This is a genomic window from Acrocarpospora macrocephala, assembly GCF_009687865.1.
Classification (GTDB): Bacteria; Actinomycetota; Actinomycetes; order Streptosporangiales; family Streptosporangiaceae; genus Acrocarpospora; species Acrocarpospora macrocephala.
This window is the reverse complement of sequence record NZ_BLAE01000011.1, coordinates 22,774-138,116: the sequence shown is the minus strand read 5'-3', so window position 1 is coordinate 138,116 and position 115,343 is coordinate 22,774. Positions and strand designations below refer to the sequence as shown.

Annotated in this window: 92 protein-coding genes and 1 pseudogene (1 of these 93 running past the window's edge); 36 read left to right on the top strand and 57 right to left on the bottom strand. The window is 69.5% G+C overall.

Annotation, left to right across the window (positions count from 1 at the left end; genetic code table 11):
- Both Amac_RS10915 and Amac_RS10910 read left to right on the top strand, forming a co-directional pair.
- A protein-coding gene (locus tag Amac_RS10915; protein WP_246268242.1) for a CehA/McbA family metallohydrolase crosses the window boundary here: on the top strand, positions 1-418 show its 3' portion. It extends 1,544 nt beyond the left edge of the window; 418 of the gene's 1,962 nt are visible here — the last part of the coding sequence; its start codon lies off the left edge, out of view; it ends in the stop codon at positions 416-418.
- A gap of 72 nt (positions 419-490) precedes the next feature.
- Positions 491-1,480 carry an aldo/keto reductase gene (locus Amac_RS10910; protein ID WP_155354216.1) on the top strand — a complete coding sequence of 330 codons (990 nt, stop codon included), beginning with the start codon at positions 491-493 and terminating at the stop codon, positions 1,478-1,480.
- On the opposite strand, the gene efeB is transcribed toward Amac_RS10910, so the two are convergent.
- From efeB to efeU, 3 genes are read right to left on the bottom strand one after another with little or no spacing between them, the layout of a single operon-like run.
- Entirely contained in the window at positions 1,473-2,723 is a 1,251-nt protein-coding gene (gene efeB, locus Amac_RS10905; RefSeq protein ID WP_155354215.1) for an iron uptake transporter deferrochelatase/peroxidase subunit, read from the bottom strand. The genes Amac_RS10910 and efeB overlap by 8 nt on opposite strands.
- A gap of 25 nt (positions 2,724-2,748) precedes the next feature.
- The gene (efeO, locus tag Amac_RS10900) at positions 2,749-3,885 is read right to left on the bottom strand and encodes an iron uptake system protein EfeO (protein WP_155354214.1); all 1,137 of its coding nucleotides are present in this window, start codon (positions 3,883-3,885) and stop codon (positions 2,749-2,751) included.
- A gap of 13 nt (positions 3,886-3,898) precedes the next feature.
- A complete protein-coding gene (gene efeU / locus Amac_RS10895; protein WP_155354213.1) occupies positions 3,899-4,723 on the bottom strand; it encodes an iron uptake transporter permease EfeU in 825 nt (274 codons plus the stop codon).
- A gap of 253 nt (positions 4,724-4,976) precedes the next feature.
- Here efeU and Amac_RS10890 point away from each other — a divergent pair, with 253 nt between their 5' ends.
- Both Amac_RS10890 and Amac_RS10885 read left to right on the top strand, forming a co-directional pair.
- Positions 4,977-6,596, top strand: a complete 1,620-nt coding sequence (locus tag Amac_RS10890; protein ID WP_155354212.1) for an ATP-binding cassette domain-containing protein — start codon at positions 4,977-4,979, stop codon at positions 6,594-6,596.
- A complete protein-coding gene (locus Amac_RS10885; RefSeq protein ID WP_155354211.1) occupies positions 6,593-7,528 on the top strand; it encodes a hypothetical protein in 936 nt (311 codons plus the stop codon). Before Amac_RS10890 ends, Amac_RS10885 begins: the two co-directional genes overlap by 4 nt.
- Positions 7,529-7,571: 43 nt before the next feature.
- On the opposite strand, the gene Amac_RS10880 is transcribed toward Amac_RS10885, so the two are convergent.
- Both Amac_RS10880 and Amac_RS10875 read right to left on the bottom strand, forming a co-directional pair.
- Entirely contained in the window at positions 7,572-7,835 is a 264-nt protein-coding gene (locus Amac_RS10880) for a TFIIB-type zinc ribbon-containing protein (RefSeq protein WP_373869610.1), read from the bottom strand.
- A gap of 27 nt (positions 7,836-7,862) precedes the next feature.
- A complete protein-coding gene (locus tag Amac_RS10875; protein WP_155354210.1) occupies positions 7,863-8,684 on the bottom strand; it encodes a phosphotransferase family protein in 822 nt (273 codons plus the stop codon).
- Positions 8,685-8,720: 36 nt separating this feature from the next.
- Here Amac_RS10875 and Amac_RS10870 point away from each other — a divergent pair, with 36 nt between their 5' ends.
- On the top strand, positions 8,721-9,611 hold the full coding sequence (locus Amac_RS10870; protein ID WP_155354209.1) for a TIGR03619 family F420-dependent LLM class oxidoreductase: 891 nt from the start codon (positions 8,721-8,723) through the stop codon (positions 9,609-9,611).
- On the opposite strand, the gene Amac_RS10865 is transcribed toward Amac_RS10870, so the two are convergent.
- On the bottom strand, positions 9,608-10,630 hold the full coding sequence (locus tag Amac_RS10865) for an LLM class flavin-dependent oxidoreductase (RefSeq protein ID WP_155354208.1): 1,023 nt from the start codon (positions 10,628-10,630) through the stop codon (positions 9,608-9,610). The two genes, Amac_RS10870 and Amac_RS10865, sit on opposite strands and share 4 nt — an antisense overlap.
- Before the next feature lie 69 nt (positions 10,631-10,699).
- Between Amac_RS10865 and Amac_RS10860 the strand changes: the two genes are divergently transcribed.
- A complete protein-coding gene (locus Amac_RS10860; RefSeq protein WP_155354207.1) occupies positions 10,700-11,482 on the top strand; it encodes an HAD-IIA family hydrolase in 783 nt (260 codons plus the stop codon).
- A gap of 39 nt (positions 11,483-11,521) precedes the next feature.
- The gene (locus tag Amac_RS10855; RefSeq protein WP_155354206.1) at positions 11,522-12,148 is read left to right on the top strand and encodes a hypothetical protein; all 627 of its coding nucleotides are present in this window, start codon (positions 11,522-11,524) and stop codon (positions 12,146-12,148) included.
- Positions 12,149-12,222: 74 nt separating this feature from the next.
- On the opposite strand, the gene Amac_RS10850 is transcribed toward Amac_RS10855, so the two are convergent.
- Together Amac_RS10850 and arfB are read right to left on the bottom strand one after the other, a co-directional pair.
- Positions 12,223-15,147, bottom strand: coding sequence for a tetratricopeptide repeat protein (locus tag Amac_RS10850; RefSeq protein ID WP_155354205.1), 2,925 nt, complete (start codon positions 15,145-15,147; stop codon positions 12,223-12,225).
- Positions 15,148-15,286: 139 nt separating this feature from the next.
- The gene (arfB, locus tag Amac_RS10845; protein ID WP_155354204.1) at positions 15,287-15,709 is read right to left on the bottom strand and encodes an alternative ribosome rescue aminoacyl-tRNA hydrolase ArfB; all 423 of its coding nucleotides are present in this window, start codon (positions 15,707-15,709) and stop codon (positions 15,287-15,289) included.
- 263 nt (positions 15,710-15,972) lie between these two features.
- Between arfB and Amac_RS10840 the strand changes: the two genes are divergently transcribed.
- The gene (locus Amac_RS10840) at positions 15,973-17,478 is read left to right on the top strand and encodes an alkaline phosphatase D family protein (protein WP_246268241.1); all 1,506 of its coding nucleotides are present in this window, start codon (positions 15,973-15,975) and stop codon (positions 17,476-17,478) included.
- A complete protein-coding gene (locus tag Amac_RS10835; protein ID WP_155354202.1) occupies positions 17,475-18,818 on the top strand; it encodes an FG-GAP and VCBS repeat-containing protein in 1,344 nt (447 codons plus the stop codon). The genes Amac_RS10840 and Amac_RS10835 overlap by 4 nt, the downstream gene beginning before the upstream one ends.
- On the opposite strand, the gene Amac_RS10830 is transcribed toward Amac_RS10835, so the two are convergent.
- Genes Amac_RS10830 through Amac_RS10820 form a run of 3 tightly spaced genes read right to left on the bottom strand, consistent with a single transcriptional unit; the run spans position 18,803 to position 21,412 of the window.
- Positions 18,803-20,164: an MFS transporter gene (locus tag Amac_RS10830; protein WP_155354201.1), complete on the bottom strand. Its 1,362-nt coding sequence runs from the start codon at positions 20,162-20,164 to the stop codon at positions 18,803-18,805. The genes Amac_RS10835 and Amac_RS10830 overlap by 16 nt on opposite strands.
- A 20-nt stretch (positions 20,165-20,184) precedes the next feature.
- Positions 20,185-20,775 carry a TetR/AcrR family transcriptional regulator gene (locus tag Amac_RS10825; RefSeq protein WP_155354200.1) on the bottom strand — a complete coding sequence of 197 codons (591 nt, stop codon included), beginning with the start codon at positions 20,773-20,775 and terminating at the stop codon, positions 20,185-20,187.
- Between the two features lies 1 nt (position 20,776).
- On the bottom strand, positions 20,777-21,412 hold the full coding sequence (locus Amac_RS10820; RefSeq protein WP_155354199.1) for a biliverdin-producing heme oxygenase: 636 nt from the start codon (positions 21,410-21,412) through the stop codon (positions 20,777-20,779).
- A gap of 250 nt (positions 21,413-21,662) precedes the next feature.
- Here Amac_RS10820 and lon point away from each other — a divergent pair, with 250 nt between their 5' ends.
- The 5 genes from lon (at position 21,663) to Amac_RS10795 (ending at position 29,094) form a co-directional block, all read left to right on the top strand.
- A complete protein-coding gene (gene lon, locus Amac_RS10815) occupies positions 21,663-24,017 on the top strand; it encodes an endopeptidase La (RefSeq protein WP_155354198.1) in 2,355 nt (784 codons plus the stop codon).
- A 104-nt stretch (positions 24,018-24,121) separates the two neighbouring features.
- Complete coding sequence (locus tag Amac_RS10810; protein ID WP_155354197.1) at positions 24,122-25,255, top strand: Fic family protein; 1,134 nt, start codon at positions 24,122-24,124, stop codon at positions 25,253-25,255.
- Positions 25,256-25,408: 153 nt separating this feature from the next.
- On the top strand, positions 25,409-25,984 hold the full coding sequence (locus tag Amac_RS10805) for a hypothetical protein (RefSeq protein ID WP_155354196.1): 576 nt from the start codon (positions 25,409-25,411) through the stop codon (positions 25,982-25,984).
- A 119-nt stretch (positions 25,985-26,103) separates the two neighbouring features.
- Positions 26,104-27,633, top strand: a complete 1,530-nt coding sequence (locus tag Amac_RS10800; RefSeq protein WP_155354195.1) for an acyl-CoA synthetase — start codon at positions 26,104-26,106, stop codon at positions 27,631-27,633.
- A gap of 123 nt (positions 27,634-27,756) precedes the next feature.
- Entirely contained in the window at positions 27,757-29,094 is a 1,338-nt protein-coding gene (locus Amac_RS10795; RefSeq protein ID WP_155354194.1) for a S1C family serine protease, read from the top strand.
- On the opposite strand, the gene Amac_RS10790 is transcribed toward Amac_RS10795, so the two are convergent.
- Both Amac_RS10790 and Amac_RS10785 read right to left on the bottom strand, forming a co-directional pair.
- Positions 29,068-29,412, bottom strand: coding sequence for a hypothetical protein (locus tag Amac_RS10790; protein WP_155354193.1), 345 nt, complete (start codon positions 29,410-29,412; stop codon positions 29,068-29,070). The two genes, Amac_RS10795 and Amac_RS10790, sit on opposite strands and share 27 nt — an antisense overlap.
- A 423-nt stretch (positions 29,413-29,835) precedes the next feature.
- Positions 29,836-31,089, bottom strand: coding sequence for an AlbA family DNA-binding domain-containing protein (locus Amac_RS10785; protein ID WP_155354192.1), 1,254 nt, complete (start codon positions 31,087-31,089; stop codon positions 29,836-29,838).
- A 1,341-nt stretch (positions 31,090-32,430) separates the two neighbouring features.
- On the opposite strand from Amac_RS10785, the gene Amac_RS57245 reads away from it, so the two are divergent.
- Positions 32,431-32,565: a hypothetical protein gene (locus Amac_RS57245; protein WP_281356266.1), complete on the top strand. Its 135-nt coding sequence runs from the start codon at positions 32,431-32,433 to the stop codon at positions 32,563-32,565.
- A 259-nt stretch (positions 32,566-32,824) separates the two neighbouring features.
- On the opposite strand, the gene Amac_RS57240 is transcribed toward Amac_RS57245, so the two are convergent.
- Together Amac_RS57240 and Amac_RS10780 are read right to left on the bottom strand one after the other, a co-directional pair.
- The gene (locus Amac_RS57240) at positions 32,825-32,959 is read right to left on the bottom strand and encodes a hypothetical protein (RefSeq protein ID WP_281356265.1); all 135 of its coding nucleotides are present in this window, start codon (positions 32,957-32,959) and stop codon (positions 32,825-32,827) included.
- Positions 32,960-33,640: 681 nt separating this feature from the next.
- Positions 33,641-33,937 (bottom strand): hypothetical protein, encoded by a 297-nt coding sequence (locus Amac_RS10780; RefSeq protein WP_155354191.1) that lies wholly within the window; start codon positions 33,935-33,937, stop codon positions 33,641-33,643.
- A 138-nt stretch (positions 33,938-34,075) separates the two neighbouring features.
- Between Amac_RS10780 and cyaB the strand changes: the two genes are divergently transcribed.
- Positions 34,076-34,645, top strand: coding sequence for a class IV adenylate cyclase (gene cyaB / locus Amac_RS10775; protein ID WP_246268240.1), 570 nt, complete (start codon positions 34,076-34,078; stop codon positions 34,643-34,645).
- On the opposite strand, the gene Amac_RS10770 is transcribed toward cyaB, so the two are convergent.
- The 4 genes from Amac_RS10770 to Amac_RS10755 all read right to left on the bottom strand — a co-directional run bounded on the left by Amac_RS10770 (position 34,642) and on the right by Amac_RS10755 (position 37,418).
- Entirely contained in the window at positions 34,642-35,430 is a 789-nt protein-coding gene (locus Amac_RS10770) for a hypothetical protein (RefSeq protein WP_155354190.1), read from the bottom strand. The two genes, cyaB and Amac_RS10770, sit on opposite strands and share 4 nt — an antisense overlap.
- Before the next feature lie 20 nt (positions 35,431-35,450).
- Positions 35,451-36,053: a dTMP kinase gene (tmk, locus tag Amac_RS10765; RefSeq protein ID WP_155354189.1), complete on the bottom strand. Its 603-nt coding sequence runs from the start codon at positions 36,051-36,053 to the stop codon at positions 35,451-35,453.
- The gene (locus tag Amac_RS10760; RefSeq protein ID WP_155354188.1) at positions 36,050-37,153 is read right to left on the bottom strand and encodes a radical SAM protein; all 1,104 of its coding nucleotides are present in this window, start codon (positions 37,151-37,153) and stop codon (positions 36,050-36,052) included. Before Amac_RS10760 ends, tmk begins: the two co-directional genes overlap by 4 nt.
- Positions 37,154-37,250: 97 nt before the next feature.
- Positions 37,251-37,418 (bottom strand): hypothetical protein, encoded by a 168-nt coding sequence (locus Amac_RS10755; RefSeq protein WP_155354187.1) that lies wholly within the window; start codon positions 37,416-37,418, stop codon positions 37,251-37,253.
- Between the two features lie 449 nt (positions 37,419-37,867).
- Between Amac_RS10755 and Amac_RS10750 the strand changes: the two genes are divergently transcribed.
- Both Amac_RS10750 and Amac_RS10745 read left to right on the top strand, forming a co-directional pair.
- Complete coding sequence (locus Amac_RS10750; RefSeq protein WP_170322429.1) at positions 37,868-39,106, top strand: pentapeptide repeat-containing protein; 1,239 nt, start codon at positions 37,868-37,870, stop codon at positions 39,104-39,106.
- Between the two features lie 81 nt (positions 39,107-39,187).
- On the top strand, positions 39,188-39,874 hold the full coding sequence (locus Amac_RS10745) for a permease prefix domain 1-containing protein (protein WP_155354185.1): 687 nt from the start codon (positions 39,188-39,190) through the stop codon (positions 39,872-39,874).
- Here the strand turns inward: Amac_RS10745 and Amac_RS10740 are convergent.
- Positions 39,846-40,181: a PadR family transcriptional regulator gene (locus Amac_RS10740; protein WP_155354184.1), complete on the bottom strand. Its 336-nt coding sequence runs from the start codon at positions 40,179-40,181 to the stop codon at positions 39,846-39,848. The two genes, Amac_RS10745 and Amac_RS10740, sit on opposite strands and share 29 nt — an antisense overlap.
- Before the next feature lie 78 nt (positions 40,182-40,259).
- Here Amac_RS10740 and Amac_RS10735 point away from each other — a divergent pair, with 78 nt between their 5' ends.
- The 5 genes from Amac_RS10735 to trxA all read left to right on the top strand — a co-directional run bounded on the left by Amac_RS10735 (position 40,260) and on the right by trxA (position 46,670).
- Entirely contained in the window at positions 40,260-41,429 is a 1,170-nt protein-coding gene (locus Amac_RS10735; protein WP_155354183.1) for a cytochrome ubiquinol oxidase subunit I, read from the top strand.
- 265 nt (positions 41,430-41,694) lie between these two features.
- Positions 41,695-42,429 carry a cytochrome d ubiquinol oxidase subunit II gene (locus Amac_RS10730; protein ID WP_155354182.1) on the top strand — a complete coding sequence of 245 codons (735 nt, stop codon included), beginning with the start codon at positions 41,695-41,697 and terminating at the stop codon, positions 42,427-42,429.
- A gap of 13 nt (positions 42,430-42,442) precedes the next feature.
- A complete protein-coding gene (cydD, locus tag Amac_RS10725) occupies positions 42,443-44,077 on the top strand; it encodes a thiol reductant ABC exporter subunit CydD (protein ID WP_218041006.1) in 1,635 nt (544 codons plus the stop codon).
- A 268-nt stretch (positions 44,078-44,345) separates the two neighbouring features.
- Positions 44,346-46,034, top strand: a complete 1,689-nt coding sequence (cydC, locus tag Amac_RS10720; RefSeq protein ID WP_246268239.1) for a thiol reductant ABC exporter subunit CydC — start codon at positions 44,346-44,348, stop codon at positions 46,032-46,034.
- A gap of 270 nt (positions 46,035-46,304) precedes the next feature.
- Entirely contained in the window at positions 46,305-46,670 is a 366-nt protein-coding gene (gene trxA, locus Amac_RS10715) for a thioredoxin (protein ID WP_155354181.1), read from the top strand.
- 73 nt (positions 46,671-46,743) lie between these two features.
- Here trxA and Amac_RS10710 read toward each other — a convergent pair whose 3' ends face one another.
- Genes Amac_RS10710 through Amac_RS10700 form a run of 3 tightly spaced genes read right to left on the bottom strand, consistent with a single transcriptional unit; the run spans position 46,744 to position 50,201 of the window.
- A complete protein-coding gene (locus Amac_RS10710; RefSeq protein ID WP_155354180.1) occupies positions 46,744-47,529 on the bottom strand; it encodes an SAM-dependent methyltransferase in 786 nt (261 codons plus the stop codon).
- Positions 47,530-47,583: 54 nt separating this feature from the next.
- A complete protein-coding gene (locus tag Amac_RS10705; RefSeq protein ID WP_218041005.1) occupies positions 47,584-48,918 on the bottom strand; it encodes a class II 3-deoxy-7-phosphoheptulonate synthase in 1,335 nt (444 codons plus the stop codon).
- 11 nt (positions 48,919-48,929) lie between these two features.
- Positions 48,930-50,201, bottom strand: coding sequence for an FAD-dependent oxidoreductase (locus tag Amac_RS10700; RefSeq protein WP_155354178.1), 1,272 nt, complete (start codon positions 50,199-50,201; stop codon positions 48,930-48,932).
- Positions 50,202-50,337: 136 nt separating this feature from the next.
- On the opposite strand from Amac_RS10700, the gene Amac_RS10695 reads away from it, so the two are divergent.
- Together Amac_RS10695 and Amac_RS10690 are read left to right on the top strand one after the other, a co-directional pair.
- Positions 50,338-50,901: a sigma-70 family RNA polymerase sigma factor gene (locus Amac_RS10695; RefSeq protein WP_155354177.1), complete on the top strand. Its 564-nt coding sequence runs from the start codon at positions 50,338-50,340 to the stop codon at positions 50,899-50,901.
- Positions 50,898-51,638, top strand: a complete 741-nt coding sequence (locus Amac_RS10690) for an anti-sigma factor (RefSeq protein WP_155354176.1) — start codon at positions 50,898-50,900, stop codon at positions 51,636-51,638. Before Amac_RS10695 ends, Amac_RS10690 begins: the two co-directional genes overlap by 4 nt.
- Here the strand turns inward: Amac_RS10690 and Amac_RS10685 are convergent.
- The 9 genes from Amac_RS10685 to Amac_RS10645 form a co-directional block, all read right to left on the bottom strand.
- Positions 51,622-52,608 (bottom strand): phosphotransferase family protein, encoded by a 987-nt coding sequence (locus Amac_RS10685; RefSeq protein ID WP_155354175.1) that lies wholly within the window; start codon positions 52,606-52,608, stop codon positions 51,622-51,624. The two genes, Amac_RS10690 and Amac_RS10685, sit on opposite strands and share 17 nt — an antisense overlap.
- Positions 52,609-52,620: 12 nt before the next feature.
- Positions 52,621-53,499 carry an aldose 1-epimerase family protein gene (locus Amac_RS10680; RefSeq protein ID WP_155354174.1) on the bottom strand — a complete coding sequence of 293 codons (879 nt, stop codon included), beginning with the start codon at positions 53,497-53,499 and terminating at the stop codon, positions 52,621-52,623.
- Positions 53,500-53,636: 137 nt separating this feature from the next.
- The gene (locus tag Amac_RS10675) at positions 53,637-54,938 is read right to left on the bottom strand and encodes a GH1 family beta-glucosidase (RefSeq protein WP_155354173.1); all 1,302 of its coding nucleotides are present in this window, start codon (positions 54,936-54,938) and stop codon (positions 53,637-53,639) included.
- 62 nt (positions 54,939-55,000) lie between these two features.
- Positions 55,001-56,104 carry a 2-oxo acid dehydrogenase subunit E2 gene (locus Amac_RS10670; RefSeq protein WP_155354172.1) on the bottom strand — a complete coding sequence of 368 codons (1,104 nt, stop codon included), beginning with the start codon at positions 56,102-56,104 and terminating at the stop codon, positions 55,001-55,003.
- Positions 56,101-57,084 carry an alpha-ketoacid dehydrogenase subunit beta gene (locus Amac_RS10665; RefSeq protein WP_155354171.1) on the bottom strand — a complete coding sequence of 328 codons (984 nt, stop codon included), beginning with the start codon at positions 57,082-57,084 and terminating at the stop codon, positions 56,101-56,103. Before Amac_RS10665 ends, Amac_RS10670 begins: the two co-directional genes overlap by 4 nt.
- Complete coding sequence (locus Amac_RS10660; RefSeq protein ID WP_155354170.1) at positions 57,081-58,007, bottom strand: thiamine pyrophosphate-dependent dehydrogenase E1 component subunit alpha; 927 nt, start codon at positions 58,005-58,007, stop codon at positions 57,081-57,083. Before Amac_RS10660 ends, Amac_RS10665 begins: the two co-directional genes overlap by 4 nt.
- Positions 58,004-59,230, bottom strand: coding sequence for a glycosyltransferase family 4 protein (locus Amac_RS10655; protein WP_155354169.1), 1,227 nt, complete (start codon positions 59,228-59,230; stop codon positions 58,004-58,006). Before Amac_RS10655 ends, Amac_RS10660 begins: the two co-directional genes overlap by 4 nt.
- Positions 59,227-59,550 (bottom strand): phosphopantetheine-binding protein, encoded by a 324-nt coding sequence (locus Amac_RS10650; protein ID WP_155354168.1) that lies wholly within the window; start codon positions 59,548-59,550, stop codon positions 59,227-59,229. Before Amac_RS10650 ends, Amac_RS10655 begins: the two co-directional genes overlap by 4 nt.
- Positions 59,547-64,859 (bottom strand): non-ribosomal peptide synthetase/MFS transporter, encoded by a 5,313-nt coding sequence (locus tag Amac_RS10645; RefSeq protein WP_170322428.1) that lies wholly within the window; start codon positions 64,857-64,859, stop codon positions 59,547-59,549. The genes Amac_RS10650 and Amac_RS10645 overlap by 4 nt, the downstream gene beginning before the upstream one ends.
- A gap of 581 nt (positions 64,860-65,440) precedes the next feature.
- On the opposite strand from Amac_RS10645, the gene Amac_RS10640 reads away from it, so the two are divergent.
- Positions 65,441-66,676, top strand: coding sequence for a glycosyltransferase (locus Amac_RS10640; protein WP_155354166.1), 1,236 nt, complete (start codon positions 65,441-65,443; stop codon positions 66,674-66,676).
- Positions 66,677-66,714: 38 nt separating this feature from the next.
- On the opposite strand, the gene Amac_RS10635 is transcribed toward Amac_RS10640, so the two are convergent.
- The 6 genes from Amac_RS10635 to Amac_RS10610 form a co-directional block, all read right to left on the bottom strand.
- A complete protein-coding gene (locus tag Amac_RS10635; RefSeq protein WP_155346452.1) occupies positions 66,715-67,734 on the bottom strand; it encodes a LacI family DNA-binding transcriptional regulator in 1,020 nt (339 codons plus the stop codon).
- Positions 67,735-67,760: 26 nt separating this feature from the next.
- Complete coding sequence (locus Amac_RS10630) at positions 67,761-69,197, bottom strand: GH1 family beta-glucosidase (RefSeq protein WP_155354165.1); 1,437 nt, start codon at positions 69,195-69,197, stop codon at positions 67,761-67,763.
- Positions 69,198-69,264: 67 nt separating this feature from the next.
- On the bottom strand, positions 69,265-70,149 hold the full coding sequence (locus Amac_RS10625) for a carbohydrate ABC transporter permease (RefSeq protein ID WP_155354164.1): 885 nt from the start codon (positions 70,147-70,149) through the stop codon (positions 69,265-69,267).
- The gene (locus Amac_RS10620) at positions 70,146-71,120 is read right to left on the bottom strand and encodes a carbohydrate ABC transporter permease (RefSeq protein WP_155354163.1); all 975 of its coding nucleotides are present in this window, start codon (positions 71,118-71,120) and stop codon (positions 70,146-70,148) included. Before Amac_RS10620 ends, Amac_RS10625 begins: the two co-directional genes overlap by 4 nt.
- Positions 71,121-71,241: 121 nt before the next feature.
- Positions 71,242-72,585 (bottom strand): ABC transporter substrate-binding protein, encoded by a 1,344-nt coding sequence (locus Amac_RS10615; protein WP_155354162.1) that lies wholly within the window; start codon positions 72,583-72,585, stop codon positions 71,242-71,244.
- Positions 72,586-72,873: 288 nt separating this feature from the next.
- On the bottom strand, positions 72,874-74,301 hold the full coding sequence (locus tag Amac_RS10610) for a sulfatase family protein (protein WP_246268236.1): 1,428 nt from the start codon (positions 74,299-74,301) through the stop codon (positions 72,874-72,876).
- Between the two features lie 141 nt (positions 74,302-74,442).
- Here Amac_RS10610 and Amac_RS10605 point away from each other — a divergent pair, with 141 nt between their 5' ends.
- Both Amac_RS10605 and Amac_RS10600 read left to right on the top strand, forming a co-directional pair.
- The gene (locus tag Amac_RS10605; RefSeq protein WP_155354160.1) at positions 74,443-75,414 is read left to right on the top strand and encodes a hypothetical protein; all 972 of its coding nucleotides are present in this window, start codon (positions 74,443-74,445) and stop codon (positions 75,412-75,414) included.
- A complete protein-coding gene (locus tag Amac_RS10600; protein WP_246268234.1) occupies positions 75,411-76,682 on the top strand; it encodes a DUF6716 putative glycosyltransferase in 1,272 nt (423 codons plus the stop codon). The genes Amac_RS10605 and Amac_RS10600 overlap by 4 nt, the downstream gene beginning before the upstream one ends.
- A gap of 84 nt (positions 76,683-76,766) precedes the next feature.
- Here the strand turns inward: Amac_RS10600 and Amac_RS10595 are convergent, their stop codons facing one another.
- The 10 genes from Amac_RS10595 to Amac_RS10550 form a co-directional block, all read right to left on the bottom strand.
- Positions 76,767-78,056, bottom strand: a complete 1,290-nt coding sequence (locus Amac_RS10595; RefSeq protein ID WP_170322427.1) for a CHAP domain-containing protein — start codon at positions 78,054-78,056, stop codon at positions 76,767-76,769.
- A 111-nt stretch (positions 78,057-78,167) separates the two neighbouring features.
- Positions 78,168-78,914, bottom strand: coding sequence for a pirin family protein (locus Amac_RS10590; protein WP_218041004.1), 747 nt, complete (start codon positions 78,912-78,914; stop codon positions 78,168-78,170).
- Positions 78,915-78,985: 71 nt separating this feature from the next.
- On the bottom strand, positions 78,986-80,212 hold the full coding sequence (locus Amac_RS10585) for a polysialyltransferase family glycosyltransferase (protein ID WP_155354157.1): 1,227 nt from the start codon (positions 80,210-80,212) through the stop codon (positions 78,986-78,988).
- Positions 80,209-81,132, bottom strand: a complete 924-nt coding sequence (locus Amac_RS10580) for a glycosyltransferase family 2 protein (RefSeq protein WP_155354156.1) — start codon at positions 81,130-81,132, stop codon at positions 80,209-80,211. Before Amac_RS10580 ends, Amac_RS10585 begins: the two co-directional genes overlap by 4 nt.
- Positions 81,133-81,163: 31 nt before the next feature.
- Positions 81,164-83,221, bottom strand: a complete 2,058-nt coding sequence (locus Amac_RS10575) for an N-acetylneuraminate synthase family protein (RefSeq protein ID WP_281356269.1) — start codon at positions 83,219-83,221, stop codon at positions 81,164-81,166.
- A 673-nt stretch (positions 83,222-83,894) separates the two neighbouring features.
- Positions 83,895-85,010 carry an LLM class flavin-dependent oxidoreductase gene (locus tag Amac_RS10570; RefSeq protein WP_155354154.1) on the bottom strand — a complete coding sequence of 372 codons (1,116 nt, stop codon included), beginning with the start codon at positions 85,008-85,010 and terminating at the stop codon, positions 83,895-83,897.
- Entirely contained in the window at positions 85,007-85,981 is a 975-nt protein-coding gene (locus tag Amac_RS10565; protein ID WP_155354153.1) for an ABC transporter substrate-binding protein, read from the bottom strand. The genes Amac_RS10570 and Amac_RS10565 overlap by 4 nt, the downstream gene beginning before the upstream one ends.
- On the bottom strand, positions 85,978-86,700 hold the full coding sequence (locus Amac_RS10560; RefSeq protein ID WP_155354152.1) for an ABC transporter ATP-binding protein: 723 nt from the start codon (positions 86,698-86,700) through the stop codon (positions 85,978-85,980). The genes Amac_RS10565 and Amac_RS10560 overlap by 4 nt, the downstream gene beginning before the upstream one ends.
- Complete coding sequence (locus Amac_RS10555) at positions 86,676-87,500, bottom strand: ABC transporter permease (RefSeq protein ID WP_155354151.1); 825 nt, start codon at positions 87,498-87,500, stop codon at positions 86,676-86,678. Before Amac_RS10555 ends, Amac_RS10560 begins: the two co-directional genes overlap by 25 nt.
- A gap of 135 nt (positions 87,501-87,635) precedes the next feature.
- The gene (locus Amac_RS10550; protein WP_155354150.1) at positions 87,636-89,141 is read right to left on the bottom strand and encodes an MDR family MFS transporter; all 1,506 of its coding nucleotides are present in this window, start codon (positions 89,139-89,141) and stop codon (positions 87,636-87,638) included.
- 79 nt (positions 89,142-89,220) lie between these two features.
- Between Amac_RS10550 and Amac_RS10545 the strand changes: the two genes are divergently transcribed.
- Positions 89,221-89,946: a TetR/AcrR family transcriptional regulator gene (locus Amac_RS10545; protein ID WP_155354149.1), complete on the top strand. Its 726-nt coding sequence runs from the start codon at positions 89,221-89,223 to the stop codon at positions 89,944-89,946.
- On the opposite strand, the gene Amac_RS10540 is transcribed toward Amac_RS10545, so the two are convergent.
- Complete coding sequence (locus Amac_RS10540) at positions 89,943-91,544, bottom strand: condensation domain-containing protein (protein WP_155354148.1); 1,602 nt, start codon at positions 91,542-91,544, stop codon at positions 89,943-89,945. The genes Amac_RS10545 and Amac_RS10540 overlap by 4 nt on opposite strands.
- Positions 91,541-98,101 (bottom strand): non-ribosomal peptide synthetase, encoded by a 6,561-nt coding sequence (locus tag Amac_RS10535; RefSeq protein WP_170322426.1) that lies wholly within the window; start codon positions 98,099-98,101, stop codon positions 91,541-91,543. The genes Amac_RS10540 and Amac_RS10535 overlap by 4 nt, the downstream gene beginning before the upstream one ends.
- 212 nt (positions 98,102-98,313) lie before the next feature.
- Between Amac_RS10535 and Amac_RS10530 the strand changes: the two genes are divergently transcribed.
- A complete protein-coding gene (locus Amac_RS10530) occupies positions 98,314-103,575 on the top strand; it encodes a non-ribosomal peptide synthetase/MFS transporter (protein WP_246268230.1) in 5,262 nt (1,753 codons plus the stop codon).
- Positions 103,576-103,578: 3 nt separating this feature from the next.
- Here Amac_RS10530 and Amac_RS10525 read toward each other — a convergent pair whose 3' ends face one another.
- Entirely contained in the window at positions 103,579-104,886 is a 1,308-nt protein-coding gene (locus Amac_RS10525; RefSeq protein WP_246268228.1) for a sensor histidine kinase, read from the bottom strand.
- A 168-nt stretch (positions 104,887-105,054) separates the two neighbouring features.
- On the bottom strand, positions 105,055-105,900 hold the full coding sequence (locus Amac_RS10520) for an NAD(P)H-binding protein (RefSeq protein ID WP_155354145.1): 846 nt from the start codon (positions 105,898-105,900) through the stop codon (positions 105,055-105,057).
- A gap of 114 nt (positions 105,901-106,014) precedes the next feature.
- On the opposite strand from Amac_RS10520, the gene Amac_RS10515 reads away from it, so the two are divergent.
- The gene (locus Amac_RS10515; RefSeq protein ID WP_246268226.1) at positions 106,015-106,638 is read left to right on the top strand and encodes a TetR/AcrR family transcriptional regulator; all 624 of its coding nucleotides are present in this window, start codon (positions 106,015-106,017) and stop codon (positions 106,636-106,638) included.
- A 110-nt stretch (positions 106,639-106,748) separates the two neighbouring features.
- Complete coding sequence (locus Amac_RS10510; protein WP_155354144.1) at positions 106,749-107,054, top strand: hypothetical protein; 306 nt, start codon at positions 106,749-106,751, stop codon at positions 107,052-107,054.
- Positions 107,055-107,326: 272 nt separating this feature from the next.
- Here the strand turns inward: Amac_RS10510 and Amac_RS10505 are convergent, their stop codons facing one another.
- Positions 107,327-108,676 carry a chymotrypsin family serine protease gene (locus tag Amac_RS10505; RefSeq protein ID WP_155354143.1) on the bottom strand — a complete coding sequence of 450 codons (1,350 nt, stop codon included), beginning with the start codon at positions 108,674-108,676 and terminating at the stop codon, positions 107,327-107,329.
- Between the two features lie 93 nt (positions 108,677-108,769).
- On the opposite strand from Amac_RS10505, the gene Amac_RS10500 reads away from it, so the two are divergent.
- The gene (locus Amac_RS10500) at positions 108,770-109,402 is read left to right on the top strand and encodes a TetR/AcrR family transcriptional regulator (RefSeq protein WP_155354142.1); all 633 of its coding nucleotides are present in this window, start codon (positions 108,770-108,772) and stop codon (positions 109,400-109,402) included.
- A 21-nt stretch (positions 109,403-109,423) separates the two neighbouring features.
- Here Amac_RS10500 and Amac_RS10495 read toward each other — a convergent pair whose 3' ends face one another.
- The 3 genes and pseudogenes from Amac_RS10495 to Amac_RS56030 form a co-directional block, all read right to left on the bottom strand.
- On the bottom strand, positions 109,424-109,906 hold the full coding sequence (locus Amac_RS10495; RefSeq protein ID WP_373869814.1) for a transposase: 483 nt from the start codon (positions 109,904-109,906) through the stop codon (positions 109,424-109,426).
- 146 nt (positions 109,907-110,052) lie between these two features.
- Positions 110,053-110,259 carry a DUF397 domain-containing protein gene (locus Amac_RS10490; protein ID WP_155354140.1) on the bottom strand — a complete coding sequence of 69 codons (207 nt, stop codon included), beginning with the start codon at positions 110,257-110,259 and terminating at the stop codon, positions 110,053-110,055.
- Positions 110,247-110,980 (bottom strand): annotated as a pseudogene (locus tag Amac_RS56030) (helix-turn-helix domain-containing protein). Before Amac_RS56030 ends, Amac_RS10490 begins: the two are co-directional and overlap by 13 nt.
- Before the next feature lie 332 nt (positions 110,981-111,312).
- On the opposite strand from Amac_RS56030, the gene Amac_RS10480 reads away from it, so the two are divergent.
- The 3 genes from Amac_RS10480 (at position 111,313) to Amac_RS10470 (ending at position 113,188) form a co-directional block, all read left to right on the top strand.
- Positions 111,313-111,753 (top strand): ATP-binding protein, encoded by a 441-nt coding sequence (locus Amac_RS10480; RefSeq protein ID WP_155354138.1) that lies wholly within the window; start codon positions 111,313-111,315, stop codon positions 111,751-111,753.
- Positions 111,754-111,941: 188 nt separating this feature from the next.
- Positions 111,942-112,172, top strand: a complete 231-nt coding sequence (locus tag Amac_RS10475; protein WP_155354137.1) for a hypothetical protein — start codon at positions 111,942-111,944, stop codon at positions 112,170-112,172.
- A complete protein-coding gene (locus Amac_RS10470) occupies positions 112,169-113,188 on the top strand; it encodes a GntR family transcriptional regulator (RefSeq protein ID WP_155354136.1) in 1,020 nt (339 codons plus the stop codon). The genes Amac_RS10475 and Amac_RS10470 overlap by 4 nt, the downstream gene beginning before the upstream one ends.
- Before the next feature lie 83 nt (positions 113,189-113,271).
- On the opposite strand, the gene Amac_RS57235 is transcribed toward Amac_RS10470, so the two are convergent.
- Positions 113,272-115,188 (bottom strand): alpha-amylase family glycosyl hydrolase, encoded by a 1,917-nt coding sequence (locus Amac_RS57235; protein ID WP_281356264.1) that lies wholly within the window; start codon positions 115,186-115,188, stop codon positions 113,272-113,274.
- Between the last annotated feature and the right edge of the window lie 155 nt (positions 115,189-115,343).

Sequence of the window (115,343 nt, the reverse complement as noted above, 5' to 3'; positions counted from 1 at the left end):
CGGCGACACCCTGCACCTGCGGCCCGGCGACCGGGTCACCGTCACCGCCCGCACCATCGGTCCCGAGGTGGAGCGCCTCGAACTGCACACCGCGGGCGGCCTGCTCGCCGTCGGCCCCGCCGGTGAGCTGTCGGCCACCCTCGACGTCCTGGAACCCACCTATGTCGTCGCCGCGGCTTCCGGCGGGCGCCACCCCCGATCCCTCCACCGCGAGGTGTACGCCCACACCAGCCCGGTCTACCTGGACGTGGCCGGACGCCACGTGGCCCGGGCCGAGGACGTGCGCTGGTGCCTGGAGTGGCTCACCCTGCTGGCGGGCACCGTCCGCGAGCACGCCCGCCTCGACTCGCCCGACCAGCTCCGCGACCACCTCGACCTGATCGAGAAGGCGACGGCCGTCTACCGTTCCCGGGTTTGACTTGGAGCGCGCTCCAGCTCCCAGACTTCCATCCAGCGCCCGATCTGGCTCGGGCGCGGGAGAGGAATCCGGATGAGATACCGCACAATCGGCACGAACCCGGACACCCGCCGCGAGGTGAGCGTGCTCAGCCTCGGCGCGATGTTGTTCGGCACCGCCACCGACGAGCCCACGTCGATGGCCATCCTCGACCGGTACGTCGAGGCCGGGGGCACCTTCATCGACACCTCGGGCAACTACGCGTTCTGGGAGAACGGCGGCCAGGGCGGCGAGAGCGAGGGCGTGCTCGGCCGCTGGCGGCGCAGCCGCGGGATCGGGGACGAGATCGTCATCGCTACCAAGGTGGGCGCCCGTCCGCTCGCACCCGGCACCAGCTACACCGACAATCCCGAGGGCCTGTCGGCCAAGGTGATCAGGGAGTCGGCGGAGCGCAGCAGGGAACGCCTCGGCATGGACCGGCTGCACCTGATGTACGCGCACATCGAGGACACCCGGGTGCCGCTCGGGGAGACCGTGGAGGGCTTCGCGGAGCTGGTCGCCGACGGCACGGTCGGCCTGCTGGGCGTGAGCAACCACTGGACCTGGCGGGTCGAGCGGGCGCGCAGCCTCGCGGCGGCGGCGGGCCTGCCCGGCTACGAGGTGCTCCAGTACCAGCACAGCTACGTGCGCCGCCGTACCGACCGGCCCTCCCAGCTGTCGGTGGACGGCGACCTGGGCGCGACCAGCGGGGATCTGCTCAGCTATGTGCGGGAGAACCCCGAGCTGACGCTGGTGGCGTACGGGCCGCTGCTCAGGGGCGGCTACGTCCGGGCGGACCGGCTCGACGCGGGGCTTGACGGGCCGGGCAAGGAGCCGAGGCTGGCCGCGGTCGCCGAGATCGCGGCGGAGACGGGGGCGACCGTCAACCAGGTGGTGCTGGCCTGGCTGATGGGCGGGGAGATCCCGGTGCTGCCGCTGGTCGGCTGCTCCTCCGTGGCCCAGCTGGACGAGGCGCTGGGCGCGGTCGACCTGGACCTGACCGTGGCGCAGCGGGCCCGGCTGGACGCGGCCGGAGTCAGCTGAACAGGGTCCGGCCCCAGTAGTCGCCGGCGTCCCGCACCCCGGGCGGGATCGCGAACAGGCCGCTGGAGACGTGCTTGATGTACTCGTTGAGCACGTCCTGCCGGGCCAGCGCCAGCTGCACGGGGACGAACTGGCGGTGCGGGTCGCGCTGGTAGGCGATGAAGAACAGCCCGGCGTCCAGGCGGCCCAGGCCGTCGGAGCCGTCCACGAAGTTGTAGCCGCGGCGGAGCAGGCGCGCCCCGCCGTGGCTGGACGGGTGCGCGAGCTTGACGTGCGCGATGTCGGCGATCAAGGGCTGGCCGTCGGGACCCTTCTTCGCGAAGTCGGGCTCGTCGAACTCCTTCGCCATGCCGTGGGCGGCGCCCTCGCCCTTGGTGCGGCCGAAGATCGCCTCCTGCTCGGTGAGCGAGGTGCGGTCCCAGGTCTCGATGTGCATCCTGATCTTGCGGGTGACCAGGTAGCTACCCCCGGCCATCCAGGCCGCGCCGTCCTCCTCGGCCACCCACAGGTGGTCGCGGAGCATGTCGGTGTCCTCCAGCTTCAGGTTGGCCGTGCCGTCCTTGAAGCCCATCAGGTTGCGCGGCGTGGCCTGGGCCCGCGAGGTCGAGGAGGTCCGGCCGAAACCGAGCTGGGAGTAGCGCACCGACACCTTGCCGAAGCCGATCCTGGCCAGGTTGCGGATCGCGTGCACGGCCACCTGCGGGTCGTGCGCGCACGCCTGCACGCACAGGTCGCCGCCGGAGATCTCCGGCAGCAGCGCCTCGCCGGGGAACTTGGGCAGCTCGGCCAGGGCCGCCGGCTTGCGGTCGGCCAGCCCGAACCGGCCGTCGAACAGGGACGGGCCGAAGCCGATCGTCAGGGTCAGCCCGGAGGCGGGCAAGCCCAGGGCCTCGCCGGTGTCGTCCGGCGGGGCCTCAGGCACGCCGCCGACCGCGCCGAACGTCCCGGCGTCCTGGCCCTGGGTCATCCGGGCGGCGGCGGACGTCCACTCCTGCAGCAGGTCCACCAGCTCGGCGCGGTCCTTCGTGGTGACGTCGAAGGCCACGAAATGCAGGCGGTCCTGGGCGGGCGTGACGATCCCGGCCTGGTGCTCGCCGTAGAACGGCACCGGGTCGGAGGCCGACCCGGTCCGCGCGGGGGCGGCCTCCTCCGGCAGGGACGCCACCGCCAGCGTGCCCGCCCCCGCGGCGGCCACCCCGGCCGCGCCGAGGCCGAACAGTTTCCGGCGGCTGATGCCCGGCATATCCGCTCCTAGTAGTCGTGCGGTCTTACTGTGCCACCACGGCGGCGATCTTACTGACCGGCTCGGCGAGGGCGTTGATCGTGTCCGAGAGGACCTTCAGCTCGTCCTTGCTCAGCTCGGTGTGGAGCTTCCAGCCGTCGCCCTTGCGGTGCGCCTCAAGGGCGGTCTCGGCGGCGGTGAACTTCTCGTCCAGGGTCTTGACCAGGGCCGCGTCCCGCGCCTCCAGCACCGGGCGCAGCGCCTGCACGGCGGCCTGCGAGCCCTCCAGGTTGGCCGCGAAGTCCCACAGGTCGGTGTGCGAGTAGCGGTCCTCCTCACCGGTGATCTTCCCGGTGGCCACCTCGTCCAGCAGCTCCTTCGCGCCGTTGCCCAGCTGCAGCGGCGACAACTTCTCCGCGTTCGCCTTCTCCACCACCAGCTTCACGTCGCTCATCAGCTGGTCGGCGATCGGGCCGGAGCCGCTGATGTCCTTGGTCGCCCACAGGTCCTTCTCCAGCCGGTGGTAGCCGGTGAACTCCATGCCCTCCTCGATGACCTCCTCCCGGCCGTCGATCTTCGGGTCCAGGTCGCCGAAGATCTCCGCCACCGGCTCGATCCGCTCCCAGTAGGTCCGCGACACCGGGAACAGCGCCTTGGCCTTCTCCTGGTCGCCCGCCTTGACCGCGTCCACGAACTCCTGCGTCTTGACCAGCAGCGCGTCGGTCTGGCTCCGCACGTAACGCTGGTAGCTGGCGGTGGCCTCGGCCAGCTGGGCGTCGTCGGTGAGCGGCTTGTGCTCGCCGGTCACCTTGAGCGGGCCGCGGATGCCCTTGCCGATCATGCCGGGCTTGCAGGCCGTCTCGTACGTCCCGGCCGGCAGCTCGATCACCAGGTCCCGGGTGAGGCCGGGGACGATGTTCTCCACCTCGCCCATGACCCGGTCGCCAGGGGCGTACACGTAGAACTCGGTGACCTTGCTGCCGCCGTTGGTGATCGAGAACGTCGCGGTGCCGGCCGCGACCTCGGCCGTGCCGACCTGGCAGGCGGTGTCGCTGGCGGCCACCGCCACCTTCCCGTTCCCGGCCGGGGCCGAGCCGCTCGCGGCGGGGGCGGCCGGCTCCGTGCCGCCGCAGGCGGTGAGGGTGGCCAGGGCGAGAGCGCCGAGGAGAAGGGCGTTGCGCATGGATGTACTCCCGTTACGAAATGGACTCGGCGAGCTTGGCCGGGGCGGCCGGGCGGAGGAAGAGGTACAGCACCGGCAGCACGTAGGCCACCCAGGCGGTCACCTCCAGCACGCTCGGCGTGGCGGTGATGTTGAACATGCCGCTGAGCAGGGCCGAATACCAGGCACTCGGGTCGAGCACGCCGCTGATGTCGAAGGCGAGGGTGTTCAGGCCCGGTAGGATCCCGGCCTCCTGGAGGTCGTGCACGCCGTACTTGAGGATGCCCCCGGCGACCAGGATGAGCAGCAGGCCGGTCCAGGTGAAGAACTTGGTGAGGTTGACGCGGATCGCGCTGGCGTACAGGCCCCAGCCGATGAGGATGGAGGTGAGCAGGCCGAGGGTGATGCCGATGAGCGGGGTGGCGGTGGTGGCGGCGCCCTGGGCCGAGGCGAAGAACAGCAGCGAGGTCTCCAGGCCCTCGCGGACCACCGCGAGGAACGCCATCACGGCGACCGCGACCGAGCCGACCTGGAGCGCCTCGCCCAGCTTGGCGCGCAGATCCGAGGCGATCTTGCGGGCCGCGCCGCGCATCCAGAAGATCATCCAGGTGACGAAGACGGTCGCCGCGATCGAGGCGACCGCCTCGAACAGCTCCTGCTGCTCGAAGGCCAGGTGGGCGGCGGTGAAGGAGAGCAGCGCGCCGAAGGCGACCGACAGCGCGACCGCGGCGGCGACGCCCGTCCAGACCAGGGACAGCCTGTCTCGCCGGTCGCTCTTGACGAGGAAGGCCACCAGGATGGAGACGACCAGGGTCGCCTCCAGCCCTTCCCGGAGCCCGATGAGGTAACTGGCGAACACGCGATCACTTCCACAAGGTGAGGCTTGCCTAATTTAGGCGAGCTTTACCTTACCCATACGAGCGGGCGGCCACGCCGGTGGGGGTGGGTCGTAATTCGTTTGATGCGCGCGGATGAGCCGCGTAACTTTGTTCGCGTCCCATCCCCGTTCCCGGGAGCTTCCATTGAGGTTCTGAGGTCGACGCCAGGTCTGATCACTGTCTGATCGCCGGCGTCCTCGCGTGTCCATGAACACGACCTCACAGGGACGACTTATGTTGGCAATTCATGATCTTTCTTTCGCGTGGGCGGATGGCACTCCGGTGTTCGACGGGGTGGAGCTCGCGTTCGGGCCGGGGCGTACCGGCCTGGTCGGGGTCAACGGGTCCGGGAAATCCACGCTGTTGCGGGTGCTGGCGGGCGAGCTGACGCCCAGCCGGGGGAGCGTGCGCGCGGGCGGGGTCATCGGGTACCTGCCGCAGAACCTGCCGCTCGGGGTGGCCAGGACGGTGTCCGACCTGCTCGGCATCACGGCGGCCCGCGAGGCGCTGCACGCGATCGAGCGGGGGGACGTGTCGGAGGCCAACTACGCGGCCGTCGTGTGGGACGTCGAGGAGCGGGCCCGCGGCGAGCTCGACCGGCTCGGGCTGCGCGACGTGGGGCTCGACCGTCAGGTCGCCGCGCTGTCGGGCGGGGAGACCGTGCTGGTCGGGCTGGCCGCGCGGTTCCTGCTGGAGCCCGACGTGCTGCTGCTGGACGAGCCCACCAACAACCTCGACCTGGCGGCGCGCCGCCGCCTCTACGACGCGGTCCTGGCGTGGAACCGCACGCTCGTGGTCGTCAGCCACGACCGGACGCTGCTCGGGTTGGTCGACCAGATCGTCGAGCTGCCGTCCGCGCGGGTGTTCGGGGGGAACTTCGACGCGCAGGAGGAGATCCTGGCCGCGGAGCGGACCGCCGCCGAGCGGGCGGTGCGGACGGCCGAGGGGGACCTCAAGCGGCAGCGGCGGGATCTGGCCGAGGCGCGGGTCAAACTCGACCGGCGCGCCAGGTACGGCAAGAAGATGAGCGAGCAGAAGAACGAGCCGAAGATCGTCATGGGAAACCGGAAGCGGCAGGCCGAGGTGTCGGCGGGCAAACACCGCACCCTGCACGAGGAGAAGGTCGAGCAGGCCCGCGAACGCCTCACCGAGGCAGAGCAGGCCGTCCGCGACGACGCCGAGATCCGCGTCGCCCTCCCCGCGACGACCGTCCCCACCGGGCGTATTGTCCTTTCACTCCCGCTGTACGGCCTGACCGCAACAGACCACGATATTTCCGAAATTTCGGTCGATAGCGTGACTTCGGGACTGGAGCTGAGCCACCTCATCGTCAAAGGCCCCGAACGAATCGCCCTGGTCGGCCCGAACGGCTCAGGAAAGACGACCCTGCTGGAGCGCATCGCGAACCACACCCGCGAGGTGGGATCCCCCGACGGCGTCTTCGTGCCGATGCGATATCTCCCGCAACGCCTGGACATCCTCGACGACGACCTGAGCGTGCTCGAGAACGTCCGCGCGGTCGCACCGGAAACGTCGATGAACAACATCCGCGCCGGTCTGGCGCGATTCCTCTTCCGCGGCGCCCGCGTCGGCCAGCCCGTCGGCACCCTCTCCGGCGGCGAACGATTCCGCGCCGTCCTGGCCGCGCTGCTGCTCGCCGAACCCCAGCTCCTGCTCATGGACGAGCCCACCAACAACCTCGACCTGGCCAGCGTGCGGCAACTCGCCCAGGCGCTGTCCGCCTACCGGGGCGCGCTGATCGTGGCCAGCCACGATCTTCCGTTCCTGGAGTCGATCAATCCGACTCGCCGAATTGACACTTCCGGACTTGACGGGAAACAGTTGGACAGGTGATCACTCCCCGGTTCCTCGCCGCCGCCGCGGCGGCGGTCACACTCAGCGCGTGCACCGCGGCCCCGGCCTCGCCGGGCGACCCCGGTTCCTCGGCCCCCGCCGCCGGGTCACCCTCGCCGTCGGGCCTCAGCCCCGCCGCCTACCGCACCACCCTGGACTCGGCGGGCGGTCCGGTGGACACCGCGCTCAAGGACCTGGCCAAGGCCAAGACCCCGAAGACGCTGGGGGACCGGCTGACCCGGGCCGAGACGGCGGTCGGCGACGCCCTGACCCAGCTCGAACCGGTCCAGCCGCCCGCCGACATCACCACAGAGCACTCCGACTATCTGGCCGCGCTGCGCGGCATGGAGACCACCCTCGGCGACCTGCGGACCGGCGTGGACGAGCTGTCGCTGTGCACGGCCACGGCGGTGCTGGCCCGGTTAGGCAAGTCCGACGACTTCGCCGCGCTCAAGGAGGCGGGCATCGACCTGGCCTCGCTCGGCGACTACCCGGGCGGCAAGGTCTCCGTCAAACCGCCCAAGGAGCAGAACCGGCGGCAGGCCAACGGGAAGGTGCTGCGCTCCGCCGTACGCGGCGGGCGGAGCAAGCTGATCGTGAAGAACGGCGGCGCGCAGGACGCGGTGCTCACCATGATGCTGGGCAAGCGCAAGGCGGTGTCGGTCTACGTGCGCAAGAAGAGCCGGGCCACCGTGCCGAACATCAAGGACGGCAACTACCGGGTGTTCTTCGCGACCGGGGTCGACTACGACAGCAAGAAGCGGCGGTTCAACCGGACCTGCGACTTCGAGCGGTTCGACGACGCGGTGCGGTTCAAGACCACGTTCAGCGGCAGCACGATCCGCTGGAGCGACTGGACGCTCACCCTCAACAAGGTCACCGGCGGCAACGCGCCGTCGAGCAAGGTCGACCCGGACGATTTCCCCAGCTGAGCATGGAGAAGCCGCGGTCCCCACGGGACCGCGGCTGGGAAGCTCAGCTGGAGAAGAGCGCGTTCACCCAGCTCTTGCGGTGGCCATGGTGGTAGCCGTGGCCGCCGTGGTGGCCGCCGCCCCAGGCCGGGCCGGGAGCGGGGGGCGGGGGAGCCGCGTTCCACTGGTTCTCCATGCGGGAGAGCGTCTCCAGCTCGCCGTAGTCCAGGAAGATTCCACGGCAGTTGTCGCACTGCTCGATGTGGACGCCGTTACGGTCAAAAGTCCGCATGTTCCCGCGGCACTTGGGGCACTGCATGAGCGTCATCTCCTTAAGAGGCGTTAACCATTCACCCTACGACGGTGGCGGTGTGGCCAGGATCCTCTCGCAGGAGGAGATCAGAGCCTCCGCCGCCTCGTCAAGGGCGGTGTTGTCGCGGCGCGCGGTCGCCATTGCCGTGGCGGCCAGTTGGACTGTCAACGCGCGGGCCGGCCCGTCGAGTTCCCGCCACGGGTCGCCCGGCGAGACGGCGGTCCCCCCGGCGGCCAGGTAGGAGCCGAGGAACAGGTTCCATTCGTCCGGCGAGACGAGCCCGGACGCGAACCAGGCGGCCGGCCGGGCGAGATCCCAGGCGGGGTCGCCGTACCCGAGGTCGTCGGGGTCGATCAGCAGCCACGCGCCATCCAAGCGGATGAGCTGCCCCAGATGCCAGTCGCCATGCGTCAGCCCGCTGCCCCGTTGCCGGAGATCCAGCGTCTGGTACGCCTTGCGGGGCAGGTCGCCGGGTTCGAGCTGGGCGACGGCCCGGGTGACCCGCGCGGGCCCGCCCATCGGGGGTAACCCGGCGGGCAGGGGCTGGGCGTGTAACCGCGCCAGCAGCCGCCCGCCCTCCTCCCACGGCGGCGTCTCGAGATCGTCGGGCGTGAGCGGCTCCCCGGCGGGCCAGATGGTGACAAACCGGTCTCCCACCCGGTCGGTTCCCAGCGGCTCCAGCAGCAGGCCGGGCAGCCGTACCTCCAGGCGGGCCTTCAGCTCGGCCTCGTCGGTCCCGGCCGGGTGCGCCTTCACCACGACGTCGCCCACCCTGATCACCAGGACGCGGGTGTCCTTGAGCACGGTGGGCGGGCCTTCGCGGCCGGACAGCCGTACCAGCTGAGAGACCAGGTCGGGGGGCACCGGCTCAATCTACCCGGCGGGCTCTAGGGTTGCCGTATGAGGATTGGATTCGCGGTGCCGGTGTCCGGGTCGTGGGCGACGCCCGGCACCATGGCGCGGGTGGCGACCCGGGCCGAGGAGCTGGGCTATGACGAGGTGTGGACGTTCCAGCGGCTGCTCTACCCGGTCGGGCATTCGATGGGGTCCAGCTATCGGAGCGTTCAGGACCCGATCGTCACGTTGTCGTACGTGGCGGGGGTCACCTCTCGCATCCAGCTCGGCGTTGCCGTCCTGAACCTGCCCTTCTACTCCCCGGCCATGCTGGCCAAGCAGCTCGCCACCCTGCAGATCGTCTCCGGCGGCCGGCTGGACGTGGGGGTCGGCCTGGGCTGGGTGGAGGAGGAGTTCGCCGCCTCCGCGGTCCCGATGGAACGCCGCGGCAAGCGCGCCGAGGAGTATGTGCAGCTGCTCCGCAAGCTCTGGACCGAGGACCCGGTCGAGCACAAGGGCGAGTTCTACGCGCTGCCTCCGGTCCACCAGGACCCCAAGCCCGCGCCCGTGCCGCCGATCCTGATGGGCGGCGCGGCGCCGGTCGCCCTGCGCCGCGCGGGCCGCCTGGCCGACGGCTGGATCAGCTCCAGCCGGATGGATCTCACCAAGATCCACGAGCAGATCTCCATGGTGAAGGAGTCGGCCCGCGAGGCCGGGCGCGACCCCGGCGCGCTGCGTTTCATCTGCCGCGGGGTGACCCGCCCTGGATCAGACAGCTCCGCGCCGCTCGCCGGTTCGTACGAGAAGATCCGGCAAGACGTCGCGGCCCTGGCCGAGCAGGGGGTCACCGAGGTCTTCCACGACCTCAACTTCAACCCCGAGTTCGGCTCCGTCGACGCCGACCCCGCCGTGTCCATGCGCCGCGCCGAGGAGGCCCTGGAGGCGCTCAAACCCTAGGGAGTCATCTCGTAGGCCTGCGCGATCAGTTCGTACGACCGGATTCGCGTCTCCGTGCCGTGCACGGTCGTGGTGATCATCAGCTCGTCCGCGCCGGTGCGCTTGCGCAGCTCCTCCAGGCCGGTCCTCACCTGATCGCGGTCGCCGTAGACGACGTCGGCCAGCCGCCCGTACACGAACTCGGTCTCCGCCGCCGAATACGGATACGCGGCCGCCTCCTCCGGCGTCGGGAACCGTCCGGGACGGCCGAGCCGCATCCGCAGGAACGCCAGCGCCCCCGCCATGGCCTGCCGCAGCGCCTCCTGCTCGCTCTCGGCCGCCAGCGCGGAGACCCCGATCATCGCGTACGGCTCCGCGAGCACCTCCGACGGACGGAACGAGGTGCGGTAGAGCTCCAGCGCGGGCTCGGTGCCGGCCGCGCTGAAGTGGTGCGCGTACGCGAACGGCAGCCCCAGCAGCCCGGCCAGCCGCGCGCTGAACCCGCTGGAACCCAGCAGCCAGATGGGCGGCCGGTCGTCCCCGCGCGGGATCGCCTGGACCCGGGGGTTGGCGCCGTCCAGGAACGCGGTCAGCGCGGCGACCTCCTGCGGGAACTCGTCCGGGTCGACGTTCGCGCTGCGGCGCAGCGCCTGCGCGGTGACCATGTCCGTCCCCGGCGCCCGGCCAAGACCGAGATCGATGCGCCCGGGATGCAACGCGTGCAACGTCCCGAACTGCTCGGCGATCACCAGCGGCGCGTGGTTGGGCAGCATCACCCCGCCGGACCCCAGCCTGATCGTGCTCGTGGACGCCGCCAGGTGCGCGATGATCACGGCGGGGGAGGAGCTGGCCACCCCCGGCATGCCGTGATGCTCGGCCACCCAGATCCGGTGATATCCCCACTCCTCCGCCCGCTTCGCGAGCTCGGTCGCGCCCCGCAGCGCCTCGCCCGGGCTGCCGCCCTCCCCGACCGTGGCCAGCTCAAGCACCGACAAAGGAACTTCGGCCGCACCTCGCGCGACGCCGCGAATGTTCTCCATGAACGCAGACAACCGGAGATGCGCTCCGGATATTTCTGGAATCCTCCGCGCACCTGCGATGCTTGGACCATGACTGAGCGCAAGCCCATCGACTGCTGGCTGTCGGACATGGACGGCGTCCTGGTCCACGAGGGCAAGCCCGTGCCCGGCGCCGACGAGTTCATCCAGAAGCTGGGCGAGTCCGGCAAACGTTTCCTCGTCCTCACCAACAACTCCATCTACACCCCCCGCGACCTGTCCGTACGGCTCCGCGTGGCCGGCCTCAACGTGCCGCCGGAGGCGATCTGGACCTCCGCCATGGCCACCGCCGACTTCCTGTCCGCCCAGCGCCCCGAAGGCTCGGCGTACGTGATCGGGGAATCGGGCCTGACCACCGCCCTGCACGAGGCCGGCTACATCCTCACCGACCTGGACCCCGACTATGTGGTCCTGGGCGAGACCCGCACCTACAGCTTCTCCCACATCACCCGCGCCATCCGCCTGATCGAGAACGGCGCCCGCTTCATCGCCACCAACCCCGACGCGGTCGGCCCCTCCCACGAGGGCAACCTGCCCGCCTGCGGCGCCGTGGCCGCCATGATCACCAAAGCCACCGGAGTCGAGCCGTACTTCGTGGGCAAGCCCAACCCGATGATGATGCGCAGCGCGCTCAACCGCATCGAGGGCCACAGCGAGAGCACCGCCATGATCGGCGACCGGATGGACACCGACATCGTCTGCGGCATGGAGGCCGGGCTGCACACCATCCTGGTCCTCACCGGCGTCACCCAGCGCGACCAGATCGACCGTTTCCCGTTCCGCCCGTCCCAGATCGTCCCCTCGGTCGCGGATCTGATCGATCTTGTCGAGTAGCTGCCACGTCCTGTCAGCATCCCGTGCGAGGCTGACGGGATGAACCACCTCTACCTGGAGATCGGCCCCAAGAAGGTCTTCGCCTGCTCCATCGACTGGCCCGGCTGGTGTCGGGTCGGCAACTCCGAGGACCAGGCGATCGAGGCGTTCCTCACCTACGAACCCCGCTACCGCGTCATCGCCGACCGCGCGGGCCTCCCCTTCACCCCCGGCGATCCTGTGATCACCGAACACGTCAAAGGCGACACCACCACCGATTTCGGCGCCCCCGGCGCCATCCCGCCCAGCGACCACGCCCCCGTGACCGAAACGGAAGCCACCCGCGCCGCCGCCCTCCTCACCGCCGCCTGGGCCGAATTCGACGCCTACGCCACGGTGGCCCCCGAAGAACTCCGCAAGGGCCCCCGGGGCGGCGGCCGCGACCGCACCAAGATGATCGCCCACGTCACCGAAGCCGAACGCGCCTACGCCCGCAAGATCGGCCTGAAACACAAACCCCTCAAGTCCCCCGAAGACCTCACCACCATGCGCACCGCCATCACCGAAACCCTCGGCGCCCCTTCCCCCGGCGGCGCCGAACACGGCTGGCCCGCCCGCTACGCCACCCGCCGCATCATCTGGCACGTCCTGGACCACCTGTGGGAAATGCAGGACCGCTCAACCTGACCGGCCGGATGGCGGCGGGCGTGGGAGCCGGGCCGCGTCGGGAAGTGCCGCGGAAGGCGGCAGGGTCTAGGAATTCACCACGGGTCCGCAACCCTGCCGTCCGCTTCCACACCAAACCGCAGGAGCCCCGGCCAGCGTGCGTCTCCCGCCTGTTCCCTTCGTATCGCCACATTCAGGAGGGCGCCGATGTGCCCGGCATCGGCGGCGGAACGGGCCAGCCGTTCGGCCTCTTCTCGGTCTCCGGCCCTCTCCCGTATCTCGGCCAGGTGCCACAGCGCGATGGTGTCGCCAGAATCGACTGCCGCTCGGCAGAGCCGCTCAGCCCTGGCGTGATCACCAGCCTCTTCTCGCAGCAGCGCTATGGCCAGCAGCCCACCGGGGCGCCCGTTGTGCATCGTCAACTCGGACAGCCGCTCGAAGGCTTTTCCGTGGCCGTTTCGTTCGAGCAGCAGGGCAAGATTGACGACCGCGCCGATACCACGGGCACCGACGGCGTCGCGATACAGCCGTTCGGCATTCTCGTGGTCACCCGCCCGTTCCTGGAGGATGGCAAGGTCGATCAGCGCGTCGGTACTTCCCGCGTCAGCGGCCGCACGCATCAGCTTCGCCGCGCCTTTGGCATCTCCTGCTTCCGCACGCAGGACGGCTAGGTTCGACAGGGCCTGCACGTCACCAGCGGCCGCGGCCGCGCGGTACAGTCGATCAGCGCCTATCCGATCTCCAGCTTCCTGCCGCAGTACCGCCAAGCTCGACAGGGCCCGGGCGTCGCCGGCGTCTGCGGCCGCGCGGTAGAGCCGCTCCGCGCCGCTGAGGTCTCCGGCTTCCTCGCGCATTTCAGCGAGGTCTCGCAACGTGCTGGTGTCACCTTGGGCGGCGGCTTCATGAGCCAGTCGCTCCGCGCCCTCGTGGTCTCCGGTCTCTTCCCGTAACACGGCAAGGTCCCCAAGTACGGTGCTGGCATTCACCGCCGCATGCAGGTGCTTGACGGCGTCCGCGTCCTTCGCCGCTATTCGCTGCTCGGCGATTCTCCACAGCACATGGCTGGTGTCAGCCACCCTGCGGACGAGACGTTCGGCTTCCGCGCCATCGCCGGCGAGTTCTCTCAGCTCCGCCAGCTTCCACAGCGCGTCGGGATCTGCCACGTCGGCGGCGGAACGGTACAGCCTCTCGGCTCCCTCTTCGTCCCCCAATAGCTCCCGGATCGACGCTAATTGCCATAACGTTGCCGGATTTCCTCCGCGTTGCGACAGATGGAATGCATGCCGGTATCGTCCCCGATCGGAGGCTGCTTTCGCGAGTGCGGCGCAATCGCTGGGTTCGGAATGCTCGGTGACGGCGTTCCACAGACTGGCCGGAGGGCAGATCAGACGCCGTGCGTTCGCGCCGAACTCTTCCAGGTAGTCGGCCAGCCGGTACCCTTGCTCGTCTTCCGCGTCCCTGGCCGGGGCCACTCGCCGATCGAAGCCAGGCCGGGGGCGAATGCGGGTCAGCGGCGGGCGGGCGCCACGACAGGGAAGCGGGTCGGTCAGATAGGAGAACGCCTGCTCCAGCCCGTCAGCGGCGACAAGATCCCACTGCTGGTCGCTGAGGTAGCCGGCGGCCGCCGCTTCGAGCATTCGCCGTGACAGGCCCGCGCCGTGACCAAGGCGGCGAGCGTCCATCGCCGCGTGAAGCAACGCTTGCGCCAGGGTGTTCGCCTTGTCATAGCGTTCGATCAACGCCGGGCCACCGGCCAGATATTGGGTCAGCGCCCCATCCGGTGCCTTGCGGAGCGCCTCGGCCAAGCGGAGATCCCCTTGCTCGTCCGCAAGGGTCATGGCGGCCTCAAGGTCAGTGCCGGTGAACACGTCCGGTACGCGAATACCGATGTTTCTGAGCAGGTCACCTGCTTGTGGATGGGGATCAGGTGAACCGGGTTTCGGGATTCGCGTAAGGATGTCCCAGTAGTCCGGCCACAGAGTCCCCACGATCAGTAGCGGGCCCCGTTTGGGCCTGGCCAGCAGTTCACCCAGGGCGGCGGCGACCTGCTCACCCGCTTTGCCGCCGGGAGTGAACAGGTAGCGCTGGAGCTCGTTCAGCCAGATCACGGTGTGCGTTCCCACCGCGTCCAGGTCGGTCAGGACCGCACTGGGCTGGTCCGGGCGCAGCGGATGCCAGATCCGCCACGGGGGTGGCAGCCGGCGGACGGCCTCCCACAGGGCTCGGGTCTTGCCAGTCGACGACCCACCCACCAGCACGGCCATTCGCACCTCGCCGCTGGCCTGCGCATCGGTCACGAGCGCTTGCAACGTGTCATCGTGGGCGCGCGGGACGTAGGCGGGCAGTTCGCCGGGCGGATTGGCGGCGGTGCCGACCGCGATGGACGGGTGGACTCCTAGATCCAATGGCCGTACCCGGTCTATGGGCTGGCCCAGTGTCCGCTTGCCCGGCCGCGCATGGCGGGGACCGGGGTTCAGGCTGGTCAGGATCGCCCTGGTCTGCGCCTGGATCTCGGTCAGCGTGGCATACAGCTTTTCATCGTGCGCGATGGCACGCCGCTCGTGGTGGGCGGCCGCGAGGGCGTGCCACAGCGGCGCGAGCGGACCGTTGTCCAGGGCGTCGGCCTGAATACCCAGCAGAATGTGCTGGCGCAGCCGGTCGCTGAGGTCACTGATGAGGATGTTGTGCGAGCTCAAGTAGCCGGTCCCGGCCAGGTGCTGGCCGGGATCATCTAGTGGCGCCAGCCACGTCGCCAGCACGGCTCCCGGATCGTTCATCGCCACCAGATCGATGTCCAGCCGGTGTGCCAGGTGGAGCCGGAGTGCCTCAAGAACTGGTCCGGCGCTAGCTGGTGGGGTGCCCAGATCGACCAGTGCTGGTTCAATCGAGGCATTCACGACGCGTCGTATCGCGGATTGGGCGGGGCTGCCGGAACCCAGGCGGCGTAGCCGGTTGCCGGCCGCGCCGCCGACCCACTGCACCAAGGCGCCCAGCAAGGCTCCGGCGAAATCCAGCGGCATCGTCTCGCCCTTCGCGGCGACGTCCCCCGACCCACTATCCAGTCTGACTGGTGGAGCGCGAGAACGCGCTCCTGGCGAACGGCTTGCTCAGACCGGCGTATGGCTCCGCACCCGGCACTCCTGAACCGGCTGCGAGTGCTCAGTCGTCGAGGCGGCGGAGGCGTTTGACGGCGGAGCGGTGCTTCTTGCTCGCCAGGCGGTGCTCGACCGCGCCCTTGGACGGGCGGGTGGGGCGGCGCTTGCGGGGTGGGGGTGCGATGGCCTCGCGGAGGAGTTGCGCCAGGCGCAGCTCCGCGGCTTCGCGGTTGCGCAGCTGGGAGCGGTATTCGGAGGCGGCGATGGTGATGGCGCCGTCGACGAGGCGGGAGGCCAGGCGGGTGAGGGCGCGGGCCTTCAGGGCCGGGGGCAGCGCGGTGGTGGCGGCCACGTCGTAAGTGAGTTCGGCGCGGCTGTCGGTGGTGTTGACGCCCTGCCCGCCGGGGCCGGAGGAGCGGGAGAAACGCCAGCTCAGTTCGACTTCGGGGACGGTGATGGAAGCGGTGACGATGAGTGGTCCTGGCATGGGGTTCTCCTCCTCTCGATGCCGTTCAGGGTACCCGGGGGATATACCCATTGATCAACGCATTTATCGGCCGTTAACGGGGCGCGGTGGTTTGAACATTGCACCTTCGCTTACTCGACGTCACTCGTTCGGCATGCGTTCAATTACCGTGGGTAATCCGCATGTCTGTTCACTTATGGTTTCTTCGCAGGTCAGCAGGCTAACCTGTATTCGACAACCAGGTGGGCTTTCCTGTTAGGGTGCAGGGAAAAGCGTCACGCAGAGTGTTCCTGTCCAGTGTGGCCGCCGGGGGGCTCCTTCTGACCGGAGCCGGATACGCGCCCACTCGATCCCTCCGTCAGGACCCGTTCGGGGTCGGTGTCGCCTCGGGTGACCCCTCCGCCGACGGATTCGTGCTCTGGACCCGGCTGGTGTTAGATCCCCTTGGCTTGAACGGCCGGGGTGGCATGCCGTCCCGGGACTACGACGTGCAGTGGCAGGTGGCCACGGACGAGCGGTTCGCGGACATCGTCCGTACCGGCACGGAGACGGCGTCGTGGCGGGCGGCGCACAGCGTGCACGTGGAGTTGAAGGGCCTCCAGGCGGGGCGGGAGTACTTCTACCGGTTCAAGGCGGACGGGTATGTGTCGCCGACCGGCAGGACGCGGACCTCACCGCCGGGGTTGTCGGCCTTGTCGTTCGCGATCGCGGCGTGCGCGCACTACGAGCACGGCTACTACACGGCGTACAAGCGGCTCGCCGAGCAGGAGCCCGACTTGGTCGTGCATCTCGGCGACTACATGTACGAATACCAGCCCGACGGATACACCGCCCCCGGCGGAAACATCCGGCAGCACTCCGGCGGGCACAAGTGCGCCACCCTCGCCGACTACCGGATGCGGCACGCCCAGTACAAGAGCGACCCCGACCTGCAGGCCGCGCACGCCGTCGCCCCCTGGCTGGTCGCCTTCGACGACCACGAGATCGAGAACAACTGGGCGGGCCCGAAGTCGAGCACCGGCGCGCCCGCGTTCGAGCGCCGCCGCGCCAACGCCTTCCAGGCCTACTACGAGAACATGCCGCTGCGCCGCACCAGCATCCCGCACGGCGCCGCCATCAAGATCAACAGGCGGGTCGCCTGGGGCGAGCTGGCCCAGTTCCACCTGCTCGACACCCGCCAGTTCCGCGACGACCAGGCCTGCGAGGACGGGGTGCGCGCGGGCTGCGACGACCGTCTCGCGGCGGACCGCACCCTGCTCGGCGAGGATCAGCACCGCTGGCTGCAGGACGGCCTGCGGGGCTCGCGGGCCCGCTGGAACCTGATCGGCCAGCAGATCATCATGGCCCAGAAGGACTTCAAGCTCGGCCCCGGCACCGAGGTCAACCTCGACTCCTGGGACGGCTACGCCGCCGAGCGCGCCGCGCTGCTCAAGGGGCTGAAGGACGTCGCCAACCCGGTCGTGCTCACGGGTGACGCGCACATGCACCACGCCGCCGAGCTCTACGCCGACCCCGGCGACCCGGACACGAAGGCCGCCGTCGAGCTGGTCACCTCGTCGATCGCCAGTGACGGCGACGGCTACCGCGACACCGAGCGCACCGCCGCGACCCTCGCCGAGAATCCGCACATCTCCTACATCGACCAGCGGCGCGGCTACATCATGGCCAGGCTCACCCAGGACGCGCTCACCGCGGACTTCCGCACCCTCGACTACATCAGCCGCCGGGGCGCGCCCGCCCGCACCTCGGCCCGCTTCACGATCCCCTCCGGCGAGCGGAGCCTGGTGTGAAGACCCTGCTCGTCGCCACCCTGCTGGTTCCCGTCCTGCAGGGCACGGCCGCCGCCTGCCCGGGCGTTGCGGCTGACTACAACGGCGACGGCCGCCCCGACCTGGCGGTCGCCATGCCGTACGCGACGGTGGGCGGCCACGACCGCGCGGGCGCGGTCGCGCTGTTCACCGGCACGAGCGGCGGCTTCCGCAAGGGCCCGGTGATCTCCCAGGACAGCGACGGCATTCCCGGCGAGGCCGAACGCGGCGACTCGTTCGGCGCGGCCCTGGCCACCGGCGACTTCAACGGCGACGGCTGCGCCGACCTGGCCGTCGGCGCGTCGGAGGAGTTCGTCGGCCGCGAGCCGGTCACCGGCGCGGACGGCCACGGCATGGTCCACCTGCTGTACGGCTCCCGCACGGGACTCCACCACGCCAAGCTCCTCGACCTGCCGGAACACGACACCGACCGGTTCGGCGCCGCCCTCGCCGCGGGCGACCTGGACGGCGACGGCGACGACGAGCTCGCCATCGGCGCCCCCGGCTACGAGGGCGGCGGCGCGGTCGTGATCCACGGCGCCAAGATCAAAATGATCAAGAATTCCGGCACGTCGACCGACCAGTTCGGCGCGGCCCTGGCCACCGGCGACTTCGACGGCGACGGCACCGCCGAACTGGCCATCGGCGCGCCAGGCGACAACCTGGAGAAGAAGGCGGAAGGCACGGTCACCGTCGTCGAGAAGGGCCGCAGAACGCTCTACAGCCAGGACAGCCCCTGGGTGAAGGGCTTCGCGGAGAGCTGGGACTACTTCGGCTCCGCCCTGGCCGCCGCCGACTTCAACGGCGACGGCCGCGACGACCTGGCCATCGGCGTCCCCGGCGAGGGCCTGTCGGTCTACCCGCGCGCCATGGAGTACGGCGAGGGAACCGTGCACGTCATCTACGGCTCCAGCGGCGGCCTCAAGACCTCCACCACCGAAGGCTGGACCCAGAACAGCCTGGCCGGCGTCCCCCGCATGTACGACAGATTCGGCTCCGCCCTGGCGGCCGGCGACCTCAACGGCGACGGCGACGCGGAACTGGCCGTGGGCATCCCCGGCGAGAACGCCGTGCAGGTCCTGGCGGGCACCAAGTCCGGCGGCCTCACCAAGAACCACAACCTGCTCATCCCCGGCCCTGAGGGCGGCGAGTTCGGCGCGGCCCTCACCATCGTCGGTGGCAACCTGATCGTCGGCGCCCCCATGCTCGGCGAGATCACCCTCTTCCGCGGCCACCGCAAGATCGGCTCCTACCCGGGCGTCACCACGAAGGGCGTGCGGCTGGGCAAAGGCCCCGGCCTGTACGGCTACAGCCTGATCTGAACCGCCACGAACGAGATGAGCGCCGACAGCGCCATCATCCCCGCGCAGATGAACATCGCCAGCTGGAACCCGGCCGACAACACGGCCGGGTTGTCATAGGCCTCCCCGGTGAGCCCCACGATCGGCGGGATCGCCGCCACCGCCAGCAGGCTCCCGGTGCGCGCGACCGCGTTGTTGATGCCGCTGGCGATGCCCGCGTGCCGCTCGTCCGCGCTGGCCAGCACGGTCGCGGTGAGCGGCGCGACGGCCGCGGACAGCCCGAGCCCGAACACCGTGGCCGCGGGCAGCACCCCCGTCAGGTAGCTCGTCCCCGCCCCGATCCCGCTCATCATCAGGAACCCGAGCCCGCACAGGAGGATCCCGGCCGTCATCGGGATCTTCGGCCCGATCCGCCGGGCCACCTCCCCGGCCCGGGGGGAGAGCAGCAGCATGAGGATCGTCACCGGCAGCATGGCCGAACCGGCCGCGATCGGCGTGAACCCCGACGACACCTGAAGTTGCAGGACCAGCAGGAAGAACACCGCGCCCATCGCCGCGTACATGAACAGGGTGACGATGTTCACCGACGTGAACGTGCGCGAGGTGAAGATGTCCACCGGGATGAGCGGGTTGCGCCGGGAACGCTCGACCAGCACGAACACCACCAGCAGCGCGAATCCCCCGACCATCGGCAGGATGAGCTCCTCGATCAGGCCGTAGGTGAGCCCGGCCAGCGCCAGCGCCGCCAGCGCGGAGCCGAGCAGGTCGAAGTCGCCCGACGTGCTCTCGTCCCTGCTCTCCGGCACGTGCCGGAGAGCCACCGCGATCACCAGCGCCGCCAGCGGGAGGTTGATCAGGAACACCCAGCGCCAGCCGGCCGCCTCCACGATCCACCCGCCCAGCAGCGGCCCGATCGCCGCGGCCGTGCCGCCGAGCCCCGACCACAGGCCGATCGCCCGGGGCCGGTCCACCCGGGCGAAACTCGACTGGATGATCGCCAGCGATCCCGGCGTGAGCAGCGCGCCGCCGACGCCCTGCAGCGCGCGGGCGAGGATCAGGACCTCGATGTTGGGGGCGATCCCGCACAACGCCGACGCCACCGCGAACCAGACCACCCCGATGAGGAAGACCTTGCGCCGGCCGTACCGGTCGCCGAGGGAGCCGCCCAGCAGGATGAGCCCGGCCAGCGTCAGCGTGTACGCGTTGATCGTCCACTGCAGCCCGGCCACGTCGGCCGCGAGGTCGGTGCCGAGCACGCGCAGGGCCACGTTGACCACGGTGCCGTCCAGCATCACGATCCCCGACCCGAGCACGGTCGTGAACACGATCCACCGGCCTGCGCCGGACTTCAGCTGAACGGAATCCATGGGGGTGTGGTACCTGCCGATCAGGAGAGCGCGCGGAGGATGAAGCCGGTGACGAACTCCGCCGCCTCGTCGACCGTGACCGAGCCGTCCATCAGCGGAAGGCGTTCCGCGCCCAGGATGGCCAGCACGATCCGGGCTGTCGCGGTCACATCGGAGGTCTGGAACTCGCCCGAGTCCACGCCGCTCTGGATGATCTCGCAGAGGATGCGCTGCATGGGCGCGACGTGCGCGGCCAGCTGCTGGTAGGCGTCCGGGCCGAGGGTGGCCGACAGGTCGGCCGCGCCGGGATGCGGGTGCGCCATCAGCCCGGTGAGCTGGAGCCGGATGAACGCGCCCAGCCGCACCGAGGGAGAGGCCCCGGCCGGGAGGTCCCGGGCGTAGCTCTCCACGAAATACTGGGTGACCCGCTCGGTGAAGCTCAGCAGCAGGGACGCCTTGTCCGGGAAGTAGTTGTAGAGCACCGTGCGGGTGATGCCCGCCTCGGCCGCCACGTCCGTCATCGAGATCGCGTCGATGCCCTGGCGGCGGGACAGCCGCGCCACCGCCTCCAGGACGCGCTCCTGGGTCTGGGCGCGGTGCTCGCCGATCGTCGCGGCCGAGATCCGGGGCACGTCAGGCCGCTGCCCGGGCGAGCCGGCCGAGGTCGCCGAGGACCTCGGTGTTGAGCTGGTAGGCGAGCTTGGTCTCCCGGATGATGCGCTGCCGCTCGGCCTCGTCGAGATCGAGCGCGTCCAGGCGGCGGCGGTACTCGTCCTTGAATCGGGGCAGGCTGCCGATGTCGAAGTAGTAGAAGTCCACCCCGCCGCCCCTCTCGTACCCGTAGATCTTCTGCAGTTCCATCCGGATGAACTGGCCTCCGGACAGGTCACCGAGGTAACGAGTGTAGTGGTGGGCGATATATCCGCCAGGCCAGTCGGCGACCTGGTCGATCCGGGCGACCAGCGTCCTGGTCGGCTTGCTGGGCTGGATCCTGTCCGACCAGCCGGGGCCGAAGATCGTGGTCAGGTCGCGGATCAGGGCCTGCTCCCGGTAGAGCTCGGGGAAGACGAAGGCGCCCGCGACCGGGTGGCCGGCGAGCGCCTTCGACGCTCCGTCCAGGGCCAGGTAGGCGAAGTAGTGCTGCGCCACCATCTCGCCGTACGCCTCCCGGCTGAGCCGCCCGGCCATCAGGCTCTTCAGATAGCCGTCATCCTCGGCGGACTCGTGATCGCTCCAGGTCGCGGCCCGCAATACCTCGGAAAAGCCCATCTGTTCTCCTTTAATGGTCGTTCATGACGAAGTGTCACAAAAACAGATGAGCGCCGTCAACGGTTTGACGACAGTGTGTCATGAACCCGGCCGGACCAAGCCAATCTCGTACGCGTAGACGATGGCCTGCGCATCATCCCAGAGTGCTGATTACACGATTACGCTCGCTCACAGCGAACACGCGCAGATGTGGGAACACGGGCGCACTCCTGTTAGTTGAGCGTGCATAACTCAACCTTTGGGAGTACGCATGACTGAGATCCTTCCGGTCCTGCCGCTGGACGACGAGGTCGTCCTGCCCGGCATGGTCGTCCCCCTCGATCTGTCCGACTCCGAGGTGCGCGCGGCGATCGAGGCGGCCCAGGCCACCGGCGCCAAGAAGCCGCATGTCCTGCTGGTGCCGCGGATCGACGGCCACTACGGGGCCGTGGGCGTGACCGCGGTCGTGGAGCAGGTCGGGCGGCTGCCCGGGGGCGAGCCCGCCGCCGTCGTGCGCGGAGTGAACCGGGCCAGGGTCGGCACCGGCACCACCGGCCCCGGCGCGGCGCTCTGGGTGCAGGCCACGGTCGTCGAGCGCGTCGAGACTCCGGCCGAGGCGCTGATGAAGGAATACAAGGCGCTCACCATCACCATCCTGCAGAAGCGCGGCGCCTGGCAGGTCGTGGACGCGGTGAACGCGATCAAGGACGCGTCCGAGCTGGCCGACAGCTCCGGCTACGCGCCCTGGCTGTCGACCGCGCAGAAGCTGCTGCTGCTGGAGACCGCCGACCCGGCCGAGCGGCTGGAGAAGCTGGTCGGCTGGGCCCGCGACCACCTGGCCGAGGTGGACGTGGCCGAGACGATCCGCAAGGACGTGCAGGAGGGCATGGAGAAGCAGCAGCGCGAGTTCCTGCTCCGCCAGCAGCTGGCCGCCGTCCGCAAGGAGCTGGCCGAGCTCAACGGCGACCCGGAGACCGAGGAGCAGGACTACCGCGCCCGCGTCGAGGCCGCCGATCTGCCGGGGAAGGTGCGCGACGCCGCCCTCAAGGAGGTCGACAAGCTGGAGCGCACCTCCGACCAGTCACCCGAGACCGGCTGGATCAGGACCTGGCTCGACACGATCCTCGACATGCCCTGGAACACCAGGACCGAGGACGAATACGACATCGCGGGCGCGCGGGCGGTGCTGGACGCCGACCACACCGGCCTGGAGGACGTCAAGGACCGGATCATCGAGTATCTGGCCGTCCGCAAGCGCCGCGCCGACCAGGGCCTGGGCGTCGTGGGCGGGCGCCGCAGCGGCGCCGTGCTGGCGCTGGCCGGTCCTCCCGGCGTGGGCAAGACCTCGCTCGGCGAGTCGGTGGCCCGCGCGATGGGCCGCAAGTTCGTCCGGGTCTCGCTCGGCGGCATCCGCGACGAGGCCGAGGTCCGCGGCCACCGGCGCACCTACGTGGGCGCGCTGCCCGGCCGCATCGTCCGGGCCATCCGCGAAGCCGGGTCGATGAACCCGGTCGTGCTGCTCGACGAGATCGACAAGGTGGGCGCCGACTACCGGGGCGACCCGACCGCCGCCCTGCTCGAAGTGCTCGACCCCGCCCAGAACCACACCTTCAGGGACCACTACCTGGAGGTCGAGCTGGACCTGTCCGACGTGCTCTTCCTGGCCACCGCCAACGCGCTTGAGCAGGTGCCCGGCCCGCTGCTGGACCGCATGGAGATCGTCACCCTGGATGGGTACACCGAGGACGAGAAGGTCGTCATCGCCCGTGAGCACCTGCTGCCGCGCCAGCTCGACAAGGCCGGGCTGACCGCCGCCGACGTGGTCGTCGACGACGAGGCGCTGCGCAAGCTGGCCGGGGAGTACACCCGCGAGGCGGGCGTGCGTTCCCTGGAGCGGTCGATCGCCCGCATCCTGCGCAAGGTCACGGCCGGTCTCGCGCTCGGCACCAGGACGCTGCCCGTGCGGGTCACCGACCTGGTCGACTACCTCGGCCGGCCGCGCCACGTCCCCGAGTCCGCGCTCCCCGAATCCCGGCAGCGTACGGCGGTGCCCGGCGTCGCCACCGGCCTCGCGGTCACCGGCGCGGGCGGCGACGTGCTCTACGTCGAGGCGTCCCTGGCCGACCCGGAGACCGGCACCACCGGCGTCACCCTCACCGGCCAGCTCGGCGACGTGATGAAGGAGTCGGCCCAGATCGCGCTCTCCTACCTGCGCTCCCGCGGCGTGGAACTGGAACTCCCGGTCGGCTCGCTCAAGGACCGCTCGGTCCACATCCACGTCCCCGCCGGCGCGGTCCCCAAGGACGGCCCCTCGGCCGGCGTCACCATGACCACCGCCCTGGCGTCCCTGCTGTCCGGCCGCCCCGTCCGCGGCGACGTGGCCATGACCGGCGAGGTCTCCCTCACCGGCCGCGTCCTCCCCATCGGCGGCGTCAAGCAGAAACTCCTCGCCGCCCACCGCGCGGGCGTCACCACCGTCCTCATCCCCGCCCGCAACGAGCCCGACCTCGACGACGTCCCCGCCGACGTCCTGGCCGACCTCACCGTCCACCCCGTCAGCGACGTCCGCGAGGTCCTCAACCTGGCCCTCACCCCCGCCACCGTCACCCAACCGGCCGCCGCCTGAACCCTGCTGGTACGGCTCCCGCGAACACGCGTAGCGGGAGCCGTACTAATAACTGAATCATCTAGTCATTTGACTGAATGATTCATTCATAGTTCCATGGATGCATGCTCTATGCGACCCCGGAACTGGCGGATGCCGATCGCACGGTCCTCGGCGAGATCGAGGACATGCGTCGCGATCTCAAATATCGCCTCGCCGAGCCGCACCGCTGGGACGGCGCGCTCCGGAAGCACCTCGAAGCACGCGCGATTCAGGGCTCCAACTCGATCGAGGGATACCGGGCGACGGTCGAGGACATCGAGTCGATCATGGCAGGAGAGGAGCCCCTGGACGCGACTCCGAACGTGACCCGCGAGATCACCGGCTACCGCCAAGCGCTCACGTACATCGGCCAGCTCGCCCGGGCGCCGGTGTTCGAGTTCGACACAGGGCTGCTGCACTCCCTCAACTTCATGATGATCGGCCACCATCTGAACAAGTCGCCGGGGCTGGTGCGGCCAGGCGGGATCTATGTCCGCAACTCGTCGACGGGCGAGGTCGTCTACGAGGGCCCGGACGCCCTCGCGGTGCCCGGACTCCTCCGTGAGCTGGTCGAATGGCTCAATACCGGGGATCTCGAAGAGCCAAGCTACGTGCGGGCGGCGATGGCGCATCTGAACCTTGTCGCGATTCATCCCTGGCGTGATGGCAATGGGCGCATGTCGCGGGCGCTGCAGACGCTCGTGCTCGGACGTGATCAGATCCTGACGCCCGAGTTCTCCTCCATCGAGGAATGGCTCGGCATCTACGAGAACACCGTCGACTACTACCGGGCGCTCGGCGAGGTTCAGCGGGGCAACTGGTCGCCGCATCGTGACGCGCTGACGTGGGTGCGGTTCTGTTTGCGCGCCCACCACATGCAGGCGCAGCGGGTCCGGCGCCGACTGGCCGAGGCGGCGGAGGTCTGGCTCCTGCTGGAGGAACTCGCCGAGGCCGACGGGCTGCACACCAGGTGCGTCTCCGCGATGTATCAGGTTTTCGTGAGCAATCGCCTGCGCCGTGTCGTCTACCAGGGGGAAGAGTCGCTCAGCCAGGGGCAGGCGTCACGTGATCTGCGGGAACTGGCGGCGAAGGGATGGCTGGCGTCATCCGGCGAGACCAAGGGCCGGTTCTACGCGCCAGGACCGCGAATTCTCGAGGTCAAGGAGGGTTTCGCCACACGCGCCCTGGCACCGGTCGATCCCTATCGGAAGGGTTAAAGGGGCCTTTCCTGGGGTGCTCTCGGCTGGCTGAGATTGCGGAGAAAGCCGTGATCAGGGGCCTGAGCAGGTGGTTAAAGCGCCTTGAAAGCGGTCGTTAACTGACTGCGCTTATTCATTAGGCGTCAGAAATCCTTCCCGAGAGGACCCGCAATGCGATTCATCAAGAAGTTCGCGGTGAGCGCGGTCGCAGCCGCTGCGCTCATCGGGGGCGCGCTGCTTTCGCCGGCTTCGGCGAACGCGGCCGTGCCCTACTTCGACGGCCCCTGGGGCCCCTACTTCTCCTCCGACAACAAGGCTGAGGCCAGCGGCTTCGTTTCGGTCGAGAAGCACAAGACCAAGAAGTGGTACTGGGACAAGAAGAAGGTCCTGGTCAAGGAGTGCTACTGGAAGCACGGCGAGAAGAAGTGCGACTGGAAGTACGTCTGGAAGAAGTTCAAGGCCTGGAAGTGGGTGGACGAGTACAAGTTCACCGTGAAGGGCAAGCTCGTCAACCACGCCTGGGACGACCACCACAAGAAGTACCGCTGCGCGTGGGCGACCTTCAAGATCGAGCCGTTCTCCGGCCCGACCTACTTCAAGAGGTTCAAGAACTGCCACGAGGACCCGAAGCACTTCTGGTTCAGCGGTAAGAACGCCGAGCACATCTCGGTCAAGGTTTCCCGCGGCGACCACTGGGGCCCGAAGGGCTTCTTCGGTCCCTGGGGCGCCGTGTACGACCACGTCTGATCCCCTCGTCAGGCCATGTGAACAGTAGAAAAGACGGCTCGCGCTCCCTCTCCCGCGCGGGCCGTACCCGTGCCCGCCGCCCTTTCCCATCGAGCGTGCGACCGATTAACGTTCGGTTCATGCACCCGGGAGCCATCGCCGCCGCCACTCCGGACAAACCCGCCGTGATCATGGCAGGGTCCGGGCGGGTCGTCACCTTCCGCGAACTCGACGAGGAGTCCAACCGGCTGGCCCACCTGCTGCGCGCGGCCGGGCTGCGGCCCGGGGACCACATCGCGTTCATGCTGGAGAACCACCCGCTGTTCCTGGCGATCGCCTGGGCCGCCCACCGGTCCGGCCTCTACTACACCGCCATCAGCTCCCGCCTCCAGGCCGGCGAACTCGCGTACATCCTGGCGAACTGCCAGGCCCGCGCCTTCATCTCGGCCAAGGCCATGGAAGGGGTCGCGGCCACCGTCACCGGCGTCGAACTCCAGCTCATGCTGGACGGCGTCGCCCCCGGATTCGCCTCCTACGAGGAGGCCACCGCCGCCCACCCCGGCACGCCGATCGCGGACGAATGCCAGGGCTCCGACATGCTCTACTCGTCCGGCACCACCGGCCGCCCGAAAGGCGTCAAACCGGCGCTGAGCCTGGCCCCGCTCGACACGCCCGGGCCTTTGATGCGGCTGGTGAGCCTGCTGTTCGCGCCCACCGCCGACAGCGTCTACCTCTCGCCCGCGCCCCTCTACCACGCCGCCCCGCTCCGCTACTGCCTGGCCTTCCTCCGGTTCGGCGCCACCGTCGTCGTCATGGAGAGATTCGACCCCGAGGCCGCCCTGGCCGCCATCGAGCGGTACGGCGTGACCCACGCCCAGTGGGTTCCCACCATGTTCATCAAACTCCTCAAACTCCCGGCCGAGGCGCGGACCCGGCACGACCTGTCGACGCTGCGCTGCGCCATCCACGCCGCCGCGCCCTGCCCGGTCCCGGTCAAGGAGCAGATGATGGACTGGTGGGGGCCGATCGTGCACGAGTACTACGCGGGCACCGAAGGCAACGGCTTCCTCTACGCGAGCCCCGAGGACTGGCTCAAACATCGCGGCACGGTGGGGCGCCCGCTGCTCGGCGTGCCGCACGTGTGTGACGAGGACGGCCGCGAGCTGCCGCCGGGCGAGCAGGGAACCGTGTACTTCTCCGACGGGCCGGCCTTCGAATACCACGACGACCCCGCCAAGACGCGGTCCGCGCAGGATCCGCTCGGGCGTGGGTGGACGACGCTGGGCGACATCGGGTACCTGGACGAGGAAGGATTCCTCTACCTGACCGACCGCAGGTCGTACATGATCATTTCGGGTGGGGTGAACATCTACCCGCAGGAGGCGGAGAACCTGCTGGCCGTACATCCGAAAGTGGCGGATGTGGCGGTGTTCGGGGTGCCGGACGAGGAGATGGGCGAGCAGGTCAAGGCCGTCGTCGAGGCCGTCGTGCCGGAGGAGGCCGGGCCCGGCCTGGAAGCCGAGCTGATCGAGTACTGCCGGGCCAATCTCGCCCACTACAAGTGCCCCAAGAGCGTGGACTTCCGGGCCGAGCTGCCGCGCCACCCGACCGGCAAACTTTTCAAGCGGATTCTTCGCGCCGAGTACTGGCCATCCGAACAGCGCGGATAAGGATCCTGTAGGGCTTTCGCGAGGTCAGCGGGTTGATCGCTTAGCCGGGCCTTATCGCGGCTTTGTCATCGTAGAGGAGTACCGGCGGACAGCCGGGGGCTTCTGTAAGGGGATGGCACACACATGAACGCTGACGAGCCGCGCGAGCAGACTCCGGGTTCTCCGGCGAACGCTGCGCACGAGACCGGAACCCCGGACGACCCGGGAGCTACCGGGCAGACCGAGGTCCTGAACACGCAGGGGTGGAGCCAGTTCGGGGACCGTCCTCCGGCGACCGGGGAGTTCCGCTCCGGCAATACCGCCACCTTCGCGGTCCCGCCCCCGCCCCCACCCGCAGGGGCCGCGGCCAAACCATCCGGAAGCGGGATCAAGAAGGGCGCCGCGGTCCTCGCACTCGCCGCCATGGCACTGGGCGGCGGGGTCGCGGGGGCCCTCGTCACCAACGCCATCTCCGGCCCGCAGACCGTGATCTCCAGCCCCGTGGTCAACTCCGGTTCGTCCACCGGGACCACGATCGCCGACGTCGCCCGCCGGGTGCAGCCCTCGGTCGTGATGATCACCGTCACCTCGCAGACGGGCGGCGGCGAGGGATCCGGCGTCATCCTCTCCGACGACGGGCTCATCCTCACCAACAACCACGTCGTCACGGGCGCGGGCGACAACGCCCAGCTCAGCGTCAAGTTCAGCGACGGCCGCACCGCGCAGGCGACCCTGGTCGGCACCGACCCGACCACCGACATCGCGGTCATCCGCGCCCAGGACGTGTCCGGCCTGACCAAGGCCTCCCTCGGCGACAGCGACCGCCTCCAGGTCGGCGACTCGGTGCTGGCGATCGGCAGCCCGCTCGGCCTGGAAGGCTCGGTCACCGCGGGCATCATCAGCGCCCTCGACCGTACGGTCACCTCCGGTGGCGGCCAGCCCGAGCAGCAGATGCCGCCCGGATGGGGCCAGCTCCAGCCCTCCCAGGAAGAGCCGACCACCATCGGCGGCATGATCCAGACCGACGCCGCGATCAACCCCGGCAACTCGGGCGGCGCCCTGGTCAACGCCGCCGGCCAGGTCATCGGCGTCAACACCGCGATCGCCACCTCGGGCGGCAACGGCAACATCGGCGTCGGCTTCGCGATCCCGATCACCACCGCCAAGCAGGTCGCCGAACAACTGATCAACACCGGCAAGGCCGTCCACGTCTACCTGGGCGTCAGCGTCAGCGACGCCACCGGCGACACCCCCGGCGCCCTCGTCGGCCCCGTCACCCCCGACAGCCCCGCCGCCAAGGCCGGCCTCCAGCAGGGCGACATCATCACCAAGATCGACGACACCCCCATCGACGCCGGCGAAACCGTGGTCGGCATCATCCGCGGCCACCAGCCCGGCGACAAGATCACCCTCACCTACATCCGCAACGGCCAGCCCACCACGGTCACCATCTCCCTAGAGGAAAAAACCGCCACCAACTAACCCAGCCCAGATCGGCCGCGCCACTCGGGAGGCGCGGCCGATCCGCGTTCCGCATTCGGCTGCCGTGACGTACATACACAACAAACTCATGAAGAACCACCACATGCCCTCCGCGAGCCGGTAGACGACCTGGCCGCTGACCGGCTGCCCGCTGACCCAGACGCGGGTTTCGAGGTCGGCTATGCAGCTGGACGCCGCGGTGGATGAGACGCCGCTGATGAACGCCGCCGTGTTGGCGGTGATGTTGGTGGCGTCAGACAGCAGAACCAGCAGAATGAGGCGCATCGCCCTGGTCGAACTGATCCCGTCGACGGTCACCGCGTAGCGGTTGATGCCGGATTTGTTGATCGTGAACGGGCTCCCGGTTTGGCCGCCGCCCGACGGGGAGCGGCGAGCAGCTGCGCGAGCTCGTCGGCCCCGCTCCGGTAGTGGGCGGCCTCCCGTTCCGCAGCACGTGAACCGCCGTCGCTGCCCTCCAGGCGCGCGTCGGCCTGATTAGCCCGGCTCTCCAGGTGGCCACCAGCATCACCAGCTTGCTCGTGAACGCCACTTCCCGGACGGTCGGTGCAGCCAGAGTGCAGGTGGGCCCACCCGCCACCTGAAATCTGGACTACTGGGCGCAAATCATTCACACGGCCAAACTAACAGGGATCGAACATGCATTCGATCCCTGTTGTTACGAGTGCTCCAGCTTGATCGTGTCCAGTACACGCTTGCCTGCGCCCGAACCCGGGTCGGCGGTTACACCGGCTGGGCCTGCGCCTGGCCCGCGGGATCGGTGAGGTACGCCTCATTCCGCTCTTCACGGGCGATGGCCCGAAGAAACCGGCCGGTGAGCTTACGCGTGATCGCCGCTGGTGTGCTCGTAAGCTCGGCCCAGGTCACCTGGACGCCTTTGGTGTAGGTGTCGCCGTCATACGTGCCGAGCGTGTCGAATCGGGACATGCTGCCCGTGGGCATCGCAGACAGTCCGTCCAGACCGTTGGCACCCACGGCCAGAGCCCAGTTGCCGTAGAAGCCGGCCCGCTCCGACACCGCGGTCAGCAGGGCCAGGAATCGGCGCGTGTAGCTCACCATGACGGCGTCCAGGATCGCCTGCTGACCGCTGCCGTCGAGGCGGTCGGACAGCCGGCTGTAGTAGAGGCGCATCCCGCCGTCCTCATGGAAGCGCAGTTCTAGAACCTCTTCCCAGGTGGACAGCTTCTGGTCGGGGCTTCCGGTGAATATGCGGCCCTCGCCGAGATTGCGGGAGGAGAGTGCGATGCCCTCACGCCGACGGTATCCGCCGTTGGCGTAGGAGAAGGCCGGGTCGTAGTCGGGCACCTGCGGATAGGCGGCGCCGCGGACCAACTCGGCGATGTCCAGACGCCAGCCGGGCCCATTGATCAGACCGTCCAGCATGTCGTCGCGGCCGCCGACCGGCTGGGCTACGACGAACAGGTGGGCCTGATGACGCAGCTCCGCCGGGATCGGATCTTCGGCCATCTCCTGGGCGAGTAGTCCGAGCGCGTCCTGTTCGACATTCCGTCGCAGCTGGTGGAGTCGGGCAACCTCAGGATCGGACAGGTAGTGCTTCGTCTTGTCGCCCCGCCCCCAGTAGCGGCCCTCCACCATGTGCGGGGCTCCCGGGCTGACGGGAATGTGGATCACAAGGTACCCCTGGGTGGGGTCAGCCTCCGACGGGATCAGCTCCGTGAGAACGGCGAGGGACGGAGTAGGAACAGAGCGGGCGATCTGCTCGAACTTCTCGCCCAGCCCCTTGAGCGGCTGCGGAGCGAGGTCGAACGTGCCCGCGTCCTTATCCTCGCTCACCCCGATGATCAGCATGCCGCCGTCGATGGCGAACGACGCCATGTCCCGCGCCGACTCCTTGTTGTTGCTGTTGGGCTGCTCCTTGAAGTCAAGGAAATGGCCCTCCCCCAGAAGACGGCCATCGACGGCGGCCTTCAGCTCCGCTTCAGACTTCGGCGTCCAGCGGGTGTTTGAGTCCTTCATGAACCGCATCATCCCGCAGCCGTAGGTGGCATGCTGAGGCAAGGCGTGCAAGACCGAGGCGACGGCGGGGAAGCTCCGCAGGGGCTACTGCTCGAAGTGCTGGTCGGGAGGCGCGGCGAGCGGGTCAGGCGGCATCAGTTGACGGGCTCGATCATGCAATGGCCAATTCGGCTCAGGCCAGCCACACCTCGCCGCCGTGGTGGTCGTGACCGTGCTCGCAGTCCATGGTTCGGTGTGTACAGATACCCCACCATGCCCAGCCGAAGTGCTCCTGGGCAGGCGGTAGCGGCGCCACTCCCAGCAGTCTGCGCACTCCCCGGGCGGCGGCTCGATGGCGGTACCGTCTCGATCGGCTATCCGGCCATACCAGCGCCATTGCGAGCCACTGCGCGGACAGGGCGGAATGCCGGTCCACTTGGTGGCGGGCATCGGCGGGTCGGTCGGGCCGCAGGATGTGCACCAGTGGCGGGCGACATCCTTTGCGCCTTCGGGAAGGTCGGCGGCGAGCGTCTGCGGGATGGCCCGCAGAGGTCACAGGCGGCGCAGAGGTCCAGCCAGCGCGGCCCGTTCTTGGTGTGTGCATAGGCCAGTAGCCACGACCACGTGCAGTGTCGCTTCGTAATCAACTCGCCGGTCCAGGTGTATCCGGCGTCCTGGATGCGAACATGCATTCGACCCCTGTTGCGCCCAAGGGAGGGGTATGGAGCCCTTCTCGCCGTCGGCGTACCAGGCGTCGACTTCTGCGGCATGGAGGAGCAGGATTTCGTGGAACTTCCGCAGCAGTTGGCGTGCGCCGTGATTGCAGAGGCCTAGACACGCGCCGGGTGGTGAAATGTGCTGGTCATCGGACATGACGGCCTCCCCAAGGACGTACATTTGGGACAGCCGTGAAGCATGGTGCGGATGAGGTTTGGGGCGGTCTCGGGGTTGGCGCCCGGGCCGCCTCACCTCTTTGTGGATCATCCTATGTGTCGGTAGGGGTGTGACTGTATGAGCGCGAACACTTTCCCCACTCCCTTTTCGTCGAAGTAACTGCAAGGACAAACACATACAAGAAGCCAACAATCGACCAACCGGGGGCCTCGTGACGTCATTGCGGCTTGTCCCCAGCCTGTAGGTGACGGTCGCTATGGTTCTGCCCGTACCTCACGCACGACGAAGGGCTCGGACCGTTGACGCGGTCCGAGCCCCTCCAGAGGTACAGCCGTCAGGCCCCGTCCGGGACCCGAGCCGCTAAGTACCCGTTCATCCAGCGCCAGAGTACTGCGGATTCGAAAGCCCGGCCCGCGAAGCCCGGCGGCCAAGTGCGAGTCACGAAGGTTCAACTCGTCGGAGGTCCGCATGGCACAACTCGAGCTCAACTGCACACTGTCACTCCCCGAATCCTGGGGTCGCCACCTGCGCGTCATCGTGATCACGATCATCATCGTGGTTGGTGCAGTGCTGGGCGTCGACGCTTCGATGCTCCCGGTGTGAGCGTGACTCCGGGCCGCCCCCTTCCCGGTGCGGCCCGGAGGTTCAACCACGCGGCTTCCCGAAGGTCGCCCTGAGGTAGGGCTCAACCATCCGCAATTCCCCCACAAAACGCGCACCCTCGTACATTCCATGTACGAGCTGACGAATCCTCCGGGCCTCCTCTACCTGCTGGTCGTGCGCAGTCATCACGTACGGCGAGAGGTCATGCCACTGCCGTCGACGCCGAGGAATTCGACGAGGGCACCGAGTTCAAGAAGCTTCAGGTGGTCCCGCCCAACGACTTGTCTGCTTCAGGAGAACGCCGGTCTCCTCGGCCGCCTGGTCCTGTGGCGGGTGCGGCGGGGAACGAGCCGTCGCCGCCGAGCTCGACGAGGCCGCCCTTCGACGCGGTCATCCAGCCCGCCCCTTGGCAGCCGTCGGGGAACTTTAGCTGGCATGGCACGAGCGGGAACCTGTACGAGAAGTTCGCATTGTGCGCCAGGGCGGTCCAGGGCTGGTCTGAGACCCGACGCGTACAGCGCTTTCAACCGCTCCTGGTCCACGTCGATCACGCCGAGTTCGAGCAGCTGCAGCAGCGCCTCCCGGAGCTCGCCCGTGGCCGCCTGGCTCGGCGGCATCGCGGCACGGGCCTCCGGGCTGTTGGCCCACATCGTGGTGGCGAAGGCCCACACGGACCAGCTGGTCGACCGGCCCGCCGGTACTCTCGTCCACCACGACCCGCGGGAAGGGCGGCTCGCTCGGCGTCCACTGGATGTACGGGAGGGGCGGTTTCCTGCCGGCCAGCGCGTCCAGATCACCCGGGCCGTCCAGCAACCAGCTGCAGTCGCGGTACATGCCGAGGTGGGTCTCCGTCCACCCGGTCGTCTCGCCGTCCAGGTCGACACCTTCCAAGCGTGCCATGAGCGACCCATCGCAGTCGGGGTCGTAGCCTTCACGCGGAAGACGCGTGCGATGTAGGAGCCGACCGGGACCGGCTCGACAGGGTCGCGGCGTGGCGTCACCATGCCCAGCCCGGGCACGTCCTCCAGGCGGAAGTTCTCCTGCTGCGGAGCAATTTCGGGGATGCTGTGGATACTCATCGCGGTGTCGCCTCGCTTTCGGAGTTGGGGTTGGTGTCGGGCCAGCCGCGCACAACGGCAACGGCCAGGGCTCCGTTGCTGGAGACGTCGTCGCTCGGCCAGTCAGGGTCGATGCATGCCTCTTCCACGGCCTGAGCGATTCGCTCGCGCGCCTCGGTGAGCAGCGCGGCGGCGAGGATGCGGACCGCGTCGGGGTGCCAGGGGATGCCGTTGGCCAGCACCCTCAGGTATACGGCATCCAGCAGGTCGGCCGGGAAGTCCTTCGGGTCGATGTCGTCAGCGTGCTCGCTCATGAGGTGCCGCCTCGGGGTGACAGGCCGAGCAGCGTGTGCGCCTTGCGGTGCTCGTCCGGCCCGCCCGGAAGGCGTTCTTGCCTTTTCCCGATGTCTGGGTTCCCCAAGGAGGTCCCCGCTAGGCTTCACGCGACAGAAGTGAGCGGTGATACAGGGGCGGCCAGAGTGCAGGAGATCGAGGTCAAGTATCGGCTGTTTGATCTGCCTGGCCTGGAGCGTGCCCTGGTAGAGCGTGGGCTGGTTCTTTCTGCCCCGATATTTCAGGACGATCAGGCGTACGCGCATCCTGACTGGGCGTATGGCCAGTCCAAGATCGGTGTGCCGTTCGCCCGTCTCCGTACCCAGGACGGTCGGCATCTGTTCACGGTGAAGACGCCCCTGGCCAACGAACTGGCCTGCCTGGAACATGAATCCGAGGTGGCCGACCGCGACCAAATGCACCAGGCGATCCTCCAGATGGGATTCCAGCCGACCGTCCGCATCGTGAAGACGCGCCGGACCGCGCACGTGGCCGGGATGGCGCTGTGCGTCGACGAGGTCGAGCACGCGGGACAGTTCCTGGAGATCGAGAAAGTCCTCGACACGAACGAGTCCGGAACCGCCGCACAGGAGCACCTGGACACCTTCGCCCGCTCGTTCGGGGTGGCGTTGGAGCGCACCACCGACACCTACGATTCGCTGGTGCGAGCGGCCCTGGCACCGGCTTAGAACAGCGCGATTTTCCCCGACTCGGCCATCTCGCCCGTGTCCAGGATGGTGGCATCGATATGCAGTGTCAGGGTTTGGGCCGCGTGGTCGGTCAAGGACTGTTCGCGTGTTTCGTGTAGGTAGGCGCAGGAGCCGATGCGGTCGGCCAGGGCCTTGCCTACGTGGAGGTAGTCATAGCGGTAGCCATCTCCGGTCCGGCCGATCCAGCTGTAGGGCTGGGAGCCGGGCCAGCAGTGATCGTGGGCGTCGGCCAGCCCGTGCTCCTGGAGGGCTTCCAGGAATGCGAACTCGAACGGCAGGAAGCCCGGGTGAAGGGGCCGGTGGGTGCGGGTGATCACGTTGTAGTCGCCGCCGAGCACAAGATTGTCACGGTAGTCAGCGGGTAGTCCGGCGAGAGCGTCCACCACAGAGCGGATGAATATCTGCTTGCGTTCGGTCTTGGCTTGGCTGCGATCCCTGGATGGCACATAGAGCGCGACGACATAGGTGGCGGGCTGGGTGTCCAGGAGCGCGGCGGCGACTCGGCCGGGGATGGACACCTCGCGCAGTGGCCACGCCTGGTCTACAACTGGCACTTGGCTGACCAGCGCGGCGCCCCGGTCCCCGACATCGGGAGTGTTGATCACCGCCCATCCAGCCTGCCGAAACCGGTCGAGCAGGTAGGTGGTGCCGGTGCCCGCGCTGGTCTCGGTCAGCAGGAAAACCTGCTCAGGCCGGGAAGCGAGCCAGCCCAGCATGCGCTCAGCGCGGTCACGAGCTGCCGCGCCGATGTTAACCGTGAGCACGGAGAACATGATTCGCCCTTTCAGGTGGCCAGCAAGTCGAGCTGGTTGATCATTATGGTGACGACACCGTCAGGGTCTAGATCGCGGCAGTCGACGCGGAACTGGTGCCACCCGCGCTGTCCGAGAAAGCGGAACGCCGCGTCGTACAGTTCCAGTTCTCGCTCCGGTGTCCCGACGCGTTCCAGACGTGACTGGATTCGGCGTTCATTCAATCGGGTCTGAATGGTCTGCGGGTCGTGTTGGAGGTAGAACGACAGGTCCGGTGGCCGGGCGAAGGCGTTGTAGCGCCATATCTCGGCCGGCCCCAGCCCATCGAGCCGCTGGAGCACCAGGGAGGACTGGACATAGCGATCACTGATCACATGCTGGCCGGTTCCCAATGCGGGCAGGATCTCGGCATCGAGGTGCGCGGCCCGGTCAGCCGCGATCGCCAGGGCCAGCGCCCGCCCGGCCAACCCCGATTCACTGGAGCGCGCGAGCCGCCCCAGCGGGCTGTCGGACGGTTCGGTGGTCAGATGGACGGACGCTCCCCGTTCGGCAAGCCGTTTGGCCAGCAGCGCCGCCGATGTTGATTTGCCCACCCCGTTCGGGCCTTCCACGGCGATGAACAGTGGGGACGTCATGCCGATCGCCGTTGGATCTGCAGCAGCGGTCGGCCGTCAGTCACGGGGCACTGTTCGGCGTCAACGTCCCCGATCGCCATGCCCCGCGAGATCACCGCGGCGGGGCAGCCCTTGCCGCAGGAACTGTTGAGGGAGCACGACCGGCAGGTGGCGTTGGTACCCATCTGGAGTATCCCGGCCAGGTCGTAGTCATCCAGCGGCCCGGTGACCTCGCCGTCCAGTATGTTGCCCACCAGGAAGTCGTCGTCGGAGTAGCGCGATTGAGGGGTGCGAGCGGCGAAGACCAAGTAGGGGCATACCGCTGTGGCACCGTCAGCGAAGACGTACACGAGTTTGCCCGCGTCGCATCCGGCGAGGGGAAGGTCATCGTTGGGGAAACGGATGTGGACCAGGTTCACGCCGCGTTCCCGGAACTGCTCGGTGGTCTCGCGGATGGCCCGCATCTTGTCATCGGCCGCGGCCATCCGGCCCTTACTCATGACCCCTCGGCCCATCGATGAGAGCGGGTTCATCAGCACGTAGGTGGCGCCCACCTCGACGGCGAACTCGCACAGCGCCGCGAACTCCTCGACGTCAGTGAGTACATTCGGGGTGGACAGCAGCCCTTGCAGCAGTCCTGCTCCGGCGAACTTGCGGACGGTCGCCACAGTGAGATCGAAAGAGGCGACGTCGCCCCGGAACTTGCCGTGGCTCTGCGGCCGGAAACCGTCCAGGCTCACGTTAATGTGAATGTCGCCCATGGCCGCCAGTTCGATGATCTGCTCATCAGAGGTGCGGGTGGCGTTGGTGCAGATCCCTACCGGTATTCCGAGGGAGGTGAGGTGGCGGCAGATATCCATGATGCTGGGATGTACGAACGGCTCGCCGCCGGTCAGGGTGATCCGCTCGACTCGGGCACGCTGCAGTCTGGGGATGACCTTCTCGACCAGATCGGTGTAGGAGATGTCGCGGCCCTTTTTGACGGAAGACACGAAGCAATGCGCGCAGTGAAGATTGCAGCGCTCACTGATCTGTATGAGGGCCTTGCGGCCCTCGCCGCCGACGGATGTCCTGAAATAGCATGAGTTGGCCGAGGTTTCGACGATCAGGGACTTTCGCACGATCAACCTCCCAGAGGAATCGGATCGGTGATCTCAGCGAACTTCGAAGGCCCCGTCCGAGGCGGGCAGAAGAGCTCCGATGCCAATAGGTCAGCATTCATCTCGGCCGCGGATGAGGTCTCGTGCGGGGGCATAGCCGAAACTTGGCGAGTACGGCCGTGTCGGTGACGATCCATCCCTGGATCAGATAGGTGTCGCGCTCAGTTGAGTAGAGGGTCGGCGAGCCGTCATCTTTGGTGTCCTTGCCGAGAAACGTCAGCCGCATGACCATCCTCTTCGCCGAAGTGTGGGTGGAGCGTGCGCTTCAGACCTTCCGTCGTCTCCCACTCGGACGTCAAGGGGACTTCCTCGCCGTAGGAGTTCGGTCGGTGCGCTGGAAGGTACGACCGCCCGAGGAGACCGTTGCTTCGGCCTATTCTGCAGACGTCCACCTGGGTGACCAGGGAGAGCTCGGTCCAGCCGCTGAACTCGGTGACGCGGCCGTAACGCACGCATGATCCGCAGCGTGAAGGCACTTGATCCCGACATCTCAGCCCATCGGTGTCCTAAAACGGAAACAGCGTCATATTTGACACTTCGTACTGAAGCTCGCAGGAAGAAATAGCGGTGCCTGCCGTGGCAGGCGGTGCTTATTCTTCGCCGAGTCGTGGAAGTGGTGGCGATAAGCTGCCTCCGAAGGGAGCGGGGGAGCCACTTCTGGGTATGCCCTTGGCTATGAGGCATCTGCTGTCCTGGAGCGTGTGCACCACAAGTGCCGACTGCATAGGGGTGGCGTGGCAGCCTTACGGACGCTGCCTGCGCCATCTGGACGCCGATGAGCTGGGGGAGTGCCTCCGGGGTCTGTTCCCCGGGCAGGCGGTTGACCTGCGCGGCACCGTGATCACCGGCGAGTTACTCGCCCGGATCCTGGCCGCCACCCGCCACACCATCGGCCGGGCCAGATTCGACCAGGCCAGGTTCCTGTCCGCGGTCCGCTTCGGTGACGCCACGTTCACCGGCGACGCCTCCTTCGACGGCGCCCGCTTCGACGGCCTCGCCTCGTTCTTCGGCACCAGCTTCGGCGGCAACGCCAGCTTCCACCGGGTCCGCTTCGCCCGTGAATTCTCCCTGTACGGCTCCCGCGTGCGCGGCCACCTCTCGCTGGACGAGGCCGTGCTCACCAGCGACGCCCTGTTCGGCGAGGCGTGTCTGGGCTCGGCGTCGTTCCGCACGGCCGAGTTCCACGGGTTCGCGTCCTTCGACCGGACCCGTTTCCATGGGGACGCCACCTTCCGGGGCGCGCGCTTCTGGCGGGCGGTGTCGTTCCGGCGGACCGGGTTCGACGGTTCGTCCGGGTTCGAGTCGGTGCGGTTCGTCGGGAAGGCGTTCCTGGCGCCGTCGGCGGTGGCCAGGAGGCTGGTGCTGACCGAGGCGCGGGCGCAGGGAGCGGTGGAGATCGACGCGAGCGGCTGTCCGGTGGTGCTGGACGGGGCCCGGGTGCTGGGGCGGCTGGTGGTCCGGCTCGGTGACGCGGACCTGGATCTGCGCGGCCTGGTCAGCCGGGGGACGTCCAGCGTGACCCGGCGCGGCGGGGAGATCCGGGTGGTGTCGGTGGACCGGCTGGACGCCGAGGAGCTGACCATCGACGGCGCCGACCTGAGCGGCTGCCACCTGCCGGGGGTGGTCGGGCCCGAGCGGCTGCGGCTGCGGGACTGCGTGTTCGCGAGCACGCCGCGCGGCGGCCACCAGCTGCGGCTCAGCTGGCCGCCCCGCTGGCCCTTTCGTCGCGAGAACCGCGAGAAGAAGACGCCGCGGTTACGCATGGTCAAGGTCACCTGGTTCGCGCTGGTGGCCGTGGTGACGGTGGCCGCGCTGGTGCTGTCGGCCACGCCGCAGCCGAGCTCGCGCCGCCCGATCGGGCACCGGCCCACCGTGCCGCCGGTCGCCACCCAGCACGACGGGCTGCACGGCTGAGCATGAGGGTTCCCCGAGGCCGGGGTCAGGGTTCACCCTGATGCCGCCCGGCCGCGGGAACGCGTAGCCTGTCAGGCGACCATGGAGACTTTAACCGCCACAGAGACCGTCGAGGGGTATGTCGCCCGGCTGGGCCGTACCCTGCACGGGCCTGGGCGGTTGAAGCGGGACATGCTCGCGGAGGCGCGCGACGGCCTGCTCGACGCCGCCGAGGCCTACCAGGCCGGCGGGCTCGACCGGGAGCGCGCCGAGCGGCTCGCGGTCGAGGAGTTCGGGCCGATCGACGTGATCGCGCCCGGCTACCAGGAGGAGCTCACCGCCGGTCAGGGCCGCAGGACGGCGGCGGTGCTGTTCATCACCGTGCCGCTCACCGCGCTCATGTGGTCGCTGATCTGGCACGTCTTCCCGGCGGCCGAGACGGCGGCCAAGCCCGGCTGGTTCGGCGGGGTCGCGGTCACCGTCGACTACCTGCAGTTCGGCACCGGGATCCTGAGCGGCCTCGTCCTGTACGGCTTGCGCCGCGGCCGCCGCCCACGCGTGCTGACCCGCTCGCTCGGGCTGCTCGTGATCGGGCAGATGCCGGTGATGGCCGTGCTGTGCGGAGGGCTGATCTGGGGTTCGCAGCACGCGGTGAACATGGCGGCGTACCCGCCTGGAACGGTGGCGACCTTACTCAGCGTGGCGCTGTGGGGGTGGCAGCTGTGGGGCGCGGCGCGCTGCCTCAGTGTCAGCTCGAAGGTCAGCTCGAAGGTTCACGCGAGGGGTTGAGCACGCTGCCGATCACGCTGGTGAAGGAGGTCCAGGCGGATCTCTCACCCGCCAGTTCGGCGCGGCCCGCGCCGGTCAGGCGGTAGGTGCGGCGTCTGCGGCCGCCGACGGTGGCCCACTCGCTGGCCAGGTAGCCCGCGCGCTCCAACCGGCGCAGGGCGGGATAGATCGTTCCGGTGGGCAGGTCGAGCACGCCGCCGCTGCGGTCACGCAGCGCCTCGATGATCGCGTAGCCGTGCTGCGGCTCGTGTTCGAGCACCGAGAGGAGCAGGGCGTCCAGATGCCCGCGGAGCGCGTCGGCGTTCACGCCTTTACCTTATCCGGATTTCTCATGTAGGCAGTCTACATGTAGGCTCCCTATATGTAGTCACACATAAGGAGCCTCATGGACGTTCTTGACCTGGCCCGGCTGCAGTTCGCCGTGACAGGAAGCCTGCACTTCCTGTTCGTGGCGCTGACACTCGGCCTGGCCCCCCTTGTCGCGATCATGAACACCCGCTACGTGCGCACCGGCAACCCCGAACACGAGCGGATGACCCGGTTCTGGGGTCAGATCTATGTCACCAACTACGCGCTCGGCATCGTCACCGGCCTGGTGATGGAGTTCCAGTTCGGGATGAGCTGGAGCGGGCTCTCGCATTACGCGGGCGACGTGTTCGGCGCGCCGCTGGCCATCGAGACGCTGGTCGCGTTCTTCCTTGAGTCGACCTTCCTGGGCCTGTGGATCTTCGGGTGGCACCGGCTGCCGAAACGGCTCCATCTGGCCTGCATCTGGCTGGTGACGCTGACCGCGTACGCGTCGGCGTTCTGGATCATGGTGGCCAACTCCTTCCTGCAGAACCCCGCCGGGGCGACCGTTCAGGGCGACCGGCTGGCGCTCACCGACTTCGGGGCGCTGCTCGGCAATCCGACGCTGGTGATGGCGCTGCCCCACGTGCTCTCCGCCGGGCTGCTGACCGCGGGGTGCGTGGTGATGGGGGCGAGCGCGTACCAGCTGTTCCGGCGGACCGCGGAACGGGCGTTCTTCACGACCTCGCTGCGGATCGGCGTGGTGACGGCCTTCGTGGGCGGGTTCCTCACGGTCGGCTTCGGATACGCCCAGTTCGGGTTCGTCGAGACGGCTCAGCCGGACAAATGGTCCGCGAACACGCTCGCCGGAATCGGGCTCGGCAGCATGCAGACGATCGGCGAGACGCTGCAGCTGATCACCTTCCTGCTGCTGGCGTGCGTCAAGTGGCTGCCGCGCTGGCGGTGGGCCCAGCCGGTGCTGATGCTGCTCACGCCGCTGCCGTTCATCGCCCTGGTGCTCGGCTGGATCGCCCGCGAGGAAGGCCGCCAGCCCTGGCTCATCTACGGCAAGCTCACCGTCGCCGACGCGCTCACCCCCGGGCTGACCGCGGGGCAGATCATGCTGTCGTTCCTCGCCTTCGTCGGGGTGCTCGGCATGCTGGCCGTCGTCGACTACCTGCTGATCGCCCGCCTGATCCGGCGCGGTCCCGCGCTGATCGCGCTGGGCGAGCAGCCCGTCCTGACTTTGTCAGCTTCTCGGCTATGAACGACCGAGCTCGCAGCTCCTCGCCGTCGATGGTTTCGACAGTTCAGGCCGCGTACGGCAGCGTGACTCACTGCCCGGCATGGCAGGCCATGCCGCGTATCGCGGTGCCGATAACAGATCGTGGAGCCGTTCCCCGGCAAGCCGGGTGCGTTCAATCCCGTCACCGCATCACCAACAGTAACAGCGCAACCACAAATAGGGAAGCCATTCCTCTCGGGCGCGAACGCCCTAGGTTCCTGGCTAGATCGCGTTGAAAGGAGCTGTCGTGGAGATCCTCTGGTTCGGGATTCTCGCCGTCCTGCTGGCCGGCTACTTCGCCCTGGAGGGCTTCGACATCGGGGTCGGGCTGCTGCTGCCCTTCACCGGGGAGCGCGATCGGGCGGTGGGGGCGATCGCGCCGTTCGTGCTGGCCAACGAGGTGTGGCTGGTCGCGCTCGCGGGCGTGCTGTTCGGGGCCTTCCCGGTGCTGGAAGGGGAGGTGCTGAGCGGGCTCTACCCGGTGGTGGTGGGGTTGCTGGTGTCGTGGGTCGTACGGGACGCGGGGTTGTGGTTCCGGCGCAGGCTGGACGGGAGCGGCTGGCGGTCGTTCTGGACGGGGGCGGTCGCGGCGGGGTCGCTGGGGCTGGCGCTGTCCTGGGGTGGTGTGATCGCGGGGATCACCGGGGCGCCCGCGCTGCTGGGTGTGGCGTACGGGGTGGTGGTCGCGCTGGTGTTCGCGTTCCACGGGTGGACGTTCCTGGCCTGGCGGCTGCCCGGGGAGGCGGTGGCGCAGGGCGCGAGCCGTACCGGCCGGGGGCTGGCGCTGTCGGCGGCCGTGGCCGTCGCGCCGGTCGTGGCGCCGCTGGCGGTCCTGGCCTCTGACGTGCTCGGTGAGGCCGCCCCGTCGGCGACACTGTCGGTGCTGAGCCTTATGGTGTTGCCAGTTGTTCCCCTCATGGTTGGCGCGCAGATCTGGGTCTGGCGCGTGTTCCGCAGGGGTGCCGTTCCGACGTTCTTCTAACCTCGGGGGGATCGTGCACCGGGATCTGATGCGGGTGCTGCCGCGGCGGCACCTGGCGGTCTGCCTGGGCGCCGCGATCGTGGCCGGGCTGCTGGTGCTGGTGCAGGCCGAACTGCTGGCCGGGGTGCTGTCCGGGCGGTTCGCGGTGGGCGCGCTGCTGCCGCTGGCGCTGGTGATCGGGCTGCGCGGGGCGCTCGGCTGGGCGCAGGGCGTCGCGGCCGGGCGCACCGCGAGCGGGGTGAAGTCGTTGCTGCGGCATCGGCTGCTGTCCCGGTTCCAGGACATGAGCCCGGCCGAGCATCGCTCGGGTGAGCTGGTGACGCTGACCGGGCGGGGTCTGGACGCGCTCGATCCCTATCTGACGGGATATCTGCCGTCGGTGGCGGTGGCCGCGGTGGTGCCGGTGGCGGTGCTGATCCGGCTCTTCGTGGCGGATCTGGCGACGGCGATCATCGTGCTGCTGACGCTGCCGCTGATTCCGATCTTCGGGGCGCTGGTCGGGATGACCACCAAGGCGGTGACCGAGCGGCAGTGGCGGGCGCTGGCGCGGCTGGGCGGCCATTTCCTCGACGTGGTGCGCGGGCTGCCGACGCTGCGCGCGTTCGGGCGGGCGCGCTACCAGGCGTCGGTGATCCGCGACGTGGCCGATCAGCACCGGTCGGCGACCATGCGCACGCTGCGGGTGGCGTTCCTGTCGTCGCTGGTGCTGGAACTGGTCGCGTCGTTGTCACTGGCGCTGGTGGCGGTGCCGGTGGGGTTGCGGCTGCTGTCGGGGTCGCTGGATCTGAGCACGGCGCTGCTGGTGCTGCTGCTGGCGCCGGAGGCGTATCTGCCGTTGCGGGCGATGGGGACCAGGTTCCACGCCGCGATGGAGGGGGTGACGGCCGCCGATCAGGCGTTCGCGCTGCTGGGCGAGGAACGTGCGGGGGAGTCCGGGCGGCTGACGGCCCCCGAGGGGGTGCCGGAGATCCGGCTGGAGTCGGTGACCGTGCGGTATCCCGGGCGGGAGGACGCGGCGCTGACCGATGTGTCCCTGGTGATCGAGGCGGGGGAGCGGGTCGCGCTGGTGGGTCCGAGCGGAGCGGGCAAGAGCACGCTGCTCCACCTGCTGCTCGGTTTCGTCACCCCCTCGTCCGGCCGGGTGCTGGTCGGCGGCGTCGACCTGGCCGACCTGGACCTGGACGCCTGGCGTCGCCGCCTCGCCTTCGTGCCACAGCGCCCCCACCTGTTCGCCACCTCGGTCGCCGACAACATCCGGCTCGGCTCGGCCGCCTCCTCCGACGAGATCCGTACGGCGTCCGCCGCCGCGCAGGCCGCCGAGTTCGTCGAATCCCTGCCGGAGGGCTACGACACGGTTCTCGGCGAACGCGGCGCCAACCTGTCGGCCGGGCAACGCCAGCGCGTCGCCCTGGCCCGCGCCTTCTGCCGCCCCGACGCCGAGGTCCTCCTCCTGGACGAACCCACCGCCCGCCTCGACGGCCGAAGCGAATCCGCCGTCCTCGACTCCACCCGCCACCTCGCCGAAGGCCGCACCGCCGTAATCGTGGCCCACCGCCCCGCCATGATCGACCTCGCCGACCGCGTGATCCGCATAACCGACGGCGCGATCACCGAAGACCACGCACGCCCCGTAGGAGGCCTACGGTGACCAGCGCATCCCCGTCCAGCCGGACTGCGGACAATCTGACGGGTTCTCCCGTTCCTGGGAGGTCTGCGTTGATTACCGTATCCCCGGCCAGCCGGATTGCGGGTAATCCGGCTGGCGCTCCCCTTCCTGGGAGGTCTGTGTTGATCACCGCGCCCTCGGCCAGCCGGGTTGCGGGCGATCCGGCTGGCGCTCCCCTTCCTGGGAGGCGTGCGGTGATCACCGCATCCCCGGCCAGAGTGCGGACGGTCCTCTTTCTGGGGGGATTCCGATGAGCGGGTTGATTCCGAGTGGGCTGAATCGGCGGCTGGTCGTCGCCGCGTTGGCCGGGTCGGCGGCCGATCTGGCTGGGCTTGGGTTGATTGCCTCCGCCGCGTGGCTGATCACCAGGGCCGCTGAGCAGCCGCCGTTGGCCGCGCTTTCTGTGGCGATCGTCGGGGTGCGCGCGTTCGCGACCAGCCGGGGCGTTTTCCGTTACGCGGAGCGGCTTGCCGGGCATGACGTCGCGTTGCGTGCTCAGGCGGCGACCCGGGAGCGGCTCTATGAGGCGTTGATCCCGTCCGGTCCGCTCAGCCATCGTGGCGCGGATCTGCTCAGCCGCATGGTGGATGACACCGACGCGGTCCAGGATCTGCTGGTGCGGTGCCTGCTGCCCGCCATCGCCGCTCTCGTCACCGGAGCGGCGGCCGTGGTGATCGCGCTCTTCCTGCTGCCCGCGGCGGCCTTCGCGCTGCTGGCCGGTCTCGTGATCGCCGGAGTTCTGCTGCCGCTCGGCACGGCCGCCGCCTCCCGCCGCTGGTCGGCCCGGCTGGCTCCGGCCCGCGCCGACCTGGCCGCCCGCGTCGCCGATCTGGTGCACGGGTCCGCCGACCTCGCCGCGTACGGCGCGAAGGGGGAGGCACTGGCCGCGGGGATGTCGGCGGACGACCGTCTCGCGGCCCTCGAACGCGGCCAGTCCCGGGTGAGTGCCACCGCGCTGCTGACCGGGGTCCTCACCCAGGGCCTCACCGTCGTCGCCATCGTCTGGATCTGCCAGGCCACCGGGACGGGCTCGGTGGCGACGGCCGTCCTGGCCCTGATGTCCCTGGTCGCCTTCGAACCCGTACTTCCCCTGGCCGCGGCCGGAGAGCGCCTCACCGGAGTCCTCGCCGCCCTGCGCCGTCTCACCGATCTTCGCTCCCTCCCGGCGGCCGTGACCGAACCTGCCGTCCCCGCTGCCACCCCGTCGGGTCCGCTCACCATCGGGGTCTCCAACCTGGTGGTGCGGCACGGCCAAGCCCGGCCCGCTCTCAACGGGGTGAGCCTCACCCTCACTCCCGGGCGCCGAGTCGCCATCGTGGGCCCGAGCGGTGCCGGAAAGAGCACCCTGCTCTCCGCCCTGATGCGCACCGTCGACTACGAATCCGGAAATATCACCATCAACGAGGTCGAGGCGAGGGACCTCCCCTCCGAAACCGTCCGCCACCTCATGACCGGTCTCACCCAGGACCCCTACGTCTTCCAGGCGTCCTTCAAGGACAACCTCCGCCTGGCCGGCCCCGAAGCCTCAGACGAGGAGCTCGCCCACGCCGTCCAGGCCGCCCACCTGGACACCTGGGCCGACCGCACCGGCTGGGACACCTCTCTGGGCGAGGACGGCCGCACCCTCTCCGGCGGCCAACTCCAACGCCTCGCCCTGGCCCGGGCCGTCCTCTACAACCCGCCCATCCTCCTCCTCGACGAACCCGCCGAAGCCCTGGACGAACAGACCGCCGCCGCCCTGATGGCCGACCTCCTGGACGCCACCCACGGCCGCACCACCCTCCTCATCACCCACCGCCTGCGCGGCCTGGAAGCGGTAGACGAAATCCTCGTCCTCGAAGACGGCCAGATCACCCAACGCGGCACCCACGCCGACCTCACCACAACCGACGGCTACTACCGCACCCTCTGGCAATCCGAAGCCATGCTCCACACCTGACGCGGACCACTGTGCGTATCTGAACCGGCGGGTCTGGCCACCGATGGGCGTTCCCGGCCACCACCGGGAGCGCCCATCGCCCCTTAGCCGAGCTGGGTGATTCGCGGTGGTTTGAGGGTGGACAGGATTTCATCGCTGCAGGAGCACGAGCCGCATCCGGGGAACATGGCCTCTCCTCGTCTAGGGTTCTCTCCTTGGAGTCTGACGCGAGAAGGCTTGGAATGCTGGGCGTGGGCACATGGTTGTGTCCGATGAAGAAGGGAGTCGTGTGTGGCGACGATCGAGGTAACCGAGAAGAACTTCAACGAGATCGCGGACAGCGGGATCGTCTTGCTCGACTTCTGGGCGGCGTGGTGTGGGCCCTGCCGGACGTTCGGGCCGATCTTTGAGAAGGCGTCCGAGCAGCACGCGGACATCACGTTCGGCAAGATCGACACGGAGGCGCAGCCCGCGCTGGCGCAGGGTTTCGACATCACCGCGATTCCCACCATCATGGCGGTCCGGGATGGCATCGTGGTGTTCTCCCAGCCGGGAGCCCTGCCGGGGGCGGCGCTCGAGGATCTGATCAAGCAGTTGCGGGCGCTGGACATGGACGCGATCCGCGCTGAGATCAACTCCGAGCTGAAGCCGAGCTAGGCAAACGAAACAGGGCCTCCCACCGGAGGCCCTGTTCGTTGTTGGAGTTCATGGCCGATTTGGAAGCGGCCGGTTAGAGCTTGCGGCCGACGCCGCCGAAGCCGACTGAGGCGTGGGTGTCGGGGAGGTAGGTGTCTGCGTCGGGGCGCCAGTCGCGGGGGGCGACCAGGCCGGGGTCGAGGAGTTCGTAGCCGTCGAAGAACGGGAGGATTTCCTCGTATTCGCGTAGGGCCAGGGCTGCGGTGGCCTTCTTGTAGATCTCCAGGGCCGCTTCGCTGACGTCGGGGATCGCGGGTGTGGCGTGGGTGAGGGCGAGGTAGCTGCCGGGGGCGCTCAGGTCCCGCATCTGGGCGACGATCTCGTACGGCTTGTCGGCTTCGTGGACGAAGTGCAGGAGCGCGAAGAGGAGGAACGCCACCGGGCGGTCGAAGTCGATCTCCTGGCTGACCTTGGCCAGCAGGTCGTCGGGCTGGCGGAAGTCGCCCATGACGACCTCCACGTTCTCGCCCCGGCTGAGCAGGGCCTGCCCGTGCGCGACCACGACGGGGTCGTAGTCGACATAGACCACCTTGCAGTCCGGCGCGACCCGGTGGGCGATCTCGTGCACGTTGCCCTGGGTGGGCAGGCCCGAGCCGATGTCCACGATCTGGCGGATCCCCGCCTCGGCGAGGCAGTGCACGGTCCTGGCAAGGAATGCCCGATTCTCCAGCGCCGCCGCCCTGACGTCGGGGAACAGACTGGTCATCTGCTCCGCCGCGGCCCGGTCGGCGGCGAAGTTGTCCTTGCCCCCCAAGTAGTAGTCATACATGCGGGCCACATTGGGCGTATTCGGATCGACGCCGGGCGGCGGCTGGCTCATCGGTTCTCCCCTGACAGCGGAGAGACGATCATACGGCGAAATCCCGAAATATCATCACTGGGCCCGGTAGAGTTCGGCGACCCGGAACGCCAGGTCGAGCGACTGACCCCGATTGAGCCGGGGATCGCACGCGGTCTCGTAGCGCAGCGCCAGATCGCCCTCCACGATCGGGTGGCCGCCGCCCACGCACTCGGTGACGTCGTCGCCGGTGAACTCGATGTGGATGCCGCCCGGGTGGGTGCCCAGCGCGCGGTGCACCTCGAAGAACCCGGCCACCTCGTCCAGCACGTCGTCGAGCCGCCGGGTCTTGTAGCCCCCGGCCGCCTCGAAGGTGTTGCCGTGCATCGGATCGCACACCCAGGCCACCGCCGCCCCGCTGGCGGTGACCTTCTCCACCAGCATCGGCAGCGCCTCGCGGACCTTGCCCGCGCCCATCCGGGTGATGAAGGTGAGCCGCCCCGGCTCGTTGTCCGGGTTGAGCTTCTCGACCAGGGTGAGCGCCTCCTCCGGCGTGGTGGCCGGGCCCAGCTTCACCCCGATCGGGTTGCGGATCTTGCTGAAGAACTCCACGTGCGCGCCGTTCAGTTGCCGGGTGCGCTCGCCGATCCAGACCATATGCGCGGACACGTCGTAGGCCAGCCCGGTACGCGAGTCGATCCGGGTCAGCGCGTGATCATAGTCGAGGATCAGCGCCTCGTGCGAGGAGTAGAACTCAACAGTGTGGAATTCCTCGGGTTCGGCCCCGCAGGCGCGCATGAACGCGAGCGCGTGGTCGATCTCGCGGGCCAGCCGCTCATACCGCTGCCCGGCCGGGGAACCGGCCACGAAGTCCTGGTTCCAGGCGTGCACCTGGCGCAGGTCGGCGTAGCCGCCCTTGGTGAAGGCGCGGGCCAGGTTGAGCGTCACCGCCGAGGAGTGGTAGGCGCGCAGCAACCGGCCCGGGTCGGGGACCCGGGCCTCGGGGGTGAAGTCGAAGCCGTTGACCATGTCGCCCCGGTAGGCGGGCAGCTCCACGCCCTGCCGGGTCTCGGTGTTCTTGGAGCGCGGCTTGGCGAACTGCCCGGCCAGCCGCCCGATCTTGACCACCGGCACCCGGCCCGCGTAGGTGAGCACGATCGCCATCTGGAGCAGCGTCTTGAGCTTGTTCCGCACGTTGTCGGCGGTGGCCCCGGCGAAGGTCTCGGCGCAGTCGCCGCCCTGCAGCACGAAGGCCTCGCCCCGGGCGACCGCGGCCAGGTGGTCCTTGAGCTGGTCGCACTCGCCGGCGAAGACCAGCGGCGGCAGCCCCTTGAGCTCGGCCACCACGTGGTCCAACGCGGCCCGGTCGGGCCATTCGGGCTGCTGGGCGGCGGGCAGGTCACGCCAGGTATCGAGGTTCAGAGCGCTCACGACAACCCAGGTTATTGCACGGCGTCCACCGTCACCGCCCTCATGTCCACGTGGTGAGACCGTACATGTTCCGGCAGGAAGCCGAGCCCGACCACCCGCCCGGCCAGCCGCTTCAGCGGTCCGGGGATGTTTCTGGCCGCGCCGCCGAGGTCCTGGGAGAGCTCCTGGCCGGACAGGACCTTGGCGATGACCCGGTTCTGGATCAGCAGTTGCAGGAACTGGGTGGCCACCGTCGGGTACATCCGCCGCCGCTGCACCCGGGCCAGCAGCGAGTCCGGCACCGGGTCGAGCACCGGGCGCCTGCGCCGCTCGGCCTTCGCCATCGGCCCGGCCAGGATGTTGGCCGCCGCCACCGCGTCCTGCACGGCCAGGTTGATGCCGACGCCGGCGATCGGGGACATGGCGTGCGCGGCGTCACCGATCACCAGCAGCCCGGGCAGGTGCCATCGGCGCAGCCGGTTCACGCGCACGGTGAGCACGCGCACGTCGTCGAAGGTCAGCGCGTCCGGCTCGAGGAAGGGCACCAGACGCTGGACGGTGTCCCGGAAAGCGGCCACGCCGCGCGCCTTGAGCGCCTCGTAGCCGCCCTTCGGGATCAGATAGGCCAGCTGCCAGTAGGTGTCCCGGTTGATCGCCGCGACGCCGACGCCGACGCCCGGCCGCAGGAACGTCTCCACCGGGTCGCCGTCGTGCCGGTCCAGCCGGAACCAGGCCACGTCCATCGGCGCGCCCAGCTCGACCGGCTGGAACCCGGCCGCCCGCCGCAGGTCGGACCCCCGCCCGTCGGCCGCGACGGTGAGCGCCGCCCGGATCTCCCGCTCCCGCCCCTCCTCCCGGTACTTCACGCCGCGTACGGCTCCTCTGTCCTTAATGTCGCCGTCCCTGACCAGGTCGTACGCCTCCGCCCGCATGATCAGCCTGAAGTTGGGCAGCCGGGCGGCGGCCGCGGTGATCATGTTCAGGAAATCCCACTGCGGCACCATCGCGACATGCCGGTACCGGCACGGCAGCCGCCGGAAGTCGGCCAGCGGCACCAGCTCCTCGCCGGTGTTCAGCGCCAGGAACGGCAGGGTGTGGTGCGGCAGCTTCTCGAACTCCGCCATCAGGCCCAGCTCGTCCAGGACCTGCAGGGTCGACGGATGGATGGTGTCGCCCCGGAAGTCGCGCAGGAAGTCGGCGTGCTTCTCCAGCAGGGTCACGTCGATCCCGGCCCGGGCCAGCAGCAGCCCCAGCATCGCCCCCGCGGGCCCGCCGCCCGCGATCACGCACGTGGTGTCGGTCATAATTCATCACCCCTTGAAATATGGTGTCACCCGCCGGTGGCCGGCTGAAGCCGCCTACCCGGGAAAAATCCCGGCAACCCCGCCAATCCACGGGGACCCTGGTGGCGAATAGCCCAGTGTGAACGAGGTTGTGTCCATGCTCGCGGCGGGACGCGGCCCGGGGCTCGAGGAGCTGCTGGGCGAGGTCGCGCGCGGCGATGAAGCGGCTTTCGAGCGGTTCTACGACCGCGTCAGCGGCCAGGTCTTCGGGCTGATCCGCCGGGTCCTGCGGGACCGGGCCCAGGCCGAGGAGGTGGCCCAGGAGGTCCTGGTCGAGATCTGGCGCACGGCCGCCCGGTTCGACCCCGGCAGGGGGAGCGCCCTGTCCTGGGTCCTGACGATGGCGCACCGCCGCGCGGTCGACCGGGTCAGGTCGGCGCAGGCCGCCACCGACCGGGAGGAACGCGCCGCCCGGCTGGACAACGACGTCGCCTACGACCAGGTCGCCGAGGCGGTGACCACCCGGCTGGAGGGCGAACGGGTGCGTCGCTGCCTCGACGGCCTGACCGACCTGCAACGCCAGGCGGTCACGATGGCGTATTACGGGGGATACAGCTACCCGGAAGTAGCCGGGTTGCTCAAGGTGCCACTGGGCACAGTCAAGACACGCATGCGCGACGGACTGGTTCGACTGCGCGACTGCATGGGGGTGGACAAATGAACGACGACCTCCACACCCTCTCGGGGGCGTACGCGCTGAACGCACTGCCGCACCGGGATCAAGGGTTGTTCGAGGAGCACCTGGCGCGCTGCGAGGCGTGCGCGGACGAGGTGCGCGGGCTGCGCGAGACCGCGGCGCGGCTGGCCGCGGGGGTGGCCGAGCCGCCGCCGCTCGCCTTGAAGCGGCGGGTGCTGGCCGAGATCGCGCAGGTGCGGCAGGAGCCGCCGAGGCCGGTCAGGACCGAGCGCGCGAACGTGGTGCCGCTGGCTCCGCGCTGGCGGTCCCGGCTGGCCGTCGGGCTGGCGGCGGCCTCGGTGGCCGCGGCCGTCACGGTCGGGGTGGTGGCGGTCAACACCGTCCAGCAGCGGGACCGCACGCTGGAGGAGACCCAGCAGCTGCTGGCCGCGACCCAGAACCTGCTGGCCGCGCCGGACGCCGTGGTCCGGCGGGTGCCGATGACGGGCGGCGGCGGGGCGACCATCGTGCTCTCGCCGCACCAGGGCAAGCTCATGTTCGCCTCGGACATGCCCGGGCTGCCGTCCGACCAGACGTACCAGATGTGGCTGATCGGCCCGACCGGGATCCACTCGGCCGGTCTGGTGGACGGCGGCGGCGGGGTCAGGACGGCCACGCTGGCCGTCCCCGGCGAGGCGGAGCGGTTCGGCGTGACGGTCGAGCCCGCGGGCGGTTCCCGGCAGCCGACCACCACGCCGATCCTGCTCACGAAGCTCGCCTGAGCACCTCCAGGGCCCGGACCAGGCTCTCGGTGGCCAGCCCGCGGATCCGCGCGTAGGACTCCTCGGGGTACTGCCGGGGGCCGTTCTCCACCAGCAGGATCAGGTAGAGATAGGCCCGGTAGAGCGCGACCCTGACCTCGGTGGTGTGGGTGAACAGGCCGCGCCCGCCGCCCCCGTCGTGGTATCCGGCCAGCATCGGGTCGTCGCCCTGGATCTCGCCGAAGATCGTCGGGGTGACGAAGTCGGCGATCGGGTCGCCCCAGAACGCCCGCTCGTGGTCGATGAGCGCCTCGATCCTGCCGTCCTTGAGGAAGACGTTGCCGGGCCAGATGTCGAAGTGCACCAGATGGGGGGTGACGATCTCGTCCAGCGCGGCGGCGTTGGTGTGGAACAGGCGGGCGATCTCCAGGATGGTGGCGGGCAGCGGCGTGTCGTAGCGCACGGCGTCGTCCAGCAGCGCCCCGGCCATGACCAGGAACGCCTCCCGCCAGGTGCCGCCGGTGAGTCCCGCGTACGGGTAGCCGAACACGCCCGTGCCCGGGATCGTGTGCAGCGTGGCCAGGTGGCGGCCGAGCTCGAAGCGGATCTCGCGGTCCTGGGCGGGCTCCAGGGTGGCATGGTTCCACGGCACCCCGTCCAGAGCGGCCAGGATCAGGTAGTCGCCGCCGATCAGAGCGTCGTCGAAACCCGCGTGCAGCAGCGCGGGGAGCGGCAGGCCGGCGCCGGCCGCGAGGTCGTAGACCATCGCCTCGGTGCGCAGCAGGTCCCGCTCGTAGGTGAGGAGTTTCAGGTCGGGTGGGGGGCCGACTTTGAGCACGACGTCCCGGCCGTCCTCCAGGCCGAGCCGCCAGACGGCGTTGGCGAAGCCGTCGGGTAACTCCTCGGAGGAGACCATCCCGACGCCCAGCGCGCCAAGCACGAGGGCGTCCAGTTCGGCGGCGGAGAGCCGCCGTTTCGTCCTGCTGTCCATAGGTGTGGGTTCCTAGATGATGGCGAGGGTCCAGGCGGCCTCGTGCGTGTCTCCGGGCTTGAGCACGATCAGGTCGGTGCCGGAGTTGAACGCGTCCGGCGGGCAGGTCATGGGTTCGACGGCCAGCCCGCGGAAGCCGAGCCCGGTCCCGGTGCAGACCTGAACCCAGGGCAGCACCCGCGGGTCCCACGACATCTCCAGGCCGCCTTCCGGGCCGCGCACCCGCACCCGCCCGGCCGTCAGGCCGGTGAAGGCGTGGTCGATCGCCGTCTCCCCGATCTGGCGGGGGGCGCGGTAGTCGTACGGCGTGTACGTGACGTCCTCCAGCGTCACGGGCGCGAGGATGTCGTTGACGAGCAGGACCTTGGCCGCGGGCAGATCCAGCTCGTACTCCCGCACGTCCGGACCGGCGAGCAGCCACGGGTGCGGCCCGGTGCCGTACGGCGCGGCGGTCTCGCCCACGTTCTCGGCGGTCATGGTGGTCGTCAGGCCGTTCGCCGACAGGTCGTGCCGCAGCTCGAACCGCAGCCGGAACGGGTAGCCCGGCTTCGGCTCCAGCGTGTGGGTCAGCCGGATGAACGCGTGCTCGTCCTCGATGGACGCGAACTCCACCGCCGTCCACGGCACGTCCGCGACGAACCCGTGCAGCGCGTGACCCCGGTCGGGCTCGTTGACCGGGAGTTCGAAGCACTCGTCGGCGAACACGTATCGGGCGCCCACCACCCGGTTCGGCCACGGCGCGAGCACCGCCCCGCTGTAGAAGGGGATCGGGCCGTCCTCCGGCCAGCTCGGCATGAGCTCGTGGCCGCCGCGCCAGAGGCCGTGGACGGCGCCGCCGAGCTCGGTGACATCGGCGCGATAGCCACCACCGAGAAGTGTGAACTGGGACACGGGGGTCCTTTCTAGGCATTAGCCGTACCTCAGGCACGGCGGGACCCATATTAATGACAATTCCGGCAAGGCTGTGGGAGCGCTCCCACAGATTAAGGGGACTTTGATGGGATAGTCAACTAATTGGAATCAGGGGATCACCGCAGCTCTCCGGTCCTGATCAGGTCGCCGTACCAGTGGGCGCTGTCCTTCGGGATGCGTTTCTGCGTCTCGAAGTCGACGTGCACGATGCCGAAACGCTGGGCGTAGCCCTCGGCCCACTCGAAGTTGTCGAGCAGCGACCAGACGTGGTAGCCCTCGACCCGCACGCCCGCCTTCATCGCGCGGTGCATCGCGGCCAGGTGGCCGCGCAGGTAGGAGATCCGGTCCTCGTCGGCGACGCGCCCGTCCGCGCCCGGCTCGTCGTCGGTGGCCAGGCCGTTCTCGGTGATGACGAGGGGGACTTCGGGGTAGTCGCGCTTGACCCGGACCAGGATGTCGTGGAAGCCGTCCGGGTAGTCCTCCAGCCAGCCCGCCTGCCGGGTCCGGTGTTTGATCACCCGGCGCTGGTCGGGGCCGACGAAGATGGGCGTGTAGTACTGCACGCCGAGCAGGTCGATCGGCTCGCTGATCGTGGCCAGGTCGCCTTCCCTGATGTGGCTCCGGTCGGCGGGCAGCGTCTCCTCCGGGTAGAACCCCTTGAAGATCGGATCCAGGTAGAGCCGGTTCTCGACGGCGTCCTGCCGGACGGCCGCGTCCCTGGCCTCCTGGCTGTCCTCGGCCGGGTAGGTGGGGTGCAGGTTGAGGGCGGGGCCGATCCGGCGTCCAGGGTGCTGCTCGTGCAGCAGGCGGGAGGCCAGGCCGTGCGCCAGCAGCAGGTGGTGGCAGGCCACCAGGGCGCGATCCCAGTCGGCGATCCCGGGCGCGTGCACGCCCTGCCGGTAGCCGCAGTCCACCACGGTCTTCGGCTCGTTGATGGTCAGCCAGTCGCGCGCGTGCAGCGCCCCGAAGACGATCTCCGCGTACTCGGCGAACCGGAGCGCCGTGTCCCGGCTCTCCCAGCCGCCCGCGTCCTGCAGCGCCTGCGGCAGGTCCCAGTGGAACAGCGTCACCATCGGCCGGATGCCGCGCTCGACCAGGCCGTCGATCAGCCGCCGGTAGAAGTCCAGGCCCTTCTGGTTGGCCTTGCCGGACCCGTTGGGCTGGATCCGCGGCCAGGCCACCGAGAACCGGTAGCTCTGCAGGCCGAGGTCGCGCATCAGGTCGAGGTCCTGCGCGTAGCGGTGGTAGTGGTCGGCGCCCGGGTCCCCGGTGTCGCCGCCGCGCACCTTCCCGGGCGTGGCGGCGAAGGTGTCCCAGATGGACACCCCCCGGCCGTCCTCCTTGGTCGCTCCCTCGATCTGGTACGCCGACGTGGACGCGCCCCAGACGAAGTCGCTGGGGAACCTCAAGGCGTTCATGGGCCTCCTAGATGGATTGGCGCAGGCACTGACCGGTATCAGCAGGAATACGGTACGACGAGTTATTCCAGCCATCGCCGCGGCGTCTCCAGCATCTGCTTCACCGCGCCCAGGAACAGCGCGGCGTCCCGCCCGTTGACCACCCGATGGTCGAAGGCGAGCCCGAGCTGCACGGTCTGCCGGACCGTGAAACCATCATCGGCCGGCGCCACCTCCTGCTGCGTCGCCGCCAGCGACAGCGCGCACACGTGGCCCGGGTAGACGATCGGGATGGCGAGCGTGATCGCGCCGTCGTTGTGCAGGGTGACGGCGATGTTGGCGCCCTCCAGGTCCCGCTCCCGGAAGCTGCCGCGCAGCGCGGTCATCCGGTAGTCCATGAGCTCGCGGGCGACCGAGTCCAGCGGCCGCGCGTCCGCGTCGCGGACGACCGGGATGAACAGGCCCTTGCCGACGTCGATGGTGACCCCGACGTGCGCGCCCTCGGCGAGCCGGACGTAGCCGGGCTCGACCAGGGTGGCGAACAGCAGCGGGAACTCGGCCCGCTGGTCGGCGACGGCCTTCACCACCAGCTCGGACAGGCCGATCAGGGTACGCGCGTGCTTGGACAGGTCGCGGGTGAGCTTGGCCGTGCCGGTGACGTCGATCTTGACGGCGGTGAAGGCGGCCGGGATCGTCTGGTGCGAGCGGCTGACCACGTCACCGGTCAGCCGCTGCGCCTTGCTCAGCGCGACGAGTCCGGCGCGGGCGTCCGGTTCGGGGGCGCGGGTGAGGGCCTCCACGTCCTCGCGGCGGATCACCTTCTTGCCGAGCGTGCGCAACCGCTCCGCGGGCACCCCGAGCTCCTCGATGAGCGCCCGCGCGGGAGCGGTGATGACGATCTCCCCGGCGTCCTGCTGCCCGGCCGCCACGCTCACCTGCTGGGGTACGGCCTCGCCGGGCGCCTGCAACCGGGCGATGAGCTGCCCGGGTTCGCAGTCGGAGCCCTCGGCCACCACCCGGCGCAGGATGCCCGCGTCCTCGGCGAGCAGCTCCTCGGCGGTCTTGGAGGTCTCCACCACGACCAGCGGATCGCCGATCGCCACCGCCTCGCCGTCGGCGGCCAGCCACTCCACCAGGATGTAGCTGGTGTCGTTGTTGTTGAGCTTGGGCACCCTGATCTCGATCACGCCAGCACCGCTCTCCTGATGGTGTCCGCCTGGACGAGGACCTCGCGTTCCAGGTGCGCGGCCGTGGGGATGATCGAGTCGGCCGCGCTGACCAGCCGGATGGGCCCGGACAGGGAGGCCCACAGCTCGGGATGGAGCAGCCGGGACACCTCGGCCCCCCAGGTGCCGCCCGCGGAGCCGTCCTCGGCCACGACGATCGTTCCCGCGCCGCGCAGCACCTGCATGACGGGGGCCGGGTCGAGCGGGTAGAGGCGTTCCGGGACCAGCAGCACGCAGGTGATCTCGTGGTCGATGAGCAGGTCGCGCATGGCTTCCAGGGCGCGGTCGGTCAGCCCGCCGGGAGCGATGAGCACGCAGTCCGGGGGCAGGTCGCCGTCGGCGTAGACGCGGGCCCAGCCGCCGACCAGCTCGAACCTGAACAGGTCGTCGACGACGCCGTCCCGGCAGATCCGCCGGGTGTAGAGGACCTTGTCCTCGAAGAGCACGCAGGGGTTCTGGCGGGCGAACATGGTGGCCAGCAGGGCGTGCGCGTCGTGGAAGGGGCTCAGCTCGTACAGGTCCAGGCCGGGGATGCCGATGAAGTGTTTCTGCAGGCTCTGGCTGTGGGTGGGGCCGTAGCCGCGCCGGCCGCCGGTGGGGCAGCGGACGATGAGGGGGATCGGGACGCGCCTGCCGTACATGGTGGTGGACTTGCTGGCGAAGTTGAGCAGCTGGTCGAAGGCGAGGGCGGCGAAGTCGCCGAACATGATCTCGACGATGGCGCGGTCGCCCGCCAGGGCGAGACCGGCGCCGACGCCGACGATGCCGCCCTCGCTGAGCGGGGTGGAGATGACCCGGGAGCCGTGCTTGGTGGACAGGCCCTTAGTGATCTTGAAGGCGCCGCCGTAGGGGTCGACGATGTCCTCGCCGAGCACGTGCACGGCGGGGTCGGCGTCCAGCAGCGCGTGCAGCGCCTCGTTCAGGTGCTCGGCGACCCTCATGGCCGCTCCCATTCCGACGCCGGGCGGATCAGCACGTCGTCGACCATCCGGGCGATGAAGGCGCGCTGCTCCTCGTCCAGGCGGGCGAACTGCTCGGGGAACGCCTCGGCGTAGCGCGGGTGCCAGTCGCCCTCGGCCGCCTCGCGCAGCTCCTCCGGGGTGCGCGTGTCGTCGCCCTTGCTGTGCGGCCCGGCCCGATGCACCGCGATCTCGGCGACCACGGGCCGGAACTCGGATCTGACCACGGCCGCCAGCGGGGCCAGCTCGGCCCGGATCACGTTCACGTCCACCGACTCGATCCGGTGGTGCAGCACGCCGAACCCGGCCGCGCGGCCCGCGATCGAGCCGGACAGCTGCGCGGTCGTGGGCGTGGACTGGGCGATCCGGTTGTGCTCCACCACGACCAGCAGGGGCGCCCGCCACAGCTGCGCCATGTTCAGCGCCTCGTAGACCGACCCCTCACCCCACGTCCCGTCCCCAATGTACGCGCAGGCGAGCCGTCCCGGCGTGACCCGCTTCAGCCGCAGCGCCACCCCGACCGCCACCGGCAGGCTCTCGCCCTGCACGCCGGTGGACAGGAACCGCTCGTGGTAGACGTGCTGGCTGCCGCCGACGCCGTTGCAGACCGCCCCGGCCCGGCCCATGATCTCGGCCAGCAGCGCGTGCGGCTCGTCGTGCCTGGCCAGGAAGTGACCGTGGCCGCGATGGTTGCTGAACACGTAGTCGTCCGGGTCGAGCAGACCGCTGACCGCGACGGGGACGTGCTCCTGGCCCAGGCAGGTGTGCGTCGTGCCGTTGAGCTGGCCACGTTCGAACAGGCGCAGCAGCGCCCGCTCGAAATGCCTGATCCTGAGCATGCGCCCCAGATCCGCGTCGGCCACGGGCGTCAGCGCCCGCACCCGCTCCTGAATCGCGCCGATCATGTGGTCGCTATCCTGCCTTCCTTCGTACGGGCCGCGAGCGCCGCCAGCGCGGCTTGCCGCCGGTTCGGGCGCAGTGCGGTGAGATGGGTCTCCAGCGCGTCCTCATCGAGGGACGCGATGAAGTCACGGGCCGACGCGCGAGACCGTCGCGACAGCTCGTGGTAGAGGTCGGGATGGGCCAGCACGGCCGACAGCGCGTCCGCCCACGGCCCCAGGTCCTGCTCGGGCACCACGGGAACCGGCCGCGCGTGGCCCGCCGACTCGTACTTCTCGATCCGCCGCACCGGCAGCAGATAGGGCACGCCCAGCTTGGCCTCGGCCAGGCCGCCGACGTCGGCGGCCAGCACCGGGATGCCGCGCGCCATCGCCTCCACGCAGGTGTAGCCGAACGTCTCGTCCCACAACGACGGCATCAGCAGCACCCGGGTGCGGGCCAGGATGTCGTCGATCTCGTCGGACGGCTCGATCACCGTGATGTTCGGCCGCCGCTCCAGCTCGGCCAGCTCCTGCGTGGTCGTCCCCCAGGTGGGCACGGCCAGGAACGGCACGTCGGGCCGCGCGTCGGCCAGCCCGAGGAGGATGGGCAGCCCTTTGTAGCCGCACGGGTTGATCATCGTGACGTGCGTGCCCTCGGTCCGCTCCTGCGGATCCCCGTAGATGTGCGGGTAGATCAGCGTCGACCGCAGCTCTCCCCACCGCTCCATGTACGACTGCGCCGCCTTGCTCACGGCCAGCACGCTCGCCGCCCGCTTCACCATCCGGGTCCCCGCCCCGCTCGGATAAAACGAGCCGGGGCCGAACGGCAGCTGCTGCAGCGTGTGCGCGAGATACACCACCCGCTCCGGCGTCGCCTTCAGCGCCGCCCCCAGCATCAGCAGGCCGGGATCGTCGGACGGCACCAGCGTCCAGTCCGGCTTGACCTCGGCCGCCACCTCCCCGACCCGGCGGGCCAGCTGCGGCGGACGCGCGACCGCGCACGCGTTCACCCCCTTGTACGCGTACTCCACCCCGTCCTCGGTGACCGACTTGATCGTGGCGCCGAGATCCCGTAGGTAGGCCACGTGCTCGTCCACGGAGGTGGCCCGAAGCGCGCCGGACATCGGCGCCACCACGTGGCACTCGTGGCCGCGCGCCGCGAGCTGCTCCAGCAGGACCCGGTTGGACTTGTTCGCCCCGCCGTGACTCGGCAGGTGGAACATGTTCTGGGCCAGCAGCACCCTCATGCGTCTTCCGAGAGCAGCTCGCTGATCTCGTCGTCGGACATGCCCTCAAGCTGCTTGAGCAACTCGGCCAGCTCCTCCTCGCCGACCGCGTCCAACCGGCCCTGGTCGATCGCCTTGGCCACCTCGGCGACCGTGAAGCCGGAGGTGAACAGGACGTCGATGGGGAGCTCCACGCCGTACTGCTCCTCGACCCTGGCCAGGAACTGGACCATGGTCAGCGACTGGCCGCCGAGCTCGAAGAAGTCGTCATGCGGGGTCGGCGGGGCCTGCCCGAGCAGCTCGGTCCAGATCTCCGTCACGGCGGACTCGGTGGGGGTCATGCCAAAATCCTTTCAGCGGGAGAATCAGCGGCTGTCCGTTTGGCTGTCAGCTCCGCGAGGCCGGCCAGGTCGTCCGGCTCGGCGTCGGGAGTGTCCCGGTCGAAGTGGGCGAGCGCGGGATGGCGCAGCGCGATGACGATGGTGACCGCCATCGCCAGGCCGCAGATCAGGTAGAGCAGGCCGATGCCGCGCCCCTCGCCCACCCCGATCAGCGCGCCCACGGTCGGCGCGAGCGCGCCGCCTTCCCGCAGCAGCGGTTCGAAGACCAGCCCGGCCGCCCACGCCTGCACGGCTAGGCCGATCGGCTGGGTGGACATGGCCAGCATCTGGTTGATCGAGATCACCCGGGCGTGGTAGCGCTGCGGGACCTTGGCGTGGATGATCGTGATCCAGATGCCGTCGCCGATCGACATCATCAGCGCCATCCCGGCCGCGCACACCGCGATCAGCGCCAGCGACGGGCGCAGGCCCATCGCGAAGGCGAACGCCGCCACGACCCCCACCGAGGCGAGCATTCCGAACATCCGCCGGCGTTTCGGGCCGCCCCAGAGGGAGATGGCGAAACCGCCCGCGACCGCGCCCAGACCGGCGATCACCGCGATCCTGCCGGTGTCGGCCAGATCCCCGATCGACAGCACCAGCGGCGAGATCATCACGAACGCGGTGAACAGGAAGAAGTTCACGGCGAACATGGTCAGCGCCATCGCCCGCAGGCCGCGCCGCCGCCACAGGTAGCGGAAGCCGTTACGGATCTCCGCGCCGACGCTCTCCCGCCGCGTCCAGGCCAGCCGCTTCGGGAACGGCGTGAGCAGGGTGACCGTGACGGCGACCACGTAGCAGGCCACGTTGGCGATCAGGATGCCGGCCAGGCCGATCGCGGCCAGCACGCCGACCGCGAACAGCGGCACCATCAGGCGGCCGATCGCGTTGCCGAGCTGGAGCACGCCGCCGGCGTGGCCGAGGTAGTGCTTGGGCGCCAGCTGCGGCACCGCCGACGACCAGGCCAGTCGTTGCACGGTCAGCGAGATGGACAGCAGCGTCAGGATGCCGTACAGGGCGGGCATGGACAGGTTGCCGGTGAGCAGCAGGGCCAGCATCACGGCCTGCAGGGCCAGGCAGGCGCCGTCCCCGGCCAGCATGGCGAGACGGCGGTCGTTCCGATCCACCAGCGCGCCGATCACGGGGGACAGCACGAGCCCCGGCACCAGGCCGATGATGGCGAACAGGCTGAACTGGAGCAGCGAGCCGGTCTGCAGGTAGGCCCAGATCGGCACGGCGAACTCGGTCATCGCGGTGCCGATCATCGACACCATCTGGCCGCCCGCGACGCGCAGGAACCGGCCGAGCCGGGCGTCGGCGGGTGGCGCCTCCCGGGAGACCGCCTCTTTTCGCCATGTTCCGCCCTCGTGCGGGCCGTCCAGCGACCGGTGCACCGTGGTGACGATCCTGGCGAGTTCGTCGGCGCGGTAGCGGAGGAAGTAGTGCCCGGCCTCGTCGATGACGACCAGGGCCGTGGTTCTGGCGGTGACGTGCCAGTCCCGGTACCGCTCCGGGTAGTAGTCGGTGATCGGGTCGCGGCTGCCGACGATCGAGATGACCGGCGCGGACAGCAGCGGCGCGCCGGTCTCGAACAGGTCGGTGAAGTACTCCTCGCCCGCGCGGGCGTCGCCGCGCATGGTCGCGACGATCGCCTCCACCTGGGCGGTGTCCAGGCCGTCCAGGTCGGCGCCGATGGCGCGCAGCCAGGCGGCGTCGCCGTTGCCGCTGAGCGTGCGCTCGCGGCGGAAGTAGCGGGCCAGCAGGCCGTTGAGGCCCTTGCGGGGGGCGGCGAAGGGGAAGCTGCCGCCGATGTAGACGGCGTCGATCGTGCGCCCGGCCCGCTCCACCCGGCGGGCGATCTCGGTGGTGAGGGCGCTGCCGACGCAGTGGCCGTACAGGACGAGCGGGCCGCGGACGGTGGCCAGGATCTCGGCGGCGATCCGCTCGGCGGCCTCGTGGAAGGGCAGCGCGTTCTCCTCGACGCCCAGCTCGTGGCCGGGCAGGGCGACCGCGTGCAGGGCCACGCCCTCCGGCAGCGCCTCGGCGAGGGACTGGTAGACGACCGCGCTGCCGCCGCCGTACGGCACGCAGACCAGCGTCGCCGTGGCCGGGCCCGGGGGAGTGAGGCGGACCAGCAGCCCCCGGCCCTCGTCGAGGGGCCCGTCCATGAGGGCGGCCAGGGCGGCGATCGTACGGTTGGCGAGCGCGTCCACGACGCTGACCGGGCGTTCCGGGAGGACCTGGCGGAGGCGGGCGATCATCCGGATCATCAGCAGCGAGTGGCCGCCCAGCGCCATGAAGTCGTCCTCGACGCCGACGTCCCGGCCGAGCACCTCCCGCCAGACGTCCGCGATCACCCGCTCGGTCTCCGTGCGCGGCCCGGCCGTGCTAACGATCGCCGCGGGCTCGGGCAGGGCTTTCCTGTCCACCTTGCCGTTGGCGTTGAGCGGGATCGTGTCCAGCTCGGTGAACGCGACCGGGACCATGTAGTCGGGCAGCCGCAGCGCGCAGTGCCCGGCCAGATCCTCGGCCGGCCCTGCCGCGACGTAGTAGGCGACCAGGCGGTCATCCCGCACGATGGCCACCGCGTCCCGTACGCCCGGATGGTCCAGCAGAGCCGCGCGGACCTCGTCCAGCTCGATCCGGTAGCCGCGGATCTTGACCTGGTCGTCGAAACGGCCGAGGAAGGCGACGTTCCCGTCGGGCAGCCAGTGCACGCGGTCGCCGGTGCGGTAGACGCGCTCGCCCTCGAAGGTGACGAATCGTTCGGCGGTGAGGTCGGGGCGGTTCACGTAGCCCCGGGTCACGCCGGTTCCGCCGACGTAGAGCTCGCCGGGGACTCCGGCGGGGACGAGCTTGCCGGCCGGGTCCCGGACATACATTCGCATGTTGGGCAGCGGGCGGCCGATGGGCACGACCTCGTGGTGCTGGCGGCGGACGATCGGGTAGATACAGGTGCCGACCGACGCCTCGGTGGGGCCGTACTCGTTGATCAGGCGGCCGGGGCCGAGGATCTCCAGCCAGCGGTCGGCCAGCGAACCGGGTAGCGCCTCGCCCGCCACGACGATCACTCCGGCCAGTCGCGCGGCGCGCGCGTCGTCGAGCTGGTGGCCGAGGATTTCGAGGTGACCGGGCGTGAGCTTAATAAAGCTGAAGGGTCCGGAGCGTGCCAGAATCTCGCCGAGCTCAGACAGGTCCACGTCTTGCGGGAGGATCGTCACGGTCTGACCGGCCACCAGCGGGGCCCACAGGTTGGGCACCACCAGGTCGAACGCGACAGATCCCATCAGCGGCGCGCCGCCGGAGCCCTTCGAGGCGAGCTCCCGCACGGCCCACCAGACGTGGTTGAGCAGCCCTCGGTGGGTGACCTGCACGCCTTTCGGACGTCCGGTCGAACCCGAGGTGAAGATCACATAGGCCAGCCGGTCGAGGTCGTAGGGCACGTCCGGCGGGGTCGCGGGCTGCGCCTCGATCGACGGATCCGCGATGTCGAGCACCGCGACGCCGGTGAACAGGTCGGCGTAGGCGGCCTCCGTCACCACTAATCGGGTTTCGGCGGTTTCGAGCATGTCCGCGATCCGCCGCGCCGGGAACGCCGGATCCATCGGCACGTAGGCCGCGCCCGCCTGCCACACCCCGAGCAGCGTCGAGATGAGGTCGGGAGACCGATCCAGCAGCACGCCGACCGTCGACTCCGTGCCCACGCCCAGCTCCCGCAGCCGGTTGGCGATCCGGTTCGCCCGCGCGTGCAACTGCTCGTAGGTCGTGGCGACCCCGTCGAAGACGATCGCGGCGCCGTCCCGCCGCTCCTGGAGCAGCTCCGGCAGCGGCGTCTCGGGATAGGGCGCCGCCGAGTCGTTCCACGGCCCGCGGATGAGCTCCCGCTCCTCGGGCGTCACCAGCTCCAGCGCCGACAGCGGCAGCGCGGGATCGGCGGCGATCTGCCCGGCCAGCCAGTGGAAGTGCCGGGACATGCGGTCGATCGTGTCGTCGTCCAGCACGTCCCTGCGGTAGGTGAAGTCGAGCCCCACCCGGTCCCCGTCCAGGTGCACGAGCAGCGACAGCTCGTACGCCAGGTCGTCGACCTCGTGACCCCAGACCGACACGGTCAGGCCCGGCCAGTCGCCGCCGCGCTGGTCGCGGAAGCCGCGCAGCGAGAAGCTCACCGGGAGGGCCAGGTCGATCGAGGCGCGCTCGGCCAGCAGCGCCAGCGGCAGCTGGCTGGTGAGCGCGCCGCCCACCGAGGAGCGCAGCCGGGCGGCCACCTCGGGGAACGCCGGGTCGCCGGATAAGTCGCCGCGAACCGGGAGGGCGCTGACGAAACAGCCCACGATCGGTTCGAGTTCGACCCGGCGGCGCCCGCCGTTGGTGGAGGCCAGGGTCAGGTCGTGCTCGCCGGTGTAGCGGGCCAGCAGCATGGCGAAGACCGCGAGCAGCGCGGTGAACGGGGTCGTTCCCGGGCCGCCGGCCGCCTGGAGCCTGGGCAGCACGTCCGGCGCGAGAAGCGTCCAGTGGGTGTTGGTCTTGCGGCCGCCGGGGGCCGGGCGCTCGCGGCGCATCGGCAGGCGCACCCCGGTCGCGCCGTCCAGCATGCGCCGCCAGTACTCCACCCGGGCGTCCGGGGTGAGCTCGGCGCGGGACCAGGCCGCGTAGTCGGCGTACTGGATCGGCAGCGGCGGCAGGTCTGGTTCCCGGCCGTCGAGGGCGGCGGCGTAGCGGATGGCGAGCTCGTCGGCGATCAGCCCCATCGACCAGCCGTCGGCGGCGATGTGGTGGCACACCACCAGCAACGCGTGTGAGTCCTCGGCCAGGCGGATCAGGGTGGCCCGGACGACCGGGCCGTCGCGCATGTCGAAGCGGTGGGTGACGGCGTCGGCGGTGACCTCGGCGGCGATGCCCGGAGCGTCGAAGTAGTCCAGCGGCATCGGGAACGGCGGGTGGATCCGCTGGCGGGGTTCGTCCCCCTCGTAGGTGGTCCGCAGGCTCTCGTGCCGGGCCAGCACGCCGTCCAGGGCGGTGGAGAGCGCGGCCAGGTCGAGCGTTCCGTCCAGGCGGAGCCCGAGGGTCGCGTTGGGCGCCGTCCCGTCGAGCTGGTGGCCCAGCCACATCTGGCGCTGCTCGTACGAGCAGGGCAGCAGCTCGCCATCCCGGGGTACGCGCGGAATCGGAGCCTTCGCGCGAGGCGGGAGGAGCCGGGCGAGCGCGGCCTGGCGCTGGGGAGACAGACCTCCGATCGACGAGCGCGGCGCTGAGGTGGATGTCACTGCCACTGAGTGGCCTCTCCTCTTCGAGCTTCGAACATGGGCGAGCTCTGACGAACACACGCACGCAGAAAGCGGCCGACGCGCCATTTTCGGTCGCCCGCCTTATTTTCGGTGCCGTCGTCAAATGCCAAGCTTATTCAGCAATGGGAGCGCTCCCACAGCGCCTCCCAAAGAGATTAAATGAACCCCTCCACCAGCGCAAGACTGATGGCGGTAATTATGTCACACGGTCGCGCGTAAAGCGGATCCGTGTCACATCCGGTGAACAATGGAGTGCGTGGGAGCGCGTCCACCTCCGGCGGGCTTCGTGCAGGTCACGTGCGTTCGACCAGGATAGTGTGATACTTAAAAAAAGTCACGGCCTCGACGTTGAGGAACCGGATGGGCGAGCGTTCCAGATTTCGGGATCACCGTTGACAAGGATACGTCCGTACTGCTTCTTTGTACTCATTCCGGGGTTGGGGAAGAGTGCAAGAGAGCGCTCTCCGAATGGGAGTATCACTCACCGCGCGCCATCGATGCAAGGGAAATGAAAGTTTCATGTCCAAGACGCTGTCAGGCGGTTTCCCCGTGCCGGAGTGGTGCGTGTGACGCGGATCCTGCTGGTGACCCACGGCACCGACGGCGACGTGCTGCCCTTCGTCCGGCTCGGCGCCGAACTCCGCGCCGCCGGGCACGAGATCACCCTGCTCAGCCACGCACCTTACCGGGATCGCTGCGATCTTGACTTCGCGGCGATCGACACGCCGGCGGAGTTCGCCCGCCACCAGGCCGACACCGCCCATCTCATGGACACCCGGGGCGAGTCAAGCTGGCTCGGCTTCTACCTGCGCAACGGGCTCTTCGACCAGCTGCTCCGGGAATGCCGCCTCATGATGGCCGCCCATCGGCCGGGCGACACCGTCCTGGTGGGCCGCCACACCTCGGCGGTCTCGGTCCGCTTCGCGGCCGAACTGCTCGGCGCGCCCGTCGCCTGGGTGGCCGTCTCCCCTATCCAGGTCATGTCCGCCCGCCTCGCCGCCCACATGTACGGCACCGAACTCGCCCCCGGCTTCGCCCAGGTACGCGCCGAGCTCGGCCTGCCCGAGATCACCGACTGGCCGAAATGGTTCGCCGGGGCCGATCTCGACATCGGGTTGTGGCCGGGCTGGTTCGACCGGGCCGGGACGCGCGCGCCCGAGCGGTTCGCGCTGACCGGCTTCGCCGTACCGGACGAGGGGGAGGAGCGGCTGCCGGACGGGGCCGAGGAGGCGCTGGCCGATCGGCCGGTGCTGATCACCGGCGGGACCGGGCGCATGCTCAACACCCGTTTTTACGAGGCCGCCGTGGAGGGCTGCGCGGGCCGCCCGGCGCTGCTGGTGGTGCCGCACGAGGACCTGGTGCCCCGGCCGCTCCCGCCAGAGCTCACCTGGTTTCCCCGGCTGCCGTTCCGCCAGGTGATGCCCCGGGTCGCCGCGGTCGTGCACCACGGCGGCATCGGCACGCTCACCCGGGCGCTGGCCGCCGGGACCCCGCAGGTGGTGCTGGCCGACGGCGCCGACCGGCCGGACAACGCGTCCCGGCTGGCCCGGCTCGGGCTCGCCGCCTGGCTGCCGCCCGCCCGCTGGGGCGAGACCGCCGCCGCGCTCGGCGGCGTGCTGGCCGACCGCGGCCTGGCCGGACGGCTGCCCGGGGACCTCGATCCGTCGGCCGGGATCGCCGGGGCGGCCCGGCTGATCGAGAAGCTGGCCGATCCGGTTCCGCCCGCCCGGCCCAGACTCACCCCGCACCAGCGCCTCGCGCTCAGGAAACACCTCAGCGCGGCGAAGAAGGACCATCGATGAGAACGGGCGGCGCCCCGCCGGGGGACGCCGCCCGTTTTTCAGGTACTGGCCCGGATCACCAAGTGGGTGTCTAGGATGACCACGGGTTGTTCGAGCGGTTCGCCGTTGATCCGGGCCACCAGGAGCTGGACCATCTGTCGGCCCATGGATTCGGTCGGCTGATGAACGCTGGTGAGAGGGGGATCGGTGTGCAGGGCCACCTTGGAGTCCTCGAAACCGATCAGCGCGACGTCGCCGGGGACCGACTTGCCGCGTTCCCGGAGCACTCGGAGCGCTCCCACGGCCATCGGGTCGGAGGCCGCGAACACCGCGTCGAGGTCGCCGTGCCGGTCCAGCAGCTCGCGCATCGCCGTGGAGCCGCTCTCCTCGGAGAAGTCGCCGTACGACACCCGTTCCGGCGTGCCGGTGGCGAGCAGCGCGTCCCGGTAGCCGGCCAGCCGGTCCACGCCCACGCCCATGTCCTGCGGGCCCGCGATCGTGGCCACCCGGGACCGGCCGTTGCCCAGCAGGTACTTCACCGCCTGCCGGGCTCCGGCCCGGTTGTCCATGTCCACGTAGCTGTACGGATTGAGCCCCACCGGGCGACCGCCCAGCACGGTCGGCACGCCCAGGTTCTCCAGCCGCCCCGGCAGCGGGTCGGCGCCGTGCACCGAGGTCAGCAGAACGCCGTCCACGTGCTGCCCGGTCAGGTAGTTCTCCAGCCGGTCGTGCTCGTTCCTGTTCTGCGCCATGCTCAGGATCAGCTGCAGCCCGGTCTCGGCCAGCGCCGAGCCGATGCCGCGGATGAGCCCCGCGAAGTACGGCTCGTCGAACACGCGCTGCTCGGACTCCGACACCACCAGCGCGATGGTGTCGGTCCGATTGGTGACCAGGGTCCTGGCCGCCCGGTTCGGCACATATCCGAGTTCGTCGATGGCGAGCAGGACGGCGTCGCGGGCCTTGTCGCTCACCTTCGGCGACCCGTTGATGACCCGTGACACCGTGCCACGCCCGACCCCGGCCCTGGCCGCGACCGCTTCGAGAGTCGGTCTGGCGGCCAAGCGGCGGTCCCCGTTCATCAAATCTGCCCCCTCATCACTTGGGCCTATTCTGCCGGACCCCGAAGGCCTCCGTGCCGGATGGTCTCGGCGTACCAGAGAGCGCTATCTTTCAGGATCCTCGTCTGTGCTGAATAGTCCACATAGACCAGCCCGAACCGCTTGCCGTAGCCCCAGGCCCATTCGAAGTTGTCCATGAGGGACCAGGCGAAGTAGCCCTGCAGGGGCACGCCACCCTCGATGGCCTGGTGACAAACGCGCAGGTGGGTCTCGATGAAGGCGCGCCGCTCCACGTCGTGGACGGCGCCGTCCTCGGTCAGGACGTCGTCGTAGGCGGCGCCGTTCTCTGAAATGTACAGAGGAATGGCGGGGTACTCGCGGGCCAGCCGGGTGAGCACCTCGTACAGACCGGTCCCGTCCACCTCCCATCCCATGGACGTCACCGGGCGGCCCCCGTTGACGAAACCGACGTGCTCGCTGCCGACCCAGGGTGATCCGGAGTCGGTGGGCGCGGCGGCGGCCGACTGGGCTCCGCCGGGCGCGCCGGACACCGTGAACCGGCTGTAGTAGTTGATCAGCAGCATGTCCAGCGGCGCCGCGATCAGCGCCAGGTCGCCGTCCTTGATGAACTCTGGGCCGGTCAGGTGGCTCAGGTCCGCCAGCACGTCGTCCGGGTAGCGGCCGTACATGATCGCGTCCAGGAAGAAGCGGTTCTGCAGGCCGTCGATGCGGCGGGCCGCGTCCTGGTCGGCCTCGCTCTCGGTGGCCGGGGTGACCGCGTACAGGTTGACGCTGCCGCCGATCCTGGAGTCGGCGTGCTGGGCGCGCATCGCCTCCACGGCCAGGCCGTGGGCCAGGTTGAGGTGGTGCGCGGCGTGGAACGCCAGAGCGGGCTCACGCCGTCCCGGTGCGTGCTCCCCCGAGGCGTACCCCAGGAACGCCGCGCACCACGGTTCGTTGACGGTGCTCCAGTTCTTCACCCGGTCGCCGAGCGCCCCGTGCACCGCCGCCGCGTAGTCCGCGAAGCGCTTCGACGTGTCGCGTGACGGCCACCCGCCCGCGTCTTCCAGCGCCTGCGGCAGGTCCCAGTGGTAGAGCGTTATCCACGGGTCGATCCCGTAGCTGAGCAGCTCGTCCACCAGGCTCTTGTAGAAGTCCAGGCCCTTGGCGTTGATCGCGCCGCTGCCGAGCGGCTGGATCCGGGGCCAGGACACCGAGAACCGGTACGCCGACAGCCCGAGGTCGGCCATCAGGCGCACGTCGTCCCGGTAGCGGTTGTAGTGGTCGATCGCGACGTCGGCGTGCTCGCCGTTGACCACGTGGCCGGGCTGGCTGACGAAGGTGTCCCAGATCGACCGGCCACGGCCGTCGGTGCTGACAGCGCCCTCGATCTGGTACGCCGAGGTGGCAGCACCCCAGACGAATCCGGTGGGAAACACCAGACCCGGAGTATCGAGCTGGGTGTCTGTCTTCTGGGTGGTCACGCGTCCTCCTCGTTCGCCGGCCGTGTGACCGAGGCGCTTGATGGATGAATGGTTTCCGATCGCCGGCTCACTCCTTGACCGCGCCTTCCATGAGCCCGCCGATGATCTGGCGGCCGAAGAGGACGAAGACGAGCAGCAGCGGGATGATCGAGATCGTGGTGCCCGCGAAGATGAGCACGTAGTTCGTGGAGTATCGGTCATTCAGCGCCCGGAGCGCGACCTGCACGGTCGGGTTGTCCGGGGTCAGGATGATCAGCGGCCAGAGGAACTCGTTCCAGATCAGCATGAAGGTCTGGATGGCGAGCACCGCCATGCCGGGCCGGACCGCGGGGACCGCGACGTTCCACCAGATCCTGATCGTGTTGGCGCCGTCCACCCGGGCCGCCTCGACCAGCTCCCGCGGCACCGCCTGCCGGGTGTACTGGGTCATCAGGAAGACGCCGAACCCGTTCACCAGGAACGGGAGGATGACCGCCTTGAGGGTGTTCGTCCAGCCCAGCGTGACCATCATCTGGTACAGCGGGACGATGCCCATCTGCTGCAGGGGGACCATCATGGTCAGCACGACCGACAGCAGCAGCAGGTTGCGGCCGCGGAAGTTGAGCGAGGCGAACGCGAAACCGGCCAGCGTCGAGATCACCACGATGCCCACCGTGACCGTGGACGCGATGATGATCGAGTTGATGATGCCGGTCATGAAGTGGGCGTTCTCGGCGTCGAAGACCGCCTGGATGTTCTCGCCCAGGTTGCCGCCCGGCAGGAACGGCGGCGGCACGCTGTGCGCGTCCTCGTTGCTGCGGGTGGCGATGATGATCATCCAGTAGATCGGGAAGATCGACAGGAAGATCGCCAGGGCCAGCATGGCCTTGGTGAACGGGGTGGCCCGGAACGGGTCGAGCCGGGCGCTGCCCGCGCGGGAGGCCCTCGGCCGGGTCTGCGTCAGCGTGGTCATCGTGATCTCCCGAGGCCGCGGACGAGCGCGAAGTTGATCAAAGCGGAGATCAGGATCAGCAGGAACAGGATCCAGGCCGCCGCCGCGGCGTAGCCGTACTGGAAGTCACGGAAACCCTCCTTGACGATGAACATGGCCACCGTCTGGAACTGGCCCGTGGTGCCGCCGGTCATGAGCCCGGCGCCGAACATCACCGGCTCGGCGAACAGGGTGAAGCCGCCGATGGTGGAGACGATCACGGTGAAGATGATCGTGGGCTTGAGCAGGGGGACGGTGATCCCCCAGAACTGGCGCCGGGGGCTGGCGCCGTCGATCGCGGCCGCCTCGTACAGGTCCTTGGGGATGGTCTGCATGGCGGCCAGGTAGATGATCGCGTTGTAGCCGGTCCAGCGCCAGTCCACCATCGTGGCGATCGCGACCCAGGACGTCCATTTCTCGTTCTGCCAGTGGATGGCGTCCACCCCGAACAGGCTGAGCAGCCAGTTGACCAGGCCGTAGTCGCGCCCGTACAGCTGGGTGAAGACGACCGCCACCGCGACCACCGAGGTGATCAGCGGCGCGAGCACGCTCAGCCGCAGCACCAGCCGGCCGCGCAGCTTCTTGTTCAGCGCGTTGGCCAGCAGCAGCGCGAGCAGCAGCTGCGGCACCGTGGCGATCATGAAGATGCCCACGGTGTTGACGACGGAGTTCCAGAACTTGTCGTCAGCGAGGAGCTCGGTGTAGTTCTCCATGCCGATGAAGGTCTTGTCGCCGGCGAGCTGCCAGTCGTGCAGGGAGACCCAGAGCGTGAAGATCAGCGGGAAGATGCCGAAGATCGCGAAGAGCACGAAGTACGGGGAGACGAAGAAATAGGGCGCTGCCCGCAGGTCCAGCCAGGACAACAGCCGCCGGGGTCCTGGCGGCCGGGCGTGCCGCCGTTGGTTCGACGGCAGCATGCGGGTCCTATGGCCCGCGTCGACGTCGAGGCTCATCACGGAAACCTTTCGTGGAAGGAGCGGCCAGAGGGCGGGGGTCCGCTCTGGCCGCTCTTGAGTCGAGACGACCGGCCCGCCCGCGGGTGGCGGGGGGCCGGTGACGTTCGCGGCCGGGGGATCAGCCCGCGGCCTTGACGCCCTCCTCCACGAACCGGGTCCAGGCGTCGGCCCACTTGACCGAACCCTGGTCGGCGCCCACGAGGACCTCCTCCACGGCGGCCTTCACCTGGGCGTGCTTCTCACCGAAGAACACCGGCGACAGCTGCGCGACCGAGGCGGCGAAGATCGGCCCGCTCGGCGCGTCGTTGAAGTAGGCGTTCTTGGCGTCCGCGACGGCCGGGTCCTGCTGCGCGGGGAGGCTGCTCGGGAAGTTGCCGCCCTCCTTGAAGGCGGCGACCTGGCCGTCCTTGCCGGTCAGGTAGTTGAGGACCTCGGCGGCCTCCTTCGGGTGCTTGCTCTGCGACGGGACCATCAGCCAGGAGCCGCCCCAGTTGCCGCTGGCGCCGGGAACGGCCGCGACGTCCCAGTTGCCCTTGTTGGCGTCGCCGGAGGTGCCGGAGATGACGCCGAGCATCCAGCTCGGGCAGCCCATGGTGGCGAAGCCGCCCTTCTGCATGGCGGTGTTCCACTCCTCCGTCCAGGAGCGCAGCTTGGCCGTCAGACCGGCCGTGCTGAGCGTCTGCACGTAGTCGAACGCCGCCTTGACGCCCGGGTTCTTGTCGACGATGAGCGTCTGGTTCTGGTCGAAGTAGACCTGGCCGCCGTTCTTGCCGGCCTCCTGCGCGAGGACGGAGTTGTAGACGGTGTTGGCGCCGTCCACGAAACCGACCTTGGGCAGCGCGGCCTTGAACTTCTTGCCGGTCTCCAGGTACGCGTTCCAGTCCGGCCAGAGGGCGGAGACCTCGTCGCGGCTGGTGGGCAGGCCGGCCTGCTTGAACAGGTCGGTCCGGTAGCACATGGCCATGCCGCCGATGTCGGTGCCGAGCGCGTAGAGCTTGCCGTCCTTGTTGACGCCGGTGTTCCACTTGTACTCGGGGAAGTCGGCCTTGCGGCTGTCCAGGCCGTACTGGGACAGGTCGGCGAAGTACTGCGGGCGGGCCGACATGAGGCCCATCGCGCCCTCGTCCATGGCGATGACGTCGCCGGCGCCGCTGCCGGCCTCCAGCCACTGCAGCACCTGCGGCAGGTAGGTGTCCTCGAAGCGGTCGGTCAGGTTGACGTACTTGACCTGGATGTTGGGGTGGCTGGCGTTCCAGGCCGCGACCGCGTCGTCGTACGCGAAGTTCTCACCGCCGCCGAAGGTCTGGAGGGTGATCTCGACCTTCTCCGCCGGGGCCGACGCGGCGCCGCTGGCTCCGGCGGCGGGCGCCGGCTCGTCCGAACCGCAGGCGGCGGCCGACAAGGCAAGAGCGCCAACCGCGACGGCCGCGAGCAGCCTGCCGCGGCGCGTGTTGTTCATCATTCCGGACCCCTCTCAGGTGGTTCCCGAATCTCGTTTGGGGGCAGCTCCCGGACCAGTCCCCGACAACATGGCCCTGCGTTGAGTCTGCGTTGGGAGCGCTCCCACGAAGAGTCCACTATACGCAATGTCAGCGTCAATATGCCGAAACCTAACTGTTACTCCTAGACAGGTTGCACAGCTAGATTCCGGCATTTCATGACATAAGCCGCATGTAGGCATTTGGGAGCGCTCCCGTGCGCGTTCCAGGCTGCTACTCCCCGTGACATGCGCAGCTCCGCCGCCCCCCGGTTAGGAGGCCTCCGGCAGGGCGGCGTCGGCCACGCGGCAGCCGGCGCCCTGGCACCACTGCAGGGCGGCCAGGCGGCTGGACAGGTGGGCGATCAGGGCGGGATCCGCGCCGGCGACGAGGTTGTGGAGCTGGTTCGGGTCGGCGGCGAGGTCGTAGAGCTGGCTCTCGCCGGTCTCGTACTCGACGTAGCTGTGCCGCGCCGTGCGCAGCATCCGGTACGTCGGCGGCGACCCGGTGGCGTAGTCCGGCCGCACGAACTCCACCAGCACGGCGTCGCGCCAGCTCACCGGCCGGTTGTGCAGGATGGGCACCAGCGAGCGGCCCTCGCAGAAGCCGGGCAGGCGGGCGCCGGCGAGCTCGGCGAAGGTGGGGCCGAAGTCGACGCTGGAGCCGAGCACGTCGGTGCTGCGACCGGCCGCGACGCCGGGGCCGCGCACGATCATCGGCACCCGGATGTCCTCCTCGAAGGGCGTCGTCTTGCCGGGCCTGAGCCGGTGCTGGCCGAGATGGAAGCCGTTGTCTGAGGTGAGGAACAGGTAGGTGTTATCGAGCTTGCCGGTCCGGGTGAGCTCCGCCACCAGGTCGCCGACCAGGTCGTCCACGCCGAGCATGGCGCGCAGGCGGTCGCGGTACTGGCTGTCGATGGAGTCGATCGCGTTCTCCGACAGGGGTTTGCGCTTGCGCAGCCAGGCGGGTTCGGCGGAGACGTCGTGCTGGTCGAAGGCGGGCGTGCGCGGGGCGCGCGCGCCGGGGAACGCCTTCTCGTGGCGGGGGGCGTAGTTGGCGGGGCGGTGCGGGGCGACGGGGGACAGGTAGAGGAAGAACGGGTCGTCCTGGGCGGCGAAGCCGACGGCCTTGCGGGCCAGCACGTCGGTCAGGTAGTCCTCGGGCGCGTAGCCGTGACCGGCGAGCCTGCCGTTGTCGTTGAGCAGGTAGCCGTACTCCTGGTAGAGGTGCGTGACCGGGACCGCCCACTCGTCCCAGCCCGGAGGGATGTAGGTGTTCGAGACCCCGTCTGGGTACTGGTTGAGGTACTTGCCCATCAACGCGGTGCGGTATCCGGCTTCCTGCATCCAGGTCCCGAGCGTTGAGCCCTCCATGGCATGAAATTTCGGGAAACCGCCGGTCGGGTTGCGGTTGGAGGTCACACCATGGCTGTGCACGTACTGCGATCGGAGGATCGACGAGCGGGACGGGCAGCACCACGGGTTGGCGACGAAGAATCGTGAGAAGGTCGTGCCCTGCCGCATGAGCAATGATGAAATATTCGGAAACTTCCATAGGTCGTTGGTATCGAGATCATCGGTCAAGATGAAGATGATGTTCGGCTTGCCCGCCGTCTCCGGCAGCAGCGACCTCTCCGCGAGCGCGGGAAACGCCGAACCCAGCATCGCGACCACAGCCACCCAGACCCACCATTTACCCATGGACCAGATCATTGCCGTGCTGCCACCTGCGGAAACGTCCTGGCGCTCGGAGGGGGTGAAGATCGTGGCAGTTGTCCCGTGGGCGGCTGTTCACCGGTTGTTCCCTGTTCCGTCGCATCTGACGGCTACGGTGAGCCCGTCGTGAAAGGGTCCTCGGAGAGTTCGGACGGCCAGGCCGTCGCGTGGGTGGAATCCCCCTTACAGCTGCTGTGCGTGATCGAGGCACAGCATGCCGGTCTGCTCGGCCCGGCCACCACGGTCGTGCCGCGCTCGGGGCTGCCCGCGTTGCGCCGTACCCGCGCCGAGATGACCCGCCTCGACCTCCCGCCGGGACTGGAACTGGCCGAGCCCGCGGCGCGCATGCCCAAGCCCGGCAGGACCTGGGTGTTCGGGGACGCCTTCTCCGGCCGGGTGCAGCTCAACCTGCTCACCTCGGCCCCCCGCCGGGTCGTCCTGGTCGACGACGGGCTGGCCACGATCCGGCTGCTCGAGCTGCTGGTCGCCCGCCGCCCGCTGCTGCGCGCCCGGGTCAAATCCGGCCTGGCCCGCTCGATCCTCGGCGCCGCCGCCGGGCTGCGCCTGCGCGGCGGCAGGCTCTCGGTCTTCACCGCGCTCCCGGTTCCGGACGCGCTGGCCGAGGCCGTCCGGGCCCGCGGCGCCGAACTGGTGCGGCATGACTTCACCTGGCTGCGCTCCCAGCCCGGCGACGTCCCCCCCGACGAGCGGACCGTCGTGCTCGGCACCTCGCTGGTGCGCAACGGCCTGATCCACCGGGACGCGTACGTGAAGTGGCTGTCCGCCATCGACGAACCGGTCGCGTACTACCCGCACCGCCGCGAGGACCCCCGCGACCTGGAACGGGTCCGGCGCATCTCCGGCGTCACCGTGTACGAGACCGGCGCGCCCGCCGAGATGACGCTGCGCGGCCTGCGCCCGGACCAGCGGGTGCTCAGCCTGCCGTCCACGGCCGTCACCTCGCTGCGCATCCTGCTGCGGGCCCGCGGCGTCTCGATCGAGACCGTCGAGGTCCCCGACGACTGGTGGACGGCCTCCGCCGGTCCGTCCCTGCGTTCCCACCTCCAACTCTTCGCCCATGAAAGGGTTGCTCCTTGACCCGCGCCACCCCTGACCGCCTGCTCGTCCCGCTGCCCCTGCGCGTGCTCGCCGTCGCCGACTCCGACTCCTACCTGAAATGGGCGGCGGGCCTGCTCGACGCCGCGCCCCAGGGCTGGACCACGGAACTCGCGGTCGTCCGCACCCCGATCACCCCGTCGCCCGGGCAGATCGCGGCGGCCGTGAGCGGCACCCGCTTCGACGCGGCGCGGTCGCCCGCGCAATCGCCGGACGAGGAGGGGCCGACGCAGGTGCTCGGCGCCCGCGGCCTGCGCAAGGCGGCCGAGCGGTTCCGTCCCGACGTGGTGCTGCTGGCCTGCACGGGACCGGTGGTGGACGCGCTGGCCGCCGAGGTGCTGGCCGGGCTGAAGCCGCGGCCGGTGTTCGCGACCGGGCTGCCCGGGATCTCGGTGCCCGCGACCGAGAAGGCCTGGCTGTTCCGCAGCGGCTGCGATCTGTTCATCCTGCACAGCGGCCGTGAGGTGGGGGAGTTCACCGAGCTGGCGGGGGAGCTGGGCGGGGGCGGGGAGATCGCGCTGGCCCGCCTGCCGTACCTGGATCTGGGGAGCCGGGGGAGCGGCGATCGGGTGATCTTCGCGACCCAGGCCAAGGTCCCGGCCAAGCGAGAGGATCGCGAGAACATCCTGCTCGCGCTGCAGTCGCTCGCCGACGCCCGGCCCGAGCTCGACATCGTGGTCAAGCTCCGGGCCCGCGACGACGAGCGCCAGACCCACAACGAGCGCCACCACTACGAACGCCTCTGGACCACGATGGCCGCCGACGGCCGGGTCCGGGCCGGGGCGGTCCGCTTCGAGGCCGGCCCCATGCACGAGCACCTGGCCCGCGCGGGCGGATTCGTGACGGTCAGCTCGACCGCCGCCCTGGAGGCCATCGCCCAGGACGTCCCGCTGCTGATCCTGTCCGACTTCGGCGTCAGCGCCGAAATGATCAACCTCGTCTTCGAGGGCAGCGGCACCCTCGGCACCCTCGACGACCTGGCCAAAGCCGACTTCCGCACCCCCGCCCCCGACTGGTGCCAGGCCAACTACTTCCACGACGCCGCCACCAGCGACTGGATCCCCCGCCTCTCCGCCCTCGTCGTCGCCGCCCGCGAGGGCACCCTCACCCCGGCCCGCTCCCTCCTCGACGGCTCCGCCCACGCCTCCGCCCGCCGCCGCGCCCGCCTCCGCATCGAAATCCCCCCACGCGTCCTCAGGTACGGCTACCGCACCAAACGCCGAATCCGCCGCTACCTGAAACCCTTCTGAGGCGTTCGTCGGATCGATCCCGCCGACGTCCTTATCGGCTGGCCGAAAACCGGCCGGTTATGAGCTGGCATGATCGGATATCTCTTAGAAGTAGCCAGCGAAGCCCTTGGTGACGGGGGCGGTGGGAGAATTGCCGAACGAGTGGGTGGTGCCGGTCTTTGTGATGATCGTGTAGCCGTTTGTGGTGTGGGCGATGTCTGCGGCTTCCGGTGATCCGGTGGGCAGGTCGCCCAGGTGTTTCGCGTCGCCGAAGGCGTAGACGTGGCCGGTTTTGTCGAGGAGGACGTAACCCTTGCCGGTGGGTGTCGCGGACATGGCGACGATGGCGGCGTCGAAGGTGGTGGCGTTGCCGTGCCAAGGGGCCGTGCCGTGGATTTGGCCGGCGGAGGTTAGGAGCCAGTAGCCGTCTTTGGTTGCCTCTATGTCGATAAATCTGCCTGAATAGCCTTCTGGGCTGCGGGTTGGCTTCTTGCCCGGGGCGAAGACGCGGCCGAAAGCGTCGGTCAGCAGGAGGCCGTCGTCCGTGGTCGTGATCGCCGTGATGCCGGCCTTGATCGTGGGGTACGGCTTCGCGTCGCCGTACGGGAAGATCTGGCCGGTCGAGCTCGCCAGCCAGTAGCCGTTGCCCGTCCGGGTCGCGGCGGCGTCGACGATTCGGCCGGTCATGGTGGTCGGCGCGCGGTGGGGGAGTGGGCCGCCGAACGCTTGGCCTGTCGAGGTCACCGAGAGGAGGGCGGTTCCGATGGGGTGGATGCCGCCGCCGTTGACGACTTCTTCGTAGGTGGGGGCGCCGCCGCCGTACGACAGGATGCCGATGTTCGCGGGGGAGCGGACCACGCCCGCGACGCTGTAGGAGGCCCAGAAGCTGTCGAGGACGCCGCCGTGCCAGCGCATCGGGTTTCGGACGACCTTTGAGTTCTGGCCGACGGTCATCACGTTGCGGGTGCCGTCCCGATTGGCGGTGATGGATTCGACGATCACGACGTGGCCGGCCTGGCCGGTGCGGTTCATGACGATCATGTCGCCGGGGACGATGTCGGTGATCGCGCCGTTGGGCTGGGGTGCCATCCGCAGCGCCGACGCCTTGGTGAAGATGTGCGAGGCGATGCCGACCCCGGCGAAGATGCCCTTGTGCCAGCCGCGCCGCTGGTAGAAGCGCTGGGCCAGCTCCACGCACTGCCACCAGTTGGACGAGACGCCGCCCACGTGCGGCTGGCCGGCGCAGGTCGGCGCGGTGCTGCTCGCGCAGATCGGCACCCCGCCCCCGGCGAACCAGGCGGTCCCGGCCATCCGGAGCGGCGCTCCGGCGGATGCCTCCGCCGGGCCGCCCGCCAGCAGACCCAGAACCATTCCCGCCGTGATGATCTTCCGCAAGGCTCGTCCTTCCGTCGCGAATGCCATCCGGAAGCTTGCCGATAAAGCAGAAGAATCGCCGCGTTAATGCCCTTTAGGTATGCGTCTCAGTTAATTCGGTTATGTCGTAATTCAGGCGGCGAGGGTGGCGTGCATCTCCCAGACCAGGATCTCGGCCGGGTCGATCGCGGTCACCCGCTGGCCGCCGGTCGCCGTGAACCGGACCGCGTCGCCCTCGCCGAGCGCGCCCGCCCCTTCGAGGGTGACCGAGCCGCGCGGGACGAACAGGTGCAGGAACGGCGCTTCGGGCAGGTCCACCGAGTCGCCGGGCTCCAGGCGCGCGACGTGCAGGGCCGCGTACTTGTTCTTGATCCGGATCGCGGCGTCATGGCCGGGCATGCCCGAAGCGACGATCGCGAGCTTGCCGCGCAGCAGTGCGTCGTCGAGTTCCAGCTGCTCGTAGCCAGGGGCGATCCGAGCCTCGTCCGGAACCACCCACATCTGGACGAAATGCACAGGCTCCTCGTGCTTCGCCCCTTCCAGACGCCAGGAGTCGTTCTTCTCCGAGTGCAGAATGCCCGTTCCCGCGCTCATCCGCTGGGCCAGGCCCGGATAGATCACGCCGGAGTGCCCTTCGGAGTCCTGGTGCACCAGCGACCCGCGCAGCACCCAGGTGACGATCTCCATGTCCTGGTGCGGATGGGTCTCAAAACCCATGCCCGGAGTGACGATGTCGTCGTTGTTGACCAGCAGCAGGCCGTGATGCGTGTTGCGCGGGTCGTGGTGGTGTCCGAAGGAGAAGGAATGCTTGGAGTCGAGCCAGCCGATCCGCGTCTTGTACCGATCGCCCGCCCGCCGGACGTCCATACCGGGCGTCACCGTGACCATCGTGTGCCTCCAGTCGAGTTGGTTGAAAAGTTAACCATTCTCAGACTGGGGATGTTCCCGGCCTACCGGCCGCGGATCAGGGAGCGGAGGCGGGAGCGGGGTTGGGTGGGGAGGTTGAGGGATTCCAGGCGGCGGCGTTTGAAGTAGCGGATGGGGCCGTTGGATTCCAGGTAGGAGTGGGCGGGGTCGCGGAGTTCGGGGTGGGCGGTGGGTTGCATGCAGTACGCGACCGCGCTGATCAGGCCGGGGAGGTCGATCTTGGGTGGGTCGGTGAGGGAGCCGTCGGTGTCGAGGCGGGGGAAGGTGGCGTCGGCGATGGTGACCGGGACGCGGTTGCTGTTCTCGTAGGGGGTGAGGCGTTCCAGGAGGAGTTCGGTGCCCATCGTGGCCACGGGCAGGCCGAAGAAGAGTTTGGCCGTGGTCAGGGCCGTGGAGAAGCAGCTGACCACGAGCTTTGGCCGTACCGCGGCGAAAAGGGCCTCGGCGGGGGTGCCCTCGGCGGGGAAGGTGAGCCGGGCGCCCAGGTCGGCGGCGAGGCGGCGCAGTTCGCGGCCCTGGCGGTGGCGGGCGGCCGGGTGCGGCTGGAAGATCACCTCGCGGTGGCCGCGGGCGACGACGGCGCGCAGCATCCCGGCGTGCAGCTGGTTCTCCTCGTCCTCGGTGAGGATGCCCAGGGACGAGAGGTACTGCCCGAGGATGATCGCCTCGCCGTAGACCGCCGGGGTCTCGATCTTGGGGAAGTACTCGGCGGGGATGGTCTCGGCGGGCACGCCGTACTCGCTGAGCAGGAGCGGGGCGACGCCGGGGACCAGGCCGAGGTGGATCAGGCGGGTGACCCGGGAGGAGATCTCGCCGGGCAGCACGTCGCGGGTCGGGCTGTGGGCCATCAGGCCGTCGGAGTAGACCGTGATCGGGCAGTCCTTGAACAGGCCCGGCAGGCTGCGCGCGGGCGGCACGATCACCGACTCCAGCACGAGTTCCCGCAGGTCCGTGACGCCGAGGTGGGACAGCAGCAGGCGGCCCAGCATCGGGACCTCGATCGTGCGGGCCTTCCACTCCGACGGGTGCAGCGGCGCGATGATCTCGTTCCACGAGTGCACCTCGTCGAAGCGGTCCCGCAGGGTGGCGAAGGCCGGCGTTTCGTCCAGGCCGAGCGAGATCTCCGGGATGTCCGCGTTGTTGGTCACGATCAGCACCCGCCGCCCCGACGGGCTGAACGCGCCGGAATCGATCGCGGCCGCGAGCGTCATCGCGCCGAACAGGCGGGAGGCGTGGAACACCGTCGTCATGTGGGCCTCAGCAGGGCGCGGCGGTCAGGGTCCAGGGTGCCGAGCGCGTCGGCCACCAGGTCGGCGGGCAATCCCGCCAGGGTCGCCGCGCCGCGCTCGGCGAAACGCGCCGCGGTGTCCGGGGTGAGACGGTCGCTCATCTCAAGGTGATTGGCGAGCAACGCGACGAACGTCCGGATCGCCTTCGCCCGGAACGGATCCTCGACCTCGGCCAGGACCAGGTCGAAGGCGTCGAAGAAGTGCAGCTGGCGCTCGTCGCCGATCCGGGTCAGCGACTGCGGCAGGCCGCGCCGGTAGAACACGCCCGACAGCGAGACCACCGCGAACGACTTGGCCCGCTGGTGCAGCCGCCAGATCCACGGCCGGTCCTCGGCGGTGTGCAGGCCGTCCGGGAAGGCGAGCAGGTCGCCGAGCTCGCGGCGGTAGATGCCCGCCCACGCGTACGGATAGTCGACCATGGTCTTCGCGGCCGTCGGCAGGATCGCGTCGCGCGGATCCAGGACCACGTCACGGCGGGCCTCCGGGGCGCGATGCGGCTCCCGCTTGCGGCCGTCCGACTGGACGTGGTCGACCCGGACGAAGTCGCAGCCGAGGCCGTCGATCGCGGCGACCAGCGCCACCAGGTAGCCGCGCCCGATCCAGTCGTCCCCGTCCAGGAACGTCACATACCGCCCGGACGCCAGCTTCAGCCCCGCGTTCCGCGCGCTCGCCAGCCCGGCCGCCTCGGCGTGCCTGATCACGTGCAGTGCGGGCAGTTCGTCCCGGAACTCGGCCACGATCTCGCCGGTCGCGTCCGCGGAGCCGTCGTCGACGACGATCACCTCGAAGTCCGCGCGCGCGTTGCGCGCCAGCGAGGTCAGGGCGTCCGCGATATACGGCTCGCCGTCCCGCACCGGCACGATGACCGACAGCGTGATCAAGATCCTCCTCCGAGGGCTCGGGCGGTCCTGGTCAGACCGTCACGCGGCGCAGGCGGGCCCGGGGGGCCTCCTCGCCGGGGAAGACCCGCTTGACGCCGTCGCCCAGCGCCGACTCGATGATCCGGATGTCCCGGACCAGGTGCTCGAGGCCGCTCGGCTCCAGCGAGGCCGCGTGATCGGAACCCCACATCGTGCGGTCCAGGGTGATATGGCGCTCCACCGTGACCGCGCCCAGCGTAACCGCCGCGAGCGAGATCTGCAGGCCGCGCTCGTGGCCGGAATAGCCGACGGGCACGCCGTACCGGTCCTGGAGGGTGACGATCGTGCGGAGGTTGGCCTCCTCCGGCGGCAGCGGGTACGTCGAGGTGGCGTGCATCATCACGAGCTTCGACGTGCCGAGGATCTCCACCGCCTTGTCGATCTCCTCCAGCGTGGACATGCCGGTGGACAGGATGATCGGCTTGCCGGTGGCGGCCAGCGCCCGCAGCAGCTCGTGGTCGGTCACCGAGGCCGAGGCCACCTTGTGGGTGACCACGTCCATCTCTTCCAGGAACTGCACCGACGGCACGTCCCACGGGGAGGCGAACCAGTCGATGCCGCGCTCCTCGCAGTACTTGGCGATCTGGGTGTACTCGTCGCGGCCGAACTCGGTGCGGATCTTGTACTCCAGGTACGTCATCTCGCCCCACGGCGTCTGCCGCATCTGGCCGCGCTGCTCCGGCGGCACGCAGATCTCCGGGGTGCGCTTCTGGAACTTGACCGCCTGGCAGCCCGCCTCCACGGCCACGTCGATCAGGCGGCGGGCGATGTCCACGTCGCCGTTGTGGTTGATGCCGATCTCGCCGATCACGTACACCGGGTGGCCCGGACCGAGCAGGGCGTCGCCGATCCGTACGCTGGGGGACTGGGCCGGGCGGGGGCGGAAGGTCAGCGGGCTCAGCGGCGGCTGCTCCGTCTCCGCCAGCGGCGGGCGGGCGGCCAGCACCCGGTCGCAGAGCTCGCGGACCGCGCCGGCGCCACCCGAGCGGGTGAGCACGACCCGGGCGGCGGCCCGCACCCTCGGATGCGCGTCCGGCACCGCGACCGGCCAGCCCACCAGTTGCATGCAGGCCAGGTCGTTCAGGTCGTTGCCGACGTAGGCCACTCGGGCCGGGTCCAGGCCCTCGATGGCGAGCCAGTCCCGCAGCGCCGTCTGCTTGGTGTTCAGCCCCTGCAGCACCGGCACGCCCAGCTTGCGCGCCCGGGCCGCCACCACCGGGTTCTGCTCGGTCGACAGCACCAGCAGCTTGACCCCCGACCGCTTGAGCAGCGCCACGCCCATGCCGTCCGACCGGCTCACCGCGACCATCTCCCGGCCCTCGGAGTCCACGTAGGCCCGGTCGTCGGTGTGCACCCCGTCGAAGTCGGTGATCACCGCGTCCACGTCGATCGGCTGCGGCTCGTCCACGAAGGGCGCCAGGGCCCGCACGATCTCGAGATCCTCGGGCGTGTCCACCTCGACCGCGTGCCGGGCCGGGACCGGCTGCACGGCCACGACGCCGAAGAACCGGTGCCCGCGCTCGCGCAGCCCCGCCGTCCGCATCACGTAGAACGCGCCGGTCTCCCGGTAGTGCGGGTCGCGGTCCTGGCGGCGCGGCCGGTGCGCCGGGTCGTGATTGATCCCGTCGCCGTCGATGTTCCAGATGAACTCGAAGGTCTCCATGCCCGAGAAGACCACGTCGGCCTCGCCGTCGAGCACCTTCGCGATGGCCGCGTCCAGGTCCTTGGGGTCGATGAAGGCGCTGGTGCACTGCACCAGGATCACGATCTCCGGCTCCTCGCCGAGCGCGTCCAGCACGTGCAGCACCGCCGACTCGCTGGACGCCGTCCCGCCGCTCAGATCCGCCGGCCGCGGCACCACCCGCGCCCCCGCCTGCTCGGCCGCGTCCGCGATCCCCGCGTGATCGGTGCTCACCACGACCGTGTCGACCAGCTCCGCGCGCACGCACGTCGCCACCGCCCGGGACACCAGCGGCGTCCCGCCCACACGCTCCAGGTTCTTCAGCGGAACCCCCACCGAACCTCCACGGGCAGGAACAACGGCAAGCACTCGCACGGGACACTCCTCTTACCTGCGATGACACGCTTATGCCCCGAGCCCGGGGGTGCCTGGAAACCTAGCCATGAGGGTGACCCGCAAGGGGATGAGCAGCTGAACGGCCAGGGGCATGAATCTGAACATTCCGTGCCGCCGGATGGACCACTGCCCCCCTCATCTGGAGCGCAAGTGGTTCTGGTCGCCGCCGCGGCCCGGCGGATTGAATGGAGGTAAGCGAGCGTCATTCGCTCCCGCCAACCAAGCTTGAGCTGCCGGTTCCCACCGCTCCGCTCTGCAAGACGCCCGTCCGGAGAAGCCCCCGTATCGTCCGGACGGGCCGCCCCCGATGGTGATCCTCTCACCGCCCCAAATCGGGGGCCCTAGACCCTCGCCAGAGGGGTCGCAGGCCCGCCGGGCTCAGCCGGCGGGCCTGCCGTGTTCACGACCGGGTCACCGCGAATTCGCCTCCCGGCCAGCGCGGGAACGCCCGTGTAACTTTCATTGGGCGCGATATGATTTTAGTTTGTTTAATTGACATACATAAGTGGCTTGTTTAGCGTGGCTCGTGGTTGGGTTCGGTCCGGGTTAGCTGACCCGGAAGGGACCTGGGAGCGCCATCGCCACCGGGCGGGGGCACGCGTCGTGGCCCGCCCGGTGGGTCCTTTCTGTGCTAGGTCAGCGGGAGTTACGCCGCTTTGGGGAGTACGCCGCGATGGCGGAGTTCGGGGAGGACGCCTTCGCCGAACCAGTAGGCCTCCTCCAGGTGCGGGTAGCCGGACAGGACGAACTCCTCGATGCCGAGCGCGGCGTACTCCTCGATCAGGTCGGCGACCTCGGCGTGGCTGCCCACGAGGGCGGTTCCGGCGCCGCCGCGTACCAGGCCGACGCCCGCCCACAGCCCGGGATGGACCTCCAGGTCTCTGGCCGTTCCGCCCTGGAATCCGGCGTGCAGGGCCAGCATGCGCTGCTGGCCCACCGACGCGCTCTGCCCGAGCAGTTTCCTGGCCTTGACGATGTCCTCGGGCGGGATGCGGTCCAGCAGGCGCCCGGCCTCGGCCCAGGCCTCGGCCGAGGTGTCCCGCGTGATCACGTGCAACCGGATCCCGAACCGCAGCGTACGCCCCTGCTCGGCGGCCAGCCCGCGAACCCACGCCACCTTCTCGGCCACGGCGGCGGGCGGCTCGCCCCAGGTCAGGTAGACGTCCACGTGCTTGGCCGCGACCGTCCCCGCGGCGGCGGAGGAACCGCCGAAATACAGCTCGGGCAGCGGGTCGGGCCGCTCGGCCACGGTGGCGTCCTCGACGTCGTAGTAGTCGCCGGCGAAGTCGTACCCGCGGTTCCAGGCGCCCTTGACGATGGAGAGGAACTCGTCGGTCCTGGCGTATCGCTCGTCCTTGCCGAGGTGGTCGCCGAAGCGGCGCTGCTCGGCGTCCTCGCCGCCGGTGACGATGTTGAGCAGCAGCCGCCCGCCGGAGATCCGCTGGTACGTCGCGGCCATCTGGGCCGCCAGCGTGGGGGAGAGCAGGCCGGGCCGGAACGCGACCAGGAACTTGAGTTTGGTGGTCACCTGGGTGAGGGCCGCGGTGACCAGCCAGGCGTCCTCGCAGTAGGTGCCGGTCGGGGTGAGCACCGCCTCGAAGCCGAGCTGCTCGGCCGAGCGGGCGATCTGCCCGAGATAGTCGATCGTGGGCGGCCGGTATTCGGACCGGCCGTGCACGCGGGACAGGCCGTGCCCGCCGCCGACGATCGAGCGGCCGTCGCCCGTGGTGGGCAGGAACCAGTGGAATCGCGGCGCGCTCACTGGGCGCTCACCACATCGTTGAACCGCTGGTCGACGAAGTCGGCGAACTTGAGGCTGCCCGGGATCAGGCCTTCCGCGCTGAACGCGTCGGCCATCTGCTGCTCGGAGGTCACCACGGCGTCGTCGATCAGGATCGGGGTGGCCACCGCGTTGTCCACGGCCGCGTCGGCGACCTCCTGCGGCAGGCCGGTCTCGGCCGCCCACACCTTCGCCCACTCGGCCTTGTGGTTCACCGACCAGGCGCGCGCCTTGGCCAGCCGGGTCAGGAAGTCGCGCAGGGCGGCCTCCTTTTCGTCCACCGCCGACGGCGCGGCCACCTGGAAGTTGAGCCCGTTGACGTAGCCTTCGCCGTTCACGAGCAGCCGGGCCTTGTGCTGGATGGAGGCCTGGGAGGTGAAGGGGTCCCAGATCGCCCAGGCGTCGACCGTGCCGCCGGAGAACGCGGCCAGCGCGTCGGCGGGCTGGAGATACTGAGGCAGGATGTCGGCGAAGGTCAGGCCTTCCTTCTTCAGGACCGACAGCAGGTGGTAGTGGGCGGAGCTGCCCTTGGCGACCGCGACCTTCTTGCCCTTGAGCTGGGCGGGGGCGGTGATCGGCGAGGCGTCGGGCACCACGATGGCGGCCGCGGCCAGATTCTGCCGGTACGCGGCGACCACCTTGATCTTGGACCCCGCGGCGGCGGCGAACACCGGCGGGGTGTTGCCGACCCCGCCCACGTCGACCGCGCCCGCGTTGACGGCCTCCAGCAGCGGCGGCCCGGAGGTGAACTGGGACCAGGTGATCGTGTAGTCGGTGCCGTCCAGCAGGCCCGCGGCCTTCAGGAGCGCCTGCGAGCCCGCCTTCTGGTCGCCGACGCGGAGCGTGACCTTCGCGGGCTGGCCGGTCGTGGCGGGGTCCTCGGAGCCGCAGGCCGTACCGGCGGCGGCGGTGAGGAGGAGGACGGCGAGGAGCCGGCGGGCGGTGCTGATCATGACCTTCCTTCGGGTGCGACGCCGAGCGCGGTGAGCAGGTCGGCGCGGAGTGTGATGAGCTCGGGGTTGTCCCGGTGCCGGGGCCGGGGGGCCGTCACCGGCGAGTCGTGCGCAATGCGGCCCTCGTCGAGCACGAGCACGCGGTCGGCCAGCAGCAGGGCCTCATCGACGTCGTGGGTGACCAGCAGGACGGCGGGCCGGTGCCGGGTCCACAGCTCCACGACGAGCTGGTGGATGGTGATGCGGGTGAGCGCGTCCAGCGCGCTGAACGGTTCGTCGAGCAGGAGCAGGTCCGGCTCCCTGACGAGGGCGCGGGCCAGGCTGGCGCGCTGGGCCTCGCCGCCGGAGAGGGTGAGCGGCCAGGCCTGCGCCCGTTCGGTCAGGCCGACTTCGGCGAGCGCGGCGTGCGCCCGCTCGGCGGGCCCGTCCAGGCCGAGGGTGATGTTGGCCAGGACACGTTTCCACGGCACGAGCCGGGGCTCCTGGAACGCCACCGCGACCGAATCGGTGACCGAGAGCTCCCCGCTGACCTCCCGGTCCAGGCCCGCCAGGGCGCGCAGCAGGGTGGACTTGCCCGAGCCGCTGCGCCCGAGCAGGGCGATGAACTCGCCGGAGCCGATCTCCAGGTCGAGCGCGTCGAGCACGACCCGCTCGCCGAACGCCCGGGTCAGGTCCCGTACGGAGGCCACCGCCTTCACCCCAGGAAGCCGCGCCGCCATGACAGGGCCCTCCTCTCCAGCAGCCGGACGAGGGCGTCGGTGAGCAGGCCGAGCGCGCTGTAGACGAGCAGTCCGACCACGATCACGTCGGTGCGCAGGAACTCCCGGGCGTCGTTGATCATGTATCCGAGCCCGGCGGTGGCGTTGACCTGCTCGGCCACGATGAGCGCCAGCCAGGCCACGCCCAGGCTCTGCCGCAATCCGACGAGCGTCTGGGGGAGCGCGCCCGGCAGCACGATGTGCCGGATCAGCGCGGCTCGCCCGAGTTTCAGGGTGTGGGCGACCTCGGCGAGCTTGCCGTCCACGCCGCGGATGCCGGCGAAAGTGTTCAGGTAGAGCGGGAAGGAGACCGCCAGAGCGACCAGCAGGACCTTCGGGGTCTCGCCGATCCCGAACCAGAGGATGAACAGCGGGATCAGCCCGAAGAACGGCAGTGCCCGCAACATCTGCATGAGCGGGTCGACCGCGTTCTCGCCCGGCCGGCTCAGCCCGGCGACCAGGGCCAGCAGGATCCCGGCCGCCGCGCCCGCCGCGAACCCGAGCAGCACGCGCTGCAGCGACACGCCGACGGCCGTCGGCAGGACCCCCGACTGGACCAGGTCGGCGGCCGTGGCGGCCAGGGTGGCGGGCGCCGCCAGCAGCCGCGGCGGCAATAATCCGGTGCTGCTGGCGACCTGCCAGATCACGATGACCGCGACCGGGCTGAGCCAGCGTTGCCAGGCTTTCCCGGACGTCCGGGACGGCCGAGGCCGGGAACGCGCCCGGGCGTCGGCCGGAGCCTCCAGTTCGATGACGGACATAGGCAAACCTCGCAAGCGCTGGGCACTGTCGCTTCAGGGTTACCTATATTTCCTACCAAGTCAATCGGGTAATCAGGATGTCGGTTAGCGCCGCCGGCACCTCGGCGGGCGGTGACGCCGAGGGCGCGGCCCGGGTCAAACCGCGGCGGGTTCGGGGGTTTGGCTGGACTCGCGGTCGCGCAGGGGGACTTCGACGACGAACCAGGCGAGCGCCAGGGCGACGAGCCCGAGGACCGCCCCGCCGACGGCCATCGCATGCACGCCGCCGGACACGGCCGTGTGGACCGCGTCGCGGAGCGGCGCGGGGGATTGGAGTAGCGCCTCGCTCGTCAGGCCGGGCCCGGAGACGAGCCGCTGGGCGGTCTCCGCCCCGAGCCGGTCGGCGAGCGTGTCCTGCAGGCGGCCCGTGTACAGCCCGCCGAGTACGGCCACGCCCAGCGAAGCCCCCATCGTGTGCCAGAGACTGACCGACCCGCTGGCCGCCCCCAGATCGCGGGGCTCGGCGCTGTTGATGGTGATGATCGTGGTGCTCTGCATCAGCAGGCCGACGCCGACACCGCTGAGCAGCGTGAGCCCTGACGCGAGCGCCAGATTGCTCCCCGGCCGCAGGGCCAGCAGCACGAGCATGCCGCCCGTCAGCGCGAACCCACCAAGAATGGGATAAATCCGGTAACGCCCGTTGCGGGCGATGAGCTGGCCGCTGCCGAACAGCACGACGACCATGCCGAGCATCGAGGGCAGGATCAGCAGGCCGCTCTCGATGGGCGAGGCGCCCTGCACGAGCTGCATGTACTGCGGCAGGAAGGCGGCCACCGCCATCCCGGCGCCGCTCACGAACCGGATGACCTGCGCCAGGGCGAAGTTGCGGTCCGCGAACAGCCGCAGCGGAAGGATCGGTTCCGCGGCCCGGCGCTCCACGTGGAGGAACGCCGCCAGGGCCACCAGGGAGGCCGCCGCGAGAGCCAGGATCGGGACGGAATTCCACGCGTACCGGGTGCCGGCCCAGCTCGCCAGCAGGCTCAGCGCGGCGAGCCCCGCGGTCAGCAGCAGTGCCCCCAGGTAGTCGATCTTCGCCTTGATCCTCCTGCGCTCCACCCGCACGGCGAAGCCGATGAGCAGCAGCGCCACCACGCCCAGCGGGATGTTCACGTAGAAGGCCCAGCGCCAGCTCAGCCGCTCGGCGAACAGGCCGCCGAGCAGCGGCCCCGCGATGAAGGCGACCGGCATCATCATCCCGAACAGCCCCATGACCTTCCCGCTCTCGCGGGGTGGCACCAGCTCGGCGATGAGCGCCATGGCCCCCACCAGCAGCCCGCCGCCGCCCAGCCCCTGCAGCGCCCTGAAGCCGATCAGCTGGACCATGTCCTGGGAGAGGCCGGCCAGGCCCGACCCCAGCAGGAACAGGACGATGGCGGCCATGTAGCCGAGCTTTCTGCCGTACAGGTCGCCGAGCTTGCCCCAGATCGGGGTCGCCGCGGCCGTGGCGACCAGATAGGCCGTGACCAGCCAGGAGAAGTGTTCCAGGCCGCCGAGCTCGCCCACGATCGCGGGGAGCGCGGGGCCCAGCATCATCCCGTCGAGCGGCGCTGTGACCACGCCGATGACCACGCCGGTCAGCCCGGCATACAGTGATCGTCGCATCTGTCCTCCAATTGGGTACTCCGTACTCAAAATCGGAGACTAGCCATTCGGGTACGATGTACGCAAGGAGGAAACCGACATGTCCGGCGACGAGCTAGTGAGCATCTGGATGCGTCCCGAGCGGGTGGAGCGCTCAGGACCCGGGCGGCGACCCGGGTTCAGCCGGGCCCAGATTGTCCAGCAGGCCATCACCATCGCGGACGCGGAGGGCCTGGAGGCCGCCACCATGCGCCGGATCGCGGACGCCCTGGGGACCGGCGCCATGTCGCTCTATCGCTATGTCCCCAAACGGGATGACCTGATCGACCTCATGCTCGACGAGGTCATGGCCGAGATGGACCTGCCGCCGTGTCCCAGCGGGGACTGGCGGGCGGATCTCACCCTGGTGTCCCACCAGACCCGCGCCGTCGGCCTGCGTCATCCCTGGCAGGTCGCGCTGGCCGCCCGGCGCCCGAACCTGGGGCCCAACAGCCTGCGCGTGTACGAGTTCACCCTCAGCGTCCTCGACGGATTCGGCCTGAGCATCGATGAGATCGCCGGTCTGGCCGAGATGCTGACCGACTACGTCAACAGCGCGGTCCATCGTGAGGTCGCGTGGCTGAACGAGGCCCGCCGTACCGGCATGGACATGCGCCAGTGGATGATCGCCTACGGCCCGTATGCCCGGAGCCTGATCGAGTCCGGTGAGTATCCGATGTTCACGCGCTCGGTGGTGGAAGCCCGGGTTCCGCACCTGTCCCCGGAAGAACGATTTCAGTACGGGTTGGACCGCGTCCTCAACGCCATCGCCGCCGCGCTCCCTTAGCGGCCGTCGCCTTCGGCCAGGCGGGGTTGGTCCTCCCAGCGCTCGCCCGGCGCGGGCGAGGCCGCGCAGACGATGTAGTGATGCGGGGCGATGGCGGACATGCGCCCCGGAAGGGCGGTCAGGCAGGCGTTGTGCAGCTCCTGCGGCGTGGTGTCCGCCGTCGTGTACGCCACGAGCCGCGCCCCCAGCCCCTCATCGGGCACCGCCACGACCTCCGAGCCCGGCGGAAGCAGCCGGCGCACCTCCGCCAGATCGGTCCAGCAGTTGTCGGATCTGACCCAGTCGTGGTCGCGGGGGAGCGGCGTGACGGCGAGTTCGGCGAGCGGGACGTCCCGGGTGGCCGCGTCGATGAGCAGGCGGGCCATGCCCTCGCCGACGGCTTGCGCGTCCGCGCGAGGGATGACACGCGGATCGGCCCAGAGCGTCACGTCGAACTCGCCTTCGAGACGGTTGACCCACAGGGACAGCCGGGTCGGCAGCGTCGCCTCCGGGAGCCAGGTCGAGTGCACGCCGTCGTCGGCACGGCTCACGCGCCCGCCCTGGCCGGGCACGCTCATGTCGTTGAACACGACGTCCCTGGCGAAGAACACGCCGCGGTCGCGCTGCACGGCCTCCATGACGCGGATCAGGGCGGCGGCGTCGAACCTGCTGTTCTGGTACGCGGCGAGCGTGATCGCCCGCACCCCACGCAGCACATCGTCGAACGTGCCGGCGTCGAGATCCACGGGGACCAGGGCGTCCTGGGCCAGCGGTCCCACGTACTCGCGGAGGTCCGGGCGGAACCTGTTCGCCGAGATGGACAGGACGGGCACGACGGAGGCGCCGCCACGCAGGCCGAGGAGCGTGGCCAGGGCCGCGAGGGTGGCCGCCGACGCGCTCACGCCGGTGCGCGCGGTGATCCGGCGCAGGGCGCGGGCGGCGGCGGTCGAGCGCACGCGCAGGCGGGGGAGCAGCCATTCGGTGCCGGTGTCGTCCACGGAGACGGTCAGGGTGGAGCGGGGGATGCGGCGCAGGTGCTCCTCCCAGTAGCGCAGCGCGGCGTCGGCGCGGCGCAGGCTGGCCGGGCTGCGCTCGCTCGCGGCCACGTCCAGCGGCTGCGGGGCGGTCACCGGGGGGAGGGGTTTGCCCAGGATGAGGGCGTCCCATTCGGCCAGCAGCACCGCCAGGCCGGTCGCGTCCACGACGCTGTGGGTGGTCACCAGGGCGACCTGGTGAGGCACACCGCCGCAGGTGACGGCGGCGACCCGGAACGGCACCTCGGACTCCAGGGCGAACCGCGCTCCCTGGAGTTCGCGGGCGAGTTCCTCGGCGGTCTCCTCCGGGGTGGCGGAGTCGCGGACCGGGATGACCAGCTCGCCGGTGGCGAGCACGTGCTGGGTGTCGTCGCGGACGAGGGTGCGCAGCGACTCGTGCCGGGACATCAGCTGGCCGGCCGCCTCGGCCAGCGCGGCCAGGGTCGTCTCCGGCGGGAGCGGGCGTACGGCCCGGTAGTTCATGTGCTCGGGCGGGTCGGTGAGCACGCAGCGGACCATGTTCGCCTGGCCCATCGTCAGCGGGCCGGTGCGCGCTTCCGCCGCGCGGAAACGGGCGATGATCATGGGTCGCTCCTCACAGATCGGGCCAGCAGCGCCGCCTCCTCGTCGGAGAGCCCTTCGAGCTCCTCGACCAGCAGCGTCTCGACGGCCTCCGCCAGGGCGGCCACCGTGGAACCGTCGAACATGGTGCGAATCGGCACGTCCACCCCGGTGATCGACCGGATCCGGGCGATGACCCGCGCCGCCAGCAGCGAATGCCCGCCGATGGCGAAGAAGTCATCCAGAGCGCCGACTTCGCCGACGCCGAGCACCTCGCCGTACACCTCGGCGACCAGCTGCTCCGCGTCCGTCCGCGGCGGCACGCTCCCGGCCTGGATTTCGATCTCCGGGTACGGCAACGCCCGCCGATCCACTTTCCCGTGCCGGGTCAGCGGCAGCTCCTCCAGCCATACCCACACCGAAGGGACCATGTAGGCGGGCAGGGACTCCCCGGCGAACGCCGTCAGCTCGGCTCGGGTGACGCCGTCGGCGACGACGTACGCGGCCAGGCGGTCCTCGGCGGCGGTCACCGCGACCTGCCGCACCCGGGGGTGGGCGAGCAGCCGCGCCTCCACCTCACCCGGCTCGACCCTGAACCCCCGGACCTTGACCTGCTCGTCGATCCGCCCGAGGAACTCCAGCTGCCCGTCGGGCCGCCAGCGGGCGCGGTCTCCCGAGCGGTAGAGCCGGGCCCCCTGCTCGCCCCAGGCGACGAACCGCTCGGCGGTCAGCTCGGGACGCCGCAGATATCCCCGCGCTACTCCGGCTCCGCCGATGCACAACTCCCCAGGAGCTCCCGGCGGCACCGGCACCCCGGACCGATCGAGCACCACGACCCGCGTCTCCGCGATGGGCCTTCCGATCGGCGGCCTGGAACCGGCTTGACCATCGGCCGGAATCAGGTCGGCCGCCGTGGCGATGATGGTGGTCTCGGTCGGCCCATACGTGTTGACGACCCGGATCCGCTCCCCGAACCGGGAACGCCACCGGGCGACAGCCGCGGCCTGAACTTCCTCGCCACCCAGAATGACCAGCCGAAGCCCGGACGGCCACGCGATCTCATCGATCTGCCCCACCAGGTGGTGCCAGTACGCCGTCGGCAGATCGAGAACCGTCACTCCCTGCCCGTTCGGCGTGGCGAGAACGTCCGGGAGCGTGACCGGCCCATCGGGCAGGAGCTCCAGCGTGGCCCCCGCGGCGAGCGCCGGATAGATCTCCTCGGCGTGCGTGTCGAAACTCAAGGCAGCGAACTGCACGATCCGATCACCCGGGCGGATGCCATACGCGGCCACCATCCACGCGACCCGGGCCGCCAAGGCGGTGTGCTCGATGAGAACACCCTTGGGAACTCCCGTGGAGCCCGAGGTGTAGAGCACACAGGCGACGCCATCGGCGGGCGTCGCGGTGGCTTCGGAACGCATGAAGTCAATGCGCTCAGCCGGGAGAGCCGGATCGATCGGAAGATAGGCGGCACCGGACTTCCACGCGCCCAGCAACGCCGCGATCCCTTCCGGCGACCGCTCCAGCGACACCTCCCAGATCCCCGCGTCTTCCCCGCCACTGGCTATCGCCTCGACTTCGCCCGGAGGTTGGACGTTCCCACCCGTGCCCGCGTCTTCCAAGCCACCGGTAACCGCCCCGACTTCGCCCGGACGTTGGACGTTTCGCCCCTTGCCCGCGACTTCGCCCGGATTTTCGGCCTTTCCGGAAATTTCGCCTTGATGCTGGATGTGTTCACCCTGGCCCGCGGCTTCGCCACCGACGGCATGTTCGGCGGCGGTGCCGTTGCCGGGGCGTAGGCCGTTGTCACTCTCACCCAGGCTTGCGCTTCCCGATGCGCCGTTGCCCGGATGTATGGCGCCCTTGCCGCCTGGCCTTGCGGTCTTCTCGATCATTTCGCCGAGTTCGCGGTACGTGACTTGGCGATCGCCGCAGCTGATGGCGACCAGATCCGGATATTTCTGGATTGAGTCGGTGATCAGGTCGAGGACGGGTCTCGGCGCCGGGAGGTGAGGGCCTTCGGAGACGGTCGCGAGGAACGTTTCGTCGGCTCCGGTGAGCAGGGGGAGGGCGGAGAGATGCTGGGATGGATTGGTTGTGATGGACAGGAGGAGGCGTTGGAGGCGGGACGCCATCGCTTCGATCGTCGCCGTGTCGAACAGTGCCGTGTCGTACTCCAACTGCACGAGCAGTTCGGCGCCTTCGTCGTGCCAGGCTTCCAGCATCAGGTCGAACTTGGCCTGGGCGTGGCCGCCCGGGAAGCCCTCGACGGTGAGCCCGGCGAACGGGCGGGGTTCCCGGCCGGAGTCCTCGGTGTGCAGGATCGCCATGGTCTGGAACACCGGCGTCCGCGTCAGGTCGCGTTCGAGCTTGAGCGTGCTGACCAGTTCCTCGAACGGGATGCCCTGATGCGCGAACGCGTCCAGCACGCTCGTCCGGGTCGCGGCCAGCAGGTCGGTGAACGCCGGATCGCCGGACAGGTCGCCGCGCAGGACCAGGATGTCGGTGAGATAGCCGACCACGGATTCGAGCGCGAGCGTGTCCCGCCCCGCGTTGGAGGTGCCGACGAGGATGTCGTCCCGGCCGCTGTGCCGGGCCAGCAGCACCTGGTAGGCCGCCAGCAACGTCATGAACAACGTCGCCCCGTGCCGACGGCCCATCGCGGTCAGCGCGGCCGCGTCCCCAGCGCTGAGCCGGAAGTCCACGGTGGCCCCCCGCCCGGCGCTGCCGACACTTCGCGGGCGATCCGTGGGCAGGTCGAGCGGCGTGGGATCGGCCAGCCGGTCCCGCCAGTACTCCAGCAGTTCCGCCGTGTCCCGCCCCCGCTGCCACACGGCGACGTCCCCGAACTGCAACGGCACCTCGGGCAGCGAACGCCCGGAGTAGGCGTCCGCGAGCTCGTCCAGCATCAGATTCAGCGACCAGCCATCCCCGAGGATGTGATGCGCCACCAGGCAAAGCACATGATCGTCATCACCCTGCCGGATCAACGTCACCCGTATCGGCGGCCGCTCATCCAGCGCGAACGGCGTGTTCACCCGCTCGGCCACGGCCTGTGCCACGTCGACGCCGGCCAACGGCCCCACCGGAAAGCTCCCAGGCGGGTCGGTCGTTTGCCTGGCACCCCCGCCGGTCAGATTCTCCGGTTGCTCGATCGACTGCGTCGCGTCGGTGCCGGTCAAATACTCCACCGGGAAGGGGCCTGGCGGGTCTATCACAGCGACGGGCACGCCGTCGGCGTCGGGGAAGTGGGTGCGCAGGCTTTCGTGGCGTCCGGCCACCACGCTGAACGCGTTCCGGAGCGCGTCGACGTCGAGCGGGCCGCGCAGGCGGCGGACCACCCACATGTTGAACGCGGCGTCGGTTTCGGGATACAGCCGGTTCAGGAACCAGAGGCGCTCCTGACCGCTCGACAGCGGCGGCGTCGTCCCGGCCGGCCTCGGCACCGGCCCCTCCCGATCTGGTACGCCGGGCGCTTCCAGCAATTCCGCCAGCGCGGCGGCGGTCGGCCGGGTGAACACCTCCCGGACCGGAACCCGGATCGGCAACCGTGCGATCACCATCGTGGCCAGCAGCGAATGCCCGCCAAGCGCGAAGAAGTCGTCATATGCCCCGATCTCGCCCGCGTCCCGCCCGAGCACCTCCGCGAACACCGAGACGACCATCCGCTCGGCGTCCGTCCGGGGCGGCACGCGGTCGGCCCGCGCGGCGGGGGTGTGCCCGGGCAGTGCGCCCCGGTCCACCTTCCCGTTGGGCGTCATCGGCATCTCGTCGAGCACGACGACCTGCCGGGGAACCATGTAACCAGGCAGCACCCGCGCGGCATGCGCACGAACATCGTCGGCGATGGAAATGCTCATCTGCGGACGAATCGCGCCTGCGGCGGATCCCCCCATACGTCCGTGAACGCCGCCACTCGCAGTGGTCTCGCTCGTCTGCTCATGAACGGTGCCATCCACGGCGGAGCCGCTCGAGTGCTCGTGAGCGTCGTCGTTCGTGCCGGATCCGCTCGTACGCTCGTGAACATCACCGGTAAGCACGATGAACGCGATCAGGGTGTCGTCGCAGACGGTCGCAACCGCTTGTCGTACCCCCGGGTAGGAGTCGAGGACGGATTCGATTTCGCCTAGTTCGATGCGGTGGCCGCGGAGTTTGATTTGGTTGTCGGTGCGGCCGAGGAATTCGATGGTGCCGTTGGGGCGCCAGCGGGCCAGGTCGCCGGTGCGGTATAGGCGCGAGCCTGCGGGGCCGTACGGGGAGGGGACGAACTTTTCGGCGGTGAGGGCGGCTCTGCCGAGGTAGCCGGTGGTGACGCCATGGCCGCCGAGGACGAGTTCGCCGGGGACGCCGATGGGGGACAGGCCGGATCGGCCGAGGATGTAGGCCCGAGTGTTGGTGATTGGGTGGCCGATGGTGATGTCGGTCGAGTCGACGTCCCAGGTCGAGGAGTAAATGGTGGTCTCTGTCGGGCCGTACCCGTTGATGAGGCGGTTTGTGCGGGCGCACAACTCCCGGGCGAGTTGGGGCGACAGCGGTTCCCCGGCGGTGATTCCGGTTATTTCCGGGAAGTCGCCGGTGAGCAGGATGCGCCAGCCGGACGGGGTCGCCTGCACGTGGGTCGCGCCGCTTCGCCGGATCAGCTCGGCCGCCGCCATCCCGTCGCGGGCATGGTCGGCGGTGGCCATCACCACGCGGCCGCCGGTGATCAACGGCAGGAACAGCTCGACCGCCGAGATGTCGAACGCCGTCGACGTCAGCGCCAGCCAGGCGTGCTCCGGCGTCGACCCGATCAGCTCCCGCATCGCGAGCAGCAGATTCGCGAGCGCCCCATGCGGCACGATCACGCCCTTGGGCCGCCCGGTCGACCCGGAGGTGTACAGCACATAAGCGGTGTCATCGGGACGCGGCAGCCACCCGGGCACCGGCACCCCCGTCTCACCGAGATCGTCGTCGGTCAGCACCAGCACGGCCCCGGAATCCCGGAGCACGTAATCCACCCGGGCCTGCGGATACTCCGGATCCACCGGCAGATACGCCGCCCCCGCCAGCGTCACCCCGAGAAAGGCGACCAGGATCCCCGGCCCTCGCGAGACCTGAACCGCGACCAGCGACCCCCGCCCGACGCCCTTGTCCCGCAACCGTGCCGCCAGCCCCGCAGCCCGCCCCACTAAATCCGCATATTTCATCTCATCCACGGCAACCGCGTCCGGAGTCGCCGCGGCCTGAGCCAGGACCAGATCGGCCAGCGTCACCGGCGGAACGTCCGCGAACGACCCCCTGCTCAGCAGCCAGTCCCGTTCCCCGGCGGGCAGCATCTCCAGGTCGTGTACGCGCGTCTCCGGCGCCCCCACGATCGACTCCACCAGCACCTGAAACCGCTCCGCCAGCCGCCGCGCGGTCGCCTCCGCGAACACGTCCGCGCTGTAGATGAGCGACCCGACCAGCCCCCGGTTCGACGGCCACAGATCCAGCGACAGATCGGTGCGCGCCGCCATCCACCCCGGCGTGAACGGCGTCGCGTCCGTCCCCGGCACAGGACCCGCCGACGCCTCCCCGGTGACCTGCGTGTGCAGCGCGAACATCGTCTGGAACAGCGGAGTCCTGCTCAGATCACGCTCGATCTCCAGCGCCCCCAGCAGCCGTTCCAGCGGCACGTCCGCATGGCTGATCGCCTCGATCACCGTCCGCCGGGTGCGCTTGACCGCCTCCAGGAAACTCGGATTCCCGCTCAGATCCGTCCGCAGCACCAGCGTCCCGGACAGATGCCCGATCAGCGGCTCCAGCTCGGTCCGATCCCGCCGCGCCACCGGCGAGCCCACGCAGAAATCCTCCTGCCCGCTGTGCCGGGCCAGCAGCACCTGGTAGGCCGTCAGCCACACCATGAACGGCGTGCACCGATGCGCGCGCGCCAGCTCCGCGACCCCCGCCACCAGCTCGGGCGCGACCACGAACTCGACCTCGCCGCCGTCCCCGGTCCGCTGCGGCGGCCGGGGACGGTCGACGGGAAGCTCCAGCACGGGCGTCCCGGCCAGCGCCCGCGCCCAGCGCCCGAGCTCGGCCGGCCCGTTGGCGCGTTCCGCGCGGGCGTGCTCGGCGTACTGCACGGGCAGCGGCGGCAGCGGCGGGCGTCCGGCGTAATAGTGGGCGATCTCGTCGCTGAGCAGGGCCACCGACATGCCGTCGGCGATGATGTGGTGCAGCGTGATCGCGAGGATGTGGTCGTCGGGCGCCAGCCGTACCAGGGTGACCCGGAGCGGGGGAGCGGCGGACAGATCGAACGGCGCGTTGGCGGCGGCGGAGACGATCCGGCGGGCATCGCCGATGTCCGCGGCGTCCCTGACGGTGATCGTGATCGGCTCGGGCGGGCAGAGGATCGCGACCGGCGTGCCGTCGATCTCGTCGAAGCGGGTGCGCAGGGATTCCTGGCGGGCGGCCACCGCCGTGAAGGCCGCGGCCAGGCGATCGAGGTCGATCGGGCCGCGCAGCCGGTCGGCGTGGCAGGTGTTGTAGGAGTGGTCCTCAGGGTCGAGCCGATGCAGGAACCAGAGCCGTTCCTGGCCGTACGAGAGCGGCTGTGCCACGGAAACCGCCAAACTGGAAAGTTTGTTACTGGAAAGTTTGCTTACAGATCTGAGGACGGCGTCAGTGAACCACGCTGCACGCGCGCGCGACAAGCCCTAGTTTTCATGCCTTGCCGGTGGTTTATGGACCGTGTCACACTGTCGATCACTTGCAAACTGTAAAGACTCTTTCCGGTAAGTATCTTTATAGATCTCTGTCGTCGGAGGATGTCGTGAGCACACTGTCGGCCGACAAGAGGGCCCTGCTCGCCCAGCGGCTGCGCCGCCGCGAGGAGACCCGCGCCATCCCGCCGCGCGACCCTTCGGCCGGACTCGTGCTCTCCCCGGCCCAGGAGCGGCTCTGGTTCCTGGAGCAGTACCGGCCGGGCACCACCACGTACACCGTTCCGCTGACCGTCAGGATCGAAGGCGAACTCGACGGCGTCGAGGCGGCGCTCGGCGAGATCGTCCAGCGCCACGAGGCACTGCGCACCCGCTTCACGGCGACCGAGGACGGCATCCCGGTCGTGACCGTCGACCCCGATGCGCGCGCCGAATTCCGGCAGGCCGACGCCGGTTCACCGGCCGAAGCCCGCCTCCTGATCGAAACCGAACTCACCCGGACCTTCGACCTCGCCGCGGGCCCGCTCCTGCGCGCCCTGCTGGTACGGCTCGCGCCCCGCGACCACGTCCTCCTCCTGGCGGCCCACCACTTGGTGACCGACGGCATCTCCTTCGACGTGATCCTGTCGGAGCTCCTGGCGCTGTGCCGGGGCGAGACGCCCGCGCCGCCCCCGGTTCAGTACGGCGACTACGCCCACTGGCAGCGTGACCGGGACCTCGGCAGGGAGACCGCGTACTGGCGGGACCGGCTCGAAGGCGTCCCGGTTCTGGAACTGCCCACGGATCGGCCCAGACCGGCCGAGATGGGCCACGCGGGAGCCGTGTTCGACTTCCCGGTGGAAGTGCCGCTCGGATCGCTGGCCGTCGGCGGGGCGACCCCCTACATGATCCTTCTGGCCGCGTATCAGGTGCTGCTTGCCCGGTATTCGGGGCAGAGCGACTTCGCCGTTGCCACTCCGGTGGCCGGTCGCAGCCTGCCTGAGCTGGATCGCGTCGTCGGCATGTTCGTCAACACGCTGGCGATGCGAGCCGATCTGTCCGGGGATCCGTCGTTCAGCGAGTTCCTGGCGCGGACCCGGTCGCTCGCGCTGGACGCGTACGCCCATCAGGATCTGCCCTTCGACCGGCTCGTGAGCGAGCTCAACGTCGAGCGGGATGTCAGCAGGTCGCCGATCGCGCAGGTGACGCTGGCGCTGCAGAACTTCAGGACCGGGCTGGATCAGCATGGGCTGCGGTTGAGCGCGTTTCCGGTGGAGCCGGGGATCAGCCGGTTCGATCTGTCGCTGTATCTGTATGAGACAGGCGAGGGATTCGTCGGGCAGTTCGCGTACAACACCGACCTGTTCGATCAGGCGACCATCGCCCGCATGTCCCGGCATTTCACGAATCTGCTGCGGGAGATCGTGGCCGATCCGGACCGGCGGCTGTCCGAGCTGGCGCTGCTGGATTCGGAGGAACGAACCCAGGTCCTGGGCTTCGCCGCAAGCCCAGCCGCGTCCGCGCCCGTCGCGTCCCTTCTGCACGAGGTCGTGGCGGGACCACCGGGGCGGGTCGCGGTAACGTGCGGCGACGATTCCCTGACATATGCCGAATTGGCCGAGCGATCCGACGCGCTCGCTGGACGATTACGCGAGCTTGGCGCGGGCGCGGACACGCGAATCGGGATATGTCTGGAACAGTCCGTGGAAGTGGCTGTCGCCGTGCTCGCTGTGCTCAAGGCGGGAGCGGCCTACGTGCCCCTCGACCCGGCGCAGCCCGCCGCGCGCCTCGCGTACATGATCGAGGACGCGGGAATCCAGATCGCGATCGCCACCACGCAGCTCCCTGTCGACCACCTGATCCCCCCAGACGCTGTCCCGAGCGGCGACTCAGATGCGATTCGTCCGGTATCCGGCGACCTCGCGTATGTGATCTACACCTCCGGCACGACCGGCCGCCCCAAAGGGGTCGCCGTCCAGCACCGGCAGGTCCTCGAATACCTCGCGGGAGTGCGCGAGCGCCTGGCCGTCGAGCCCGGCGGGAGTTACGCCCTCCTGCAATCCCTCTCCTTCGACTTCGGCATCACGATCTTCTACTTGTCGCTGATGACCGGCGGCACTCTCCACCTGCTCAACCCTCGCCTGCCCGCCACCGAACTGGCGGAGACCCTGCGCAGGACCGACTACCTGAAAATCACCCCAAGCCACCTGGCGTCCCTGCTCCAGGAAACCGACGTCCTCCCGCGCAAACTCCTGATCCTCGGCGGCGAAGCCTCCCAGGCTGACTGGGCGGCCTCTCTCGTCCGCCCGGGCCTGCGCGTCGTCAACCACTACGGCCCCACCGAAGCCACTGTCGGCGTCACCACCCACGACGTCGGCACCGCCACCGGCTCGCTCCCGATCGGACGGCCACTCCCGGGCGCTCGCGCGTACATCCTGGACGAACGCGGCGAACCCACCCCCATCGGCGTGGTCGGCGAGATCCACCTCGGCGGCGACCGCCTGGCCCGCGGCTACCTCGGCCGCCCGGCTCTCACCGCCGAGAAGTTCGTCCCCGACCCGTACGGCGAACCCGGCTCCCGCATGTACCGCACCGGCGATCTGGGCCGCTGGCTGCCCTCCGGCGAACTGCAATTCCTCGGCCGCCGCGACCTCCAGGTCAAGGTACGCGGCTACCGCGTCGAACTCCCCGAGATCGAAGCCGTCCTCACCCGCCACGACGCCGTCGCCCAAGCGGTCGTCGACTTCCGCCGCGACCGCCTCGTCGCCTACCTCGTCGGAAACTCCGCTGAGGAACGTCCGTCGTTACGTGGCTACCTGGCCGAGCGCCTCCCCGACTACATGATCCCCGCCCGCTACGTCTGGCTCGACGAGCTCCCCCTGAAATCCCACGGCAAGGTCGACCGGGACCGCCTGCCCGAGCCCTCCGACGAACGATCCGCCGACGAGGTCTACGTCTCCCCGGCCACCCCCCTCGAACAGGCCATCGCCGACGTCTGGGCGAAGGTCCTCGAACTCGACCGGGTCGGCGCCGAAGACGACTTCTTCGCGCTCGGCGGGCACTCCCTGCTCGCCGCCCAGGTCGTGGCCCGGCTGCGGAAGGTCACCGACCGCCCGGTCACCATCATGGACATCTTCCGCCACCGGACCGTACGCGCGCTCGCCTCCCGCGGTGACGAAGGACCGCGCCGCTTCCTGCACCGGCTCACCCCCGCCCGCCCGGCCACCCGCACCCTCGTCTGCGTCCCGTACGGCGGCGGCAGCGCGGCCATCTACCAGCCACTGGCCGACGCGATGCCCCCCGAGTGGGCACTCCACTCGGTGGCCGTACCGGGCCAGGAATGGGGTCTGGACGAGGAGACACGGCCGATCGCCGAGGTCGCCGACGCCTGCGTCCAGGAGATCCGCGCCACCGTCCAGGGCCCGCTCTCCCTGTACGGCCACTGCGGCCTCGGCGTCATGCTCGTCGTCGAGATCGCCCGCCGCCTCGAAGCCGAGGGCAGAACCGTCGACGCCGTCCACGTCGGCGGCATCTTCCCCTTCGCCCGCCCCTCCTCGATGGCCACCCCCCTCCGCGACCTGGGCGAACGCCTGCGCAGCGACCGCGTCTGGGCCAACGCCCTGATCGCCGCCGGACTCGACATCGAGGAACTCGACGACGACCAGCTCAAGGCCATCATCCGCAACCGCCGCGAGGGCACCCGCGACGCGGAGGCATACTTCACCCGCCTGTACGCCCATGACACGGCGGATCGCCTCACCGCTCCCATCATCTCGGTCGTCGGCGAACGCGACCCGGCCACCGAGTTCTACCAGGAGCGTTACCGCGAATGGCACCATCTCACGGACGCCGCCGCCCTGGTCGTCCTGGACGAGGCGGGCCACTTCTTCCTCAAGCACCGCGCGGCGGAACTGGCTGAGATCGTCACGGGCACGCAGGACGCGATCGCCGCAGGCCGTACCGAACGGATAGCTCCCTCGCCAGACCGCTCCTGGTGGCTGCACGGCACATCCACGCCGAGCGACGTGCCCGCGCCCGCCACCCGCCCCAGCCTGAAACGCTTCGGCGCGGTCGCCGCCGGGCAGCTCGTCTCCATCGTCGGGTCGGCGCTCACCGAGTTCGCCATCCCGCTCTGGATCTACGTCACCACCGGCTCCCTGGTCAGCTTCGCCCTGTTCTCCGTCATCGCCCTCGTCCCCGGCATGCTGGTCGCCCCCCTCGCCGGAGTGATCGCCGACCGGTACGACCGCCGCCGCGTCATGCTCGCCGGAGACGCCGGCGCGGGCGGCACCCAGCTCGCCCTCGGCCTGCTGCTCTGGACCGGCAACCTGCAGACCTGGCATGTCTACCCGCTGCTCGCGCTGCTCTCGGTGGCCCTCACCTTCCAGCGCCTCGCGTACGGCGCGGCGATCCCGCAGCTCGTGCCCAAGCGATACCTCGGCCACGCCAACGGCATCGTGCAGATGGTCACCGGCACCGCCCAGCTGATCGTCCCGCTGATCGCCGTCGGCCTGATGGCCGCGATCGGCCTGGAGGGCATCCTGGTCCTGGACGTGGTCAGCTACGCGTTCGCGTTCACCTCGGTGCTGCTGATCCGGTTCCCGAAGACGATGGGCTTCCGCCGCCGCGAATCTCTGCTCACCGAGATGGCCGAAGGCTTCCGCTACACCTGGGGCAACCGCAACTTCCGCGCCATGCTGCTGTTCTTCGCCGGTCTCAACGTGTTCCTGTCCCCGCTGTTCCTGCTGCTCAGCCCGCTCGTGCTGGCCTTCGCCACGCTCACCGACGTGGGCAGGGTGTCGTTCGCGGGGGGAGCGGGCGTCCTGCTCGGCGGCCTGGCCATGACCGTCTGGGGCGGCCCGCGCCGCCACCGCCTGCGCGGCGTGCTCCTGGCCACCCTGGTGCTGGCCGTGTTCTGCCTGGTCACCGGCGTACGGCAGGACCTGCTCGTGATCGCGGCCGGGGCGTTCGGCATGTCGCTCGCGCTCACCCTGGTCAACGGGATCTACGCCACGATCATCCAGGTCAAGGTCCCGCAGCGGTTCCACGGCCGGGTCATCGCGCTCAACACGCTCATCGCCTGGTCCACCCTGCCGTTCGCGTTCGGCCTCGTCGCCCCCTACGGAAGCGCCCTGTTCGAACCGCTGCTGGCCGAAGGGGGCCCGCTCGCCGGAACCGTCGGCGCGGTGATCGGCGTCGGCGAGGGCCGCGGCATCGGCCTCATGTACGTGGTGTTCGCCCTGGCCATCGCGCTGATCGCGGTCATCGCGCTGCGCGTGCGGCGGCTGGCCCGCTTCGACGCGGAAGTCCCGGACGCGCCACCCGACGACCTCCTCGGCCTCCAGACCGTCGAACGCCGCCGCGCGGAAGCCGCCGAACGCCAAGCCGGGTGATCCTTATCGGGCTCCGGGTCGCCGGGTGCCGGGGAGCGGAAGCCGGATGACGAAGCGCACGCCGGTGGGTTCCGACTCGACGTCGAGCGTTCCGCCGTGCGCCTCCACGACCTCGCGAGAGATGGCCAGGCCGAGCCCGGTGCCGCCCTTGCCCCGGCTGCGGGCCGTGTCCAGCCGGGTGAACCGTTCGAAGATCCGCGCCTGGTCGGCGGCCGGGATCGGCTCGCCGTCGTTCCAGACGGCCAGCTCCGCCTGATCGCCGTTGCGCCGCACGTCCACGCTCACCTCCGTGGCCGCGTGCCGGTCGGCGTTGCTCAGCAGCTCGTTGATCGCACGCGCCAGCTGCGACACCACGCACTCGACCCGGACGCCCGGCTCCAGGTTCAGCTTGGCCACCACCCGCGCGGGCCGGGCCGCGACGTGGGAGGCGGCCAGGTTCGCCAGATCCACCTCCTCCCGCGTCGTCGTCTGGGCCGCGCCCATCCTGGCCAGGAAGAGCAGGTCGGTGACGATCGACTCGAGCCGGTCGGTGTCCCGCAGCGCCGCCTCGATCGCGTCCGCCATGTCGTCCGGGTGCAGCTGCCCGCTCTCCAGCTGCGCCCGGATTCCCGCGATCGGCGTGCGCAGCTCGTGCGAGGCGTCGGCGGCGAACTGCCGCTGCTTCATCACGGCCTGCTCCATCCGGTCCAGCGCCCGGTTCGCGGTCCTGGCCAGCCTGGCGATCTCGTCCTCGCTCTCCGGCTCCGGCACCCGGCGGCTCAGATCGTTCTCGGTGAGCTCGGCCAGCTCGGCGCGGATGTCCTCCACCGGCCGCAGCGCCCGGCCCGCGATCCGCCAGGCCACCCAGCCGATGAACGCGATGAGCAGGATCAGCTGGATCGCGATCACCGTGGCCAGCATGCGGCTGCGGACGATGGCCGGGGTCTGCTTTCCCGCGTACACGACCGGGGAGTCCGGGGCCGGGGTGGCGCGGACCGCGGTCACGTGCACGCACCGGCTGTCCGGCAGCGGACAGGACACCAGCTCCCTGACCCGGTCATAGGGTCCCGGCCAGACCGGGCTCAACGCCGGCAGATCCCGGGCCGCGTTACTGGTCGCCAGGATCCGCCCCCCGGGCGCGACCACCTGGATCATGTCTATCCCGTTGAGCGGCGGGATCGGGTTGATGACCACTTCCCCGTTGCGGATCCGCGTCGCCACCTGCGAGGCCACGTCCTTCGCGTCCTCCCAGATGTTCGTGGCGACCACCTGCCGGGTGATCACGTCGGCCGACACTCCCACGGGGATGAGCGTGATAGCCGCAACCGCCATCGCGCCAAGTGTCAGACGCCCGCGTATAGACCGGATCCGCGACCAGGGGAGGGACATCCCCCGAGGTTACTGACGAGGCCCTCAACAGCTGTCCGCGACAATCTCAAGCCACGCCCAAGTCCCGCCCCGAACAGAGCGCGGAAGCGGCGGAACGTCGCCTCGGGTTGGTCATCTGAAGGCGGCAATGTTGCGGACCGCCCATTCTGCGAACGTGCAAGGCGTGCGGCCGAGGACCCGCTCGACGTCGGGGCTGATCCGCTGCTCGGCGGGGGTGGGCTCGCCGATGATGGCGAGGGTGGTCTCGACCACGGGCTCGGGCATGAACCGCAGCATCTGCGCGCGGGCCTCGTCGCGGGTCTGCTCGACGAACCGGATCGGCTCGCCGAGGGCCGCGCCGATCGCCTCGGCTCGTTGCCGGGGCGTGCTGAGGGCGGGCCCGGTCAGTTCGTAGACCTGCCCGGCGTGACCATCCTCGCGCAGGGCCGCGGCGGCGACCTCGCCGATGTCGGCCGGGTCGATCAACGGCAGCCCGGTGTCGCCGAACGGCGCGGCGGCCGTGCGTTGCGTGCGGATCGTCTCGGCCCACGCGAACGTGTTGGAGGCGAAGCCACCAGGCCGCAGGATCGTCCAGTCCATGCCCGACTGCCGGATGGCGTCCTCGATGGACCGTCCCCCGGCCCCATGGGAGGACGACCGCGGCCGGGTCGCGACTCCCTGGGAGGACAGCAGGACGACCCGTCGGACGCCGCCGGCTTTCGCGACGTCGAGGATGCCCTGCGGGCTCAGCAGGTGCGCACCGGCACCGCCGTCGTGGAGGAAGACCGCGTCGGCGCCGTCGAAAACGGGCCGAAGGCTCTCTGGGGCGGCCAGGTCCGCCTGCCAGTGCCGTACGCCTTCCGGCACTGCCCCGCCCGAGACTCCTCGGGACACCGCCGTCACCTGCTCACCGGCTGCCGCGAGTGCCTGCACGAGCGGTCGGCCAACGTTGCCGGTGGCTCCCGTAACTACGATCATGAACTTCTCCCATGGATTGTGATCACTCATGCCAGCAACCTTCTCTGGGCTGAGTTAGTTGACTAACTAAGTAGAAACATAGCAGCCGAACCGCGGTTGTCTATAGTTAGTTAGGTGACCAACTTGAAGAAGGGCGATCGGGCTCCGGTTGCCGCGATGCGGGGCAAACGGGAGCGCCTGACCGCCGCCGCCGTGAAAATGCTGCATGAGCAGGGCGTCGAGAAGACAACGCTCGCCGACATCGCACGGGCGGCCGACGTCCCCGTCGGCAACGTCTACTACTACTTCAAGACCAAGGACGACCTCGTCGAGGCGGCCATCGGCGCGCACGCGCAGCGCCTCCAATCGATGATCGCTTCACTCGACGAGCTCCCCGCTCCGCAGGACCGGCTGAAGACGCTCATCGGCGGCTGGGTACGGCAACGCGACCTAGCCGCACAGTTCGGCTGCCCCACCGGCACCCTCTGCTCCGAACTCGACAAACGCGCCGACGGTCTCGACCGCACCGCGGCCAAGGTCATGCGGGGCCTGATCGACTGGAGCGAGCAACAGTTCCGCTCGATGGGCCGGAGCGACTCCCGCGACCTCGCGGTCGCCCTGATCGCCGCCTACCAGGGAATCTCACTGCTCACCAACACCTTCCGCGACCCCGAGCTCATGACCCGCGAAGGCGCCCGCTTGGAACGCTGGATCGACTCACTCGCCCGGCCGTCAGAAGACCCCGACGACCTCAGGTAGATCTCTCCCTCTCCATCCGGCGGGCGCCCTTCCGACTCGTGAGCTCCACGCCGCGCCCGGAGAATACTTCCACGACTCCCTGACGCCCAAATGCGATCATGATCGTGTAAGTGGTTCCATCGGATGTCTTCGGGGGAGACATGATCCGCAAGCTCATCGTGATCGCCATGCTCGGGGCCGGATTGTCGGCCATACCATCGTGGGCGGCCGCCGACGCGGTCCGCTCGCATACGCAGTACCCCTGCCCGCCGGACAAATGCCCGGTCGTGTGCCCGCTCGGGCACGTGTGCGTGCCGTCGCCCAAGCAGTGCATCACCACGCCCTGCCCGCAGTTCGAGTGCGCGCTGCTTCTCCGCGGTACACACGAGGGGATGACCCCGCTACTGGCCGTCCCCCGCGCGGCGGAACCTGCGTAGAAGCGACGGGACCCGTACGGATCAGCTCGAGCCGGTCGGCCTGGTCTGCGGGGCCGGTCCCGCCTTGCCTCCCAAGCGCCTGCGAGTTGGCCACCAGGTTGTCGAGCGCCATGGTCGGCCCGTGGTTGCGTTGCTTTCGGATAGTGCGCTAGTGCCGGTGGCTGACGGGCGGGCCGCTTGTGAGATGCGGCCCGCCCGTCAGCCTCGGTCAGCGGCAGAGGGACACGTAGACCCTTCCGCAACTGCAAGGGAGCTCACACGATTCAGGCGGGTTAGTAGGAGGTGAGGATTTTGAGGTTGAAGGTCCCTAGCGTGCCCATGATCGGGGCGTACCAGACCACGCTGGAGCAGCGCCGAAGCGGCGTAGTGCTCGCGGGCACTCCCGTGCAACTGGCGGGGTGGTTAGGGTCGCCGGCCGAGATGGTGCCCTTGGCGATGACGTGCGACTGGTCAGGGGTGAGTTCACCCACCGGCCCGCCGCTGTCGCCCTGGCCGGTGGCGTTCTGCCCATTCAGCTGGACCGCTTTGACCATGGGCTTATAGAACGCCAGCCCGTCTCCGGAGCCGTCACCGTCCACATCCTCGCCCGAGGCGACCCAGATGTGGGTGCTGGGGTCAGTGACCTGGATATTGCCCCGGAATCCGGAGCGGGACCCGCTGGTGAACACGATCTCGCCACGGAGACTGGCGGTGGCGTTCGACACGGGCAGGCTGCTCGCATCGGTATAGGGCGCCTGGCTGGAGGCGAACGCTCCCACGTAGACACGCCCACCGGTGCTCGCCGATCCACTCGGGACGGGCACAATGGATGGGTCCATCACAGCCGCGTCGCGCTGTGCGTTGATGCGTACGAACTCGCCGATGTAGTCGTTCCCCGCGTGGGTCGGGTCGCCGGTCACGGCGTCCATGCCGATGGCGCCGCAGTGACCTGCGGTCACCATCATGTGGTGGTTCTTCGGGTCGACGACGGAGAAGCCAGCCGTGCATCCTCCGCCCAGGGCGCCCACGAAGAAGGCCGCGCCGCCCCAGAACGGCGAGGTGTCGTGGTAGCGGTCATACATCGGCATCGGCGCCTCACCCCGGTGCACTTCCAGGTGGATGGGGCTGGCCGGAGCGACCCCTGCGGTGCGTCGCAGGGTCACGTCGAGTCCGCTTGCGTCGGGCAAAAGGCCGATCTCGGCCAGCTGACCCGGGGGCGTTTCCCGGCCGATTCGGTCCTGTTCTAACAACAACTCCCGCTCCGAGTACCGGGCTGGGAGAACCTCCACCGGGACCGTGCGCCGGAGTTGGTCGATGAGCTGCCCGACCCGCTCGGGCAAGGGCCCCTTCCAGTAGACCTTTACGGCGCGGTCGAGCGGGTTGGCGCTGACCGAGCCGAGCTGGTCCCCGCCCGCGGCCGCATCGACGATCGCGATCGCGGCGTCGTGCAGTTTGGACTGGACGGTGAACACTTCCCGCCAGGAGCCGTAGCCGTCGGGAACCGGGTCGCTGATGGCGACGGGCCGATTTTCGACCGGCTTGCCGTCGGCAGGGTCGGCCATCGCGGCCGACTGCCCGCCCAGCATCGTCGCGGTGAGTGCCAGCGCGCCGACGGAGGTGAGAGTCCGACGTAACACGGACATGATCTTTCTCCTTTTTCGTGAGACAGTCTGTCTTTCGTAAGGCAGTGTGTACTTCATTGGACATAACGTCAATGGAATGTAGGGTGTCCAGGTATGAATACGCGTAAGTACGAGCAGCGTCTGCGGGCCGATACGGCCGCGGAGAACCGCCGCCGGATCCTGCAGGCCGCCTACGACCGGTTGCGTGAGGCGCCGTCCGAGCCGCTCAGCCTGGACAAGGTGGCGAACAAGGCTCGGGTCGCCCGGTCCACCATCTATGTGATCTTCGAGTCGCGGGCCGGGTTGTTCGACGCGGTGTTCCGCGATCTTTTGGACCGGGCCGGGTTCGACCGCATCGTCACCGCGGTGGCCCACCACGACGCGGGCGAGCACCTGCGCGGCAGCCTGCGCGCCGGCGCCCACGTGTACGCGGCCGAACGTGGTGTGGTGCGCGCGATCTATTCGATGGCTGCGCTCCATGCCGACGCCCTGGCCGACACCGTCCGGCACGATGAGGTCGGACGTGCCGAAGGCATGCGCCATCTGGCCCAGCGCCTGGCAGACCAGAACCTGCTCCGGGCCGGCATCACCGTCCAGGAGGCCACCGACATCCTGTACGTGATCAGCAGCTTCGACACCTTCGACCTGCTGTTCACCGGCCGCGGCCTGGCAGCCGACGCGGTCGCCGACCGGCTGATCGCCATGGCCGAGCGTGCGCTGGTTCACCAGGTCGGCCAGCCGCGGTAGCGGACGGTCGGCGGTGGGCGCTCAGCGCGGGCTCGGCCGTGGCCGGGTCCGGCGGCGGGTCATCAGGGTGATCGCTGACCAGGAGATATGCGCCTCGCTGTGCTGGACCAGGCGTTCGTGGTCGCGGCAGTTGCGGCGGGCGCGCATGATCAGCTCAGTGTCCATTCGACCACCCACCGTTTGGGTAGCACGACGAAGCCGGTCTGCCCGGCGGCCGGGACACGATCTTGATGGTGAGGCCGAGGAGTCGCGGGCCCAGTTCACCAGCGTGCCGGCGTAGGCGCTGTCGGCCCAGGCCAAGGTCAGCTCGGGGTGAGTCAGGCGTGCCCGCCACAAAAGGTCGCGGGCGATGTCGCGGTCGGGCCGGTCGGCGGGCGTGACCATGACCGCCAGCAGCAGCCCGCCGCCGTCGACCAGGACGCTCTCTTGCGGCCGTTCACTTTGGCGCGTGCGGCAGTCCTGTGGACTGCGGGACGAAGCATGGCGAGGCTGGATTTGCTCCACCCGAACGGGGAGCGGGTTCGATCGGTCGCTCAGAAAGCGCAAGGGCCCTCGCACGATGGGACCCTGGCGGGCTGGCTACTGGCTGTCGCGAAAGCCGGGTGACGTCGCGGCTAGCGAGCGCCGCTTGTCTTACGCCGCACGGACCATCAGAGGTCGAATTCGCCCTGGTTGGCGCCTTTGAGGAACGCCTTCCACTCTCCGGGAGTGAAGATCAGTGCGAGGCCCTGGGGGTTCTTGCTGTCGCGGACCGCGACGATGCCGGGCAGGTTGGTGGCGACTTCCACGCACTGCCCGTTGTCGCCGCTGGCGCTGGACTTGCGCCACTCCGCGTCGTCGAGGTTCAACTGGTCCATTTCCTAACCGCATCCTCTATCGCCTGTTGCGTTACGTTCTTCGGCTGCGCGTCCGCCCTGATGGTGTCATACCTCTGTTTGAGGCTCGCGACCGCTTCATGGTCGCCGGTGACGTGGCCAGACAGGACCGAGTCCGCTGAGACAACCTCAGAGCCGTCGAGCAGTCGCGCCAACGCGAACGCGCTCATCATGCCAGCTACAGCGCCCGCGGCGATAGGTACGAGTTGGACAGTGATCCGTGGATGCTGGGAGAGTTCCAGCAGGTAGCGGAGCTGGGCAGCCAGGACGTCGGGCCCGCCGATGGGACGATGCAACACCCCCTCATCGATGAGCGCGAGAAAGGCGGGTGGGTTGGGACCGCTGAAGATCCCAATGCGCCGGATGCGCGCTTGCACTCGTTCTTCGACGCGTCGGCTGGGGCAGTGGTGGCGAAGATCGCGCGGGCGTACTCGGCGTTTTGCAGCACTCCAGGGATCAGCAGCGGATCCCAGGATTGCAAGATGACGGCTCGTGGCTCGATCTCCTCAACCCAGCGCGCGAACCAGCCGAGTGCGGGCGATTGGGATATTCGAGTGAAGAGGGCAACAAAATGCCCGTTCAAGCCGAATGCCCTGTCCGCCTCTTCGGCGAATTCGAGCGAAGGGGCTCGACGGCCGGTCTCGATGTGGCTGATGAGCGATTCATGGCAGCGTATGCGCGCCGCCAGCGCGGCCTGCGTCATCCGAGCGGCTTTGCGGTGCTCGGCAAGGTCGGCCGCGAAGCGGGCCCGAGGTGATATCTCCCCGCCTGGTTGAGCCTCCAAAGCGCCTCCACGGTCATGGGCAGGGGCATTGCTGTTCGTGACCGTACAGCGACGACGAAACGACAATCAATACATAAGGCCTGTATTTCTTTGTCGTACAGGTTTCACGAGATTGACGTACCAATGGCTCGTGTGAGTGTTCATGCTGAGATCGACACAGTCGAAAGCGACAGCGTGTCTGTCTTGATGATCGTGAGCAGTAACTCGGATAAGTCGGTGATTTCGTGTCAGCTGGAGCCAAATCCACGCAGATGCCAGACGTCGCCGTGTGGAAAGGCACGACGCTACGGCGCAGCGCCAAGACACCACGGCAGGCAAGACAAGCGATCAAGCTATGGCTGGCGGATGGTTGCCCGGCGGTCCGGTCCGATGCCCTGCTGGTTGTCTCCGAGCTGGTGACGAACGTACTCCAGCATGTGCCCCTGGGTGTGCAACGCGACTGGGTCAAGGTGCGGCTCGGCATCAGGGACGATTTCGTTCGGGTCGAAGTGATCGACCCGGGCACGGCGACGCCGGAGCCCCGCTTCGTTCCTGTGCAGATGGACTCCATGGAGTCATCGGGACGCGGTCTCGGCCTCGTGGCGAGCCTGTCGGTCCGCTGTGGCACGGAGCGCATGGAGTGTGGTCACCGCGTCGTGTGGGCCGACCTAGCACACCCCGGGTCCTTCGCCGCGCCACCGGAAGTGACCTGACATGCACCAATGGGAGCCGTGTATCCCACGAAGCTCGCATGCGCCGTCCTCACCGTTTCCCCAGATCAGCTGCCCATCAGGTAGGGAGAGAAATGGAAGCTCATCTTCAACAAGCTGATGAATCGGCGTCGGCGAGGGGTGGTGCGCGGCTGCTCGGCCTGCAGCCTGGGGCGTCATTCTCGGGGAAGGTGGCCGCTTCGTTGGCCGGGGAGCGGATCGGCCGAGTCCGGCAGCAGCTGGAGCGGTTGGCCGGAGCAGGCATGATCACGCGGATCCGGCCTGGCGCACTGGCCACCTTCGAGCAGGCCGCCGCCTTTCACCACCAATTCGGCGACCGCAGCCGCGAAGCACTGGCCGGGTACGAGTCGGCTGAGAGTGAGCTCGCACTTGACCGCCTCGGGGCCGGGAGGGCGAGATGACCGACGAGATGTTCCAGCGTCCGCGCTTGGTCGTCGTAGCGGCGACGGGCAGGGGACAGGAGGCGCTGACAGCCCTGCCGGGCAGTGATACTCCGCCCCGGGCGCGATCCCGGTTCCGGGGCGGGCCGGGCTGGGCCGTCATGAGAGGCCGCTGCGAGGAGATCATCGATGACCTGGCCGGGCAGATCGCCGACGGCAGACTCGCTCGGGACACCCGGATGGCCAGCGTTCAGAAGCTGAAGGACATCCACGACATTCCCGGCTGGGCCGCACGGCGCGTGCTGCGCCAGCTGGCCGATCGGCACTTCATCCGCCTGGTACCGGGCCTGGGATACGTCGTCGGCGTGCCCGGGGTGATCCCCATGCCGCCGCGCGAGGATGAAGACGAGGGCACCTGGTATGTCGGCGGCTCAGGCAACAATCCGATTCCCGGCGCGGATGTGCTCCTGGCGTCGCGGCGGCGGGACGGCCGGAACGGTCGTGACACCGGTGTCGGCGAGGGTGCCGCCCGTGCTGCTCTCGCCGGTCCCTCCGCCATCGACCGGGAATGCGACAGATGCATCTTTGTCCAGGTCGCCGACATCATGGCCGATCGGATCGCCGTCGGGGAGTTTTCCGCGGGGCAGCGGTTCGCCAGCATCGCCGCGCTGCGGCGGGAATTCGCGATCTCCGACGCCACGGCCCGGCGAGCGCTGCGAGAGCTCACCGATCGCGACTTGATTCACGCCGAATCCGGCCGGGCCCATTTCACCGGCCCCGCCAGCGCCGGGCACCCTCTCCCGCTCTATCAGCAGATTGCCGCCGACCTGGCCGGCCAGATCTTCACAGGCAAGCTCCGAATCCTCCATGTGATCCCCGTGCGCGAGGAGTTGAGAATGCGGCACCGCGCCAGCGACCACACCGTCGGCGAGGCGGTGTCGCTGCTGCATCACCTTGGCTGGGTGATCTGCGTTCCCTACCGGCGTCCCGTGGTCGCGACTCCCGACAGCTGGCCGGTACCGCTGGGTGGCGGTTGAGGTCCGCCACCCCGTACGGCCGCGCCCACGCTCTGGGCTCCCTTCGTCCATGTGGGCGGGTGAAGGGAGCCCGGACTACCGCGTTAGTTCAGGTAGGGGCCGGTTGCGCCGACCTTGCCGACTGTGGAGTTCAGTACGTATGCCCGGAGGTTGCCTTTTCCGGACAGGGGGATGGTCAGGGAGCCGGTGGTGACGGTTTTTGTGTCGCCGGTGATGGCGTCGGTGTAGGTGCCGTTGGGGATGCCGGTGAAGGTGGCTGGGCCGGAGATGGTCACCAGGACGAAGCTGTCGGCGGGGCCTTCGGTGAAGCGGCGTTTGAAGGCCATTTGGCCGGTGATGCCCTGGGTGGAGTACTGGCCTTTTTGGAGGGCGGGGACGGCGCGGCGGATCTGGTTGAGGCGTTGCACGTGTTTGACGAGGGGCTGGGAGAGGGTGGTGGCTACCGCTCCGGAGGCGGAGGAGACTGCGCCGAAGTCGGTGGTGGTGAGGGTTCCGGAGAGTTTGTCGCCGTAGTAGGCGCGGCCGGTTGTGGCCAGGGGGCAGGTGGGGCCGCAGTCGATGGGCTTGCCTGCCTGGAATTCGATTTCTGAGCCGTAGTAGAGGGTGGGGATGCCGCGGAAGGTCCACATCAGGGACATGTTCTCGGCCCAGGCGTCGGTGCCGCCCGCGTAGCGGACCGTGGACTTGTTGGGGCCGTAGTCGTGGGAGTCGACGTAGACGGTGTTGTAGGTGGCGTCGTTGTAGCTGTCGTCGGAGTCGCGGCCGTTGTTGAAGGCGTTGGCGGCCTCGCCGAAGTTCATGTGCATGCGCATGTCGATGACGTTCATGCCGGAGAACTTGGAGTGGTCGGGGGCGTGGTAAGCGTTGCCGTTGAGGAAGGCGTTGTCGCTGGTGGGCTGGCCTGCGGGGCCCAGCAGGTTCTCGTAGTTGTATTGCTCGATGGCGGCTTTCACGTCGTCGGGGTCGTAGGCCTGGCGTTCCTTCCAGGTGAAGAACTGGGCGGAGTGGTTGACGGAGCCTCGGTTCCATTTGTCGTGGACGAAGGCGGCCACTTCGCCGAAGACGTAGAAGTCGGCGGCTTTCTCGGGGCCGAACTTCTCGGTGGCGTGCTGGCGCAGGGCGGGGAGGAAGCGGCGGTTCCAGGTGTTGCGGGGGATGTGGACGGCGGTGTCGACGCGGAAGCCGTCCACGCCCATGTCGATGAACTTGTTGTAGACGTCGATCAGGTAGTTCTGGACGGCGGGGCTTTCGGTGTTGAAGTCGGCCAGGTCGTCGTGGAGCCAGCAGCTGCGGGCGTCCTCGCCTTCCCAGTTGCCGATCCAGCACTGGTGGTAGTACTGGGCGGGGAACATGCCGGAGGTGGGGCTGGGCCACTGGCAGTTGTAGATGCGGAAACCTTCGGGGCTGGTGTACTGCGTGGGCAGGCCCCAGTTCTGGCAGGTGTTGCCCGGCGGAACGGTGGTCGACCACTGGTCTCCGTTGTACGGCCTGCCTTTGGCCAGGGCGTTCTGGGCGGGGGTCAGGGTGGGGTCGTCGCCCTGGTGCTCGACCATGGGGTCGTATTCGCGGCCGGGGACCTGGGGCTGGTAGAGCCAGCTCCACTGGCTGTCGCGCACGCCGTACACGGTGGGGGTGAACAGGCCCTTCGCGCCCCAGCGTGAGCTGTGGTTGTAGACGACGTCCTGGTAGATCTTGATGCCTTTGGCGTGGGCCTGGTTGATGAGGTCCTGGTAGGTCGCCCCGGGGGATTCGAGGCGGGTGTCGATCCGGTGGAAGTCGTAGCCGTGGTAGCCGTGGAAGTCGTAGTCGGAGCGGTTGAGCACGACCGGGGTGATCCAGATCGCGGAGAAGCCGAGGGCTTTGATGTAGTCGAGCTTGTCGATCAGGCCTTTGAAGTCGCCGCGGAACATGGGGTCGTTGTTGGCGGCGTTGCCGGAGCGGGTGTGCTGGCTGCCGCCCCTGTTGTTGGCCGGGTCGCCGTCGTTGAACCTGGCGGTCATGACGAAATAGATGGAGTCTTCGCGGGGGTCGCCGCCGAGAGGCGTACCCGACGGCTGCGGCGAAGGCGAAGGCGAAGGCGACGGGGAGGGTGAGGGTGACGGGGAAGGCGAAGGAGACGGAGACGGAGAGGGGGAGGGGGAGGCGCAGGGGTTGG

Excerpts from the sequence above, each read along its gene's own strand:
- Amac_RS10910 (WP_155354216.1), top strand. The coding sequence starts at position 491 with ATGAGATACCGCACAATCGGCACGAACCCGGACACCCGCCGCGAGGTG.
- efeB (WP_155354215.1), bottom strand. The coding sequence starts at position 2,723 with ATGCCGGGCATCAGCCGCCGGAAACTGTTCGGCCTCGGCGCGGCCGGG.
- efeO (WP_155354214.1), bottom strand. The coding sequence starts at position 3,885 with ATGCGCAACGCCCTTCTCCTCGGCGCTCTCGCCCTGGCCACCCTCACC.
- Amac_RS10890 (WP_155354212.1), top strand. The coding sequence starts at position 4,977 with ATGTTGGCAATTCATGATCTTTCTTTCGCGTGGGCGGATGGCACTCCG.
- Amac_RS10880 (WP_373869610.1), bottom strand. The coding sequence starts at position 7,835 with ATGACGCTCATGCAGTGCCCCAAGTGCCGCGGGAACATGCGGACTTTT.
- Amac_RS10870 (WP_155354209.1), top strand. The coding sequence starts at position 8,721 with ATGAGGATTGGATTCGCGGTGCCGGTGTCCGGGTCGTGGGCGACGCCC.
- Amac_RS10865 (WP_155354208.1), bottom strand. The coding sequence starts at position 10,630 with ATGGAGAACATTCGCGGCGTCGCGCGAGGTGCGGCCGAAGTTCCTTTG.
- Amac_RS10860 (WP_155354207.1), top strand. The coding sequence starts at position 10,700 with ATGACTGAGCGCAAGCCCATCGACTGCTGGCTGTCGGACATGGACGGC.
- Amac_RS10855 (WP_155354206.1), top strand. The coding sequence starts at position 11,522 with ATGAACCACCTCTACCTGGAGATCGGCCCCAAGAAGGTCTTCGCCTGC.
- Amac_RS10850 (WP_155354205.1), bottom strand. The coding sequence starts at position 15,147 with ATGCCGCTGGATTTCGCCGGAGCCTTGCTGGGCGCCTTGGTGCAGTGG.
- arfB (WP_155354204.1), bottom strand. The coding sequence starts at position 15,709 with ATGCCAGGACCACTCATCGTCACCGCTTCCATCACCGTCCCCGAAGTC.
- Amac_RS10830 (WP_155354201.1), bottom strand. The coding sequence starts at position 20,164 with ATGGATTCCGTTCAGCTGAAGTCCGGCGCAGGCCGGTGGATCGTGTTC.
- Amac_RS10820 (WP_155354199.1), bottom strand. The coding sequence starts at position 21,412 with ATGGGCTTTTCCGAGGTATTGCGGGCCGCGACCTGGAGCGATCACGAG.
- lon (WP_155354198.1), top strand. The coding sequence starts at position 21,663 with ATGACTGAGATCCTTCCGGTCCTGCCGCTGGACGACGAGGTCGTCCTG.
- Amac_RS10810 (WP_155354197.1), top strand. The coding sequence starts at position 24,122 with ATGCTCTATGCGACCCCGGAACTGGCGGATGCCGATCGCACGGTCCTC.
- Amac_RS10805 (WP_155354196.1), top strand. The coding sequence starts at position 25,409 with ATGCGATTCATCAAGAAGTTCGCGGTGAGCGCGGTCGCAGCCGCTGCG.
- Amac_RS10800 (WP_155354195.1), top strand. The coding sequence starts at position 26,104 with ATGCACCCGGGAGCCATCGCCGCCGCCACTCCGGACAAACCCGCCGTG.
- Amac_RS10795 (WP_155354194.1), top strand. The coding sequence starts at position 27,757 with ATGAACGCTGACGAGCCGCGCGAGCAGACTCCGGGTTCTCCGGCGAAC.
- Amac_RS10785 (WP_155354192.1), bottom strand. The coding sequence starts at position 31,089 with ATGAAGGACTCAAACACCCGCTGGACGCCGAAGTCTGAAGCGGAGCTG.
- Amac_RS57245 (WP_281356266.1), top strand. The coding sequence starts at position 32,431 with ATGGCACAACTCGAGCTCAACTGCACACTGTCACTCCCCGAATCCTGG.
- Amac_RS57240 (WP_281356265.1), bottom strand. The coding sequence starts at position 32,959 with ATGACCGCGTCGAAGGGCGGCCTCGTCGAGCTCGGCGGCGACGGCTCG.
- Amac_RS10780 (WP_155354191.1), bottom strand. The coding sequence starts at position 33,937 with ATGAGCGAGCACGCTGACGACATCGACCCGAAGGACTTCCCGGCCGAC.
- tmk (WP_155354189.1), bottom strand. The coding sequence starts at position 36,053 with ATGACGTCCCCACTGTTCATCGCCGTGGAAGGCCCGAACGGGGTGGGC.
- Amac_RS10755 (WP_155354187.1), bottom strand. The coding sequence starts at position 37,418 with ATGCGGCTGACGTTTCTCGGCAAGGACACCAAAGATGACGGCTCGCCG.
- Amac_RS10750 (WP_170322429.1), top strand. The coding sequence starts at position 37,868 with ATGAGGCATCTGCTGTCCTGGAGCGTGTGCACCACAAGTGCCGACTGC.
- Amac_RS10745 (WP_155354185.1), top strand. The coding sequence starts at position 39,188 with ATGGAGACTTTAACCGCCACAGAGACCGTCGAGGGGTATGTCGCCCGG.
- Amac_RS10735 (WP_155354183.1), top strand. The coding sequence starts at position 40,260 with ATGGACGTTCTTGACCTGGCCCGGCTGCAGTTCGCCGTGACAGGAAGC.
- cydC (WP_246268239.1), top strand. The coding sequence starts at position 44,346 with ATGAGCGGGTTGATTCCGAGTGGGCTGAATCGGCGGCTGGTCGTCGCC.
- Amac_RS10710 (WP_155354180.1), bottom strand. The coding sequence starts at position 47,529 with ATGAGCCAGCCGCCGCCCGGCGTCGATCCGAATACGCCCAATGTGGCC.
- Amac_RS10700 (WP_155354178.1), bottom strand. The coding sequence starts at position 50,201 with ATGACCGACACCACGTGCGTGATCGCGGGCGGCGGGCCCGCGGGGGCG.
- Amac_RS10695 (WP_155354177.1), top strand. The coding sequence starts at position 50,338 with ATGCTCGCGGCGGGACGCGGCCCGGGGCTCGAGGAGCTGCTGGGCGAG.
- Amac_RS10690 (WP_155354176.1), top strand. The coding sequence starts at position 50,898 with ATGAACGACGACCTCCACACCCTCTCGGGGGCGTACGCGCTGAACGCA.
- Amac_RS10685 (WP_155354175.1), bottom strand. The coding sequence starts at position 52,608 with ATGGACAGCAGGACGAAACGGCGGCTCTCCGCCGCCGAACTGGACGCC.
- Amac_RS10675 (WP_155354173.1), bottom strand. The coding sequence starts at position 54,938 with ATGAACGCCTTGAGGTTCCCCAGCGACTTCGTCTGGGGCGCGTCCACG.
- Amac_RS10665 (WP_155354171.1), bottom strand. The coding sequence starts at position 57,084 with ATGAGGGTCGCCGAGCACCTGAACGAGGCGCTGCACGCGCTGCTGGAC.
- Amac_RS10660 (WP_155354170.1), bottom strand. The coding sequence starts at position 58,007 with ATGATCGGCGCGATTCAGGAGCGGGTGCGGGCGCTGACGCCCGTGGCC.
- Amac_RS10655 (WP_155354169.1), bottom strand. The coding sequence starts at position 59,230 with ATGAGGGTGCTGCTGGCCCAGAACATGTTCCACCTGCCGAGTCACGGC.
- Amac_RS10650 (WP_155354168.1), bottom strand. The coding sequence starts at position 59,550 with ATGACCCCCACCGAGTCCGCCGTGACGGAGATCTGGACCGAGCTGCTC.
- Amac_RS10635 (WP_155346452.1), bottom strand. The coding sequence starts at position 67,734 with ATGAACGGGGACCGCCGCTTGGCCGCCAGACCGACTCTCGAAGCGGTC.
- Amac_RS10625 (WP_155354164.1), bottom strand. The coding sequence starts at position 70,149 with ATGACCACGCTGACGCAGACCCGGCCGAGGGCCTCCCGCGCGGGCAGC.
- Amac_RS10620 (WP_155354163.1), bottom strand. The coding sequence starts at position 71,120 with ATGAGCCTCGACGTCGACGCGGGCCATAGGACCCGCATGCTGCCGTCG.
- Amac_RS10615 (WP_155354162.1), bottom strand. The coding sequence starts at position 72,585 with ATGATGAACAACACGCGCCGCGGCAGGCTGCTCGCGGCCGTCGCGGTT.
- Amac_RS10610 (WP_246268236.1), bottom strand. The coding sequence starts at position 74,301 with ATGGGTAAATGGTGGGTCTGGGTGGCTGTGGTCGCGATGCTGGGTTCG.
- Amac_RS10585 (WP_155354157.1), bottom strand. The coding sequence starts at position 80,212 with ATGACGACGGTGTTCCACGCCTCCCGCCTGTTCGGCGCGATGACGCTC.
- Amac_RS10565 (WP_155354153.1), bottom strand. The coding sequence starts at position 85,981 with ATGATCAGCACCGCCCGCCGGCTCCTCGCCGTCCTCCTCCTCACCGCC.
- Amac_RS10560 (WP_155354152.1), bottom strand. The coding sequence starts at position 86,700 with ATGGCGGCGCGGCTTCCTGGGGTGAAGGCGGTGGCCTCCGTACGGGAC.
- Amac_RS10555 (WP_155354151.1), bottom strand. The coding sequence starts at position 87,500 with ATGTCCGTCATCGAACTGGAGGCTCCGGCCGACGCCCGGGCGCGTTCC.
- Amac_RS10550 (WP_155354150.1), bottom strand. The coding sequence starts at position 89,141 with ATGCGACGATCACTGTATGCCGGGCTGACCGGCGTGGTCATCGGCGTG.
- Amac_RS10545 (WP_155354149.1), top strand. The coding sequence starts at position 89,221 with ATGTCCGGCGACGAGCTAGTGAGCATCTGGATGCGTCCCGAGCGGGTG.
- Amac_RS10540 (WP_155354148.1), bottom strand. The coding sequence starts at position 91,544 with ATGATCATCGCCCGTTTCCGCGCGGCGGAAGCGCGCACCGGCCCGCTG.
- Amac_RS10525 (WP_246268228.1), bottom strand. The coding sequence starts at position 104,886 with ATGGCGGTTGCGGCTATCACGCTCATCCCCGTGGGAGTGTCGGCCGAC.
- Amac_RS10520 (WP_155354145.1), bottom strand. The coding sequence starts at position 105,900 with ATGATCGTAGTTACGGGAGCCACCGGCAACGTTGGCCGACCGCTCGTG.
- Amac_RS10505 (WP_155354143.1), bottom strand. The coding sequence starts at position 108,676 with ATGTCCGTGTTACGTCGGACTCTCACCTCCGTCGGCGCGCTGGCACTC.
- Amac_RS10500 (WP_155354142.1), top strand. The coding sequence starts at position 108,770 with ATGAATACGCGTAAGTACGAGCAGCGTCTGCGGGCCGATACGGCCGCG.
- Amac_RS10490 (WP_155354140.1), bottom strand. The coding sequence starts at position 110,259 with ATGGACCAGTTGAACCTCGACGACGCGGAGTGGCGCAAGTCCAGCGCC.
- Amac_RS10480 (WP_155354138.1), top strand. The coding sequence starts at position 111,313 with ATGCCAGACGTCGCCGTGTGGAAAGGCACGACGCTACGGCGCAGCGCC.
- Amac_RS10470 (WP_155354136.1), top strand. The coding sequence starts at position 112,169 with ATGACCGACGAGATGTTCCAGCGTCCGCGCTTGGTCGTCGTAGCGGCG.
- Amac_RS57235 (WP_281356264.1), bottom strand. The coding sequence starts at position 115,188 with ATGACCGCCAGGTTCAACGACGGCGACCCGGCCAACAACAGGGGCGGC.